Genomic DNA, 97,430 nt, shown 5'->3' on the forward strand with positions numbered 1-97,430 from the left:
CTTACCCTAGCTCGGATAGTGCCACTTTGTTTCCAACTTGATTGCTGATCGGGCAAGTCCGCTTGTCAATAGGGTTTGAGACGCGCTAACCCTGCGATATACCCCGTTCTCGCCAGAATTCTACAATTTCCTCAGAGAACTTGTTGTTAGATGAGCTAAACTCTTGTTTTTCAGTTGGATAAGGTTCATTTCCCAATAAGATACGGATTATATTAAAAGCCTCTGAATTTCTCTGTAACCTCTGATAATTGTCTGAGAGAAAGTCGATAATTTTTTCTAGTGAAGCGTAGCCAGTAATAATTAGTAGATTTTTTGATTGATTTAAATCGTCCTCTATAACTACTTTTACCTTAGAATCTATTTTTCTCTTAGAGTCTGTGTAGTTATAGGGAAATCGCTCGTAAGGAGGCCAACTATCTGCGTGTTCGCTCATTTTTTTTACAGATTCTATATTTTAAGCAATGCTATGTTTAACCCTGTTTTATCACTTTGGGGAAAGAAAAATAATTGTAGGTTGGGTTGAACTTTAGTGTTACCCAACATTTACCTTGGTTTTCGGATGTTGGGTTTCGTTCCTCAACCCAACCTACGCCTAAATTGATAAAAGTATTGAAAAATAAAGGTTTTAGATTTTTACCTAGCGAGAGTGATTAAAGAGGGTTAAGAAGGATTCTAGCCTCTGTAGCTGTAGGTGAGTTTTCGTTTCTCCTATTTATGAGCTATGTCTCTCACGGGCTATGCCTACGCCAGTTTAACAAAACCACTCCTGGGCGATCGCAGTCTTGTCTAAGACTGAAACACTAATTCTGTCGTCGCAAAGCTTAAAAACTTGGTTCAAAATCAGTGAACAGACACAATTATCATCTACTTCTCACATAATCAGTTGTCTATTTTCAGATTGACGTGAGTAAAATTCAGTAAATATTTTATTCTAGGTATAGAAAATATCAATAGTAGATCAGATGTAGTATCATCTACTAGCCAAAATTTCCTATTATCGCTCAATATTTATCCACACAGATTAAGGTAAAATCCAATCCTGCTGGTAGTTTTGCATTTTCAACTTGTAATTTGGCTTGGGAAAAGGTTACTGAGTTTGGGTTAAAGGTTTTTTATTTACTTAATTACTTAATACAATCTGTCAAATACTAAAGAGTGTTTGTTGCCTAACTCACAATATATTTCCTTGGGATGAATGCAGTTTCTCTCAAAGGCGGGATGGAATGCTTGAGAAAATCGCTAATGATGGTAGAGAAACGCTGTAGCTGTGCAGTTGTAAATTAAGTGGTATATGTTTTTTCAATTCCCAGGGAAATAACAGGAATTCCAACTTTGTTTTTGCAACAGCAAGGCTTTTAGCAAATACAGGTGAGAACGAAATCCAATGAACACAATATATAAAGAACGTAAAATAGTTTCGCGTCTATTTGCAGTGCTGCTTTCGGCATTGTTGATGGTGCCCTTGCTGAGTAGTTGCGGAGGCGGTTCCCAAAAGGCTAATGTGCCACCACCAGTGGATGATACCGTTGGTAGAACAGTGAGCGATCGCAAGACTACAAACCAAACCGAAGCTAAGAAAGGCTTATCTACAGGACAGAAAGTAGCGATTTTGGCTGGTGCTGCGGGACTTTATTACCTCTACAACCAACATAAAAATGCTCCACAAGAAGGAGCGCAAGGTAAGTACTATCTATCCAAGAATGGGCGTGTATACTACCGTGATGCTGAACATCGCGCTCATTGGGTAACACCACCAGCAGAAGGTATTCGAGTACCAGAATCTGAAGCACAAAAGTATCGGGAATTCCAAGGCTATAACCGGAGTACCACAGGTCGCGATCTCACTGGTCTAACTTCATCCGCAGCTCCAGCACTCTAGATCAGCGAAGCGTGTGTAAATAAGAAAGCGGGTTTCCCGAAGGATAACGCCGATCGCGCACGTCGGAAACACGAACTTAAATCAGGAGACAGATTATGGTAGATGAATTTTTCCGTAAGGCGAAGGACTTGCTTTTGGGATCGAACAGCGATCAAGGCGATCAAGATGCCGAATTCCGCGATCGCAATGTACGTCCAGCCAGCGAAGATCCATACGGCGATCCCGCAGACCCAGCATCTTACGGCGATGTCCGCCCAGCTAGTGAAGACCCCTACGGCGATCCCGCAGATATCTCATCTTACGGCAATGTTCGCCCAGCTAGTGAAGACCCTTACGGCGATCCCGCAGATATCTCGTCTTACGGCAATGTTCGCCCAGCTAGTGAAGACCCTTACGGCGACCCCGCAGACACAGGGGAGTTTGGTGATGTCCGCCCAGCCAGCGAAGACCCCTATGGCGACCCCGCAGATCAGGATTCCCGCCGTTAACGCAAAACCAATCTGGTGATATTGGTTTTCATAAGGTGATGAATTTTGGAATAACAAATAAGGCAGTGGGATTAGAACCTACTGCTTTTTATTTTGGCTACTATTTATACAAATTACGAACTTGTGCCGAGCGAAGTCGAGGTATTACGAATTATTTCCTGCGATCGCTCAATATTTTGACGCACAGATCGAGCCGAAGTATGCAAACCCTCTCTTTCTTCATCAGTCAGCGTCAATTCCAAAATACTCTCAATTCCACCGCATCCCAACCGACAGGGAACACCAATTACAACATCTTCTAAACCGTATTCACCTTGCAGATACGCCGCTACAGGTAGTAACCGCGACTGATTTAATAAAATCGATTCTACCATCACACTAGTAGCCGACGCCGGAGCAAAAAAAGCACCTCCCGTATGCATCAATTCCACAATTTCTGCGCCACCGTTGCGAGTTCTTTCTACCAAACGTTCAATTGTGACAGCATCCAGCAATTCAGTGATGGGAATGCCGTTAACGGTAGCATAACGAGACAAGGGAACCATTAAATCGCCGTGGCTACCCAATACCATCGCTTTGACATCGGCGGGTAAAACGCCCAATTCTAGGGCAATGAAGGTTTCAAAACGGGCGGAATCTAACACACCAGCCATACCCATAATGCGATCGCGTGGTAAACCAGTTGCTTGCCAAGCTAAATAAGTCATCACATCTAACGGGTTGGTGACAACAATAAAAATAGCATTGGGAGAATGAGCGATCGCATTTTTTGCTGCTTCCACCACAATCTTGGCATTAATTTTCAGCAAGTCATCTCGACTCATCCCTGGTTTGCGGGGAAATCCGGCGGTAATTACCACAATTTGGGAACCAGATGTATCAGCATAATTATTTGTGCCAATAATCTGGCGATTATGTATTTCAATTCCCCTGGCTTCCATCAAATCCAGCGCCAAACCTTGAGGCATTCCGGCAATAATATCTAGTAAAACGACATCTGCCAGGTTTTTCTCTGCAACGCGTTGAGCTAAAGTACTGCCAACTCTACCCGCACCCACGATAGTGACACGGGGTAAATTACAGACAATTGAGGAATTAGGGGAAGAAGACATAAATTAAGATGCGATTTTTCTCAGCAAAAATTCAAGAGTCAGAATAAAAGGGAAAAGGTTAAAGGTTAAAGGGGAAAGGGATGAACAGGTCGCGCCACTTGCGGGCGTTAGCGGAGCGGGACGCAGTACGGTTTTTACCTTCCTCATAAAATTTGGATTATTTCGCGCCACTTGCGGGAGAGGTTTTTACCTTTCCCCCTTTCCCTTTCCCCCTTCCCCTTCTTCATAAATGCTGAATTCTGAATTCTGACTCCTGAATTCTTTTTACTTATTTAAACTCTTCGAGTTGATCCACACGTAACCAAATATTAGGTGTTGGCACTTTCCCAAACTTAATCAGGGCGTAATCACCTTTGATATCGACAATTTCGCCCTTGGTTTCAAACAAATAAGGAGGAAAGCGAGTATCACTGGCTTTAGCCTCCAGACTGTTTTCTAGTTTCTCGCGCACGGCGCGAACCATATCGCCTTTTTTGACTGCCATGAGTTCCTCTCTCAAATTTGTAATGTCTTTCACCTGCATTTTAAAAGAGTTTCGACTTAGAACTCCTAACTCTTGTAAATAAGTGATTAATCGCGTCTCATGACTCCCCGTAAAGTTTGACACTCAGAGCAAAAATGACTAGATCGCCCCGCTAACCTGATCCGTTGAATTGATGTACCACAAACTCGACAGGGTTCCCCAGCGCGGTTATAAACCCAGGCTACACCACCATAATTGCCGTTAGTACCTTTAACATTTAAGAAATTACTAAATGTCGTACCGCCAGCCTCAATACTGGTTTCTAACACCTGAATTATCGCTGTTCGCAAAAGTTCAATTTGCTTGAGCTGCAAATCTATACACAACGTTTCAGGTAAAATTCCACTCTTAAACAATGCTTCATCAGCATAGATGTTACCTAATCCCGCCACCACTGATTGATCCAGTAGCGCAGTTTTAATCGGACGGCGGCGGTTTTGAAGTTTGCTTGCTAGATATTCAACAGTAAATTCTGGTGAAAATGGATCTGCTGCCAGTTTTGCCAAACCAGTCATAATACTTTCTACAGCAACACCAGGCGGAACCCACCATATTTTACCGAAGGTTCGCTGGTCAACAAAACGCAATTCCTGCCGATCCCCAAAGAATAATCTAACCCGCGTGTGCTTATGTAATGGTTCATCTCTATCCAGCCATAATAGTTGACCGGTCATTCGCAAATGAACCCCTAGCCAGCCGGAAGAGGAGGAGAGTTCGGCAAGAAGATATTTACCGCGACGATGCCAAGCAGCGATCGCATTTTTTTCAATTCCATTAACAAACTCACTAACAGAAAACGGGTAGGCGATAGTGCGATCGAGCAACACATCTCCTCCCGTGATTTCTTGGTTGAGGGTCAATTGATTTAGACCCCTTCGGACTGTTTCAACTTCAGGCAGTTCGGGCATTCAAGCTGAGTTAAGCAGGCAATTGTGATTTATTTGAGGGTTCGAGCTAGAAGAGATGGGGTAGTAACTTACATAGCCGTAGATGGCTCGTATTACTACCCAAAAGAAACCGTAAATACCCGCAGGGCGGCTCTCGTAGATTAGGGTAGGCTAGGACAAAGAATGAATGAACTGAAATTTTCAGACTTCATACTTCAGACTTAAGACTACCCTTCATCATCGCATCAAACAACCCCCTTGTAGCTTTGCTGCTATTTTTTCGGTGCTTTAGCCTTTGGTGCTTCAACCTCGACTAATTCATCCTGGGCAAAGTTGTTGGTATTGATACCAGAGTAATTGACCTTTTCAAAGCGGACAATTACAGGGTATTTGATGCCGCTTTGGTCGATGGAAGCCACAGTTCCTAGATCCTGAAACCAGTAGGATTCAGGGCGGAGAATACGTACTTTAGAACCACGTTGAACCATGATTATTTTCCCTTTTAGTTATCAATCGCCAATCTAGAGGGCTAATTGATTTCACTCTACAACCTCAAGGTCGCAGCAAGAGTCTTTGTTAAGTTATTTGTCTGAATTGAGGAGTGGGTATGGGGCATTGGGCATTGGGCATGGGGCACAAGAGGCAGAGGGGTAGAGGGGCAGAGGGGAAAGAACTTGTACAAGAACTCTCCCCTGCTCCCCTGCTCCCTTGTCTCCCTTGCTCCCCTGCTCCCCAGTCACATACCACATTCAAAATTGCAAAAGGTATTAGACCCTACTTGACAAGGTAGACGTTATAGTGTACCTTCATTCGCAAATAGGTATTTTGTAAAAGCTTATGTTTTAGTTAAGACAAACACACTTCCTTCATTACCTCTGGCGATCCGTAGGTCGTTATCTATATAAGTGATATCTAACCAGCCTTGCTGTTTGTCACTGTTTATGGCAACATCAATTCCGGGAAATTTTCTACCTGCTTCAATTTGTTGGATAAAAGTTACCGGAGAATTGTATTCTATTAAACGTTGTAAGCCGATAATAGAACGCTCAAATTTCACTTGGACACGCCGACCTGAAACTGGCTCAAATTTAGCAGCAACGCTGACTAATCCTTCTAAATAAGGTAAGCCATAAATCTCAGCTATGTTGTAAACACTGGTAGTATCTACCCGGATATACTGATAGATTTGACCCAGTTTACATAAAGGTAAACGATCTAAGTTTAAAAGAGCCTTGCTATTGGTGTATAGTAATCGCCAATTGCCATCTAGCAAATTACTAGCTTCCACCGGACGGGGTGTAGGATTAAAGTCTTCTAAATTGGCGATCGCTACTAAGATAGACTGTTTCTGTTCTTCGGTCGCCAGTAGACCGCGATTAGTAAGTGCGATCGCATCCATAAGAGCCGCTTTTGGCATCATCGCCTGTAACCTCAAAAATCACTCACTTTCCATCAGCATAAACAAGATATTAATGACATATATGTAGAGCCATAAAAATTACTAAGAATCGCTTGACTTAAGCCTTATGCTTATTAAATAAAAAAATTTCTATCTGAATGCGGATTTATCAACTAAAGGGTTGAAAAGATAACTAAATTAATCCGTGTCAAGTGATAGACTCTAAATGTCAACTTACGTAAACCTTTTCTTGTCCTCATTTCGATATGTTGAACTCTCCATTACGTGAAGAGCCCCGTAACCAGCGAGCCGATGTCATCCCCCTAAAGCCAGAGTCCTCTTTGTTGGACTGGTTACAAAACAATGGTCGCATTATCGCGCGTGACGTTCACGAACCGGATTTTCAAGCTGACGAAGAAGGAATAGACTCCCTAATGGGTGTAGATGATGGAATTGGCTACGACCTCGATGATGATGACGATGATGATGATATAGGAATCGCTGAGAATTAGCCTTTTCAGGCTAGGGACTTGGTAGTATCCCTAGTTACTGCTATTCAATTTTATAAGTGTGGAGTGAAGGGAAACTTCTGTGGACGCTAAATTATCTCCTGAGCAAGGATTAAACATTTCTGGAATCGCTCTAGCCTCTTTATTAGCCGTAGGGTTAGGTACAACAGCATTTTTCTTGGATTCGATGGCCAATCGGCTACCGTGGCAAAGTATGTCGCTAACTCTGCCATTACTGTTGTGTGCCTTGGGTTCAGGTGTGGTGGGCTATTGGGTAATACCTTTACTTCAAGCACTTAAAACTGGGCAAATAATTCGCGAAGATGGGCCTCAAGCTCATCTCAAAAAGGCAGGCACTCCCACAATGGGCGGTATATTTTTTATACCTGTGTCTGTGCTGCTTGCCTGTATATTGTCTAACTTTTCTAAAGAGGTGCTTGCAGTTTCTGCTTTGACAATCAGCTATGGATTGATTGGCTGGCTCGACGATTGGCAAATTCTGCGCCGGAAATCAAATAAAGGTATATCTCCACAAACAAAACTGGCTTTGCAGGTGAGTTTTGCGGCTATGTTTTGTCTATGGCTGATGTTTAATCAACCTTCTAATATTACAAATATTGCTTTGCCTTGGGTGAGTTTCACACTACCCTTAGGATTCCTATTTTGGCCTTTAGCAGGTTTTGTACTAGTTGCAGAAAGCAATGCGACTAATTTAACAGATGGTATTGATGGCTTGGCAGCAGGAACAGTAGCGATCGCACTTTTGGCATTAGGTGCTTTAGTCGCACCAACAGTACCAGGATTGATGGTTTTCTGTGCTGCTTTAAGTGGTGGATGCTTAGGTTTCTTAGCCCATAACCGCAACCCAGCCCGCGTTTTCATGGGAGATACTGGTTCCCTAGCACTGGGAGGAGCTTTAGCTGCTGTAGCACTATTGACAAACACCTTAGTAGGTCTATTTATTCTCAGTGGTATCTTCTTTGTAGAAACCCTTTCGGTGATGGCACAGGTAAGTTATTACAAAGCCACGAAGGGCCCTGATGGCAAAGGCAAACGCCTCTTTAAAATGGCACCTTTACACCATCATTTAGAACTTACCGGCTGGTCAGAATTGCAAGTGGTTGGGGTATTTTATATAATCGCTGCTATTTTGGCTACCATCTGTTTAGCGATCGCTCCATTCTAAATGTTTTAAAAACTGCTTTAATATAAAAAACAACTCCCACATCTTCAGGGAGTTGTTTTTTTATAGGTAAATTTATAAGTTTCTGATTTCTATGCCAATTGAAGCGCAAAGAATAAATATGGAGTCAATCTAAAATCTAAAATCTAAAATCTAAAATCTAAAATTGCTTAACCGCTTGCGGTGTTCTAAATTCTTTATTCTTCAATTATAAGTATTTACATATTCTCTAACTCGATTCTTCCCTGTTCGCTTTGCCTCAAGCATCGCTTGATTCGCTCGATTTAGAAAATCTTTAACCGTAATCCCTGGTTCTGATACAGCTATTCCAAAAGAAGCGGTGATGCTTTCGAGGAGGCGATCGCCATCCTTCAATTGCATTTGTTCAATATCTACCCTTAATTGTTCTACTCGCTTTCTGAGCGTTTCCAGTGTCATATTAGGCATCACAATCACAAATTCTTCACCACCCCATCTGCAAGCAATGTCAAAGGAGCGAATAGATTTTAACAGTAACTTTGCTAATCCCTGGAGAACAATGTTCGCAGTCACGTGTCCATAGCGCGAATTGTAAGATTTGAAGTTATCGATATCAAGAAAAATAATACTAAGAGGTTGTCCCGAACGTTCAGCTTCAGCTAGCCTTTGTTCTGTTATGCTTTCCATATAGCTTTGATTGAATAGTTGGGTCATCCCATCCCGCAAGTTTTCATGGGTTAGACGTTGTTTGATCGATAGATTATTCAGTGCAATGCCTAATGTTCTAGCAATAATCTCAGAAGTTTGTCGATCTTCTGGACTGATTTCTTCAAGCGCGTTGAGGTGTAAACTCCCAACTACTTCGCCTTGTGCAAACAATGGAACGCACAAATGTGTGCCGCTAACAGGCTGTATTAAGTGACTGCACATTAGTCCTGAATTACGAGGCGATAAAAGATTTAATTTTCCTCTCCGCAAAGCCCAACAATCAGATAGTGAAAATATTTCTTTACTCCTACTTTCACCTCCCCAAAAACTATTCATCTGAACATAATTTTTAGAATTAGCAATTATAGAAATAGAACCACTCATATTCGGAAATAGCTTGAAACACGTTAAAGCAACTACTTGATACACCTCATCTTCAGACTCGCAAGAATAAAGCATCTCCGCCATATCTGAGAGATATATGAGTTCTCGTTTTTTTGCTTCCAATTCCAGTGTTTTTTCTTCTAGTTGCCGATTTAAGTCAGTTAGCGATCGCTGTGCTTCTATAGATTCTGTAATATCAATACTGATCCCACCGATACGGTAAGCGCCCGTTGCGTAATCGCTAAACGGAAACTTAAATGATAGCCAGTAGCACGGCTGATTGTTACTAGATACTTTTACCTCTTCAATTAGCTTCAAGGGACGTAGAGTCTTCAAAACAACTCGATCGTTTTCCATAACCTGCCGCCCCTCTTCTGGATCTGGCAAGAATTCACTATCAGTTTTTCCCAACCATTCTTGTGAATTTACTGAAAATCTAGACTGGATTTCCTGGTTGTAGTAAAGCACTCTAGATTGCTCATCTTTGATATATGCTGCAAATGGCCCCTGTTCTAGAAATAGCCGTTGCATCTGCTGGCTACGTTGCAGTTCGCGTGTATCTTCTTGATATCTGGCGATTGTCTCTACAATTTGATAAGCGGTTGGCATTAGATAGAGTAAGGTAGATAAAGAAATAAATGCCATTACATCAAGCACGCCTAAATGCAGCAGGGAAACTGCCATATATGGCTCAAAGATCGCCAGAAGGTGATGAAATCCGCAAACTAGTACGAATCCACCTGATAAGAAAAAAGCTAGCCAAAACTTAGGAGGGATAGTTGCCTTAGTTTTAGCAAAGAAAACCCCTATTATTATGGGGATACCAAAGTATGAAAATGCAGTAATGCTATGAGCAATTATGCAATTCCAGTAAATAGGTTCCATTACTGACCTGATATTAAAATTTCATTCGTTTCACTATAATTCTGGGTAGTCTCAAGGTGTAAGTGGATAAAGGATGATTTTAGTGCTTCATACCTAAATTTTATGGTGGCTTTCTGAAAGGTTGCTCAATTCAACTCTTACAAACCTGACTTACCAAGTGAGTGAGTTCGGGTAAAATCAGTTTTTCCATCGCCAGTCGCACAGCATTACTGGAACCAGGAAGCGAGAAAATTAATTTATCTTGATAAACACCAGCCACAGCGCGAGAAGCGATCGCCCGCGAACCAATTTCTTGATAACTTAAAAAACGAAATAGCTCACCAAATCCCGGCAAGGTTTTCTCCAGTAACTTCTCAATAGCATCATAAGTGGTATCTCTTGGTGCAATGCCTGTACCACCACTGAAAATTACAGCATCCAAATTTGAGCTTTTACCCAGATTTTCTATCTGCCCTTGAATTTGTGTCGGTTCATCTTTGATAATCGTGTAAGCTCCTACAGCATGATTAGCATCAAAGAGTAACTGCTGAATTAGCTGTCCACTTTTGTCTGTTTCAAAAGTGCGTGTATCGCTGACAGTAACCACAGCACAATTTACTGTAATTCTAGGCGTATCTGGGTGAGGTTGTGATGTCATAAGTCAGTGATAAATTTTTGATCGTAGATAATCGGGAATGGCGCATTGGGCATGACAATAATTATCGATGCCCCATACGCTATGTACGATTCCCTATACCCTACGCCTGATTTTTGCTCAGTCCTAGATCGTTTTCTTCAGCATACCGCTCCATGAAGCGCATAAAGCGATCCCATTCTTGGGCAGATTTCATGACGTAAAGTGCTTCTAATTCTTCCGGTTTCCCGTTAATAAACTTAGCCTTAACTTCACGAGTAATTATCTCGCCTTCTTCGTCAATCAAGTACATCCCAGTAATATCTTCGGTAGTACCTTGATCTAAAATCTTCGGATTTGTAAAAATAAAGGTCGCTGTACCACTGTCGCCAGTGCGCGATCGCGTCAGACGCACATCTGGAGTTACCTCTTCGTCAAGACCTCTAGAAAACTGGATTTTCGCCATGATGAATGAATTTAAACTTTGGTGATGGTTAATTTAATATTCTCTCATCAATTAGAACACCACGGTCTAGAAGCTACTGTGATTCAGTTTTTAGTGTATATACTTAAATTGCTTATTTTTCAAGTAACAGAGTTACAGGGCCATCGTTTTCAATGATAACTTGCATCATTGCACCAAATTTACCAGTTTCTACCTGCAAGCCGCTAGCTCTTAACTTGATAACAAAACGATTATACAAATCTTCTGCGGATTGGGGAGCAGCTGAACGGTCAAAAGAAGGACGACGACCTTTGCGACAGTCACCGTAAAGTGTAAACTGACTAACTACTAACAAATCACCGCCAATTTCTTGTATAGATTTTTGCCATCGTTCGTCTCCTTCTTTGTCAGGAAACAGCCGTAATTCCAAACATTTACGCACCATCCAGTCGATTTCAGCATCAGTATCGGTATTAGCAATACCTACGAGCAAATTTAGCCCCCGCCCAATTTTACCGACAATTTCACCATCAACTGTAACTTGAGATGATTTAACTCGCTGGATAACAACGCGCATTTTAATCAGAACATTTATCAACGTTTTGATTTTAGAGTAATATATAAAAACTAAAAACAACGATTTTCCATTGCTCAAAATTGATGGCGGAGCCATTAAGAATGCATTCCCAGGTGGAACCTGGGAACGAGTATTAAAATTTTAACTCCTAACTTTTGTACAGACGCGATTAATCGCGTCTCTAACTTTTAACTTTTATTTGCCAAAGCCTTTACCGCGAGAGGTTGAAGGTAGACAAATACATTTTTCGAGTTGAGAAATTAAAGCCTCACGATCCAAATTTTGACCAATCAGCACTAGCTGATTTTTCAATTGACCTTTCCATTCATCATCATCCAAGGTAAAGCGTTTACCGCAAAGGTGGAAAATATGACGCTTCGGACTTTCATCAAACCACATAATCCCCTTGGCTCGGAAGATATTTGAAGGTAGCTGGTTATCTAAGAAATACTGAAACTTCCTAATAGAAAACGGCTTGTCACTTTGGAAAGATATGGAAGTAAAACCATCGTTTTCTAGATGGTCAGAATGGTGGTGATGATCGTGGTGATCGTGGTCATGGTCGTGATGAGCGTGACCGCATGTTGAATGGTCATGATCGTCATGATGATCGTGATGTTCGTGATCGTGATGGTCGTGTTCATCCACCACTGTGTCAAAATATTTATCTGACTCAAACAGACCAACACTGAGAATTAACGGGAGTGGCACTTGCGATCGCGTCGCGCGAATAATTCTTGCTCCTTCCTTAACTTCGTTAATTTTTCCTTCTAACTCGTTCAAAGTGGCTTCATCAACCAAATCTGCCTTATTCAAGACAATTACATCACCATAGGCAATCTGGCTGTATGCTGCTTCCGAGTTAAATAAATCTAGGCTGTAATTTGCCGCGTCTACCACGGTAATAATCGAATCCAAGCGGGTTAAATCCCGCAATTCTGTGCCCAAAAATGTTAAAGCTACTGGTAGCGGATCTGCTAATCCAGTTGTTTCCACTACTAGATAATCTAGATTTTCTTGGCGTTCTAAAACTTTGTACACTGCATCTACTAAATCATTATTAATAGTGCAGCAGATACAACCATTATTTAGCTCCACCATGTTCTCACCAGTGGAAACAATTAGCTCGTTGTCGATGCCAATTTCGCCAAATTCATTCACGAGAACAGCGGTTTTTAAACCCTGTTGGTTGTTGAGGATATGATTGAGTAAAGTCGTCTTGCCGCTACCGAGGAAACCCGTAATAATTGTTACTGGCATTCCTTGTTTGGGCGTATCCATTGCCGAAGATTCGGGTGTAACTGCTGATTGCATAGCGCTGTTATCAAATAATCAAAAAATAGTAATGTAGCGCAGATAGTCCAGAAAACACTAGCATAGGGATGCTGGACTGTCATCCCAGCTGCTTTACCCTATTATTACGTATCTCTCTATTTCAGCATTACTCTGTTATGACCCTAACCCTTTACAATACCCTCACCCGTCGTCAAGAACCGTTTGAAACAGTCGAAACAGGCAAGGTTAAGATGTATTACTGCGGCGTGACGGTATACGACTACTGCCATTTGGGTCATGCTAGAGCTTGCATCGTTTGGGACGTAGTACGCCGATACCTCCAGTTTATCGGTTATGAAGTCCGATATATCCAAAATTTTACTGATATTGATGACAAGATTCTCAATCGAGCTTGTGCTGAACATTCCTCAATGGAAGCTGTAGCCGATCGCTTTATCAAAGCATATTTTGAGGATATGGCGCGGTTGGGAATCAAAGAAGCTGATGAATATCCCCGCGCTACCCACACGATGAATGGCATTCAGCGATTAATTCATGAGTTGGAAAATAAAGGTTTTGCTTACCCAGCTGAAGGCGATGTGTATTATGCAGTGCGGCAGTTTGCTGAGTATGGCAAGCTTTCGGGACGCAAGTTAGAAGATATGCAAGCTGGGAAAAGCGATCGCGTCAACATAGAAGATCCAGAATATCAGAAAAAGAAAGACCCCTTCGATTTTGCTTTATGGAAGGCAGCAAAACCGGGAGAACCTGCTTGGGAATCACCTTGGGGCGCAGGTCGTCCGGGGTGGCATATAGAATGCTCGGCAATGGTGCGCGATCGCTTGGGTGATACTATCGATATTCATGCTGGTGGTGCTGACTTAATTTTTCCCCACCACGAAAACGAAATTGCCCAATCTGAGGCCGTAACCGGAAAACCCTTAGCGCGTTATTGGTTGCATAACGGCATGGTGAAGGTAGATGGTGAAAAAATGTCCAAATCTTTGGGCAACTTTACCACTATTAGAGACTTACTGGATCGAGGAGTTGACCCGATGGCAGTGCGGTTGTTCGTGCTGACCGCTCAATATCGCACACCCATAGATTTTACCGACGAAGCGATCGCCGCAGCAACCAATGGCTGGCACACCATTAAAGAAGGTTTACTCTTCGGCTACCAATACGGCAAAAAACTAGGCTGGGAAGTGGGAACTGCTTCACTACTCGCTGAAACTGTTGAACGCTTTCAAGAAACTGTAAATAACGACTTTAATTTTCCTGGTGGGTTAACAGTGCTGTTTGAATTAGCCAAAGAACTGCGCCGTGAGGGAAATATTATTGTGCATGAAGGGAAAACCGAAACTTCCCCTGAGGAGTTACAGCGTCAATGGCAAACTCTCGTCACATTAGCTGGAGTCTTGGGTTTAGAAGCCGAGATAGAAGCCGAAACTCAAACCAGTAATGGTTTAAGCGATGCGGAAATTGAGGCGAAAATTCAGCAAAGGCAAGAAGCACGTAAAGGCAAGAATTTTGCCGAAAGCGATCGCATTCGTGACGAACTCCAAACAGAAGGTATTACGCTAATTGATAGCCGTGATGGTACGCGCTGGCATCGGAATTAGGGAGAGTGGAGAGTGGGAGTAGGAGGGAAATTCCTCTCCTTTGTACCATTCCCCATTCCCCATTCCCCATTCCCCATTCCCCATTCCCCATTCTTTATTTCCCATTCTTTATGTGGTCTGAACTCAAAAAAGCGATCGCTAGTTTCGATATACCCGCTGATTGGATTGGTATTAGAGCCGTAAAGGAGACTTCTACTACCCGTTCAGTCCGTGACGCCTTACCTCAACTAAATGGCAAATCCTTCACTATTGGAGCCATGCTGGAAGTTTTGGTAAATGGCTGTCTGGGTTATGCAGCTACTAACTCTCTAGAACTGTCTTCCCTGCAAACTGCTGCTCAAACAGCCTATAACCAGGCACTAGCAGCCAGTGAGTGGTGGATACATCCCTTCCGTGAAAGTGAGCGCCCTAAAGTTGTTGGTGAATATAAATCTCCATTTCTTGAGCCATTAGACGCTCTGAGTCCAGGGGAAATCAACGATTTACTGGTTCGTATTTGCCAAACGCTCAAAGTTGACGACAAAATTGTGCAAACCATAGCTAGTGCTAGCACTATCGAGAGAGAATCTTGGTTTGTTAGCAGCAACGGCTCAGAAGTCTATCAAAAAATACTATCTATAGGCACTAATTACGGAGCCACTGCCCAAGATGGAGCAGTTGTACAACAGCGCAGCCACAACGGCTCGCAAGCAAACTGTTATCAAGGCGGACTCGAACTATTAAAACAAGAAAACTTATGGCATCGGGTGCGGCAAATAGGCGAACAAGCAATCGAACTCTTGACAGCAGAAGAATGCCCAACCACCCGTACCAATTTAGTTTTAGCCCCAGATCAAATGATGCTGCAAATCCATGAAAGTGTCGGGCATCCCCTAGAAATTGACCGAATTTTGGGAGATGAGCGTAACTATGCTGGGGGCAGCTTCGTTAATAAAAGTGATTTTGGCAACCTAGTATATGGTTCGCCGCTGATGAATATTACCTTTGATCCCACTGTCCCTGGTGAATTTGCCAGCTATGGCTTTGATGATACGGGTGCTGTAGCAACAAAGGAATATTTAGTTAAAGAAGGTGTACTGCAACGGGGTTTAGGCAGTCTGGAGAGTCAAGCAAGAGCAGGTGTAGCAGGAGTTGCCTGTGCCCGTGCTTCCTCATGGAATCGACCAGCGATCGATCGCATGGGTAACTTGAATTTAGAGCCTTTAAACGGCAGTTTTGAAGACATTATTGCTGAGATAGAACACGGCGTTTACATGGAATCTAACCGTTCTTGGTCAATTGACGATCGCCGCTACAAATTCCAATTTGGTTGCGAGTACGCTAAATTAATTGAAAACGGTAAACTTACCAAAACCCTTCGTAATCCCAACTATCGCGCCACAACACCAGAGTTTTGGCATAGTTTAATTAAAGTCGGAGATGCCACAAACTGGCAAATGTATGGTACTCCTTATTGTGGCAAAGGAGAACCAAATCAGGCCATTTGGGTAGGACACGGTTCACCTGTTTGTGTATTTGCGAATGTCGAAGTTTTTGGTGGAGGAACTTGAAAAATACAATAGTTAGGAGTTAGGAGTTGGTAGTTAGGAGTTTTGAATTAAGTAGGTAGGCATAATTAAACATAAAATAAAACCCTAGCTCGGAGTGAGCGATTCATCGCTCAAAAAGGATTATCAGGACTAAAGTCCTTACTACAAACTTTAATTTATTTACGCCTAGCTACTAATAAAAATTCTTTTAACTCCTAACTCTTAACTCCTAACTCCTAACTTTCTCCCTCTCTTTATTCCCTATTAATATTTAATATCCATGAAAATTGAGGAATTATCTGCGTTAGAAGTCAGCTTTAATCGACTGATTGAAAGTCTGCTGATTAAAAAAGCAGAAGATGAACAATTCACTGTGAGACTTAGCAGTGAAATAAGTCAATTTACTCGCTTTAATCATGCGAAAGTGCGACAAACTGGTTGTGTTGCTGATGGTTGGATAGAACTAACTTTGATGCAAAATCAGCGCAACAGTGTTCGGCAGTTTCCCTTTACTGGAAATTGGGAGGTAGACTGGCAGTTAGCATATACTGCTTTGCAAGAATTACGTGACGAACTTATTCTACTACCCGTCGATCCATATCTAGTTTTGCCATCAGGAAATAATCTCAGTCGAGAAATACATTCTGGAAATTTATTGGCAGCTGAAGCAGTAGTACCGACTGTACTAGAACTAGTTGCTGAATTGGACTTTACAGGAATATACGCAGGGGGAATGGTAATTAAAGCTTATGGTGATTCTAGCGGTCAAAAACACTGGTTTGCTACTGATTCTTTTACCTTAGATTATTCTCTATTTTCCCCATCTGGACAAGCAGTTAAGGGCACATTTGCCGGGAGTGATTGGGATGAATCTAAATATATAGCCAAAATTAGCGAAGCTAAAAAACAACTAGAATTGCTTGCTCACCCAACTAAAGAACTGCCACGGGGACAGTACAAAACTTATTTTGCACCTGCTGCTGTTGCAGATTTATTATTGATGCTTTCTTGGGGAGCGGTAAGCGAAGCTGATATCCAACAAGGAAACAGTGCTTTAGCTGCTTTATCGCGTCAAGAAAAACAACTTTCTCTAAGATTTAGTTTAAAAGAAAATTTTCAGCGGGGATTAGTGCCGCGATTTAATGAATTGGGAGAAATGGCAGCACCGGATTTACCTGTAATAGAAAAAGGACATTTGGTAAATACTTTGGTGAATTCTCGAACAGCTAAGGAATATCAAAAGATTGCCAACGGTGCTAATGGTTCAGAGACTTTACGAGCGCCAGAAGTAAGTCCGGGAAATTTAGTATTTGAGCAGATTCTTCCGAGTTTAGATACAGGATTATATGTATCAAATTTGCATTACTTGAATTGGAGCGATCGCCACACTGGTAGAATCACAGGTATGACTCGTTATGCTTGTTTTTGGGTAGAAAATGGAGAAATTATCGCACCCATTGAAAACTTACGTTTTGACGAAAGTCTCTACCGCTTCTGGGGAGAAAATCTAATAGATTTGACTACTTTTCAAGAATTTATTCCTGAAGTAGGTACTTATGAGAGTCGCCAACTAGGAGGTAGTTTAGTTCCTGGTATGCTGGTAGAAGATTTTACATACACTTTGTAGTTATATTGTGTAAAAATACTCTATTTTTGCTAGAGACGCGTTAGCGAAGTCCAGTCTAAGTTCACGTCTCTACAAAAAATTATAAAATCATCTATCTCTGTAAACTGCATTAATTACAATATCTTTGATACTTAGGTAAAGAATTAATAGCAACAATAAAAATTGCTCAAATTGAAGAACTGGATCTAAACGCCAACCTTGATAATACAAGATTACTCCACTTAATAACATTATAATTGGCGTAAATATAAGTTGAAGAATGTAAAGGGCTAAAGCCCAACCTCTAAGCCTGGTTCCACGTTGGGATAGCCAAGCTACTGTTAAAATTAAGTAAATAATTGCCCAAAGCAAATAAATAATTCCAATTAAACCAGCTATATTTAATCCAAAATTCACTTGAGCAAAAGTAAGCATTTATTAAAAATCCTGCTTAATAACAAGCGAAAATTTAAAATTTATTAGTAGGTAGATTCCCTAAAATTATTCCTTTATAAAAATTGTTGGGTTAAGCAATAGCGAAACCCAACCGAGAATTTTTTCTCATCTCTCGTTAAAACCTCTATCTTTTTTTACCTGGAGGTGAATTACGCTGGGTGAGGTTATCAATTTGCAATTGTTGCCGTCCGTTGGTGATAACTCGCAACATCTCTTTGAGATCCTGCTCGATATTTCCCAAAATTCCATCGGCATAAGCATCAGCACCATCTTCAATTTCTTGAGCATGAGCGATCGCGTTTTGTCGCATCAGCTCTAACTCTTGCTGACAAGCATACCGCTTGCGGTCAATCTCGGCGAGGGTTTCTTGCATTATTCCCTCACACTCTTGTTGCACTTGTCGCCGCAGTCGTTCAGCTTCCTGTTCTGCCTGGTGAATAATATCGCTTTCAGCTAAAATTTGCGCTCTTTTTGCTTGTGCAGCCTCAACAACCTGCTGCCCATACTCTTCCGCTTCTAGCAGAATTTCGTCCTTTTGGTCGAGAACTGCTGCTGCTTCTTGAAAAAGCGACGGCAAAGCCAGCCGGATGTAATCAAGCTGATCTAGCAGCTTTTCTTCATCTATGAGTGTGCGTCCCGTTAGCGGAATCCTGAGACTAGAGAGAACCATTTCCTCTAGGCGGTTGAGTTCCTGCTGAATATCTATGCTTCCCTCTCCACCGATATATTCTTGAGGGGGAGGATTGCTTCCGTTGAGATTGGGTTCAACATTGGAGATTTCTGATTGTAGCATTGGTATATATCTAGGGCAATGTGTGGGGGAACGAGATGATCGATAGAGCCACCAAACCTTGCAATCTCTTTTACCACACTACTACTTAAAAAACTATACTCATTTGAGGTTGCGAGAAAAACTGTTTCTATTTGGGTAGAAAGAGTTTTGTTGGTGTGAGCCATTTGCAGTTCCACTTCAAAATCTGACACAGCCCGTAAACCCCGGATCAAAACTTGTGCTTGTTGCATTTGAGCATAATTGACGGTAAGACCATCAAAGCTGTCTACTTTTACATTAGGTAGATGTTCTGTAGAAAGACGGATTTGATCTAGCCGTTGCTCCACACTAAAAAGTGGCATTTTGTTAGGGTTCCGTAGTACAGCGACAATCACCCGCTCAAACAGCCGACTACTGCGCTGGATGAGATCGAGGTGTCCCAAGGTGATGGGGTCGAAGCTACCAGGATAAATAGCAATCACAATTTTAAATATATCAAAGTTATTTAGGTGATTATATCGAAACTGTTTTGTGTAACTTACTCAAATCTACCATCTTGCGCTCTCGGTAAGGATGGTAAACTCAATTGTTTTAGTGGCACAAGTTATGCTCAACTAGGCGTTAGGAACTAGACTCCTAAATATGAATACTGGATTTTTACCTACGTCCCCACAATGTTGTGGAAGATTCAAGTGTAGTTCCAGTATTCAAGACACAAGAAACTCCGTACTTAGCAAAGTACGCGGGTAGTTAACGAACTTTTCTAGGTAATTTTTCATGGCACTGGATTTTCCCACTTTGCCCTTGGCGTTTCAATTTACTTCTCCAGGACCGATTCTGGTGAAAATAGGGCCACTAAGTATTCGTTGGTACGGCTTGTTGATTGCCACAGCAGTTTTAATTGGCGTCATCCTTTCCCAGAATTTGGCAAAGCGGCGCAATGTTAATCCTGAACTGCTAGGCGATTTGTTCTTTTGGTTGTTAATTGGGGCAATTCCTGGCGCGCGACTCTATTACGTTTTTTTTGAGTGGTCAAAATATGCCCCAACTCCAGGAAAAATTTTTGCAATCTGGGAAGGGGGTATTGCCATTCATGGAGCGATTCTTGGTGGCGTTGTGGCTGCGTTAATCTTTGCCAAAATCAAGCAGGTTTCTTTCTGGCAATTGGCAGATTTAGTAGCACCTTCACTGATTTTAGGGCAAGCGATCGGACGTTGGGGCAATTTCTTTAATTCTGAAGCTTTTGGCGATCCAACTAATTTACCCTGGAAGCTCTATATACCACCAGACCATCGTCCTTTAGAGTATGTTAATTCCGATTACTTTCATCCCACCTTCCTCTACGAATCTCTATGGGATTTAATGGTGTTTACGCTGCTAATAACGTTATTTTTCCGGTCTTTATCCGGTAAGCCACGTCTGAAGGTAGGCACACTGTTTCTCATTTACTGGCCAGCCTACAGCTTAGGACGCTTGTGGATTGAAGGCTTTCGCACTGATAGCTTGATGCTGGGGCCGTTACGGATGGCGCAAGTAGTCAGTAGTCTAGGAATTCTATTGGGATTAGTTGGATTAGCTTGGCTTTACTTACTCAAACGCCCTCTACCCGATGTAGTTCCTACTGCTAAGGGAAATGGAGAGAGGGGGGCATGAGAGGGACAAGGGGACAAGGAGATAAACAAAACTCCTAACTTTTAACTCCTAACTCAGCACGGGCTAAACGCCCCGCTTCCGCTAACAGCACTCCTAACGCCCTATGCTCAATTCCCAATGACTAAAAAATAAAAAATGCCCCAGAGTATTCTCTAGGGCTTAACCAGGGTGCATCTACCATTACTCTCTACTAGGGAAAGAGGGTGAATCCGGAAAGATACTGAGAAAATATCAAAAAGATTTTTTGAGGGATTGCCGTGTGTTCTTTTAAAAGTGAATATACAGAAAATGGGAGTGATAAAAAAACACTATATGGTATGGAACCATCTGTGTATATTGTCGGAGCAGGCCCTGGAGATCCTGACTTATTAACGGTGAAGGCGCAGAAATTACTGGCTGTTGCTGATGTAATTTTATTTGCTGATTCTTTAATACCCGAACAAATTTTAGAACTTTGCCGAAAAGATGCTGAGATAATTAGGACTGCGAATCAGACTTTAGAAGAAATTTTGGCTATTACGATCAATAGAGTGCGATCGCAACACAAATCTGTAGTCCGTCTCCATTCTGGCGATCCTAGTCTCTACAGCGCCATCCACGAGCAAATGCACCTCCTAAGAGAGGCAAATATTCCTTTTGAAGTCATACCTGGTATCAGCGCCTTTCAAGCTGCTGCTGCCAAACTCAAAGTCGAACTCACTGTCCCTGGTTTAGTCCAAACCATTATTTTGACACGCATCAGTGGACGTACAGAAGTCCCCGCCGCCGAAGAATTAGCCACTCTTGCAGCACATCAGGCTAGCCTCTGCTTGTATTTAAGTGCGCGTCACGTCGAAAATGCCCAAGCTAAACTACTCGAACACTATCCAGCCGAAACCCCCATTGCTATTTGCTTTCGCATTGGATGGCCCGATGAAAAAATCAAGGTTGTCCCTCTGAATGAAATGGCGGACTGCACTCATAAAGAAAAACTAATTCGCACTACACTTTATATAATCAGTCCAGCCCTCTCGACCACAAAAGGGCGATCGCGTTTATATCATCCCGAACATAGTCACCTATTTCGCTCATCTCATAACTAAATATTGGGCATGGGGCATGGGGCATGGGGCATGGGTCATGGGGGATAGGACATTTGAAAACTCCCCTCATCTTTTCTACGGTTCGGTAAACTTAACAGTGTCAATAGTTTCTAATTCGGTACTATGCCATTAATTAAAGTGCAAACTTCTACATCTGCTCCTCAAAAAGCTGAAATTGAGTCAATGCTTTTAAACCTCTCAGCCAAGTTAGCGAAACATTTGGGAAAACCAGAATCTTATGTTATGACTGCTTTTGAGCCAGGAATTCCTATGACTTTTGCAGGGAATACAGACCCAGTTTGCTACATTGAAATTAAGAGCATTGGCACGATGAAGCCAGAGCAAACCGCAGCAATGAGTCAAGACTTTTGCCAGCAGATTAACCAAACTCTAGGCGTGCCTAAAAATCGAATTTATATAGAGTTTGCAGATGCTAAGGGGGCAATGTGGGGCTGGAACGGCACAACTTTTGGTTGATTCCTCGTCTTCTTTGGTCAAGACTAACTCGATCTAGCAGGTGTAGGATAGAGATCCAACATCAACTCACGATCTTTTTATGTCTGCTACGCCTCTTGTATCTCAGGTTGACTTCAACTCAGAAAAATCAGAATTAATCCCTCCTCTTCTAGGTGCTTCTCTGGCGGAGTTAAGCACTTGGGTGCAACAACAGGGACAACCTGCTTACAGAGGAAAGCAGCTGCATGAATGGATCTATGACAAAGGGGTGCGATCGCTAGCTGATATTTCTGTATTCTCTAAGCAATGGCGGCAAGAAGTAGCAGAAGTTCCCATAGGGCGTTCAATTTTACATTACCGCTCTGAGGCTCCCGATGGTACGGTGAAATATCTTTTACGATTAACAGACGGACAGATTATTGAAACTGTAGGCATCCCCACCTTCGCAGAAAGGGGAGAAGGCCCAAAAGCCCGTTTGACAGTTTGCGTCTCTACTCAGGTGGGTTGCCCAATGGCGTGTGATTTCTGCGCTACTGGTAAAGGAGGCTATAAGCGTAACCTAGCACGGCACGAAATTGTCGATCAGGTGTTGACTGTGCAAGAAGATTTTCAGCAACGGGTTAGCAATGTCGTGTTTATGGGACTGGGCGAACCGTTGTTGAATACTGAGAATGTCCTAGCAGCCCTGAAATGCCTGAATCAAGATGTCGGTATTGGGCAGCGATCGCTTACAGTTTCTACAGTTGGTATTCGCGATCGCATCCGTCAGTTCGCGCAAAACAATTTGCAAATCACTCTGGCTGTGAGTCTCCACGCACCCAACCAAGCATTACGCGAAAAACTCATCCCCAGCGCCCGCGCCTATCCTCTCGAAGATTTACTAGCTGAATGTCGGGAATATGTGGAAATCACTGGCCGCCGCGTTACTTTTGAATATGTTCTCCTTGCTGGTGTTAACGATTTACCAGAACACGCATTGGAACTTTCAAAATGTATGCGAGGATTTCAAAGTCATGTGAATTTGATTCCTTACAATCCTATCCAAGAAGTAGACTACAAACGCCCTAATCGCGATCGCATTCAAGCATTTGTCAACGTTCTCAAGCAGCAAAATACTGCTGTTAGCGTCCGTTATTCCCGTGGTTTAGAAGCCGATGCTGCTTGCGGACAACTAAGAGCAAGTAAGAATTAAATCTGTTGTAGTCAGTAAATTTAATTACTTTTACTTACGTGTATCTGCACGTAAGTTGTAATTGTTGCAAGAGGGCAGCAGTAGAAATTGTTATATTAAGGTTAAGCGATCGCTCAACCCAACCGATAAAAATTAACTGTATGTTGAATCGATCATTGACGCTTAAACTATGGCTACTAGCGATTGTTCTTGCAAAAGCTCTGCCGATGAATTCTCCTGCTTATGGACAAATAATTCAACCGATTCCTCAGCAACCTGAGTCCTTTCAAGAAAGAATGAGACAACAACAAGAGGAACGAATTCAGCAAACACAAGAACAAATGAAGGAAACATGGCTACGCTTAAACCTTCAACAACAACAACTACAACAACAGCAAGAATTTGCACGACAACGGCAAGAACTAATACGCCAGCAGCAATTTAGACTACAACAAGAACAAACAAGACTACAACAACAACAATTTACACAACAGCAACAGCTGAGAATACAACAGCAACAACTTAGACAAGATCAACAAATTAGACAACAGCAACAATTTAGATTACAAGAACAGAGACGACAGCAAGAACTCAAACAACAGAAACAAAACCTGTGAAGTGTTCAAAATTTCTGTTGAAGAAGAATTCAGAATTCTGAATCAGAAAGTGAGGAATACCTGCGGCAAGCAAGCTACTCACTCGTTACTAATAGACCTGCCTTGAAAATAAGGCAGGAGTCAGTGTTTCGACTACGCTCAACAACCAGGCAGGAGGCAGGAGGAAAAGAGATTTTCATTGTTCCTTGTGGGCGCAGCTCATGAAATCTCTTGCAAAAATATATTTTTGCACTCTTAGGGTAAAGGGAAAGGATTTTGAGTTTCTTTACCCTTTTCCCATTCACCTTTACCCCGACTTTTGCAATAAGTCTAATGTAAACCGCTAAATCTTCTTTCTCAGAAACGTGCAAAAGACGATTTAGCGCATTCATTTTTTAAACTTACTTCTTCAGACACTCTCTATAAAACGCTGCACTATCCACTACTAGTTTGACCCTTCTCTACAATACGCTGCGCGTAGCTTGCTTCTTTGTTCGCGCAGCGTCCCATAGGGAAGGAGTACAACAAGCTCAGAGCATCGCAAGTTCAGTAACCTTCCGACTCAAATTCATACTGAATTCTTACTTCTAAATTCTATTTTTAGAAATAACTTTTTTATTACAAATTAGAGAAATATTCTCCAATTTTTAATTTTTTCTTCTTAGCTATCGGTGTGCATGAATGCCAGGAGCATACGCTTCAATTACTTTGCCGGTGCGAGTACAACTAATCATCAAATAGTCACAACTTGGGCATTGTGTGCGAGTTAATTGACTATCAGAAATATAATAACGCTCTGCATGACTACCACAATTTGGGCAGTAAATCTTTTGTACTGTCTGCATTTTAAAACCCCTGGTTGTAATTATTTTTATTTGGTAAAGCTACTAGTTAAACCAGAAAAAAATCTGGTTCGACCCAACTTAACAAACTGTCGTAATATTGGCTGATTATTTTAAACAAAACTTCAGGTTTGATAACTTTCCCATATCTTTATATATTATTCTAGAATTTCAGTGATTTTACCCTCTTACTTTAGATACATAAATTATTTTTCAATTAAATACTGCTTAGATATTTACTGATCCCTATGGCTAATGCCTTGAGAGAGAGTTGTTTATAGTCGTTCCAGACGAATACAAAAAAGGCCGTTCTTGTATTCAAAAATTAAACCACATAAATTACTGTATATTTAGTAACAAAATATCTATCTTAAGATTTAGTTAATATTTCCTGACAAGATTTATGAGGTCAAATTCCAATGAGATAATTTAAATAAAACTACCAAACTTTATAGGAGCGGCTTTCTTTGGTCGAAACTCCGGGAGCCGCTTAAGGTTCTCTCCAATGCCAGTAATTAAACCCGAATCTTAGTACAGCAAAATCTAGCATCCTTTTGATAACTGGTCTGTTTTTGACATCTTGGAGAGAACTAATGAAGAATATATCCGTTAAGTACGCACTAAAGTTTTCGCTTCTAGTAATCCTAGAACCGCTATAAAAACTCACTACCTTCTCATTACTCAGTGCCTAATACAACACGGCGTAAGTAAACGACCTCTGACGCTCGATGACTCGCTAACGCTGCGCGTAGCTTGCTTCTCTGTAAGAGTACGCAGGCTAGCTCTAAGCCAAGCCATGCCGTTGGCAAAGCCGCTCGTAGAGAAGGCTTTACGCTGCGCTAACGGCAGTTCCTCATGGGGGGAACCCCTAAGACCGGACTGCCTCACCATTCGAAACCGATGAAACGCTTAGGCTGCGTTCATTTTTAATTTTTCATTCCATCTTGCGCTTCTAGTCCCGAATCCCCAGTTAAGGTGACAATGAGAGTTATCACTTCAAGCAGGATGAAAATAATCGTAAATTTCTTGAGCCAAACGCGGCCCAATTCCTGCTACTTCAGCGAGTTGCGTGGTTGTCGCTTGCCGAATATAGTCAACAGAGCGAAAATGCCCTAGTAGCTGCTTTTGTCGATGATGTCCTAAGCCAGGAATTTCATCTAAACGCGATCGCTTCAATTTATCACTGCGCTGTTGACGATGGAAACTCACTGCAAACCGATGCGCTTCATCCCGCAGCCGCCGCAACAACTGTACCCCAGGTTGTTCTGCATCGGTTGTCAAAGGTTTAGATTCTCCCGGTAAAAAAATCTCTTCTCGCTGCTTTGCTAAACTTACAACTCGCAAGTCTTCTAATAAATTCATTTCTTGCAAAACGGCGACAACTGATGATAACTGACCTTTACCACCATCAATCATGATTAAATCAGGCCAGTCAGGATTACCCAAACGTTGTAATTGCTGATCTTCCGCATATTTACGGAACCGCCGCTGGATGACTTCAGCAAGACTAGCAAAATCATCTGAGTGTCCTGCTGTCACCGTGGGATTTTTAATTTTGTAGTGGCGATAGTGCTGTTTGGCGGGTAATCCGTCGATAAAAACGACTTGCGAAGCTACAGCATTTGACCCTTGAATATGGGAAATGTCATAACCTTCGATGCGGTGAGGCACATCTGGTAAATCGAGAATGGCGGCTAAATCTTGCATTGCTTGGTGATTGCGATCGCCAAATTTCTGCATTCTTTGCAATTCATACTGAGCATTTCGCTCTACCATCTCTATTAATTCTGCTTTAGTTTGGCGCAAAGGAGTCAATATTGTGACTTTTTTGCCTTTACGTTGAGTTAAGACATCTGCCAATATTTCCGTATCTGGTAAATCATGCTGTACCAAAATCTCTAAAGGGATTTCTACGGAATCAGCAGTTTGGTAATGTTCCTCTAAAGCTCGTTGTAAAATAGCTCCTGGTTCGGCGTGAGTATCCGCCACAAAGGCTAAACGTCCAACCAATTGCCCAGCGCGAATCTGGAATAGTTGAATGCAGGCGTGCTGTTCGTCGGCTGCCAGTGCGATCGCATCCCGCGAAACAGTATCATCTGGTAAGGAAACTTTCTGATCGGCTGTCAGCGACTTTAAGCCAGAAATTTGATCTCGAATCCGCGCCGCTGACTCAAAATTCAAGTTCTCAGCGGCTGCGTTCATCTGTTGGGTCAAAATATCAATCAGTTCCTGGGTTCGACCTTGAAAAACCATCGCAATTTTTTGGACAATTTTGCGATATTCTTCTGGTGAAATCATCTGTTGACACACACCAGGACAACGCCCTAAATCAAAATTCAAGCAAGGGCGGTCTTTAAAAAGTGGTTGAGGTCGTTGTCGCTGTGGAAAAATGCGCTTGCAGATGCGGACAATTTCTCGCAATAAACCAGCATCAGTATAAGGCCCGTAAAATTTATCCTTTTCTTTACCGAATTGGCGTTTACGGGTAATAAAAATTCGCGGATAATCTTCTGACCAAGTAATGCAGAGATAAGGATATTTTTTATCATCTTTGAGCAACACGTTGAAGTATGGCTGGTGCTGCTTGATCAAATTGGCTTCTAGCGCTAAAGCTTCGGCTTCAGTATCAGTGACGATGAATTCAATTTCTGTCACCAACTTGACCATCGTGGCGATACGTTCAGTCTTGTTGTAGCCATCCCGGAAATAGGAACGGACACGCGATCGCAACTTACGTGATTTACCTATATATATAATGCGATCGCTCTTGTCCCGCATGAAATAAACCCCCGGTTCCGGTGGAATTTCGGCTAGACGGTTTTCTAGTCGTTCTGGCTCTTTAACCAGTGGTAATATTTGAGTAGATATTGTCACAACCAAAATTAGGTAATCTTTCTCTATTTTAAGAAAAATTATTTTTTCGTGCCGATTTAATAAATTATTTATCAAGCAAATATAAAGTAGCAGTCATGAGTGGCATCTACCAGAACAGATGAAAAAGGGGCTGGGGACTGTGAGAGAATAATAACCCCTAACTTAGCACTCAGCACTCTTGACTCAGCACTCTCAAGTCAGGTAGGCTTTTAGTCCGCATAAAGATAAGTCTGTTGTAGTCACTTCTTTGGCTTCCAAGCTAGAGGCTCGCTCGCCAGAAAACTTACTGCAAGCAGTATAACTTTGAAGCGGACGAGAGTTTATCTAGTTGCGACCTTAGCCATTGGCTGCTACTGTCAGAATAAAAACTTTGCTTTTTGAATTTATAATTAATATTTTAAATCGATAATACTTTATTATTTTAAACTTTATCGTTTAGATTAGATGCTCGTATTTTTGTATTGAATTCGGTTTTCTAGTAATCAAGAATATGCTTGTATATTGCTTGTATAAATGTTACATGAAATTTTTATTTATTGATACTGTTTATGTTTATTTATTGAATTTATAATATTAAGCGAATTAACGGATTTAGTCAGTTAATTTTACGATTATGATTGAAAAATATTTATTATGATGATTTCATACGAGAGCTAAATTATGAACTTACAAGACTTTGAAATCCAGTATCGTGAGGCTATGGCTGAAACTCTTAATGAACTGCAAACAGCAGTTTTGTTATTAGCGCAAGTACAACAGAAAATTTCAACAATTGGCAGTTCTGTACAAAGTCTTAGCGAGTGCGTTGAAGAGTTTATTGCCGAACAAAAAGCGGAATAAACACACACCTAGCAAAAAAGTTTATCTGTGGCGACAAGTAAACTGTTCTTCAATTGCAAGGATGAGATCCTTGAGTTTTAAAGGTTTGACAAAATAGCTACATGCACCCAAACTCAGAGCTAGTTCTCGATCTGCTTTAAAAGCAAAGGCTGAAACCACAATGATAGGTATTTTTGACAAATCAGGTTTTTGCTGGACTTGTTTTAAGAGTGAATAACCGTCAATATCTGGCAATTTCAAGTCCAATAACATTAAATCAGGCTCGAATTTATCTATGGTTGAGAAAAAAGCAGAACCTTCTGATAAACTTTGGACTTCATAACCACAGTAACTTAGATAATCACTAAGTAACATCCGATTGAGGTAATGGTCTTCAACTAGTAAAATTCGTCTAACTTTGTGTGACTGCAATGGCTGATTTATATTGATTAATTGTACTGTCATTGCTACCTATTATCTGATTATCTTAATTAAAAGCTAGTAATTATTACCATAAACTCAAACAGTAGTGCATTTAAAGAGTGAAACAAATAGAAATTGTACTTGCGCGATTTAAATCAAAAGTATGAATCAATTAAATTTAGCTGCACTAGAGGAATCTGCTTTGATTTCTGAAATTATTTGCGTAGGGAGGGAACGGGGAACAAGGAATAAAAGTGTACTGAGTTTTTTTCAAAATTCAAACACGATTCCTATACAATACTAAAATGATAGTATTATTAAATGTATTTAAATCAAAAATTAATCTTTTTTTTACTAATTTTTTATAATCTAGAGTATTAAGTTAACTTCTGTTTTTACAAATTTAGTTGCCTAAATTTTATAAGTAAAACTACTTAAGTAATACTGGTACTAATATTATGGTAATAGCCCTTCCTGAAGCCGTGAGGGTAAGCAATACTATTGTGCAAAATCCATATTATAAACAAATTAACTTGCTAGGCACATACAGATGTACAATTTTGCAACCGATTCATTTGTTGCAAGTATTTTTAGAAATAGTATAACCTAGAAGATTAAATTTATTATAGCTGCAAGAAATTATTCATCAAAAAAGGGAGCTAACAGCTCCCTTACTTATTTTTTGGAATGGAAACCGGAGTTTCAACCAGATACTTTTTTCAATTTGCGTCGGGTAGCAAAGACACCAGCAACACCCATAAGACCAAGTATTACTGATGGTTCTGGTGCTGAGACATACTTAGGTGTTGACCAAGTATAAATTGCACTGTAGGATACGCCATCATCAGAAGCAGTAATACCGGATGCAGTGGGGTTAAAGCTATAGGCATAGTAAGTTTGACCACCAGTAACTACCTTAGCAATTTCACTAGCCGCAATTTCACCTTTATATGCATTTAATGCAGCTTGCAGAGTCAGTACATCTTTAAATGATGTGAGTTGAGAGATTTGACCTGGTAGCTGATTTTTGAGAGTATTCAGTTGAGAAATTTGACCTGGCAGTGTCTGATTTTTGAAAGTATTCAAGTCAGTAATTTGACCCGACAGTTGAGTTTTAGTGGTATTAAGTTGAGAGATTTGACTCGTCAGTTGAGTTTTGGTGGTATTGAGTTGAGAGATTTGACCCGTAAGTTGAGTTTTGGTGGTATTGAGTTGAGAGATTTGACCCGTAAGTTGAGTTTTGGTGGTATTAAGTTGAGAGATTTGACTCGTCAGTTGAGTTTTGGTGGTATTGAGTTGAGTGATTTGATTCGTCAGTTGAGTTTTGGTGGTATTTAGTGGAGTGATTTGATTCGTCAGTTGAGTTTTGGTATTATTTAGTGAAGTGATTTGATTCGTCAGTGTTTGCCTTTTTAGTGCATTGGCTGGAGTGTTAGGAGTTGTATCCAGTTGTTTTTGCAGTGATGCAATTTGTCCGGGAATTGCGTCCAGTTGTGTTTGCAGTGGTGCAATTTGTCCGAGAGTTGTGTCCAGTTGTTTTTGCAGTGTGGTAATCTGTCCGGGAATTGCGTCCAGTTGTGTTTGCAGTGTGGTAATCTGTCCGGGAATTGCATCCAGTTTTGTTTGTAGTGGTGCAATTTGTCCGGGAATTGCGTTCAGCTGTGTTTGCAGTGTGGTAATCTGTCCGGGAATTGCGTCCAGTTTTGTTTGCAGTGTGGTAATCTGTCCGGGAATTGCGTTCAGCTGTGTTTGTAGTTGTGGAATTGAACTTTCAAGTTGTGAAAGGGTTGGTTGAGTTGTTTGTTGAGGAAACTGTGATTTAATTGCATTCCACTTTTCATCAACCTTAGTAGAAATAGTTGTTGCAAGTTTAGTCTTTACATCCAAGTGACCAACTAACTTCAGTTCCACACCACCATTTTGACCAAATTGGAAACCACCAATGTTAGGATCTCCCATTCCCAAGGAAGGAAAATAATTAGTTATTAGTGATTTGCTGTCGGCTGAAAACCCGTTCCAAACTGATTGAAATGGTGTGTAGGTACTCAATAAATCGCCTAGCCATTGCGAACCAAAACTATTCCAGTCATTAGCAGTGACACTACTAACGGTGGCTTTATAGGTTCCTTTTGTAGCGGTAAAGCCAACATTAGAATTCGGGGTTTCGCTACTATACCAAAGCTCGACGTTAGAACTAGAGTCGTTGTCTGTCAAAGCTTTGATGGCAGATTTAGTACCACCTTTTACATTCCCTTTAATGAAGGTACCATTTGAGCCACCAGTGTAAGTGTTAATTTCTCCTGTATTATTGAATTCAAAGGATGTAGCCTGTGCTGGGGCAGTGGCAAGAGCGCTTACACCAATAGCCATTGAGGCACCAATTACAAGTGTCTGAAAAGTCGTTTTCATTGTTTTCAAGTCTCTGTCAGTTTGGAAGTTAAGTTTTAAACTACTGTCGTTTTTAGGCTTGGGCTGTCTTGACCACGGGCTTTTTGGCAATACTGCTGCTTAAAAGCACGACCTGTATTGTTAGCCGTCTTTGGTATCTGAGCGTACAAACCCAGTTTAAGAAACGGAGAGACCTGATTGGGTGAAGTTACTGCCGATTATCAATAAAAAGATGAAGAATGTTTTGACAGTTTTATACGTTTAATTACATATTTTAAGCATTTAGCATAGTTATAAAAATTACTATATAATATTTTCCAGTTCAGTACAATACGGTAGGAACACATAAATGTGTGCCCCCACCGTATGTTCCATTGGTAAACTTTGCCACTACAAATCTTTGGCGTTCAGCTTGAGAAGAAATTTAATGAAGAAACTCAGCCATTCTTTCTACAGCAATTTCTAACAAAGGTGGCTCATGCACCAAGGCAAAACGGACATACCCTTCTCCAGATTTGCCAAAGCCAGCACCTGGAGAAACTGCTACACCAGTTTGTTTGACTAGCTGGGTACAAAATTCTACAGAGTTTTCACTCCAAGGTGAGGGCAATTTTGCCCAGATGTACATTGTGGCTTCGGGAGTGGGAACATTCCAGCCAATACGGTGTAAAGCATTGATGAAAGCATCACGCCGCCTCTGGAAGGTGATAACAGCAGATTTTACGCCAGATTGAGGGCCAGTTAAGGCAGCGATCGCACCATTCAAAATTCCCCGATACTGATTAAAATCAACGGCGGCTTTTACCTGGCGTAAGGCGTTAATTAACTGGGCATTACCGATGGCATAGCCAATGCGGAAGCCACCCATATTGTAGGACTTGGAAAGGGTGAAAAATTCAATCGAGACGCTTTTTTCTGGATCGGCTTGCAGAATTGAAGGGACTAAGGACGGGGCATTGAGCATTAGTGATTCTCCTCTGCTCCTCTGCTCCTCTGCTCCTCTGCTCCTCTGCTCCCCAGTTTCCCCAAAGACCAAATCTACGTAGGGGAAATCGTGAACTAACACGAGATTGTGTTGTTGGCAGAAGGCTACAGCTTCTTGGAAAAAAGATAAAGGTGCGATCGCAGCAGTGGGATTATGAGGATAACTTAATACCATCATCCGCGACTGAGCCAAGACTGGGGCAGGAATATCAGCAAACACTGGTAAAAAACCATTTTCTGCCAGTAGTGGCATCGGGTAGATTTGACCGCTGGCTAGGTAGACTCCCCCCGCATGGGAGGGATAACCTGGATCGAGCAACAGGGCAAAATCTCCTGGGTTGAGTATTGCTAGAGGTAAATGGGCTGTGCCTTCTTGAGAACCAATTAGAGGTAGTACCTCAGTTTGAGGATCGACTTTGATGCCAAATTTTTGTTCGTACCAGTTGGCCGCGGCTTCGCGGAATCCTTGTGTACCGTTAAATAGCAAATAGCCGTGGGTACTGCGATCGTGGAGAGATTGGGCGATCGCCTCAATAACGTGGGCCTCGGCTGGTAAATCAGAAGACCCCAACGACAAATCAATTACCTCTCGTCCAGCAGCCAAAGCGACTGCCTTGGCTCTGTCCATATCAGCAAATACATTCGATTTTAGGGGTTGTAAACGTTTTGCAAACTGTATGTTAGTCATTAGTAATTAGTCATTAGTCATTAGTCATTAGTCATTGGTCATTTGCTATTGCTATGAACTATGAACTATTGACTAATTACTATTTAAGTGGGTATCTAAGAGAGCAAGTAATTTCTCTTTGCCGATGACTCCCTCGGTGGATATCAAAACTTCCTCGCCTTGAAATAGTCTGAGGGCGGGTACACCTTCAATTTGGTACTGCTTAACAGTCAGTGGGTTGGGGTCGATTTCCATTTTAACGACTTTGAGGCGATCGCTATATTCGCTGGCAGCTGAGTTAATCGCGGGCGACATCAATTGACAAGGCCCACACCAGGAAGCCCAAAAATAAACTAATACAGGCTGCTCGGCTTTTAACACTTCGGTTTCAAATTCAGCATCGGTTATGGTGATTACAGCCTTACTCATTGCAGTCTCCATCAGGTGGCGATCGAAGTTGGCACACACAATACTTTATCCCAAAGTCGTCAATAGTCCATAGTTAATAATTTATAGTGATTAGGATTGTTAACTATTGACTAATGACGTAAAATCCCACAGCCAACAGGTGTGGGACTATGCTTAAATAAATTTTCTGTCAATTTTACAGCTGATCCAATTGCTTGCGTAAGGAATCTAACTCAGCATCAACCACCTCATTAGATTTAGGAGCAGTGGCTTCTTGTTGTGGTGGCAGTTGGGCTTGATTTTGTGGAGCGGCGGGTGGTAACATTTGCGCTTTCAAAGCTGCCAATTCATCATCAACATCGCTACTACCTTCCAATCGAGCAAATTGACTTTCTAAATCAGCACCTGCTAACTCTTGCCCTGCCTGGGCCCGGGCTTCTTGCATCAAGACTTTTTCTTCCATCCGCTCGAAGGCAGACATTGCACTACTAGTATTCATCCCACGCACCATGCCTTCGAGTTGCTCTTGGGCTTTAGCAGTGGTGATTCTAGCTTTGAGCATTTCTTTCTTGGTTTTAGCCTCAGAAATTTTGCTTTCCAGCTGGATTAAGTTGCGCTTGAGAGTTTCAACTTGAGTGCTTTGTGTATCTAAACTAGCTTTGAGGGATGTGCTGCTGTCAGTATAAGTTTTCTTACGCTCTAGAGCTTGTCGTGCAAGATTCTCATCACCTTTTTGCAGCGCCAGTTGAGCATTGCGTTGCCACTTATTGATTTCATTTTGGGCATCATTATACTGTTTTTCACTGCGTTTTTGGGCGGCGATCGCTTGAGCTACTCCCTGACGCAGCTGTACCAAGTCTTCCTGCATTTCCAGGATGGCTTGCTCTAGCATTTTTTCGGGGTCTTCGGCTTTGTTAACCAGGTCGTTGAGGTTAGAACTAACTACTCGCTTAATGCGATCGAATAATCCCATAACTTTGTTTTTCCTTGTGTGATTTACGCTTTTTGTTGGACAGTTAGCTTTTTTACTTTTTTATAGCTACCGATTTCAATGTAATCTTTCCAGTTTTAACCAGTACCTCCTAACAACTCTTAATTGTTAAGATATCGCCAAACTGGGGTAATTAGTAGAACTTTAATAATCCTGAGTTTTGGGTAACTGCTGTTGGGGAGGCTGCTCTGTCTTTTGGCTCTCCTCAGTTAAGATTTTGTGCTGTGTGTTTTCTGACTGCTTGAAAACCTGCACCTTCATCGCTGCCAATTCGGTATCTACATCATTAGATTCTAAAGAAGTAAATTGTGTTTCCAAGTCGTCGCTACTAAGTTGAGCTATGGCTTCTGATTGAGCTTCTATCTGGGAAACTTTTTCTTCCATGCGCTCAAAGGCACTCAGACTGTTATTAGCAGAAACTCCGCCGAGCATTTCTTGGAGGCGATAAGACGCTTCAGCAGAACGGGCGCGGGCAATATACATATCTTTTTTAGTTTTCGCCTCGGAAATTTTTAACTCTAGCGATCGCATATCCTTTTTTAGCCTAGCAACTATCTCGTTTTGCTGCTCTATCTGCGAAAAGAGGGCTGTACTAGTTTCTTTATAGGCTTGGCGCTTGGTCAAAGCTTCACGTGCTAGAGGTTCATTACCTTGTTGCAGGGCCAATTGGGCGCGGCGATACCATTCTTCTGTTTGAGATTGGGCAGCCGCTGCTTGTCGTTCAGTCCGTTTCTGGGTAGCGATCGCTTGTGCTACACCCTGCCGCAACTGCACCAGATTTTCCTGCATTTCCAGGACAGCTTGCTCTAAAATCTTTTCTGGATCTTCTGCACCACCGATCAAACTATTGAGATTAGCGCGAATCACCCGCAGGATACGCTTGATTAATTCCATATCGGCTCTCCAAGGAAATCCAGTTCTGAGTGCTGAGTTCTGAGTGCTGAGTTCTGAGTGCTGAGTATAATTATTCTTTTTTGTCTTTGTCATAGGGTAGTTATGAGTTATGGAGTACTGAGTGCCTAATTAAAGTTTTGAGTATAATATTTTTTGTTGTGGGGTCGTAAACAAACAATATTTTGTCTCTTTGTCTCTACCACTCAGCACTCAGCACTCCCTACTCAGCACTCAATTAACTCAGGACTGTTATCTCATGGTATCGTAGATTTTTGCAATTCATGGCTGCTGAACTCGTGCCTTGATTCCCTTTGCTTCTAACAGTTTCATCTGTTGTTTTACTTGCTCTTTAGTTTTAAAAGCACCCAGATAAATCAATTCTTTGTTAGGCGATAAATAAGCATCAGGAATTACCTGCCGTGCTGAGGCAAAAGCTGCACCTTTATTATCTATCACTACATGATAAAACCCATCTGTTGCTGGCTTGATTTCTGCATCTGGCTTTGGTGAGGTTGCGATTGGCTTGGGCGAGGTTTTTGTCGGTGAGGTGGGAGGTAAATTTAGGGGAGGCAAGGATTTTAGTGTCGGTACTGGTGCTAAAGCGATCGGGTTAGTCGGTTGGGCTGTATTGGGGTTAGACAATGCCCCTTGAGGATTTGCGGGGTTTTGGGGAACAACTGGATTAGGCACTACTGCGGGGGTTGGTTGGACTTTGGGTTTTAAGCCTACTACATCATTGGGATCTCTGACTTCAGGAAACTCTTCAGTAGCTAGATTGGGATATTTGGGTATAGATGTGCTTGGTGGTTGAATTTGAGGTGGGACATTACTGCCAACTTCCTCGGAATTTTCTGGTGTGGGAGAGGAGTTGCCGTTAAATAAATTGCCTAAATTCCATTGTGGCAAGCTTTTGGGATTGAAGACTGCATAACCCAAGATCAGACTAGCCACCAATAGCAGCAACATGGAGCCAATACCCAAAGGTGATAGCAGACTGTCGTTAGAATTACTTGGTTTCTTGGTTTCTGGTTGTTCTTCTGTCAGACTTCGCAGCAGTGCTTCACTAGATTCTAAATAGTCATCTGGGTGCTTGGGACTATCATCTGCCTGCAAGTGATTTTCACTTTTAGTATTTTTAACGATCGCTGGCACAATGCTGCTACTAAAGTTGGGTGGGGGTGGTGGGAGTTGAGTTTGTGTTTTAGCTGCATTGGAGGTTGAAGGTGCATTAAGATTATTCAGTTCCTCAGTTTTTGCCGTAGCTGGTGCTGGGTTCATCTTAGGATTCACAGCTACAGATGCCGGGGAGACATCAATTTTTGCCGTAGCTGGCGCTGGATTCATCTCAGGATTCACAGCTACAGATGCAGGCGATACGTTGGTTTTAATTTCCGTTGCTGATGACTGAGTTGCGCCCAATATTGTCGAAATGGTAGTTAACGGTTGGGGTTGTCCGCTGATGTAACTTGCAACACGGGACTGCTTAGATGACACCAAACCAGTTCGCGTGCGTCGGTATCGAGCTAACTCTTGATCTAGCGGCACCTCTAAACTTGCTAGTGCTGCTGCTAGTACTGGTTTCAACCCAGGTGTTTTAGACGATTGATGAGTACTGGAGTCGTTCAGGGGGTTTTGAGTCATTGTCTTTGTGCCTCAAACGTAGATTACTGGAATCAACTTTTAGATATATTTTGTGACAATAGTAGCGGAAATTATTTAAATAGATAGAGTGGGCATTGGGCACAAGAGGCAGAGGTGCGGAGGAGCAGAGGGGCAGAGGGGAAAGACTTACTGCTACTTCTCCTCTGCTCCCCTGCTCCCTTGCTCCCCTGCTTTCCACTCTTCACTCCCCACTTTGAATAATGTCGTTGAAATCAATTAATGATGTTTTAAGGATTCTGGAAAAGCAGTCGAAATGGCAGGAGCAACCATTTCAACGCCTGCTCAAGTGTTGGGCAGAAGTTGTTGGCCCAGTGGTTGCCGCAAATACTCGACCATTATCGATTCAACGTGATGTTTTGTCGGTAGCAACTTCTAGTGCTGCTTGGGCACAAAACCTGACTTTTGGCCGCACATCTCTACTTTTAAAGTTGAATAAAAAGCTGCCAACGCCTTTGGTTGATATTCGCTTCTCTACTGCTGGCTGGCAGAATCCGTCGGTAGAAAGAAAACAGCAACAAACGGTTTCGCCCCATGAGCATCCCAGTTACCTTGGTGATGAGATTAACCGCCCTGATGCTATACCCGTTAAAGATGTGAATGCGGCTTTTGGACATTGGACGAAGATTGTGCGATCGCGATCGCATGGCTTACCCCTTTGTCCCCAGTGCCAATCTCCCACCCCACCCGGTGAACTCCAGCGCTGGGAAGTCTGTTCTGTCTGTGCTGCTAAACAGTTTTCAAAGCAAAATAGTTGAGCGATTATTCGTTGAGCAGAGTTTATCCTGAAATAACTTGCTGCCATTACATCAAATTTTTCTGATTCTTGAGAAAAAGTATAATTTGCCGATAAAATATGTCAAATGTGGTATGTCAAGCAGACTATTTATGCGAAATTCTATGCCTTAAGCCATCCTTAAGGAGGAATTTAAAAGCCTGAATAAATCAAAAGCTTTAGTTTTAGTCTTGATCCCTAATAAGTTTTAGACGATACCTATATGTAAATGCTCTAGGAATTATTTAAATATATAACAAGATTATAAAAATATCCTGAAGTTTATTTTTTACTTGGGATCGCTGAAACCTATAGAAAATAATGACTTTTTGGCTTTTCTCCGTCTTTATATATAGAAGCAGAATATAAAGATGAAATTCAGCCAGAAACAACATTAAAGATGAATCCGAATGAAACCCATTAAAGTTTTAGCATCTGCCTGTAGATATTGTCGTCATTACCAGCCAGAAGGTCGCCGTGGTGGAACGTGCCAGCAGTTGGGCGCACCAGTTCAAGCGACTTGGAAGGCTTGCTCCTTGGCGCTTCCACCTTTTGCACCTTCTTGGGAAACCTTAGAAGATGCTTGGGGTTTACCAGATGCAGCTCCAGTTTTAACATCTTGTCAATCTCTAGCCTCAGATTTAGATAATGTTGCTCTTGCCCCTCTAGAGGAAATAACGGCCTCTATATCTGAACAGGTAAAAACTAAAGCAGTGGTCATTTAGTTATCCTTTATTACTGGACTGAGTTTGTAGTCTGCTTAAAATAAGATTTGTTTTTAAGATTTTTAGTACTGTAAAAGTTGATATCTACAAAAATCGCATCTCATTGAAGGGTGCGATTTTTGCAATTTTAAGGCAACCAAGGAAAAGAGCGGAAATCTGGTGGACGCTTTTCGAGAAAGGCTTGTTTACCCTCAGCTCCTTCTTCTGTCATGTAATAAAGTAGGGTGGCGTTGCCAGCGAGTTCTTGTAAACCAGCTTGTCCATCACAATCAGCGTTAAAGGCGGCTTTGAGACATCGAATTGCGATCGGACTTTTTTCTAAAATCTCCTGTGCCCATTGAATACCTTCCGCTTCTAGTTGTTCTACTGGGACTATGCAATTAATTAAGCCCATATCTAGCGCTTGTTGTGCATCATATTGGCGGCAGAGAAACCAAATTTCTCTAGCTTTTTTTTGTCCCACAACGCGGGCGAGATAGCTGGCTCCAAAACCACCGTCGAAACTGCCGACTTTCGGGCCAGTCTGTCCGAAAATAGCGTTATCGGCGGCAATGGTAAGGTCGCAAATTAAGTGTAGGACGTGTCCACCACCGATCGCATATCCAGCTACTAGGGCAATCACTACTTTCGGCATCGAACGAATCAGGCGTTGTAAGTCCAGCACATTTAAGCGGGGGATGCCAGTATCGTCCACATAACCCGCATGTCCCCGCACACTTTGATCGCCACCAGAACAGAAGGCATATTTGCCATCAGTATGTGGGCCATAACCAGTAAATAGGACAACACCAATAGTAGTATCTTCACGAGCATTACAGAAAGCGTCGTACAGTTCAAAGACTGTTTCAGGACGGAAAGCATTGCGTTTATGGGGACGGTTGATGGTGATTTTCGCAATGCCATCGGTTTTTTGATACAGAATATCTTCGTAGGTTTTGGCAGTTTGCCAGTTAATTTGCATTGGTATGGAGTGCGCTGTTGTGCTTGAGAATTTTATCGCGGACGTAGGCACAAGCGATACCTGCGGTAGGCTACGCCTACGCTAAAATTAGTGTCTCAAGCCTTTACAATCTGGTGATTGTCTGGGTGTTGAGGAATAAAAATGCGACGTGACACCATCTTCTATAAATTATTTAAGCAATTTCCTGGTTTGCTATTTGAATTAGTAGATGAACCACCCCCAGAAGCGGAGAACTACCAGTTTGAATCAGTTGAGGTGAAAGAAACGGCGTTTCGGATTGATGGAGTATTTTTACCTCCCGCTAATGCAGTTTCCAAAACCGTCTTTTTTGCAGAAGTCCAGTTTCAGAAGGACGAAGACTTATATCACCGCTTCTTTAGTGAATTGTTTTTGTTTCTCTACCGCCACTCTATCCGCTACGATGACTGGTTTGGAGTCATAATTTTTGGTTCTCGCAGCCTGGAACCTTCTTCCTCTTCGATTCACCGTACTTTGTTGGAAAGTGGTCAAGTCAGGCGGGTTTATCTGGATGAGTTGGGGGATTTGCGACAACAATCTTTGGGATTAGGTTTGATGTTGCTGACAAATGTTACTTCTGAAACCGAAGCAGTGGAAGGGGCACGGTTTTTGCTAGAACAAGCACGGCAACAATCGGAGCAAGCGATAATTGATTTAGTGACGACGATTATCGTCTACAAATTTTCTAACCTGAGTCGAGAGGAGATTGCAGCAATGTTGGGACTGAATTTGGAAGAACCACGGGCGATTCGGGAAGCGAAGGAAGAAGAAGCGCGATCGCTCATCTTACGACTGTTAAACCGACGGGTAGGTGCGGTTCCTGAACAGCTTCAGCGCCAGATTCAAGTGTTGTCGCTAGAACAGTCTGAAGCTTTATGTGATGCTTTGTTAGATTTCTCTACTCTTGCTGATTTGGAAGGGTGGTTACAAGGTGAAGTAAGGGGGTAAGTTTCACCCACAGACGCAAAGGAGGAGAGCGATCGCTAAAATTGTTGGTAACGACGATTATTGTCTACAAGTTTTCTACCCTAAGTCGAGACGAGATTGCAACGATGTTGGGACTGAATTTGGAAGAACCACGGGCTATTCGGGAAGCGAAGGAAGAAGGAGAAAGAACGATCGTTTTACGGCTATTAAATCGGCGCGTGGGTAATATTTCTGATGCGCTTCTGTCCCAGATGCAAGGGTTATCGGTGGAACAGTTGGAAGCGTTAGCTTTGGTGTTTTTTATAGAGTTATGTGCTTTATAGTTAAAAGATTGTATCGATTATGGCATTGGAGATTGTCCTTTGATTTCATTCAGTAGCTACAAAGTAACTGCATCTAAGTGGATTACCATATTTGACTCACCATTTTACCCTGATTCTTTAGATGAAGCTAAAATGCTCTACGAGAAAGTTTTGGAGCGTTTCATAGAATTGGTAGACGAAGCAACAAACTCTGCAAATTTACTCGAAATCATTACAAAAGAGCCTGATCCTTTACGTATTCAACTTCTTAGAGTATTTCGGAGGTATGTATCACCAGATACGACAGTAGAAATGACCAAGAAAAAACGTGATATTCCTAATATAATTAACGACTTTGGTGATAGATTTCGTAGTTTAGAAGAGGTTAGAAGAAACTTGCAAAGTCGTCCTGTACCCGATGAAACTCTAATGGCTCTTCTTTTAGAACAGAGTAAACGGGGACAAAAAGGCTATGACTTGACAGAAGCGTTTTTCTTATGGTTTGACAGAGTATTTGGTAAAAACTATATAATTCGGGGGCCAGTTCGTGCTGGAAAAGATGTAATGCTTGATAAGGTTTTGGATAATTGGGAAGCTCAAACTCCAGCAGATATTTTTATATCTCGATTAGATGGAACCCCCTTAGTAGTTGGATTTGCTCGGTATGACTCTGATAGAGGAGGTTCTCAAGAAGATGATCGGACTGGTGGAAATCGAGATAAAGCAACTGATATTCTCAGATATGCTGATACATATAAAGTGGCTTTAAAAGTATTTTTTTTGAATGATGGGCCAGGATTACTACTAGGATCTATGTGGAATGATTATGCTCGTCTAGAAAGTTATGGTAGTGGCAAAATAATGGTATGCACTCTGAAAATGCTTGATGAGAGATTTACACAAGATTGGCTTGAAAGTTGAGTTTTCTATCCCACTCATGTATTACAGTATCAGAGATAAACTCTAATTCTGGTGTTTCTTCAATATATAAATCTAGACCACTTCGTAAAATTCTATTTATACCTATCAAGCACTTTTGTTCATGTTTAGGGGAACTATTTCCGTTAATGAAGTCACCCATTATTTCTGTTCCGTTAACTAAACGCTGAACTATTGTAGCTATAGCAAGTTGCGAATTATCAATAGCTATCCATTTTCTACCTAACTCTTCAGCTACAGCAGCAGTAGTACCACTTCCCGCGAATGCATCTAACACAATATCTCCCTGATTAGATGAGGCTAGAATTATTCGTTTGATCATATCTGGATTTTTTTCTGTTGGATAGCCAGTAATTTTAATATTTTGATTGTGAGCGTCCTTGAAGTCAAGCCAAATATCTTGGACTGAAATACCCTGGCTATTATCTAAATAAACTTTTCTTCTTGGGTTCCCTGTTGGTGACCAGTAAATCTCTCCGCGTGCATCCATTTCGTCTAAAGTTTCTGGAGTATATTGCCAGTGTTTACCTGGAGGAGGTAATATTCCTCTCCAGGGTTGACCTGTTGCACCTTTTCTTACACCTGGTGCATGAACAGGAACTTTCTTATAAACTCTTCCAGTCTCCTTTTCAACATATTGATACTCTTTCTTTGCAGTAGTTTCAGTCCAAGGGTTAAAAGGCTGATTCCATATATAATTATCTGTTTTTGTGTAAAATAGAATGTAGTCAGCGGTGTTTCCGTACTGTTTACGTGTATAGTTTTTTGGGTTACATTTTTTTCTTGTAATCAAATTGCGAAAGTTTTTAGAACCAAAAATTTCATCCATTATAATTTTGACAGCACAAGCCATCTTGTCATCTAAATGTATATAAATAGAACCTTCATCTGATAAAAGTTCTCTTAATAAAACCAGTCGTTGACGTAAAAACTCTAAATATTCTGCACCTTCCATTAGGTCGTGGTAAGCATGGTCTCTTTGACGAGACTCAAAACTACTCCCTGTTGCATAGGGGGGGTCAATATAAATCAAACTAACTTTACCCGCGATAGTATCATCGTTCAAGAATGAACTAAGAACTCTTAAATTCTCTCCATAGATGAGTCTGTTTCTTGGATGTTCATCTATACTGATTATGCGATTTAACTTGGCTACAGGAATTTTTAATATATCCTCTATAGGAATTTTCCCTTCATATTCCAGACGAAAAGGAATTACATTTTGTTTTTGACTTTTACGACTATTTCGACTAGGTATTCCTGTTGCCATTTGAGTTAATATTTTATTCTACTTCTTTTCTACTATTATTTATTTATAAAAACTTATCTAAGTCTTTTTGTCTGATACGCCAAATTCTTGACCCCACTTTTGTAGCTTTAAGATTATTTGATAATATCCATCTTTGCAGAGTTATTTGGTAAATACAAAGAAGTTAAGCTACTTCAATAGTTGTCAAAAACAAAATATCTTCTTCATTATTGTTATATTTTGCATTTTGTTGCATTTGTCGCTGAACTCGCTATTGTACTACTAATTCTAATACTTTGCAAGGGTGAGCAACGCTAGTAATTAAAACACTTGTGGTCAAGTGATTTTAAATTTGATGCCACAAATGCTGTGTTTTTATACTCCTATTCAGTAACACCTAATGAGATAGTTAAATTGCAATATTTGCAGCAAAATTTTTCAATTTATCTTGTCGCCACTTAGCATCTAGTTTCCGATTTGTCTGCAACTCTAAAACCCGAATTCCTGTAGCTGGTAGCGAGTTTAATCTTTGCTGCAACTGCTGCCAAGAAGTGATCAAGTCATGCTGCACATTATAAGTAGCGCACAACTGAGCAAAATCAATATCCTGGGGAGTGCCAAAAAACTCTTCAAATGGTGGGTCAAATTTGGCAATGGGTAACATTTCAAAAATACCACCGCCATTGTTATTGATTAACACAATCGTGAGATGTCCGACAAACTTATTGCGGATTAAATAACCATTGGTGTCATGTAAAAGAGCTAAATCTCCTGTTAACATCACACTACTTTGCTGGCGATGGGCAATTCCTAAAGCTGTGGATAATGTACCATCAATGCCATTTGCACCCCGGTTAAAGTGCGATCGCACTCCTAAATTATTCGGTTTCCAGAAATATTCTACATCCCGCACAGGCATACTATTGGCAATAAACAGAGGCGTTCCTGGCGGTAAAAGCTGAGAAATTAACCAAGCTGCTTTACTCTCAATGATTTCATCTATTTTCCCCATCGTCTGGTCAACAACTAACCTGACTTTAGCTTCCGCATCGCACCATTGCTGCAAATAGTCTGAGGAAAAAGATAAATTTATCTCCTCTGCTTTTATATCTTCTACAAATATCCGTAAATGCGTCGTCCTCCCGTGCAAAGGGTCGAGGTTTTGGTCGCTGGGATCAATTATCCAGCGTCGCGGTTGGGTTACATCTATCCAGGTACGTAATTCTTTACTCGTAGGCATTTCTCCCACCTGAATCACCATTTCGGGCGCTAACTGCTTTGCTAGTTGCTGATTTCGCAAAATCAGGTCATAGGTAGAAATTAAATAAGGATTGAGTTCGGCATAATTTCTCACTGGGGAGAGTCCCTCAGCTAGCACTGGCCATTTGAGAGTTTGGGAAAGTTGGGCGATCGCTCTACAATATTCCTCTGGTTGCGACGGTTGGGCAACACCTGCGATGATGATACCGCGATCGCATTCTTTCCATTCTTTGGGTATGGGGCATGGGGAACTTGTACTGAGCGCAGTCGAAGTATTGGGCATGGGGGATGGATTTGCTATTCCTGCGAAAAAGTCTTCTGATTCCAAGTGCGATCGCAAATAACTCAAGTCAGTTCCATCAGGTAGAGGCGCTAAAGGATCGCGAAAGGGAATATTTAAATGTACTGGCCCCTTTGTAGGAGTTTGCGCCCTTTCCCAGCTATGAATTACCGTTTGTCGCAGATAAGCTAGCATTCCCAGATCGGCGGAGGGTAAGGCTAACTCTGTTTGCCAATTTGGGTAGCTTCCATATAATCTCAACTGATCTATAGTTTGCCCAGAGTGACAATCTCGCAATTCTGGCGGTCTATCGGTGGTTAATATCAACAGTGGTACGCGACTATATGAGGCTTCTATGACTGCTGAATAAAAATTTGCTCCTGCTGTACCAGAGGTACAAACTAGTACTACAGGGCGACCGATTGCTTTGGCTTGTCCCAAGGCAAAAAAGGCGGCGGAACGTTCATCGAGAATGGAAATCGCTTCAATCTCAGGTGCTTGTTGAGCAAAGGCGATCGCTAAGGGTGTAGAGCGCGATCCAGGACAAATGATGGCACAAGTCAATCCCAACCGCTTTAGGGTCTCTGTTAAAATATAAGCCCAAAGTTGATTAACATTCCTATAAGCGATCGGCATTAAATCAAACATAGCTATAAAACAATCTTAAATTTTAGATTTTGTCTAGGGAAATTCAATTTAAAATCCATCAATGCGGTGTTGGGTTCAATCACCGCCACGCAAGTTTCTAGGAAGGAAAACCTCCTAGCAAACTTGCTCAACTTTCTACAAAATGCACAATTTGCTCTCAAACTTTTATGGACTGCATTCATTTAACGGGAATTCGCGGCTATGGCTACACTGGGTATCTACCAGAAGAACAGGTGCTAGGACAATGGTTTGAGGTGGATGTGAGGTTATGGTTGGATATCTCCACAGCGGCCAAGACTGACGCGATCGAAGACACTTTAGATTATCGCAGCGTCATTAGCTTGACACAACATCTGATCAAAACGTCTAAATTTGTTTTGGTGGAGAAATTGGTAACAACGATCGCAGATTCTATCCTCCAAGAGTGCGATCGTGTAACAAAAGTCCAAGTCACTCTCAGCAAACCTGCTGCACCTATTCCAGACTTCGGTGGCAAAATTAGCATTGAACTGACTAAAATCAAGTCCAACCTTTAATTCGCAAAATGTGTTTTTTTCAATATCTATCAGCTAGCAAAAAACTGGGGGTTTACGTGGAGCTTGGAAGTGTCTCACAATCAGAATCTTTCTTGCCATTGGCACCAGTACCTACTGATTAGATTACCAAAAAACTAAAAAATATCGCGAGCGGCTGATGATCATTTAACTTACATATTTTCAGAGGAGAGGAATTGTGATTAAGTATTAACCAAAAACTATAGGACTAGTATTTTATTTTTAAAATACGCGTAGTGGCGTGGCAAGGCTTAAATAGTGCATCAAAAATATCTCAAATATTAATATTTGAGAAAATAACTAATTTTATATTGCACATATTTAGGCTTACCATGCTATTACCATAATGCTGATTTTTAATCATGGTTGTTATATTAATATTTTTAAGTAATACGATTTTACTAATATTTCAGATAGCTTTAGACCGCAATCTAGACCTTATCTGATATAAAAGCTGTTTACAGGTAAAACAGCATTAAACTCATTAATTACAGATGAAGATTAATTATTATTAATAATTAAGTGAATGTAGATTAATATATTACATACAAGACTTTCTAGATTTTTTCAATTATATTAAAGTAATATACTATGCTTTTACGATAAATTTTTCTTGATTAATTTGTATATAGATATTATACTTAGTATTTATACTTTGCCAAAAAAAATTATTGTATACATTTTAAAATCAGTTTTTGAGTGCTTGATAATTGCATTATAATTTGATTTTGATGTTAGTAGCATCATATTAGCTATATGAATTAATCAAAATTAGTTTTGATAAACATAGAAATTTCCAGACATTAATAACATGATGTTATTTACTCCTTAGTCAGTATTAATATCAAGCAAGAATACAGGGTAGTTAGAAATTGTTTATGATAAGATAAGCACTTTTGACTTGAGTAGACACTGACAACAAGAATCTGAACCTTAGCAAACAGGTTATCGTAACATGTTCGCCCACAAAATCCTAGTTGTTGAGGATGAAAAAAATCTAACCTCAAATATTAGAAAAACTTTACAAAAATTAGGTTATCTAGTATCAGAAATAACTGAATCTGGTGAAGAGGTAATAAAAAAGGTAGCAGAAACTCATCCACATTTAGTATTAATTGATATCTGTTTAGCTGGAGAAATAGATGGTCTCCACGTAGCGGATATTATCCAGAATCAATTCCATGTGCCTGTAGTATATCTAACAGAGTGTTCGGAATATAAAGCATTACATAAAAATCAGCTAAGTGAGCCTTTTAGTTACATAGCCAAACCATTTCTTGAAAGTGATTTACATTTTGTGATTGAAATGACACTGTACAAACATCAGAGCAAAAAAACATTATACGAAGAAAAACAGAGGTTGATGACAATTATTAATAGTATGGGTTGTGCAGTGATTGTTACCTATGCAAATGGTTGTATTGAAATGATGAATCCCATAGCAGAACTAATCACTGGTTGGAAGCAAAGTGAAGCGTTGGGGAAAGATTTAATAGAAGTCGTTAACTTAGTTAATAAAGATGTAGGAGAAAAAATTGAAAATTTAGCCACTTATGTAATCGAAGCAGGTAAAGTTTTCAATTTACCAGAAAACTGTACATTAATTACCAAAGATGGTAAAGAAATAGCGATTGGGGATAATGTTGCACCTATCCGCGATCGAGATGGCAATATTACTGGCGCGGTTTTAGTTTTTCAAGACATCACTAAACGTAAGCAGACAGAGGCACAACTGATCCGCAATGCATTTTATGATGGGTTAACAGAATTACCGAATCGTGTTTTATTTTTAGATCGGCTCAGACAAACTATTGAACGTAGCAAACGCAGAAGCGATTATTATTTTGCAGTTTTATTTTTGGATTTAGATGGCTTCAAAGAGATTAACGATCGCTTTGGGCATGGAATAGGAGATGATTTTTTAGTAGCGATCGCTAGACGTTTAGAGTCATGCTTACGTAGTGGCGATACTGTAGCACGATTTGGTGGTGATGAGTTTACTGTTCTTTTGGAGGATATTAAAGACATAACCGACGCTACCAATGTTGCCAAACGTATTCAAGACTCCTTAAGATTGCCAGTTAACCTGAATGGATATCAATTATCTGCTACGGCTAGCATTGGTATTACTTGGAATTTTAATAATTATGAGGAGCCTGCAACTCTACTACGGGATGCTGATATTGCGATGTACCAAGCTAAACGCCAGGGAAAAGCTACTTATGCCATATTTAGTTAAGGATAGAATATGATACTCTAGGCGCTACTTAGGTTATGGTATACAACCGAGAAGCCCTATAATTCTGTCATGGAAAAAACCGAAAAACAGAAAATGCTTGCAGGCGAATTATATCTGGCCGAAGATCCAGAATTGGCTGCCGACATGAAGCGAGCTAGTCGTCTGTTGCGAAGATACAATTCTACAACCGAAGAACAGCAAGAGCAACGGCAGCAAATTTTGCAAGAATTATTTGGAAAAATTGGTCAAAAAGCAGCAATTGTGCCACCCTTTCACTGTGACTATGGCAGTAATATTTTTGCTGGCGACAAATTGTATATGAACTATGGCTGTGTAATTTTAGACTGTAATACAGTTCACATTGGTGAAAATGTTTTATGCGCTCCCTATGTGCAAATTTATACCGCTTATCATCCTCTAGAGCCAGAAATTCGTCTTTCTGGTAGAGAATTAGCTGCCCCAATTAACATTGGTAATAATGTCTGGATTGGTGGCAATGCAATTATTTGTCCAGGTGTAACTATTGGTGATAACACAACCATTGGTGCTGGTAGTGTAGTTGTCAAAGATATACCTGAGAATGTTGTCGCTGCTGGCAATCCCTGCCGTGTCATTCGGTATTTATCCTAGAGTTTAAAATTTATAACCTCTAGCAATCCAATAGAGCCAGTCTGCGATCGCTTCTTGAGTTTCACTGTCAGCATCAATGGCTGCTATTTCAGATAACTTTGCAGAATATACATCATCATCCTTACCATTAATATAAGCCACTTCTACAAACATATCTTTCAAGCACTCATCGTCTGGGGCCATTCCCAATACTTCCACTTGTTTCTCCTCGACAGCACCTGATTTGCGTCCCTTCTTCGTCCATGTAGCCAAAAAGGGAAAATTCAGAGCCTCTTCGAGGTAGTAGTACCAACCCATAGCCCGGTCTTCTTTGTCTTCAGCATCTACAATAATTTCTGTTTTAATGCGATGCTCTCGGTTTTCGTCGGCTTCAACACTAGGCATAAGATAACACTTTGCGTATAATTCATTTTGATAATACTACCAAAATGTTTCTAAAATCATACTTAAATATATCTATGATGTCCGCTTAATTACTTATTAACCTCCCATCACCCCACCCTTTAATCGCTTCTTTGCAAACTCTCCACAAAAAACCGCTTGTCAATGACAAGCGGGTTTCTAGTTATGGTTCTTAAGGGGAACTTATTCGTTGCACTAAGATGCAAAATTTTTCAGAGATTAAACAAGTCTTAAGTCAGGATAATTTGCTAACACATCATCAGATGTGAGAGTATCATTTTCAGCTTGAGGAGTCCAAAGAACTTCAATTGCTAGAAGCTTGTCGCTAGGGATACTACCAATTTGCCGCAAAGCTTGACGCAAATCATCAGCACTATTAATAGCTGTGGGGATGTCAAACTTACCTAGTGTCGCCGCCAGCAAGGTGACAACAATGTATTCGCCAGGGCCTTCGGTAAATAGACGCGTGGGGTTGTCGAGTTCGCCAGCCGGAGGTAAAGCATCTTTGGCAAGGGCTGCTCTTAGCTGGTTGTTGACATTAGAAAGAGTTTCTTCGCTAAACTTGCTGCGTTCTGCCAGTGACAGTCGATTAAACTGACTTTCGGCTGAATTCAAGCTGGCTTGTTGAGTGCCACCACCTGCATATACAAAGTATTCGGGATGGCGGAGTAAAGCTAGACTGGCTTCTTGGAGAATTTCTGCTCTGCCTTCGGGAGTATTAGTATCAGCAGTTTCAGCAATGTGGTTGAGTTCATTTTGCAATTCACGGGCTTGAGCTAACAAACCTACTTGCAAACGAGTTACAGAAACAGGAGAGTTACTGCTGTAATCTGCTTCTGGTGTTTCACCGCTAGAGACGCGGCGGAAAGTTTGCAATAAGAAATTAGCGATCGCAAAGAAGATTAAGATGCTAAACAGACCACCAAATCCTCCGCCAATACCCCAGAAGGGAAGTAGGAAGGGAAAGCCAAAACCACCACCAAAGCCACCACCATAACCACCCCCAGGATAGTATCCGCCTCCGCCAGGAGGTGCATAGGTGCGCGGTGTATAGGTGCGGCTAGAAGGCGCTCTAAAGGAGCCACCACCGATACGACCCCCACTGCGGGCTGCTAACGCGCCGTCAGCGTGACCAAGAGCCAAAGCTAACACCAAGCTTAGGGCTAAGAAGGTTTTTAACAGCGGCTTGATGGTTTGTTGTAGTTTTTTACGCATAAGACAATCGCTTGAAAAACGAAATTATTATTTATGATTTCTCCCGATGGTGGGAGCAGTGTTACAGGATGTTGCTAAGGCTAGCCCGTAACAAGCAAGTTTGTAGCATTCACGTAGCATTGCTTTTTAGAGACTACATATTCAATTTACCGCGTCTTATCTTGGGTAAGTAGCGATCGCAGGGGGGATTTCTCGACTGGGGAACCGTACCTGAAGACATGTTTATCCTCACAGAAATTGCGATGTCTACGATGGACTACGCCTACGGGCAATGGTTTGCTATGCCTTGGACTAGTTTCAGACTACAGTTTTGAATTATACAGATGATTTTAATTTTTAGTGATTATTTTGACTAATTTTTTAATCCTTCACTGAATAAGTAGTACTATCGAAATTTTTGTAGCAGCTGTTCACTGAGCAATTTCGCTACAAGTGTTAACTTTGATTTTTTGTTCATTATGCACAGAAACTCTCAAATAATGATAAATTTGCAACAAAAATAAAATCAACACAATAAAAAAACAATCTTTCTAGCTAATCTTCTAAAATAAGCTTCAAATTTGTCTACCAAATTCGTTTTAAAAGAAATAAAATAATAATGATGGCTTTGAAAGTAATTCTAATTGTAGATATTAAAAACTATTTGAAATATAGTCATCAACTTTATTATGGAACATATTTCTCAACTAACAGCCGAAATCAGAGATAAAGCTGCATACCCAGATATCCTAGTCATATCCCGGATCTTTCTGCCGAAAGAAGCTGTAATTGGGGAATATATCTACAATCGTTGTCTGCAAGATCCAGAACGAATAATTGTGCTGGCAGCTAGTTGCTCAGGAGATCGAGTATTTGACAAGAGTCAACAGTTTCCTGTGTATCGCTGGTATTATCCTAAATATTGGCGTAGTGGCTATATAGGAAATATCCTAAAGCCTTTGGCCAATATCGTCTGCTCATTTGTCCTAGCAATTAAACTCTATTTTCGCTATCACTATCGTTACATAGAGTGGGGCCACGGCTATGATTTTCCTTCACTGTTGCTATTGAGCTATTTGTTACCTATTCGCTTTTTTATCTATCTGCACGGCAACGATCTTCTTTGCACTTTACACAATCCCGTGCTGCGATCGCTATTTAAATTAACACTCAAACGCGCCGAAGGCATTGTTTGTAACAGTTCTTATACAAGAGATTACCTGAGAACTGCTTTCCGATTAGATACTCCTACCCACGTCATTAACCCCGTAATCAGACCAGAAAAATTTGGTAATAATGTAGCCAGTCCCAGTAGCCTGGATGATTTACGGGTTCGCGTGCGTCAGGCATACAACATTCCGGATTCAGCAATAGTTATTCTCTCCATCGGCAGACTAGTAAAACATAAAGGTTTCGACCGAGTAATTGATAACATCCCAATACTGCTAACTTTTGGGGTCGATGTTCACTATATACTTTGCGGTCAAGGGTCAAGTGAATCGGAACTGAAATCTCTGGCGCATCGTTTGCGGGTTGATAAGCGCGTCCACTTTGCTGGATATGTGCCAGAGCGAGAATTAGCAGGTTATTATGCAGCTTGCGACATATTTGCCATGCTGACTCTATCGGATACTAAACCTAATAATATGGAAGGTTTTGGTATGGCTTATTTAGAAGCAAGTTACTTCGGAAAGCCGATAATTGCCCCTCGTTTAGGCGGTGTTCTAGATACAGTTCAGCATGAAGAAAATGGGATACTGGTTAATCCCAATTCTGGTTATGAAGTTTTTCAAGCTTTCAATCGGTTGTGCAAAGACCAACAACTACGCGAGCAACTCGGTCGTAAAGGTAAAGAATTAGCCAAGCGTAGAACTCTTCATCGATCGCTTTATAAATCAGATGGGAAAAATGCAATTTTGTGAAATGATTTTATTAACTAAATCGGATTGAATCATAAAATTCAAAAAATACCAAAAAGGGTAATTTACTATAAGTCATATTTCTGCATAACCTTTAACAAATTGCTTCATAAAAGAGCGAGGCTACAGTGTAAAATCTCGCTGGTGATGCGATAAAATGTGCAATGAAAAATATCTGGTTGAACATAGATCAATTCCTTCGGCGTTACACAAAGCACCGAATGCAATCTTTCGTGTTTACAGTGATTGGATGTCTTGCTGTAGTTAATGTGATTACCTTTGGGGCAATGTATGTTGTGGCTCAACCTGCTTCAACTTCATCTGAACGTCCCGCTGTTAAAACGCCAAATTTCGGGCGACACTTTCAAGAATTTGGGCGTGAAGGCTCTATCTTGATTTACGACTCAAAAAATAACCGCATCTATGAACACAATCCTCAACGTAATGCAACTGCCATCGCACCAGCTTCAACATTCAAAATTTTTAACGCGCTGGTGGCATTAGAAACAGGTGTAGTTCCTGATGATGTGGCAGTTCTCACTTGGGATGGAATTCACCGAGATATTGATGCCTGGAATCATGATACAAATTTGCGTCAAGCCTTTAAGGATTCAACTGTTTGGTTCTATCAAGTATTGGCACGTAGGGCTGGATATGAACGGATGCAGCAATTTATTAATAAAGTAGGTTACGGGAACCGTCAGATTGGCACTGTCGCAGACATCGATCGTTTTTGGCTACAACCGCAGTTATTGCAAATTACACCCAAAGAGCAAATTAAGTTTTTGCAACGGTTATATCAAGGCGATTTGCCTTTCTCGCAACGGACAATAAATCTTGTCAAAGACATTATGATACGCGAACAAACTCCAGACTACACACTGCGAGGAAAGACAGGATGGTTAACGAGTACTCAACCAAATGTTGGTTGGTTTGTGGGTTATTTAGAGCAAAACAAAAACGTCTACTTTTTCGCGACAACCCTTGATATGCAAAAATCGGAAGATGCACCCGCTCGCATTGAGATTACACGACGTAGCCTCAAGGATTTGGGCTTGCTGGCTCAAATCAACTAACCACCACCGACAATAGTTACCACTTCTAAGCGATCGCCTGGCTGCACTTTTGTTTGCGGCCAAAACTGGCGGTGTAAAATTTCACCGTTATACTCCACAGCCACCAATCGGGGGTTAAAACCCAACTGTTGGAGTAAATCGGGTAAAGAAGTTTGAAATGAGCAGCTATGGGTTTCCCCATTTACCTGAATCGTAATCTCATTAGACATAAATGTGTGGGGCATTGGGCATTGGGAATAGGGCATTGGAAATTGGGTATTGGTTACTCACTTTAGACAAATGACAAATGACTATTTTAAAGTGCTGGTTTAATGCGATTGAGTTGAGAGAGCAAATATTGCGTTACTAGGGTAGGCTGTTCGGCTTGCATAAGCGATCGCACCACCGCTACACGTTCGGCTCCAGCATCGATCGCATCATTGATATTATTCGCATCTATTCCCCCAATCGCAAACCAGGGAATTGAGCAATTTTTGGCGGCATAGCTGACATATTCTAGCCCTGTTGCTGCCTTACCTACTTTCGTGGGAGTTTCATAAACTGGCCCCACGCCAATATAATCTACACCTTCAGTAATTGCTGCTTGCATTTCTTCTTTATTTGTGGTGGAAAGACCGATCAGACGTTGCGAACCCAGTAATTGCCGAGCAACAGCAATAGGCATATCTTGTTGTCCTAGATGCACGCCATCGGCATCGACAGCTAAAGCTACATCCACGCGATCGTTAACAATAAACAAAGCACCGTAGATGTGGCATAACTGCCGTAATTTTCTCGCTTGTTCTAGACGCAAAGAATCATCGGCAGTTTTGTCGCGGTATTGTAAAAGTGTTAATCCGCCTTTGAGTGCAGCTTCAACAGTGTTCAACAAATTTTCACTAGGGGAAGTCACAAGATACAAACGCGATCGCCACAACAATTGATGGCGCTGATGACCCATTAAACTACTTTCTAGGGTATAAACCTGATAGCGCATCTGCTTACAAGCTTTAGCCATACTTGGTTGGTAAAGCTTGCTGTATTCTTCCAACACCCGTAATGCTTCTTCTATCCGGCAAAAGTTAGCTTGCAAGACCGATTTTATACTAGCTCGTTGTTCTTCTTGAGGATGGGTTAACTCAGTCCCAAGATCGCCTGGTGTATCTCGCGCCGCCCGTAATTCTGGGGTATGCCACTTAGCTACCTCTTGTCGCAGCCGCTTGCATTCAAGAGCCAACTGGGCATCATTCAACCCAAATCGGCACCATTCCTCGATAATTCGCAAGCCCTCACGAGCGCGGTCTAAATTGGCATCTAAAATGCGGTAAACAACTTGCTGTGTTTGCTCTTTTTGGCTGTATGGCTCGACCATCACAACAACCCCATTAGTGCTTTCATCGAAGTGTGAATTATCATAAGTCCTAGTAACCATAAGTTAATTAATTTGCTTTTTTTTACTAATTTTTGCGGAATCTACGCAAAACAACGTAGTAGTGAGGGTTACGGTAAATTATCCCATGTTCCTATAGACAGTGATAAGGGTAGTTTGAGGCTACAGTTTCGCACTGAGCTTAGTCAAGTGTTTTACGATAGACAACGAGCTTACAAAAGACTGACAAAAGAGAATACACCAGAAAATTCACAATAGATATGTAGCACTATCCCGCCTCGGAATAAATTCCGAGTCTCATAACGAAAGTCCTCTAAAAGAGGACTAAACTAAATTTCTTGTTTAGTCCTCTTTTAGAGGACTTTAGCTATCAGCCCGGAACTTTAGTTCTGGGCAGTATATTTGCTCAGTGTGGGACTTTCACTTGAACAGAAATTTTGGGTGGGTAGGATTTTTAGAGATGTGTGTACACCGTAGCTTCTTAAGGACTTCCAAATTAAAAAATATCCAATTAATTCTTGTGGGGTGGGTAACATGATGTTACGTCTCTACAAGGGTTCTGGATAACGCATATTTAATTTCACTCTTATATCTAACTCTTATATCTATTAGATAAATGATATAGGCACAATTCATGAATTGTGCCTACAAATTATTTTGGGCAATGCATAATTAATTTCTGGAGATGTCTACTATCGTTTATTACTATGTATTAAATATGGCTAATCGGTCAATATATGGGTAATATTATCGACATAATACTCTCTAGAGAGTATAAGAATTTATGATTACTTATAAGGAGTAGTGTTAAATATGATTCTCGCTCGTGTGTTTCCTGAGTACCGTAGAGTAGATGTTTTATTTGCAAAGCTGAAGTTTCTGAAATCAGCAAAGCTTTTATTTTTTAGTTTTTCAGTCTTATCTTTTACTGTAGGGATGGGGGCGGCAAGTATAGTGTTCCTGGTTACAAGCCTGGATAGTGCAATCGCTCAAATTCCATCGACACCAAATTCAGCGCCTCTGAATCAGAAAACACCTTCTCAGGCTAATGTGCTATTTGTCAATCCTGGTGTTGGAGATGACAAAGCAGACAATGGCAGCGAATCCGCTCCTGTAAAAACGATTACCCAAGCGCTGCGATTAGCTAATGGCAATACTGTAATTATGCTCTCTACGGGCACTTATAGCGCCGAGACAGGAGAGGAATTTCCCTTAATACTGAAACCGGGTATTTCAATTCAAGGCAACCCCAGCAATCAAGGTAAAGACATTATCATTCAGGGAGGCGGTGATTACCTGAGTCGGAGCTTTGGCGGTCAAAACGTCACAATTGTTGGAGCAAACCAAGCCTTGCTGACTGGGGTAACGGTGACGAACCCTAATCGCCGTGGTTACGGTTTATGGATTGAATCTAGCAATCCGGTAGTTGCAGAAAATACATTTACTGGTAGTACTCAAGATGGAATTTCCGTTAGTGGTAATGCCACACCTACCATTAGCAAGAATTACTTCGATCGCAATGGAGCCAATGGCATCACAATTGCTGGTAATTCTAATCCCCAAGTGAAAGAAAATATCTTTCACCAAACGGGTTTTGGGATTAATATTGCCCAAAATGCTGCTCCTATAGTCATAGGTAATCAAATTCAAAACAATAGATCGGGAATTATTGTACAAGCAAATGCCCGCCCGATTTTGCGGAATAATTCTATTCAAGATAATAAAGAAGATGGTTTAGTAGCGATCGCTCAAGCAATGCCAGATTTGGGTAGTGCATCCGAACCTGGGGGTAATACATTTCAAAATAATGGCCGCCACGACATTAACGCCAGCGCTGCTAAACAGGTGATTTCTGCTGCTGGTAACAACCTTGTAAGCGATCGCATCATTGGCAAGGTAGATATTAACGGGACAACAGCACTAGCAACTCCAAATTCTCAACCAGTTCCCAACAACGTATTACGACAAATACCATCAACTGGAGAAATCACCTTCTCGGCTCCTGAAATCTCTGAAACTACTAATGGGCAAACCAGCAACAGCATTTCAGCAAATAATCCTGTTTCTGGGCAATTAAACAGTCAACTGCTGCCATTAAGGCCAGCAAATAATGTACCGCCTTCGCCGCCTATATCCAAACAACCACCCACTTCTAAAGTCGCCGGATTTCCTACTCCTAGCAGCTTGTCAGGTAGACAAATACCAATTAACGCACAGCCACCTGATACACCACAGTTAAATTACGTGCGGATAGATCCTAATACCGTTGAGTTTACTGCCCCTGAGTCTTCATCCAATTCAGTTGCACAGCCACCAGTTTCAAGTATGAAGAATCAAACACAGCAGCCATTACCAATACCAGAAACTACTGCCCCAGGTGCTTCAGAACTTTTACCACTTCCCGATCGCAATATCCCTATTGTTAATACTCGCAATCTGCAAACAAGTTCTGCAAGTATTCCCTATGGTGGTAACTCTGCAAGACAATTTGGTATACGTTATCGCGTAGTAGTGCCACTTGCAACCGATCGGGATCGAGATTTAGTAAGATTCCTTGCTCCTGGTGCGTTTCCCACAGTTTGGGAAGGTCAAAAAGTTATGCAAGCAGGAGTATTTAGCAGTGAATATAACGCTAAAGAAATGCTCAAAACACTCTCTAGCAATGGTTTAAGAGCCATTATGGAGCCGTTGAATTAATTGGGCATTGGGCATTGGGAATCAAGACTTTTCGGGTTTTGGGGGAAAGGGTTTGAATTTACCTTTCCCCCTTTGCCCTTTAACCTTTTCCCAGACCAAAAGAGAAATTGTTAGGCTTATCCGAAAAGTATTGCATTGGGAATTAGGCATTGGGCAAAAGGGGTCTTTTTCCTCAATTTTGAATTTTGATGTAAGGGCGATCGCGGGTCAAAATGAAATCAATTGCTTTAAGAGAGCGATCGCTTTTCTAATGTGGAGAAGGCAATCGCAGTTTAATCAAAGGAGCGATCGCACACCCTTCCCTTATATCTGCGCTGATTTGGCGACTTGCGTCTGGATACAGCAGGCTCAGTTTTTTTATTTTCCCAATTACTGAAAAGTGATTGCCCTATTAGACTTGCCCCTTACCCCCATTAATCTATGATGGCGGATTATTTTCGATAAGCTCGCTGCGCGAACCGACGAAATGTAAACCGTTCTAGAGATGTGTTCCACCTTATAGCCCAATCGTGTAATGCTGGATGACTCAAAAGGCGTAACAATGAGCTAACTACAAATTTTTACCTTAATTGCGAAATTTAGCCTAGAAACCATGTAGTAATAGGTAAAATAGGATGCCGCGCTTACGAGGTAGCACATGGAGCCATTAACAGCTGGTGCGATCGCTTTCACAACTTGGGTAGTGGGTAAAATCATTGACTGGTCAACAGACAAAACCTTCGATATAGCTTCAGAAAGGCTGATGCAACTCCTGAAGCAGAAATCGCCAGATACAGCCAAAGCCTTAACGTTAGCTAAGGAAAACGCCGCCTTACCACTAGGCGAACGAGAAGATATTGGTGAAGCTGTTTTGGTAGAAGAAGTGAAAAAGGCAGCAGCCACAAACCCAGAAATTAAAGCAGCAGTAGAAGCTTTAGGAAATGATATAAATCTTGCTGTAACTGAGAATCCCGAAGTAGAAAAGCGGTTAACAACTGTGATTGAAAATTGGCAAGGGATAAATATTAAAGGCGGAAAGCCAACTATCAAGAACAACACCCTTAACTTTGGCAGCAAATGACTAGCGAAAATTGGCAAGGGATAAATATTAAAGGCGGAAAGCCAACTATCAAGGACAATACCTTCATCTTTGAGTCGCCTAAACAAAATTCCCCAAACAATCTTCTATACTCCGGCTCTGCTAACTTTGTTGGTAGAGAGTATGAACTCAGCCAAGTGAGTGAAAAATTACAAAAACAAGATTTTGTAGCAATTTCTGCTGTGTCTGGTATGGGTGGAGTTGGCAAAACCGAATTAGCACTCAGATATGCACGTCAGCATGAAGCTGATTACCCTGGTGGTATTTGCTGGTTAAATGCGAGAGATTCAAATTTAGCTGCTGAAATTGTGCAGTTTGCCCAAATTTACATGAAACTGGAAGTACAGCAGCAGGATTTTCGTGGAAGGGCGCTGAGTCTAACTGAACAGGTAGCTTGGTGTTGGCAGCATTGGCAGCCAGCAGAGGGACGGGTGCTAATTGTACTAGATGATGTGACATCTTTAGAGGGTTGTCGAGATGTTCTACCAAGGGCTAACCGTTTTCGGGTGTTGATGACAACGCGATCACGGAATCTAGACTCCAATATTGAGGAAATTTCCTTAGATGTACTCTTACCAAAAGAAGCTTTGGAACTATTGACAGTACTCGTGGGTACTAAACGAGTACAAAAAGAACTCTCAGTAGCTAAACAATTGTGTGAATGGTTGGGATATCTACCTTTAGGGTTGGAGTTGGTTGGGAGGTATTTGGCGAAAAAACCTCCCAACTGGTCTTTAGCTCGTATGTTGCAACAACTCAAAGAACAACTGCTGGAAAATGTTGCCCTCAAATTGTCGCAACAGCAAACCCTAAGCACTGCACAGCGAGGTGTTTTAGTAGCATTTGAATTAAGCTGGCTTGAACTTTCTCATACGACGCAGCGTGTTGCCGCATTATTAAGCTTATTTGCAGCAAATATTTTTGCGATTGAATGGGTAGAGTCTGCAACTGGATTACTCAATTGGACGAGTGATGATGTTAAGACAGCTAACGACCAACTATATGAACTCCATTTGATTCAATGGGTAGAAGATACAGAAGGTGAGTCTAAAATTAGAATTCATCCCTTAATTCGGGAGTTTTTGAAAGTTAAACTAGATGCTATTGAACAAGCTTTTCAATTCAAGCAGGCTTTTGCAGAGACTATTGTTGCGATCGCTCAAGATATTCCCTATTCACCAACTCAGGAGTTGATTAGGCGTGTCAAAGATGCTATCCCACATTTAGCAGAGGTGGCACAAAATCTGACTGATGCAGTCAGTGATGAAAATTTACTTTCGGTATTTGTTGGATTAGATGGATTTTATTCTGGACAGGGATTATATGCGCTTGCTCAATCTTGGTGTGAGCAGTGTATATCAGTACTACAATTCCGCTTGGGAGAAGACCATCCCGATGTCGCCGACAGTTACAACAACCTGGCAGCACTCTACGAATCCCAAGGTCGGTACAGCGAGGCAGAGCCACTGTATGAAAGAGCGTTAGAACTATGGCAACGGATCTTCGGAGAAGAGCATTCCTATGTCGCCACCAGTTACAACAACCTGGCTCTACTCTACTATCACCAAGGTCGGTACAGCGAGGCAGAGCCACTGTATAAAAGAGCATTAGAACTATGGCAACGGATCTTCGGAGAAGAGCATCACTCTGTCGCCACCAGTTACAACAACCTGGCTCTACTCTACTCATCCCAAGGGCGGTACAGCGAAGCAGAGCCACTGTATGAAAAAGCATTAAAACTCCGGCAACATCTGCTGGGAGAAGAGCATCCCTCTGTCGCCACCAGTTACAACAACCTGGCTCTACTCTACTTCTACCAAGGACGGTACAGCGAAGCAGAGCCACTGTATAAAAAAGCATTAGAACTCCAGCAACGGCTGCTGGGAGAAAAGCATCCCTCTGTCGCCAACAGTTACAACAACCTTGGAGGACTCTACAAGAATCAAGGACGGTACAGCGAAGCGGAACTACTGTATAAAAAAGCATTAGAACTCCAGCAACGGCTGCTGGGAGAAGAGCATCCCTCTGTCGCCACTAGTTACAACAACCTAGCAGCACTCTACGACTCCCAAGGACGGTACAGCGAAGCGGAACTACTGTATAAAAAAGCACTAGAACTCCAGCAACGGCTGCTGGGAGAAGAGCATCCCGATGTCGCCAACAGTTACAACAACCTTGGAGGACTTTACAAGAACCAAGGACGGTACAGCGAAGCGGAGCCACTGTATAAAAAAGCATTAGAACTCCGGCAACATCTGCTGGGAGAAGAGCATCCCTCTGTCGCCACTAGTTACAACAACCTGGCTCTACTATACTCATCCCAAGGACAGTACAGCGAAGCGGAACTACTGTTCCAAAAAGCTTTGCAACTTTATGAGCAACAGTTAGGTGTAGGTCATTCAGAAACAATAATAGCTAGAAAAAATTACGCAGAGTTTTTGCGTGATTATGCAAATTTTTTAAGGAGCAAACTAAGTGGCAGTAATATTCCACCTTTGAGCCATTACGTGTAATGGGGGGCGAAAAGTATTATTTTCTCCTGGTTGTGAGCAGCGTCACTAACCTTGAGTATTTTCCCAACTTAGGATCATAAGTTGGGATTTGAGTTCTGACTGGATTAAATAGTTGAATTATATTTATGATACTTTTGAGCGCGATCGCCTTCGCCGTAAATCGGGTTAAGGCAAAAAAACTCATCATCTAATACCTCAAAACGACTTTCAGGTACCTCAAAACGACTTTGAAGTACCTCAACACGACTTTGAAGTACCTCAAAACGACTTTGGAGTACCTCAACACGACTTTGAAGTACCTCAAAACGACTTTCAGGTACCTCAAAACGACTTTTAAGTACCTCAAAACGACTTTGAAGTACCTCGAAACGACTTTCAGGTACCTCAAAACGACTTTTAAGTACCTCAAAACGACTTTCAGGTACCTGTTGCTTACTTTAATGTTATTTTTTTTGACAAATTTAATAAAAACCTCAGTACAATCAACTAAAAATAATTAGGTCGCTCTTAGTTTGCTTTAATTTTTCCGAATTATCTCTCAGAGAAGTTTATTGTTGCATTGGCTAGAGTACATGCAGTAATCCTATAACCTCCTTCAGGAGCGCATTTTATGGCACGACTAAAACGCAGTTCACCCACTCTCGAAAACGCTCTCCGTCGAATTGCAGGAATGCGATCGATTAGCCCAACGCTAGAATTTGGCAACGGATTAAATTTGACAGACTACGACAGCCGCATCCAAACCTTGCAAACCCAGCTATCTACATACAACACTTTACTCTCTACTCTAGATGAAATGGCAGGTCGTCTCTCTCTAATTGAAGAAGAATTGCGCGGCTACTCTGAAAAGATGTTAATGAGTGTGGCAACCCATTATGGCAAAGACAGTTTGCAATATATCCAGGCGGGAGGCAAGCCACGCAAGAAATTATCACGCCGTTCGAGCAACACCCAATCCCCATCTGAGAGTACAGCTACAACCTTGAATGGTGCAAACAATGGTAAAAGAACCTCTATTGTTTGATTTTAATTATTTAACTGCATCATGCTAATGAATCCTTAATTACGAATTACGTAGCTTGCTTCTCGCCTTTAGTGAGTATTACTAATTACGAATTACTAATTATTCGATCGCTGGCTCTGCGTCGGAAAACGCCACCTGATACTCCTTATACCAATTTGAAAAAAATGCGACAGATACATAGGGACATACGTTTGTTCTGTCTAGCTTACCTAATTTTGAATTTTGAATTTTGAATTTTGAATTGGTATTATTTCCCTACTGCTTATCCTGGCTTATGATCCAATCGGGTAGCTTGCTCTAGGGCAGATTTTTCTTTGGCTCGGCGGACATAGGGTTGTAATTGGGTGCGATCGCAAGCTGTAAAAATACTCAGGTTTTCCAAGGTAATCCCCCGCATTAACATTTCTACGCGCCAGGTTTGTTGTGCTTGGGCGATCGCTGGCGTTTGTCCTTGGGGAGTCAACAATCCTTCACTCCATACTTGCCAACGTGTCTCAAGTTCTGATTCTGAGATGGGTGTACCTGTTTCATTCAGAAACATCGCTGTTTGAGCATCTTTACGACTTTTCAGCCATTTGATTAAGGGGTTATTGGTAAAAGAACCATAGCGTTTGCCCAAAATCCATTGATTCACAGGCACTTGACGAACAAATCCGGGGATTGTGATTTGTAAGAAGTGCCCTTGAGTATCGTAAATTTGGTGCGATCGCTCCAAGCTAGTTATTTCTGTAGCGGATAACCCAGCCCCAAATAATACGTAAGCTAAGGCATAATCTCGTACTCCAAATTTCCTGGCCTGTTGCAGAATTTCGTGAACCAAACTAGCTGGTAAATCAGCTATTTCTGTGGTGGTGAACCCTCCCTGTAAGGAGTTTATTGCTGATTCTGTTGAAGATGACATGGCTCCATGTAAAAACAACTCCACCAAATTTTCGAGAAAATCATCCCGATCCTCCCAAAGTTCGTGAAATTCGCTGGTGAACTCAATTACGGCATATCCCAAAATCATCCCATTCAGCAAACTGGCTAATTTTTCTGCGGGTAAATAGGTATTTAGGTGTCCTTGCTGGATTACAGTAGCTAAATACTGAGCTACATAACGGTTTGCCTCTGTTACTCCCCTGCCTAGTGCGCGGCGATTTTCTGCCGGGAATTGGTCGGCTTCACCTACCACAGATCGGACGAACTCTGGTACTCGTTCTAATGCATGTAAGCTATCACTTGCATAATCTTTAAGAGCTTGGTAAACATTGCCGGGAGGTGTTGCTCGCCGTACCAGCGATTCACCTAAATCCTTGAAAGCTGCGGACTCTTCCAGCACAGCTAAAAGTAATCCATGCTTATTGCCAAAATTCCGAAATAGAGTCACTTCATTTACTTCGGCTTTTTCAGCAATTTGGCGGGTTGTGGTAGCGCTTACTCCCTGAGCAGAAAACAACTCAAGTGCAGCTTGAATCAGGCGTTGACGAGTGGAAATGAGTTGAGACGACATAGAAAAATGCAAGTGGCACTTGCAGAAAGTATCAGAGTTCTGCTAGCATAACAAATGTAAGTGATACTTGCTTTACTCTACTGTAACGAACTAGTATACAGGGCGGGTAAATCCTAGTGGGATTATGCCCAAGAAAAGGTAAATCGCTTCATCATCCATCAACAGGAATTTTTATGACCGCAAATTTTGGGGCGATCGCCCCTGAGAGAGGCAACTCACCTCAACTCAGTTGGACGAATGTAGTATTTTTTGCTACATTTCATGCCTTAGCACTTCTGTCTCCTTGGTTTTTCTCCTGGTCAGCATTAGGTTTGCTAGTGTTTCTCCACTGGTTATTCGGGAGCATTGGTATTTGCCTGGGATATCATAGACTACTGAGCCATCGAAGTTTCCAAGTTCCGAAGTGGTTAGAGTATGCGATCGCCCTCATTGGAGCGTTGGCTTTGCAAGGGGGGCCAATTTTTTGGGTAGGTGGACACCGCCAACATCACGCCCACACAGAAGATATCAATTTAGACCCCTATTCTGCTCAAAGAGGATTTTGGTGGAGCCATATACTGTGGATTTTCTACCCACGTCCAGAATTTTTTGACTATGACACCTATAAAAAATATGCCCCTGACTTAGCCAGACAACCCTTTTATTGTTGGCTAGATCGCTACTTCTTGCTATTGCAAATACCCTTCGGACTGCTGCTTTATGCTCTAGGAGGATGGTCTTTTGTATTCTACGGAGTGTTTCTCAGATGTGTCTTGCTTTGGCACTCAACCTGGTTTGTAAACTCAGCATCACACCTGTGGGGTTATCGCACCTTTGATGCTAATGATGGCGCTCGTAATCTTTGGTGGGTATCTCTCGTCACTTATGGAGAAGGCTGGCACAACAACCATCATACTTATCCCCACATGGCAAAATCTGGGTTCTCTTGGTGGGAGATTGATGTTACCTGGTGGAGCATCCTAGTTTTGCAGACTTTGGGTTTAGCTAAAAAAGTTGTCTCGCATCCTCCTCAAGGTGCAACTCACGGCTAAATTGCAACTAAACGATCGTGAATTTGCGATGCCGATTGCTTCTTGCAGTCGGCTTACTAATTTTTATAAAGAAGGGGAAGGGGGACTGGGGTTGGGGGAAAGGTAAAAACCTCGCCCGCAAGTGGCGCGACAATCATCATCCCTTTCCCCTTTAACCTTTTCCCTTTTATCAGTAGTATTTCACGGTAAAATCTAACGGATTAAATCACCGTAGTGCATCAAGCGTGAAAACTGACAGCATTTTTTATCGTCTTTTTCAAGAACTTCCTGGCATCTTTTTTGAATTAATTGGTAATCCACCCCAAACGGCAGAGGGTTATAAATTCTCCTCAATTGAAATCAAGCAAACGGCATTCCGTATAGATGGTGTTTTTCTCCCAACACAAGGAGAAGAAAATCCGATTTATTGTGTTGAAGTCCAGTTTCAAACTGACACAGAAATTTATTCACGTTTATTTTCAGAAATTTATTTATACTTACGCCAAAATAAACCGAAAAATTCTTGGCGAGGAGTAGTTATCTATCCCAATCGCAGTTTAGATACAGCAGATATCAAGAATTACAGTGAAATTTTCACCAGTCAGCGCGTCAGTCGCATTTATCTTAATGAATTAGGTGAAACTGCATCATTGCCAGTTGGAATTGCTACGATGAAATTAGTGGTCGATGAAGAGGAGACAGCAATTCTAGCTGCTAGGCAGTTAATAGAAAGAACCCAGCAAGAAATCAACATCGAACCACAACGGCGACAGTTACTAGAATTGATAGAGACAATATTAGTTTATAAGTTTCCGGCAATGAGTCGAGAGGAGATTGAAGGTATGTTTGGGTTAAGTGATTTGAAACAAACACGAGTTTATCAAGAAGGCAAACAAGAAGGCAAACAAGAAGGCAAGCAAGAAGGAGCGCGTGAAGAAAAGTTTAGAATGATACCTTTGTTGTTGAGATTGGGATTGAGTTTTGAAGAAACTGCGAAAGAGTTAGGTTTGAGCCTAGAAGAGATTCAGCAAGAAATGCAAAAACAGCCTCCAAGTCAGGATATGTAACCTACAATTAGCACCAATCACAGATACCTCTAAATATTCCTGCTATTTTCCATTACCATTAATTTTTAATTTTTTGTATGATTTCGCTCTCTCCTATTCTCCAAGCTAGACTCTCGCAACCCCTCAAAATTGGCTCGTTTGAGGTAAAAAGTCGGGTTCTCCAGTCGCCTCTATCTGGAGTGACAGATATGGTGTTTCGCCGTCTCGTGCGTCGCTATGCACCAGATTCAATGATGTATACCGAAATGGTGAATGCTACGGGGTTGCATTATGTAAAGCAGTTACCCAAAATCATGGAGGTAGACCCCAACGAACGCCCAATTAGCGTTCAACTATTTGATTGCCGTCCAGATTTCTTAGCAGAAGCAGCAATAAAGGCAGTTGCCGAAGGTGCTGATACTGTTGATATTAATATGGGTTGTCCGGTTAATAAAATCACTAAAAATGGTGGCGGTTCTTCATTGTTGCGGCAACCAGAAGTAGCAGAAGCAATTGTACGGGAAGTGGTGAAAGCTGTTGATGTACCTGTGACAGTAAAAACCCGTATTGGCTGGAATGACAACGAAATTACTATTCTCGACTTTGCCAAGCGGATGGAAGATGCTGGGGCACAAATGATCACAGTCCACGGACGCACCCGCGCTCAAGGCTACAATGGCAATGCCCGTTGGGAATGGATTGCCCGTGTCAAAGAAGTGCTTTCTATCCCAGTGATTGGGAATGGAGATATTTTTTCCGTTGAAGCGGCGGTGAGATGTTTAGAACAAACTGGCGCAGATGGCGTTATGTGTTCTCGTGGAACTTTGGGTTATCCGTTTTTGGTGGGAGAAATCGATCATTTTCTGAAAACAGGGGAGATGTTAGCATCACCAACCCCGATTCAGCGCTTGGAATGTGCAAGAGATCATTTACAAGCCTTGTGGGAATATAAAGGCGATCGCGGTGTACGTCAAGCCCGTAAGCACATGACTTGGTATGCTAAAGGTTTCGTTGGTGCTGCCGAACTCCGAGGACAGTTAAGTTTAGTTGAAAAAGTAGATCAGGGTTTGGCAATGATTGATCGAGCAATTGAAAAATTGGCTAATGGTTATGAATTAGAAGAAGAAGCAGAAGGTAGTTTAGTAATGCTTTAAAAAGTTGATTTTAACCTAGCTTGGGGTGATATTGCTGGTTGCTAAAAGTGACGCGATCGCTTGGATACCAATATTTCAATTAGGATTTAAATCTCCTGATGTAACTCTCTTGAATTTTGAATGTTTAACTAGCCAAAATAGAGGCTCACAATGTTAGTTTCCAAACACAACGATGTTGTAACCGTCCCCGAAATCCTTTCATTAGAAGACTTCATGGCAAATCCTCCAGAGGGCATGGAGTGGGTAGACGAGCAATTAGTAGAAAAAACAGGGATGACATTAAAACATAGTGAAATTCAATTGAATATTGGTTTTTTCTGGAGAAGTTACATCAATTCCAATCAACAAGGTGGGAAAGTTTACACTGAAGTACCTTGTCGTACATATAAACAGGGTCGTCGTCCTGATGTAGCTTATCTAACGCCTGAGTTGGTAACTGAGTTTGGCGATCTTCCCACTTTGCCACAGAGTTTCCCGTTGATTGCTGAGATAGTTTCACCCACCGATTTAGCTGAAGAATTATTTCTCAACGCGCAGGAGTATTTGCAGTCTGGTTGCGAGGAAGTTTGGCTATTATTTCCTGAAAGCCGATTAGTTTTTGTAATGACTGATAATCAGCTTTTGGGATTTAAAGCTGGTGATGTGGTTAGTACTCAAAAAGTATTACTCGGTTTTAGTGTAGCCATAGATGAATTGTTGGGTTGAAAAAGCGATCCATCTAACTAATAACCTGCAACTTGGGTTAATAGAGATTTTATCGAATTTAGTTAATTGCAATCGTTAGTAGTTTCAGTAGACCGAAAACTTTTGCGATCGCCCAACTGACAGATAATAATACTTATTGCCAGAAGCTACTTCATGTAGAGAAAGTTACTCCTATGCAATAGTGCTGCACGTCAAGCTTCCAGATTGAAGAAGAGTGATTACCGCCAAGGCTATCTTGTTCAGAGGAGAAACTAAGGATGTAATTAACTCAGAACCAGCGGCTTCCTTCAATCCGTTGCACCGCAATTGTTATGCAGCAACCGAGCACCGTCTTAACGATGCTGCCTCAAGCAGACTCCAAGAGCGCGATCATCTTCTCTGCGACACCTTTGGCAGAAGCAGGATTCTGTCCGGTGACAAGATTTCCATCAGCGATGCTGAATGCCTGCCAGGGTGCCGTCTTGTGGAAGAGTGCGCCTTGTTTGGTGAGCGCCGTTTCCAACTCGAAAGGCACATCAGCTTTTGCGTAGTTTTCTTCCTCGTCGTTCGTAAATGAACTGATATTCTTCCCGGCGAGCAGGAGAGTGTCGTTGCTCAGTTTGACGTTCAGCAACGAAACTGGACCGTGACAAACAGCCCCAACAACAGCGCCTCGCTCGTATGTCTCTTTCACAACCTTTTTGAGAAGTGGATGCTCAGGCATATCGACCATCGGTGCCAAACCGCCAGGCATAAAGATCGCATCGTACTGGCTAACGTCCACGTCTGAGAGCTTCTTCGCTTTCTGCATTGAGGCCCACCCTTTTCCTACCAAGAAGGCTAGGTTGTCAGGGTCGTCAGCAAGATTGAGCGCATCCAGAAACGGCGTATCTCCTGTGAGACTTGCGAAATCAATTTGGTATTTTGCTCTGTCAAATTCAGCATAAGGATGTGCAACCTCTGGCAGGAAATTTCCCGTCCTGCGGTTGTTCGGACCAATAACGTACGCGTTCGATACGATAATGAGAATCTTCTTTGACATAACTTCTCCTTAGTACGGTTGTTTGGTTCGGGACAGAGCTTTAAACAAGCTTCTTCACCAATATCACCTTGCGGCCTTCAAGATGGGGGATGATCTCTTCTGCGACGATTCTTTTATAGTGTTCCGATCGCCTGTGAGATTCTGCGGCAGAGGTGTCGGTGTAGTGTTCGCAAAGAATGAGTTCGCAAGGATCGCTTTCCGACTGATAAATCGTGTAGGAAACGTTGCCTTCCTCCGATCTGGTCTTCTCGGCCAGTTCCGGTAGCAATTTCAGTATCCGGGACGTTTCCGACTCCTTAATTCTCCATTTCACGATAACGATCTTTTCCATGTGCTTACTGCTCTCTTACAAGACAAGCGTACTAACACCCCAGTAGCTTGCGAAACAGTTGTCGTGCCGTCTGTAAACGCTTAACTGCGATTAAGATATTCGGCCTTTTATCGCTGGATAATTGGGTATTATACCGAATTTTTCCGTATAATCACCTTTTACTGAAGGATTATCAAGAATTTTCCGTATAACAAATTTCAGTAGATCGAAAAGATTTCTAAAAGCCTTACCAACGGCTCATTTTTACCAGTGTATAGAATTCGCTGGAATCCTCTTATAATCTGCTGTTTGAGTAATGCTGTTGTCAATTAACTCTGCTGCGTACAATTGCTCGATTCTTTGATAATTGCAAGAACAGTTCGAGTAATGCTGTTGTCAATTAACTCTGCTGCGATCGCAAATGAACGCTTGTGTTAGTTCCAAACCATCGGATGAAACCCTTATTTTCCCTTCAACTTACAAAATTTTTCGATCTACTGAGTTTGTTGTTTTAGGAAGTTTGAGAAAGTTTCAATACCTAATAGGGATTTTAGTTAATTGCAATAATAAGTACACCCTAAAAGAACATCTTCAATTAGGTTTCAATCCCTAATAGGGATTTTAGTTAATTGCAATTCGGTGGGAGCAGCAGCATCAGCTTGTTCAGATGCTAAAAGGTTTCAATCCCTAATAGGGATTTTAGTTAATTGCAATGCGAATGAACGAATCATAACACAGGGGATAGTGATATCGCAAGATACAAATCGCTGAAACCCAGTCCCTATAAGGTGCGCGGATGGTTGGAAAGTACCATTGCCCTCAAAGTCTTGTATAGATGGAGCATACAGCTTTTTTCGCTCCTTCTCATTTTGTACACCTACCCATCCGCGCATTTGGTAAGAAAATTAGTCTGATTGGCGATCGCTATCACCATTAAAATAAGCGATCGCCTAATCCTTGCACATCTTAATTTACCAAATCAGGGAATACCTCTTGTACAGCAGGATGCACTAAGCGATGATTCTGCACATTCACACCCTTAGCTAATGCTGGGTTAACCTCCAGTGCCAAAATTCCCAAATTCGCCAACTGGACAACATAAGGTAATGTACTATTATTAAGTGCCTGAGTTGCTGTCCAAGGTACTGCTCCTGGCATATTGGGAACGCCATAATGCACTACACCTTCTTCAAGGTATACCGGATTTGTATGGGATGTAGGGTGTAAGGTTTCTATACAACCGCCTTGGTCAACGGCTACATCAACTATTACCGAACCAGGACGCATTTGTTTGACCAATTCGCGGGATACTAGTATTGGCGCTCTACGTCCTAACACTAAAACTGCACCGATGAGCAAATCGGCTTCTTTGACTGCGGCTTCAATATGAGCAGAGTTGCTGTAAAGCAATTCGACTCTAGAGCCAAAGAGGGTTTCTAAGTAAGATAAGCGCTCGACACTCACATCTAAAATCTGCACGATCGCACCCATGCCTACGGCAATTTTAGCTGCTTCTGTGCCGACAACGCCGCCACCTAAAATTACTACCTTGCCCGGTTTAACTCCAGGGACACCGCCTAAAAGTACGCCTCTACCACCTTGCTGACGTTCTAAGAATCTCGCCCCAAATTGTACTGCAAGCCGACCGGCAATTACGCTCATGGGGGTGAGCAAGGGTAATCTGTTAGCACCAGGTTGTTCTACAGTTTCGTAGGCGATCGCAGTTGTGCCACAATCAATTAAATGCTCTGTCAACTTGCGATCGGCTGCTAAGTGTAAATAAGTAAATAATACCTGCCCTTTTTGCAAAAATTTATACTCAGATGTCAGCGGTTCTTTAACTTTAACAACCAATTCCCGATTCCAAGCTTTTTCTGATGTGGGGACAATTTCGGCTCCAGCACTTTTGTAGTCATCATCGGAGAATCCAGCACCATTACCTGCTTGCGTCTCGACGAAGATGCTATGACCATTTTCTCGCAGCACCCGCACACTAGAAGGACTTAACCCTACCCGAAATTCTTGATCCTTATTTTCCTTGGGAACGCCGATTTCCATATATCGCCTCTGATAATTTTTTTGTTTAACTGTACTCTTCCAATCTCAAGCTTGCTACTTCCGTCTTGCTAGTTCCGTATTAGAGATAGCTGGATTAGAGATACCTAATCTCTGTTCTAACTTTCTTAATTCAATCTGAGTAGCCCAAACTCTTACCCTTGACTATTGCCCCAGTATTTATACAATATATAAAGAATAGTAACAATTTATTAAAAAGAGATTGTATAGCTCCCTACTAGGAAGCTCTTGCTGAATTTCCAAGTCATCTTGGCATTCCAGCATTGCAATCAGCTTTTAAGTTAACCTGACTTTTCAATGTCATCTGAAAAATTCAAAGTCCTCTCCTTCTAAGAGAGAGATTTAGAGAGGGGTTTTCCAGATACCATGAAAAGTAAGTAGCGATTATCCCCATTTTCCGCGACTTCTACCAGAAGTTTGATATCAAGTCCCGTTTGCCAAAAATAAGGTTTCTTAAAAAATGACACAAACACAACCAACAATTACACCTAAACTAGAAGAGCCTAAGTTTGGCTTTAACGAATATGCCGAACGCTTGAATGGTCGAGCTGCAATGATTGGCTTTGGTTTGATGCTGGTGATTGAATATGTCACTAATCAAGGAGTGCTATCATGGCTGGGTCTGAAGTAGTACAAACAAGCACAATCTTGAAGTTGTAAGCTAATAATTAAAAGAGTTTCAACCAGCTGGAACAACCAGTTGGTTTTGACTTCTATAATTAATAGCGGAGTACTTCGCCCTAGATAGATTAATTATACTTCTTCATAAATAACTGCCCTAGAATGTAAGCTAGAGAGGAATCGAAATACCTATTAGCGATTGAAATATCATAGACTTGCAACTAATATGTGCAAGGCGATTAATGAATAAATTTCCTCCCCCTACTAAAAAAATCATAACTTAGTGTCTGCCTTGAATGAGAAAGGCAAATTATGGGTGAGGTATTCTTGGTAAATATACACAAAAGGTGAACTGGAACCAACCAAGCTGTGATGAATGCTGTATTACCTCGTTTTTTGAAGTCAACCTACCGAAAAGAGCCACTAATCAGTGTATTGATGACGATGGGCGTTATGGATGCCCTGATTGGCGGATTGAATGATAGCTGGTCGTTGTTTGCTTTTGGTTTGGGAACGGCAGGGATAGCGCTAGGCTTTAAGCTGTGGCGTTTTCAGCAGCGTCGTCCTTTACCAGAGGAGCCTGTAGTGCAACATTATTTGCCTTCTCGTTCTTCTAGTGCGCCTTTACCAATGTTAAGCGTTTCTAAGAAAAAACCACCTCTTTAGGATGTGCAGAGTTATGACTTAAAATAACTCTGCAAAATTTATTGGGTTTAACTGTATCAATAAAAGTGAGGAAAAAGAGTGAGTAGTGAGGGAAGAGGTGGCGGTAATTTTCTGCGGCCGTATATTATTCTGGCATTTATGGCAGCTGTTGCCCTTCCAGTGAGTACCTGGGAAGGGTTTTATATTCATCAAGCTAATGCTGCCATTGAAGTAACGCCAAACTCCCCCCCAGCTAACACCAACTTTGCTAATGCTCAACTACTTTACACACTCATCGGACATAACGGAACCATTAAATCCCTCGCTTTTAGTCCAGATAGCAGAATTCTTGTGAGTGGAGGTGCAGAAAACGAGGGTGTAATTCGCCTGTGGAATTTAGCAAAGGGCAAAAAGTTGGCGACTATTAACAAAGCACACAAAGCAGCCGTAGAATCTTTAGTGATTTCGCCAGATGGACAAACCCTCGCTAGCTGTAGTGATGACGACACGATTAACCTCTGGAGTCTGAAAAATTTAAAATTTAGCCGCTCTTTTGTCGGACATACCAGTAACGTCTTATCTTTAGCGGTGTCTCCTGATAGTAAAGTTCTCGTCAGTGGAGCTTTAGATGGGATTCGGATGTGGGATTTGCTACAGCAGCGCCCTCTAGGAATTATAGTACGCTTTGATAATTTGATTTATACTCTCGCTATTAGTCCTGATGGACAGACCTTAGCTAGTGGTGATAATAAGGGTGTAATCAAGCTGTGGAATTTGAGTACTGGTAAATTAATCAGTGAATTGGCAGCTCATTCTAGTGCTGTTAGCGCTGTGCTGTTTACACCAGATGGACAAACATTAGTTAGTGCTAGCCACGATCGCACCATAAAATTGTGGAATATTAATACTAGAGAATTAGTCCGCACCCTTACAGGACATAATAACTGGGTAAATGCGATCGCTCTTAATCCCGATGGACAAACCCTTGCTAGTGCCGGTAGAGATGGAATTAAATTGTGGGATTTAACTACAGGTGAGTTAATAAATACACTGAATGGACATACAGACTGGGTAAGTGCGATCGCTTTTAGTCCAAATGGTAAAATTCTTGCCAGTGGTGGATTCGATCGACAAATCAAGATTTGGGGGATTCCAATTAAACGAAAGTAACAGCGATCGGACAAAATATATCGTCAAAGAGTAGACTATATCCTCGACTTCTTAAAAGAAATCGGGGATATCATTTTGACGCTCCTTTCAAGGCTTTGTGACTTGCCATAGCTCAAATTCTCACTTCATGTAAAAAGTCAGTTATCGCTAACGCCGAAAAATTCCCCCAATCATTTCCTGTATCTGCTAAACTTTGGTCTTGCCTTTTTAAAGTTTTTGTAGTAGAAAATCAACCAAAGCTCAGATCGAATTTTGCTATAACTAGTCAAAATCAATGATGGTAGCAACCAATAGCGACCCAAAATCTTGAAGAACTGTGAATACTTGATGAAAATACACCCGAACTAATATCTTATCCAGCAAATTACTGTAAGTATAAACATAGGTAATTTCAAATTATCTGTGCAGTTACTTGCCCTCTAGATCGGAACAATTTCTGAACTTAGACAATCTTAGAAATGGTCATCGTCAGTAAATGCACTCAGTTAAAAGTCACGAACTCGTGTGAAGCCAAGGTTTGTAGCGTTTAACCGCTATTTCGCAGGTAGGATAACTTGCTACTTAAATGATGTTTAATTTTCCCGAACTGCTTTTGATCCCCATTTCGATAGAATGACTAGGCAGAACCCTAAAACTAAAAACCGCTTTTGACTGCGACGCTCATGAATCAACTGAACAATGGTTTTACGCTATTTTTAAGTCTGCTAGTCGAGGCGATGCCTTTTTTGCTTCTTGGGGTTTTATTCTCCAGTTTGCTGCTGTTTTTTGTTGATGAGCGCAAACTAGTAGAAAAAATGCCCAAAAATCCGCTGTTGGGTGCTTTAGTTGGCAGCACGATCGGCTTTTTGTTTCCAGTGTGTGAGTGCGGGAATGTACCGGTAGCGCGGCGATTCCTGATTCAAGGAGTACCCACACCAGTCGCAATTGGTTTTTTGCTAGCAGCACCAACAATTAACCCAGTTGTAATTTGGGCCACTTGGACAGCATTTCGAGATCAGCCAGAAATAGTAGTCTTACGAGTCGTATTTTCCCTAACAATTGCCACAATTATCGGGTATGTTTTCAGTTTTCAAAAGGACTTAAATCCCATAGTCCAACCTGCGATCGCTCGTTATATGAAGTTTAATTCACCCGCGCAGCCCCAAACCAAACGCCGTGGTAAGGCTTACCAAGGACAACAGGAAGAAACAGTACCGAATCTGTTGCAATCCGGGACTTATATCTTAGGAGGAAAAGCAGGTATACCTCTACGGATAGATCCTAATTTAGTACTGCCTACCTCAGTTTCTACTGCTGATAAACCGCTAGCAGCTAAACTGCGCCTAGTTGTGGATAATAGCATCCAAGAATTGCGGGAATTGGGCGGAGTGATGATTTTAGGAAGTGCGATCGCTGCTGCTATTCAAGTCCTAGCTCCCCGTGAATTGGTTCTCAGTTTGGGTGCTGGGCCCATTACCTCAATTGTGGTCATGCTGATATTAGCTGTAATAGTATCAATTTGTTCTACAGTCGATTCTTTCTTCGCCCTATCTTTTGCCTCAACCTTTAGCAGCGGTTCATTATTGGCATTTCTGGTATTTGGGCCAATGATTGACATCAAAAGTGTTGGTTTAATGTTATCTATTTTTAAACCCAAGACCATCTTTTACTTATTTGCTTTAGCAGCACAATTGACATTTGTATTTACTCTTTTCCTGAACTTGCACGTCTTTTAAGAAAATAATTGTCATTAGTCATCTGTTCTTTGTCCTTTGTTTAATGACCAATGACTAATGACTGATGACTAATGACCAATGACTAATGACTAACAAAAATCCCAAATCTAAAACCCCAAATCTATTACTTCCTTGGCTGGATGCTCTAGCAATTACGGCTTGGGGCATTTTGATGCTGAGATATTGGCTAACTAATAAGCTGAACCTGTTGATTCATCCAAATTACATTTGGTTGGTGATTGTGACTGGTATCAGTTTCATCATTATTGGTTTGTTCAAAATGCAGGAACTTTGGCAACGGCGTCGCCGTGATGTTACGCCACCAAACACCCAGCATATTAGTTTATTTCCCCCTGGTTGGGGCAGTGCTTTATTGTTGACTACAGCGATTCTAGGTTTTATGATTACACCGCAAGTTTTTGCTAGTGACAAAGCACTCCAAAGGGGCGTGACGGCTGATTTATTGGGAAGCACACGTGTTAAACCCCAAGCCTTTCGCGCTACTGTTCGTCCAGAGGAGCGATCGCTTGTCGACTGGGTACGCACCGTCAATGTCTATCCTGAACCAGATACATATACAGGGCAAAAAGTCAAGGTGCAGGGATTTGTGATTCACCCGCCCGATATAGGAAAAGAATATTTGTTTTTAGCACGATTTGTCTTAAGTTGCTGTGCGGCAGATGCTTACCCTGTGGGATTGCCCGTCAAACTACAAAATAATCAAGAGCTTTACCCTGCTGATACATGGCTGGAAGTAGAAGGACAAATGGTGACAGAAAATTTAGCAGGTAAACGCCAACTTACCATTGCCGCTACCTCTCTTAAAAAAATTCCTCAACCTCAGAATCCTTATAGTTATTAATCATTTGTCCTTTGTCATTAGTCATTTGTAGATAACTAACGACCAATGCCCCATACTTCGACTACGCTCAGTACAAGTGCCCAATGCCCTATGTCCCATAACCAATGAGTAAATCTAAAGCATTCCAACCACTGGATCGTATAGCGATCGCCCTAATGTTACTGCTGAGTGTGCTGATTGGGTTAATCATCTTGCAAGGTGATGTGGTAACTGCTCGTGTCCGGGAATTTACCTGGCAAAATCAACAGATTGGGGCAGAAGATAATTCCTTCACCCTCACCTTCAGCCGCCCAATGGAAACAAAAAGCGTCGAGGATAACTTGAAAATCGAGCCACCCCTAGCAGGTAAATTCAGTTGGGCAGGGCGGCGGATGGTTTATACATTGGTGACACCAGCACCTTATGGCACAAATTATAAAGTGCAGTTACAAGGAGCTAAAGATAAATTTGCAGAGCAAGAAGGTACAAATCGCCTGATACAGCCCTTTACAGGTAGCTTCCGTACACGCGATCGCGTTATCCTTTATATCGGAACCGACAAAGAAGAACAGGGACGATTAGTTCTTTACAACTTAACCCAAGAGCAAAAAAGGATACTTACTCCCAAAGACCTGATCGTAATCGATTTTGAGTCATTTCCTGATGGGGAGAAAATTTTATTTTCTGCTCGCGCCGCAAACAATCAAGACTTACTTTCAGCCCAACTGTATACAGTGACAACAGGTGTTTCTGCTAAATCTGGACAAAAAGCAGAACCAGAAGGCAAAGTTGACTTGACTTTAGATAGTAAAGATTATCAAAACCTGAAATTTGACTTATCACCTGATGGGCAAACTATTGTCATCCAGCGGGGAAATAAAACTAATCCTGGTGACTTTGGACTATGGTTTATGCCAGCAACCAGTGATGGTTCCGCAGAAAAACCCACCCCGAAACGTCTAAAAAGCCAGCCGGGGGGAGATTTTATGGTGACACCAGATAGTAAAGCCGTAGCAGTTGCCCAAGGACAGGGAGCAGCAATTTTACCACTGCAAGGTGATGCCAGTAAACCTTTGGATTTTCTGCCGCAGTTTGGTTTGGTACAAGCTTTCTCCAAAGATGGCTCTCAAGCCGCGATGGTAAAGTTTAATACAGATTACACGCGGGATTTGTTTTTGGTAACAAACCAAGGCGTGCAGAAACAGCTATTAAAAACAACAGGTTCAATTCTCAGTTGCCAATTTGACATCGCCTCACCCACCCTCTACTGTTTGCTAACACAGCTAGTATCCAAAGAACAATACATAGAGCAGCCCTATGTGGTGGCAATTGATTTGAAAACCGGGCAACAGAAACCATTGTTAGTACTGCCTCCCGCTCAACGAAATGTGCAGATGAGTTTATCTGCTGACGGTTTGGGCTTGTTATTTGACCAAGTAGTACCGCAGACAAATCCCCCAGCATCATTACCCCCAAACACTTTAAAAACTGATGATGGAGATACGATCGCTACCAGTAGCCTGTGGTTAATGCCTCTGTTGCCCATCGCTGATGCTACAACTGTTGAAATTAAACCAGAACAACTCCCCTTAGCTGGGTTTCATCCCCGATGGCTACCTTGAGAGAATAATTCGTAAGTCGATTTCGGAAGGTTAGTTAAGGTGTCGCCACCAAAACTCGATTTCAACCTAATGGAGTTCAGTTCCATCTTTACGGAGCAGATTTTGAAGCTAAAGACTCATAGTCGTCTTTAGCTTCAAAAATAAAGCATAAATCTAATGTGTTGCCACGCTAATAGGGTGCATTAGCCTGGGTCTTGGGGTTTAATTAAGTAATCAAACAAACCTGATATTACGAATTATGAATTGATAATGATTTGTTGATAATTTATCCAAGCTTCCCAAAAAATATAAATTGATAGTATTCCTAAGAAGATACGAAGCACTAAGCTCACAGTATAATCTGGTAGTTTTGGCAATGTGCGAGTACTCATTTGAACACCTAAAAGACCGCCACATCCCAAAACTATACCTTGAGCAAACAGAATATTCCCCTCTAATGTATGTCCTGTACAGGCAGCTAAAGCAGTGATGACAATCACGCCCAAACTAGTCTGAATTGCTACTTTAATTTCTTCTCCCAGTAATAACATTTGCAGTGGCACCATAATCGTACCGCCACCTAAGCCGAATAAACCTGCTAAAATTCCTGCTGCTCCCCCAGTGCCAATTTTAGAAACTAATGGGTTAAATATTGGGGCTGTATCCTCTTTTTCCTGGAAGGACAGTTGCTTGCGAAGCTCAATCAAATAGATGTTAGCAAGTAGGATGATGCCAAATGTAAATAGTATTATATAAGATGGAATTTTATTGGCGAAATATACACCTATTCCAGTAGTTAAAAAAGCTGGAATTCCTAAATAAATTACTCGTTTAAAGTCAAAGTAGCCCATCCACCAATTTTGCAAACTTCCAGAAATTGAAGTAATCACAATAGCAAGGCTACTAGTAGCGATCGCCTGAACGGGAGTATAACCTAGTGTGACTAAAAGAGGAATTGTGATAATACCGCCACCTATTCCTAAAAGTCCAGCTATGACTCCAGATATTAAACCCCCACTCACTAAAATCAACCAACTAAAATCAATCATAAATAATTCTTTTTCTAGAGACTGACTTGGTGTGATTAACCTTGTACTGTCACTGGATGGCTAACAACGCCTCCGTAGAGCAATCCAGAATCATTCCACGGAACTGTACTCGGTTGTGTGTTACCTAAATTGTCAGTAGCACGAGCCTGGAGAAAATATTCCCCAGGAAGTGGGTTCCATTCAATGTCCCAGCGTACCCACGCAAATGGAAAATTTGGTTCTCTCAGTCGTGCAAATTGCCAAGTTTTACCGCCATCTAGGCTGACTTCCACACGGATAATTTTTCCTTTCCCAGACCAAGAACGTCCGCGTAGTAAGTGGGTTTTAGCAGAAAGCGTAGCAGGCCAAGCTAACTCGAAAGCGCTCTTAACATTTTGATAGGTAATCAGCTTACCTTTATACGGTGCGATCGCTGGGTAGTCTGCACCAACTAGCACCATTTGCTCCGTCACCCACTGGGTATATATCGGTGTTTCAGAAACCTCAATCCGCTCAATCCATTTAACGTTGGCGTTTCCTCCCCAACCAGGGAATAAAACACGGCAAGGTTGACCATGATCTGGAGGTAATGGTTCTCCGTTCATGGCGTAGACGACGAGCGAGTTATCTGCTAATGCTTTGCTAATAGGAACTACACTGCTGAACTTGGATTTATTTGTCTCCTTTGAGTCCAACGAATCCACATCTGCACCCTCAACGAGTACATCTTGTGCTGTGGATTTCAATCCAGCTCGCTCTAATAACATACCAAGTGGTACACCAGTCCACTCAGCCACACCAATAGCCCCAAGTCTCCACCGCGTTCCAGGGAGTGGTGTGTTGTAAGCCTCTTCAAAGAAGCGCCGACCGTTAGCAGCACACTCAATGGCACAAGTGACTGAGATGGATGGCATGGCGATGATTTGATCGTAAGTAAACTCGCAAGGTGCAGAAATGCCAGTTCCATAAATTTGCAAACGCCATGTAGATGGATCAAAGGTCGGTGGTGCGCTGCGGTTGTGAACATAGAACCAATCATTTGGTACTAAGTAACCACGCCCATACATCGCTTCCCAGTTCATCTCTAATGTGCCCTTGCTATGAGAGATGTACCCTGGTGGCAATGGCTTAAGTATTTTGCTGCCTTTAGTTTTAATAGCTGTCTGACTGTGAACAGGCGCAGGTTTAGCTAATCCCCCGATGGCTGTGGCGCCAACCATAGTAGCTAGTATTTTCAGAAAGCGCTGGCGCGAAATACCCGCATCTGTACTTTTTTGCCAAATGCACTGTTCAACCCGTGCCTGTAAATAATCCTCTTGCTCAAAGAGGTTTTCATCGCTCAAGCTTACCCCCTTGTAATTTATGATTCGTAATTCGTAATTAAGACACAACCTTTGTTTGGATTGACTGGTTCCCAGCCTCCAGGCTGGGAACGAGATAATAAGCAATGCATAATGCCCTGAAAAAACTAGCTGTTTATTGCTGTCCAAACACCAGTTATCCGATCTTGTGTGTAGTTGGGCAAATAGTGAGCCAATCCATTTTTAGCTATTTGAGCGATCGCATTTATAAAGCGATCGCAGTCTTCTAATGTATTATATACAGCAAAGCTAGCTCGGATAATACTAGGAATGTTCCGTGTAATTCCTCTGTCTACTTCTTGAGCAATCTCACAGTCTTGTTCGTCTGAAACATTCTTGAGTTTGCGAATGTATTCATAAGTGCAGAAAGCCCCAGCCCGAACGCCAATACCGTATTCTTGTGCCAAAATTTCTGCTACTAAGCGTCCGTCAAATCCATCAATATCAAAGGGAATAACATGGGCTAAATTATCTCCGGGAATATGTATTTTGACACCAGGAATCAGCCCAAGCCGTGTATATGTAAATTCAACTAGAGAGTGTTCATACTGAGCAATGCGATCGCGCCCTACTGCTTCGATAATTTCAATCGCTTTGGCAATAGCGATCGCACCCATTGCGTTTGGTGTTCCAGGATCGTGGGCCCGTTCTGTATAAAAACGCTTAATCTCTAAATTTCTGGTGATATAAGGCAGGTTTCCACCCCCAATTTGATAAGGGTAGGAACTATCAAAAAATTCCTTTGGCCCCAGCAAAACCCCGGTTCCATAAGGGGCATACATCTTGTGTCCAGAGAAAGCTACAAAATCTAAATGACATGGATCGTCATCAGCACGCATATCGACTCGTTCATGCTGAATTAACTGACACACATCGGCAAAAATCTTCGCACCATACCGATGTGCTAAAGCTGCAATTTCGTAAATTGGGGGTCTGTAACCTGTAATTGTCGAAGCACCTGTAATAGTTACTAACTTAATTTGCTCGGCTGCGGGGAGATTTTGATGTGCCTTGAAAATATCTTCAATTTCTGCAATATTTACACTCCCATCTGGCTGCGTTCTGTACTGCACAACTTCGTCTCTAGTAACCCAAGGCAGCAGGTTAGATGAATGCTCAATATCAGAAACTAGGATTTTCCCAGGTTTTTTTGCCCAAAGTGTGGCAGCTCCATTAATTGCTTCTGTTGTATTCTTCGCAAAGATTACATAGTTGTCTGAAGATGACCCGACAAAATCCCGAATGATGTTTCGACTGGCGTCATATTCTCGTGTAGTGATGATGGATTTTTGCCCAGAACCTCGATGTACGCTGCCATAGGTGTCAAGCATTTCGTCCACGTACTGCTTGAGGGTTGCAAAGGGTGTCGTTGTAGCTCCATTATCCAAGTTCGCATACTTGACATAGTTTCCGTTAAGAGTTTTCACCTTGAAAGATAGAGACTCATCTGTAAATAACGGTCTAATTTCTGTGTCCCAAAAGCTGTCACAATTTTCTACAAACAGCGGTAATTTAGCAGTCTCTTGCTTGATATTTGCGCCCATTGCAAGTATATCAGTCATCTTTAGCACCCCGATTTTAAATTTTGATTTTTTTGAAAAAGCCTAACTGTCGCAACACTTTATTTCGCGCTGCAACCAGATTAATTATCAGTAATTATTGTCTTTATAATTACTTTATTTCTAGTAGAAACTGCGGTTATTACAATTATTCTTTAATAAAATTATTAAAAATAGTATCCGCATTAATGCCTAATTTATATATTTTTATTGTAAACTAATATACAGTGTAAATTATGTTATTAAGTAGTAAAGTATACTTTAAAAGATTTTGTTCCAGTCATTAAACAAACTTGACGTATTGAAGATAAGTCGCTCGAAAAGCTTATAACTAATAAAACCTGCAATTGCTTACTGGCAAAGTATTTATCGAAAAAAAAAGCCCTAACTAAGTTGAGATTACTCTTTAAAAAAGTTTTATATTTTACTTAAGCAAATTGTTACGTCTTTATTAAGACTTTATAAGTATTTACTCGTATTGATCGGGATCTCTTAAGATTGCAGTATAGCGAAAGCTCTTAGTTGTTTGCTGACATTCAATAGCGATCGCTTCAAATGAGAGAATTATCATTGAAGAGTAGATACTTGTACGGACATCTATATCTAAGTACTCAATCAGGCATTACAAAATGTATTTCAGGAGAAAATCACAATTTATATCTTAAGACAGATGCGATTTTAAAAAATAAAGTATAAGTTAAGGCAGTTTTTTCATGTAAAAAACTTCATCAGCCAGCCAATACAGTTTAATTTTTAATGTATCGGGTTTCTCCTCTCTCTCGCCTATCTTCAAAGGCGGCCAGAGTTCCCCTTGTACCTCTTCTTGACGGGGCAGAGCATCATAGTGTTATAACGGCATCAGTCTAGATACAAAATGGGGAACACCAATTGATGATTAATTGCTGGTGCTTGGAGAGAGTTAAACTTAGCTTCTAGAGCAAACCCTGATTAGACACAGTTGATAAGCAATGCTAATGCCAGCACTGCTAAATATTTTTAAGCAGGTGAGTCAAGAGTGATGAATGAAGCTGACACCTCAAACAAGGGGGCTGTGATGGAATCCCTAAATTCTGCTAATTCGCCACAATCAGAGCAGGCGAGTTGTCCCTTTTACTCAGTTGTGCCTAATGACAATATGACAGTTAAAAAACTGCCACTCCTCATGCCAGCTGAAGATACACAATTTTTACAAGATACCACCCGGCAGGACTGGGTTGCAGAACCTGAAAGCGGCAAACAAGCACTTATTGACTCGGAATTTCAGAAACTGCTGGCATTGAACGAAGAATTACGTGCGGCTAACAATAAATTGTATGAACAAGTGGAGCAGCTAAAAGACAATCTAGCTGAGTCAGAAAAGGTTTTGCAGTGGCAGAAAACGCGTTCTAGCGTTAGTGAGTCGATGCTCAACCAACACACTCAAGAACTAGCCGCGGCTCAAGAACAGATAAAATCTTTATTTCAGCAATTAGAAACTGCTGTACAAACTGTTCAACGTCAGGAAATTTTCACTGATACTTATAAAGCACAGCTACAAATTAGCCAACAACGCCTGGCCCAGTTAGAACGAGAATGTACGTTGCTACACACTAATAACAACGAACAATCTCAGCAGTTATTGCAATCAGAAAATGTTTGTCGGGAGTTACGTACTAGACTGATGCGACAACAACGCCAGACGCTGCAATTCAAGGCAGCTTTGGAAAAATGTTTAGATACCTCAGTTCCTAGCTATGACTCCTTAGAGGATGCTGCAAAACATCCTAAAGATATAACTAGTAGCCAAGGAAGATTTTCTAGAAAAGCTCGGTCTTTGTTTCCTAACGCCCAGCCAATTCAACCTTGGTCAGTAGAAGAAGAATCATTAAGTAACGATCTAGATAATTCTTGGGGTGAACCTTCAGCACCAATCCCATTCCAAAGAAATGAAGCCTCTACAACACCGCCATCATCTCCTTGGAACTGGACAGTTAAGAAAGACACGCCAACACCAACACAACCCGCGTCATCTCCAAAAGTTGATGATTCTCCAGATACAAGTGAAGCGGTTTCACCTTCGGGTTCATCAAATTTAGATCGGCAATTAGATAGTTTAATCCAAATGTTTTTCACCTCCCAGCCTGCCTCGACATCACCACCACCTGCTGCGAAAACGGATGTTAGTGATGTTCCTATTTGGGAGACTTTAGCAACAATCTTAGAAGACGATGAGGAACTAGAAAATCCACAGGAGGAAAATTTGGAGGCAGAAATTAATCCTCCTGCAACTACCTCTACTTCTTGGACGACGGATTCTGTGCTTTCACCAGCCAATAACTTACTGCTTTCCTCTAATCCATCTCACACCGAAACACCTGTTGGAGAAACTGAAGACTACTGGTCAGAATCACAATTGTCAGCAGGTGATTTGTCCTCAGAGTCGTTAGGCGATCGCACCAATGATGACAATTCACCTTCACCAGTAGTTTATCCCCAGCGTCCACCCAAGGGGCGTAAGTCATTGGCATCTGTAGAACTGCCGAATTTTCGCCCCAAGAGTTAGAAGAGACGCGATTAATCGCGTCTGTACAAGTGATTAATGCCCTATGCCCTGCCCCATTCCTAATTCAGAATCCTTGCTTCTGACTTCGGAATTATGGCTTCTGGGTTGGATTTTGCCACCTGACTTGGCGATCGCGGTTTGCCTGTGGCGATCGCATAATTAATCGCCAATAGCCACAGCCATAAGCCGGGATTTCGTGGTTCTAGCCAAGAACCTACCCGGTTCAAGAAGCGTGAGAACCACGGACTCAGTAAAGCACTAATCAGGGCATGACGACCGAAGGTGAAATAACTACCAAGCCATCGCCCTAAGTCTTTAGGGCCAGCAAGTTCCCAAATCCATAAAAGCAAGGCAGGATTTTTCCTAGCTGCTTTCAGTGCTAAACGGTTAAAGGTTAACCAATCACAGCGATCTTTGATAAAATTATCTGCCACCTCTGGCGGTTCGTCTGCTAACAGCCCAAAAAAGGTATTGAGCATGGAGTTAATCCGCTGCGGTGGTAAAAATTTCCCTGTGGGAACCATCATGCCTTTGGAAAATAGCCAAGTCACCGAAACGTTGCTTTGGTAGGCGCGAATTTGGTTCAGGTGGCGGAAACTCAACAAGTCATGTTTGAGGGCAGTATCCAACAGCGTTGTTAAGCGCTCTAAGTTGCGAACTAGCGAACCAAAACCGGTGAAAACAAGGGGAGACTGGAGTGATGCCGCATCACCGATCGCAATCAATCGATCGAAGGCAACTGTGCGATCGCGACTTCCCACACTAAAATGCCCTGGTATATACCCAAATGTCGGCTTCTTCCACACCAATTTGTCCATATCGCACCTGCGATACTCTGGCAAAATCGTGAAAAAGTCCTCGTACATCTCCAGTAAGGAACCAGGATTTTCAGCATTGACTTCGTGGTAATGAAATAAATAAATCGTCAGTTCCTCATCTGCTGCGGGAAACAATTCCCAAATCAACTGCCTTCCCCGCGAAATATCCCCATGACTGTAAAGAACGTCCCCATATTGGGAATCCCATACTCCCGGCTCAAATCCGCTCTCAATTGCCGCTCCCACCGTTGGACAGACACTATCAAAGGCACGACCACCGTTTAATTGCCAAGCAATGGGTGACGCAGTTCCCATTGCATCTATTAGCAGTCGTCCACTTACTTGCTTCTCAATTTGACTGGGCAAGTGCTTGACTTGCAAAACTACCTGTGATATATCAATATCTGCACGGATAAATTCTGTTTCATCCCAAATTTCACCGCCTGCCGCTTGCAGTTTTTGCCCACACATTTGGAGCCATTTTTCGGAATCCAAGCCTAAATTTAGGACTGTGGGTGTGTGGAGGACGGGCGATCGCAGTTTGGCTGGATTATTAGCATCAAAAAACTTATTGAATCCGTCTTTGTATTCTCTAGCAATGATGGTTTCTAACTCAGCGGGGGTGACTAAACCCAAGTTAACCAAGCTTTGAATCTCGTCGCGCGAAATATTCCATTCTCGGTTCATCCGCCCAAAGGGCATTCGTTCCACCAGCAAGACTTTATATCCGAGTTTTGCCATCAATGCTGCATGGATTGCGCCTAATGCACCGCCAATGTAGATGATGTCGTACTGGGCATGGGGCAAAGGAGTGCTGACTATTGAGTGCTGAGTGCTGAGTTTATCTCCTTGTCCCCTACTCCCCTGCGAAAACACTACTTGACGCGGCTGCTGCGGATTCCGCACCCCTTCGCGCCATCGTTTTTCCCACCAATAGGCACGAGTTAGGTCATATTCACCGTTGGGCATTTTCTGAAAATACTTGACGGTAAGGGGGTAAGTCGAGCCTAGTGCGGCAAATATTGATTGCTGGGATAAATCAATTGCTGGCGGTTCTGGGTAATGATGCGGAAAACGGCTTCTGATTTCCCTGGTCAAGCGTTGCAGAATTTGTCTTTCACCGGGAAAGGGTTTTTCTGCCCAGCGAAACACTTTCAGATAGGTAGTTCGTTGCACTGACCAGATAAATACCGAAAGTTCTGTAGGCAAGTTTTCGGAAAGATTCACTCCAGCAGCTGTAGTAGCACTGGGTATTTGAAGGCGAAAACCTTCCGAGGTAAGTACTTTTTCTCCATTTCCAGGTTCAAAATCTGTTTGTAACCAACTACGCACAGTTTCTATATCTGGAGTTGGAACTTCTAAATAAAGGATTTCTTTCATGTTTTGCTGACATCTCCCATCAATCTACTCACTTAGACAGATTTTCTTAAGGCACGAAGTAAGGTAGACTCCGCCCTATTAGTTTCATAAAGATTCAGTGAAGAAATTTTAAGAGTTTGTCAAATTTATTGTTCATTTTGTATTTCTGTAAACCCACGCCATGAATTATCCCATCCCAGACAGTCCCCAAGAAATTATTGCTCTGCGACAACAGCCGATTGATGAAGAACTAGTTGCCAGTGCGATCGCTGGAGTCATTAAAATTGTCCGCGCTCAGGGTCAATCTTTGGAAGAATTAACCGCTCAGTTGTTAGCAGACGATCCACTGTTGGATCAGCAACAACGTCGCTGGTTAAGCCAATTGGTTGCCCAATCCTGGGAAAAGTTCTCCTAAAACCTTGTATAAGATGAAGTTTTGGTCGCAGTATTAGATTTCTAAATCTGTACCTAAATGTTGGCGATTGCATTTTCGGTATAGGAGTAATAATAATGGTCAGTATGGGATTGGCAATTGGGTTGCTATTTTTGTGTTCATGGCATAGAAGCCACTAAATTACCCATATCAGCGTTTTACGTTGCTTATGAATTTTACAACGTTCTGAAACGGAAAGACCTCTGCTTTGCGCCAGAGGTCTTTTTTTGGGAGCAATTTTTATGTTTATGCTGTTTGAATAACGCCTCGGCAGATAATTTTGTTGAGCGATCGCTAACTAAATAAGTAAAAATAAATACATTTGAAAGCCTTGACAATGAATAATCGTAGTCAGCGGCTCTAGCCATTTAAAATCTTATGCAGAGCGATAAATCGCTCACTACGAACAAAAATTTTATCTTAGATTTAATTATGTCTACCGACTTATCCAGTGGCGATCGCTTTCAACCCATCAACCTTTTTGAGTATGAAAAGCTAGCAAAAGAATATCTATCTCAAACGACACTTGATTACTACAGCAGTGGTGCTTGGGACGAAATCACATTGCGAGATAATCGTGCTGCCTTTGAGCGAGTCAAACTGCGACCTCGGATATTAGTCGATGTGAGCGATCGCAATCTAAGTACCTCTATTTTAGGACAACCCCTGCAACTACCTTTGTTAATTGCACCGATGGCTTTTCAATGTCTAGCCCATCCAGACGGAGAAGTTGCTACGGCCCTAGCTGCTGCATCAGCTGGGGTGGGTATGGTGTTAAGTACAATGGCAACAAAGAGCATTGAAGAAGTGGCGACTGTATGTAATCAGTTTCCAGATTCTCTGCGGTGGTTCCAGCTTTACATCCATAAAGACCGGGGATTAACTCGTGCTTTGGTAGAAAAAGCCTATAAAGCAGGCTACAAAGCACTTTGTCTCACTGTGGATGCACCCGTTCTCGGACAGCGTGAGAGAGATAGACGTAATGAGTTTGCCTTACCTCAAGATTTACATCTGGCTAATCTTGCTAGCATCTCAGGACTAGATATTTCCCATGAAAAAGGCGAATCTGGATTATTTACTTATTTTGCTCAACAACTAAACCCAGCAGTCACTTGGGACGATTTGGAATGGTTGCAGTCTTTATCTCCATTACCTTTAGTTATCAAAGGAGTTTTACGCCCAGATGATGCTGTGCGGGCTGTAGAATATGGAGCCAAAGCAATTGTTGTTTCTAATCATGGTGGCAGACAACTCGATGGTGCGATCGCTTCTTTAGATGCCCTCGCTGAAATAGTAGCCGCAGTGGATGGTAAGGTAGAAGTGGTATTGGATGGCGGCATTCGTAGAGGTACAGACATTCTCAAAGCTCTGGCATTAGGAGCAAAAGCAGTACTAATCGGACGACCTATTTTGTGGGGACTAGCGGTAGCCGGGCAAATCGGCGTATCTCATGTTATCTCACTCCTACAAGATGAGTTAAATGTGGCAATGGCACTTAGCGGCTGTGCCAAGATGCAGGATATTGAGCCTAGTTTATTGACCCTGCCAGGCTTTAAGTCGGAGAACTGTTAGAAATGTGATTCCAGCAAAACTTTGAGAAATAATTTTCAGACTTGTTACAAAATCTTTTAATTAGAGTATACTAGTTAAGGTTAGATACAAGGGCGGGTGGCGGAATTGGTAGACGCACCACACTCAAAATGTGGCGGCCTTACGGTCATAGGAGTTCGATTCTCCTCCTGCCCACTACCAACCAAGTGCTAAAGAGGTTAAAAACTTATGCGCCTAAAAAGATGGGAATCTCCCCGTAAAGAAGGCAGAAATGATAAAGGTAGAGGCGGTTCTGCTAGGAAGCGTCAACTGAAAAAACAAAGGCAAATGTTACGCCAAAGACTTAAAGAAAGTAACAAGCAAGACTTTAACAAAAATGAAAGAGCAGGGAAAGATAAATTTATCTTTCCCTTTTTTTTGGGGCTTTTATTTCAGAAAAAAATAACATTTAGAGATTTTTCAATACAGACAATACATTAAATCTGTAATAAATTTGGAAATCATCAGAAAAAATTATTAGTCATTAAAATATACTAAATTTTAATTCCACCTCTTAAGCGCATATTGACGTATAAAACCCGCAGATTAAGTGGTTAGCATTTGGACATTTATACTTAAGCAATTAAGTAGTGTATACTACTTGTTATCGAGCTTTTTTCTAGGAATTTATCGCAATTATAATGCTTGGATGAACTAACCAAAAATTAATTATGAAGGAACTATGAATTTTGTCAAGCAGTGTCTAAAATCCTTAACATAAAACAGTAAGCTAGGACACAGCAGTAAATAATTCTAGTATTACCGATTAAGCCAAAAGTATACTAAAAAGGCAATTGCACCTCCACGTGTTAACTTCCAACAATGACACAAGCCTACAAAAAGTTAGGAGTCATCCAATCCGAATATTAAATCATTGGGATTGGTCTAGGTAATCTATGAATTGTTTTCTTGGATACAGGAGTTATTGATGGTGGCCAGAGTGCTTCTACCTACTAAAAAAGTGCTTGATTTTCCTATTACTGCTTTACGGTTTGACGACCAGATACAAACAATAGTGAAGTGGGCGAGTAGGCGTGAGAGTAAAACTGTATATGTAGCCAATGTACACATGCTCATTGAAGCCCATTGGAATCCAGAGTTTGCTACCATATTGCGAAATGCAGATATAGTTACTCCTGATGGTATGCCTCTGGTATGGATGATGCGAAAAATGGGAGCGCTTTACCAAGACCGTGTGGCAGGGATGGATATTTTTCTCGCATTGTGTCAGCTAACTCAAACACAAAATCTGAGCATTTTCTTTGTAGGTTCCCAAACAGAAATTCTGTCTAGGATGCAAAACAGGTTAGAGAAGGAATTTCCGCAGATAAAGATTGCGGCAATGGAACCTCTACCCTTTCGTCCTCTAACTGAAATTGAAGACGAAGCCTTAGTTAAAAAAATTAACTCTAGTGGTGCAAGCGCTGTCTTAGTGTCTTTGGGATGTCCCAAACAAGAAAATTGGATAGCTCAACATAAGGGCAAAATACAAGCTGTAATGATTGGACTGGGTGGAGTTTTCCCAGTTTATGCCGGAATTCATAAGCGCGCACCCCGCATAGTTCGAGACTTAGGGCTTGAATGGCTGTATCGATGGATTCAAGAACCGCGCCGACTTTGCGGCCGCTATGGTAAGACTATTCCACTCTTTATATGGTTGGCTACTAAGCAGCTACTATCATCAAGTCGGATTGCAGGGGTCTTTCTTCACGAGACTGGGGATTAAAGAAAAAGATAATTGGGATAAGACAGACTCTAAACGGTTCATCATCAAGAGAACCAGATTTTAGATGCTAAGGAAAGAATTTTCTGCCTGAAGCACGAAGATTCAAGGATTCAACTGAAAGTGATGAAAGAAGTCAAGTACAAGAATTCCCACCAATCACTATCCAGCTGTAAAAACCAATTATCTGAAATCAACTATTAAAGTACTTGACATTAACCCAGGCATAAGTGTTATATTAACCATAGTTAAATTGTTGGGGCGTCGCCAAGTGGTAAGGCAGCGGGTTTTGGTCTCGCCATCCCTGGGTTCGAATCCTAGCGCCCCAGTTAATCTGAAGACAGGCATAATAGCCTGTCTTTTTGATTATTTAATTGCATTTTATAAGATATATCTTAATGCATATAATTCTGTAAATGTTACTTATCGGGAGATTTAAGAGCTTGGTCTAGAGTCTTCCGAGCCAGTTCTGCTTTAGCTCGCGCTTCCTGGTAACGCACATTCGCTTGGGCAAAATTTTTGAGAACTTTAAAACCTTCCTTGAGTCGAGTAATTTCCTCTTCTGTCACCGAGTCATCGGTAAACAGAATATCGACAGCTTTGCGAATTTCCAACGCTTCAGCTCGTGATTCCTGAACTTTCAGCTTGAGCGTCGCCAAGTTACTCAGAATCTGGACAGCTTGTGTAATCGTATCCTCACCACTACCAGTATCAATAGTTGACTCTTTTACCTCAATCAATTGTTGAGGGCCAAATCCTTCTTCCAATTCTGTGGGTAACTTACCTGCATCCATCAGTTCCATTAGCTGATCCATTGCTTTATCACGGGCTTTGGCTGAATCTTTTCCAGAAACAGTAAGGATAATTTCTGGGCTTTGAGCGAGAGTATATTGAACCATATTTGAGCAGAAAATTTGCTGATTTAACCAAGCTGAGGCAAGTAATTATATCATTTTGCGTGTCCGATCGTTTGTTGATTGTCTAGTCAATTAAAGAGTTTAAGACCAAACGTCAACACTTTAAATTTTGAATTGTTACCTCTATCCCAGCTAAGTCGCTCAAAATAAAACTTTATACTTAAGAAAAGGAATAATTTTCAATAGGAGGGGAGAGCAATGGCTCCCAGTCCCACCATCATGCAGGCTGTGGAACAACTGGGCTACCGTGTCACTGTTGGTGATGTGGCAACTCAGGCAGGATTGAACGTCGCTGAAGCTAATCAAAGCTTGTTAGCCCTGGCATCTGATGCTGGCGGACATTTACAGGTAGCGGATTCAGGTGATATAGTTTTCCTCTTTCCACAAAATTTTCGAGCAATTTTGCGTAATAAATACTTCCGGCTACGATTGCAAGAATGGTGGAAAAAGGTCTGGAGTGTTCTGTTTTACCTGATTCGCATTTCTTTTGGAATTTTCTTAACTGTTTCCATCGCCCTGATAACTGTTACCATCTTCATTATCATTACCTCTATCAATTCAGATCGTGACGGCGACAATCGGGGTAGTAATTCTGGCGGTGGGGGCTTCTTCTATTTTCCAAATTTATTTTGGTATCTTAGCCCAAATTATGACACCCACTACCAAGAACGACGACGTGAAAGCCCGGAAGAAAGCAATCTGAATTTCTTTGAAGCCGTGTTTTCGTTTTTGTTTGGCGATGGTAATCCTAATGCAAACTTAGAAGAACGTCGCTGGCAAGAAATTGCTACGGTGATTCGGAGTAACCGTGGTGCAGTAGTAGCAGAACAAATTGCCCCATATTTGGATAATATTGGCCAGGGATACACAAGAGAGTACGAAGATTATATGCTGCCCGTTCTCACGCGGTTTAATGGGCAACCAGGGGTAAGTCCAGAAGGTCAAATTGTTTATTACTTCCCAGAGTTGCAGGTGAGTGCAGTTAAAAAGCGCCGTTATGCAATATCAGATCATTTGGAGGAATTTCCCTGGCGTTTTAGTGCCGCAAGTTCTGGGCAAATTATGCTGAGTGCTGGGTTAGGGATACTAAATTTTGTTGGTGCTTTAGTACTGGGAAGTTTATTGAGAGATGGAACTGTTGCCATCCAATTAGGCGGACTGGTAGCTTTTGTACAAGGAATTTATTGGCTGCTATTGGCTTACGGAGCAGGTTTTTTAGGTATACCGTTATTGCGTTATTTCTGGATTGGGTGGCGTAACCGCAAAATAGGCGATCGCAACCGCGATCGCCTTTCCAGAGCAAGGGTATTGGCAAGTCCTGATGCACTTTTGCAACAAAAAATTAACTATGCCCAACAATTTGCAACAGAAAAAGTTATTGGCAACGAAGATTTAGTGTATTCCAGCGAAACTGACTTACTCGACCAAGAAGTTGAGCGTTCTGCACAAATTGATGCTGAGTGGCAACGGCGCTTAGAACGTGGGAGTGGGGAATAGGAAGCAGAGGGGCAGGGGGGGGAGCAGGGGAGCAGGGGAGCAGGGAGTGAGGGAGTGAGGAAGTTAGGGGACAAGGAGATAAACAAAACTCCTAACTCTTAACTCTTAACTCCTAACTCAGCACTCCTAACTCTTAACTCCTAACTCAGCACTCAGCACTCAGCACTCAGCACTCCTAACGCCCAATCCCTGATTACTTCGCCTGAATTGGTGTTAGAGCTACACCTTGATAATAATGTCCCAAGATTTGCAGATGGTTTACTCCTTGCCGAGCCAGATTGTACGCCCCCCACTGACTCATACCTAAAGCATGACCGTAGCCAAGCCCTTGCAGTACAAAACTACCATCAGCGCCCTTAGTGACGCTAAATTTGGTACTTTTTAACTTCAGGGCTGTTCGCACTTCTTCGCCCTGTAACACCTTCGTGCCCTTGTTGCCGACAATTTTTAAAACTTTAACACTGCCAAAAGGTGAGTATGTCTCTGGAGTCATGGCCGTCACGCTACCCACCTCTGGAAATTTAGCGCTAATTTCACTAGGCGAGAAGGTTTTCACCCAATTACACTCGCGGATATTTTGATCGTAGTCTTGAACAGCACGTAGATAAGGTTCGCTGCTTCCCCAAACATCTTCTACGTTTTCGGTGTGTCCCCCAGAACAAGCGTGAAAGACTGAGAGAATAATCCGGTTTTTGTAAGTTAGTACCTGCCCTAGTGTGGAATCCACTGCGGCGTAAGTCGCTGGAGATTCACTGATGACACCTTTGTAAATTTGCCAGCGATCGGGGGTATTGCCTAAATCGTAAACGGGATTATTCCGTTGTCTTTCTCGTTCGTAGAGGGCGTAAGTGCGGGCTGCGATCGCTTGGGCTTTTAAAGCTTCTTGGGGCCAGCTAGCATCCATTTCCCCACCAAGAACGCTGTAGAGATATTCTTGATCGTCAACCCAGTTAACAGCGGTTAAGCCCTTCTCTGTGGGGACAACCAGAGTTCTGCCTCGATACCAGCGATCGCCAATATAAACAAATCCTTTACCAGTTGGCTCAATCCAAAACAAACCAGACTGCCACTTATCTAAAGCAACACCGCCAGGAACGGCTTGGGCATAATATGCACTCATCGCTGGTAACTGTCCGAGAGTCCGGCCAGTACTATCCTTAACGATGCCAGTGGTGGAACTGCCCACTTTTACCTGATTAACACCCCTCTCAATTGCCACGCGCAGGATTACAGACGCTTGGGCTGGGGCAACCAAAGCTATCCACAAAAATATACTTACCCACCAATAACGTACTTTAATCTGAGAAAATAAAGAGCCTAAGTAAAGTTGGAATTTCATACCGATCATCTAATCACACTAGTATCTAATAGACGCTATGGATTATGGCGTCTACTACTTTAAGATGAGACAGTTCTCCAACGCAGGAGGTTGCCACCTCCTACTAATTATGCATTTTACTTTAGCTATCAGGTAGAAATCAGAAATTAGGGAAAGTGAATCGTCCAAATCTTACTGCTGTGGAAGAGAAACTTTTATTCTTCGATTTACGATGCCAACACCTTTTGAGAATTGCTCGCTTCATTAGCGATAATTCCAATTAAATTCAACTTACTCAAAATTTCTGTTGCTTGAGTCAGTTCAGTTCGAGTCACTTTCCCCATACGCTCTACCATGACAATAGCACTGCAAAAAGATGCCACAATCCTGGCATCAACCGTGCCTAAAATAGATGGAGCATCTATGAGTACTAGGTCATAACTTTGCTCAAATAGCTCTATTAGTTCTTTCATCCGTTGAGAACTGAGCAACTTCACCGTGTCTTCTGGTTCTGGCCCAGCAGTCAAAATATCAATAGAGGGGTGAATCGGCTGGATGTAATCTTGAAAATGAGTAGTTGTCTCATCAACTAATAACAGAGAGAGTCCCCAATCATTGGATAGTTCCAATATTTTGTGTAGGCTAGGATTATGTAGGTTGGCATCAATTACTAATACCCGTCTATGCATCCGCGCAGCGCTAGCTACAAGCCCTAATACTAAGGTTGTCTTTCCTTCCCCTGGTAGTGCGGAAGTAAACATCAGCGACTTGAATGGTAAGGGATATTTTAATATTTGAATATTTTGGTAGATCATATCCAAAGTTTCATGGACGGGCAATTTATGACTAGCTTCTATTACAGAAGAATCTGAGCTTCTTCTGATATTCCAAGGCAGCCCTATGCGCCGCTTTTTGATGCCACGTGAGGGTAGTTTTGGTACCGATCCCAATACACGTAGGTTAGTCAGTTTCTTTAAATCTCCGGCACAATAAATAGCGTCATTAAACTTTTCCAAAATCAGGGCTGCTAAAATACCTAAAATCGGTCCAATTACTGCTCCTCCAACCAAAAAGAATAATCTGTTGTTACCCATATAAATACCAGGAGAAGGTTCTGCCAAAACTTGCCAGTTATATCCTTCCTGAGCAATTTTTAGTCCTAATGACTGTTGCGCTTGGATTAGTTGTTCAAGGTTTTTGCGACTAGTTTCTACCTTTGACCGTAGACGATTATACTCTGCTATTAAGCTTGGGTATTTGTTTAGCTCAGAGCGTAGTTGCTGTTCTGACTCGACTAGATTTTTTTCATTGGCGGTTAGCCCTAAAACACTTGTCTGTACCAAAACAAACTCATCTAAAAGCGCTGGATCGACCCCTAGCATTTGTCCTTTGAATAAGGGTTTTTCCATACTGCTATTAGTAATAGTTTTCACCTCTTCTCGTAATAGAGACAGTTGACTTTGGCGTTGCTGTTTTAATTTTTGTACCGATGGATAATCATCTGTATAGCGGAGCCGCTCTTTAGCCAACGCTAGTTCGGTCTTTTGAATTTCACTTAATAATGCTTGATAGCGGCTTGACTGATTTAAACGAGAAGATAGTAGTGTATTTTGCTGGGACGAAGACGCTATTAGTTGCTCTAGATTATCGTAGCGAGCGTTTACATCTTGAAGGTTGGCACGAGTGGTTTGTAATTGTTGTTGAATATCGGCTAGAGATTCTAGTAGAATTTTACTTTGGACTTCGGGATCGAGTAAGTTATGTTTTTTGCGAAACTGTTCTAAGTTTTTATCAGCTTTACTTACTTCTTTTTTGATTTCAGGTAGGCGAGTATTTACAAAAGCTAATCCCTGATTCAGACGTTCTTTTTGCTGCTGTTTGTTGTAGTTTTGATAGACTTTCTGTAGCGCTTGAAGTACTCTTTGTGCTTTTACTGGATCGTCATCATGAAAAGAAACTTTAAATGCCTGATTAAAAACTTTATTTGCTCCTATGCCTCCCGCTTCTGGAGTTACTTCTAAAGGTACTTTTTGATTATGGTCTTTTTGACCATTGATGTCTTGTAAGGTAAGATTGGGATAATCAGAATGGAGTAAATCTACAGTTTTCTGAAGCAACTTAGAACTCAGCATGAGTTTCATCTGAGTAGTGGAATCAATAACTTGAGAATTTGAATTAGTAACCTGAGTATTTGACTGGGCTCCTTCAGATAAATTGGAATTCACCAATATCTGCATATTGCTCTGGTAAGTGGGTTTGGCATTGATAGCCAAGAGGCTAGCAACTGACATAACTACACAGGAAACCCCAAAGATCAGAAAGCGTCGGCGAAGCAAAATAGTAGATAGTTGTCTGATGTCAACTGCGCCTTGTGTTGAAGTAGTAACCTGTTGCTCTTGATTCAGACTAGTCTTAGCCACTATTAAACTCCTCTAATATCGAAACACTATATTTATTTGGAAGATTTATGAAAAATATGAAATGATTTTTTACACCTAATAGCTGCGATCGCATACTTAATTCTTCTTCCAATAATGACAAGCTAATTTGGCACAACATTATGCCAACTGGCGCTTTCATGTTCATCAATTCATACATATAAATTCTGAATCAGTGTTAGAAGGATAAATTTTTAATAAATATTTTATTTAAGGAATAAAAATCTTGACGAAAAATTAATTATTTTTCCTAAGTATTTGAGTATAAAACTATCTAACTCACAATCTTACTAGATATATTAAAGTTATTTTGATAACTTGTAAGAGAAAAAACACATTGATAAAAATATTTAAACCATACTATTTGTATATTCTTGATACATCTAGTTAACTGTAAATTGTTGGTTAAATAATTGACTTACTCGGAAAACAAAGCTACTGTTTATTTGCTTGATTTTATGATTGGGACTTTTAAAATTTAAGATAGAACCTAGTTATTTTAGATTTTAGATTAGAAGCGTTCAATAAGAAATCTCAAATCTAAAATCGTTAGACTGAGCGTAGCCGTACCCTTCCGGGAAAGCAAGCTACGCGTGGGTTCCGCAGGAAAGTCCAAAATTTAAACGCCTACCTTGGTTAACTCTACTTCCCGCCGTCTGGGTACTTCATGAATCATAAAATCGTAAGCCATATCAGTACGGGGAAAAATAGCACGAGCTTCTTTGAGGAGATCCTTCAACTCTAAAGTATTTCCGGGAGCATAGCGGGGACTGAAATGACTCATAATCAGTCGATGCGCCCCAGCAGCTAAAGCTGTTTGCGCTGCCATTGTGGTTGTGGAATGTAACCGCTGGAAAGCCATATCTGCATCTTGATGGGCAAAGGTTGCTTCGTGAATTAATACATCGACATCATGAGCTAATTCCACTGCACCATCACAATAAATTGTGTCTGTACAATAGGCAATCTTCCGACCAATTTCTGTAGGGCCGCACAATTGAGTGCCATCAATCACCCGTCCATCAGTAAGCGTAACTGTTTCACCCCGCTTGAGTTGACCATAAACTCTACCAGGAGGAATTTGCAACGCCTTGGCTTTTTCCACATCAAAGCGCCCGGCTCGGTCTTTTTCGGCTACACGGTAGCCAAAAGCTGTAATCCGATGATGCAAATTACCGCAGCTCACGGTGAAGTCATCGTCTTCATAAATTATCCCTGGACGGATGGCGTGAACTTTGATTGGGTAAGAAAAATGCGTGTAGGAATAACGTGAGGCGGATTGAATGTAATCATTTAATCCAGGTGGGCCATAAATATCAATTCGTTCCACATTGCCAGCCAAGCCGCAAGTAGCAAGAAGTCCCATCAAGCCAAAGATATGGTCGCCGTGCATGTGGGTGATAAAAATTCGGGAGAGTTGACTGATTTTCAGTTCACTCCGCATAATTTGATGCTGAGTACCTTCGCCACAGTCGAATAACCACAGTTCTGCCCTTTGGGGTAATCTCAGAGCGACACTGGAAACATTGCGCGATCGCGTGGGTACACCGGAACTCGTCCCTAAGAATGTTATCTGCACAGTGTTCTTTAGTCTTCCTATTGCTCAATTTGCAGCTCTATTTTCTATAGTGGCACGGTTATTGAGCAAAATACTTAGGAATTTGAGCATTGGGCATGGGGTAAAACAGTTCAAAGTTCCGTTAGCGCGGCATTTAGCCCGTTCTCAGTCCTGAGTAAAAAAGTAAGATTTCCCACTCAACACTCTTGAGGAGCATGGGGCATTGGTTACTAGTTATTCTCGCAATTTAGTATCAGTAAGTAACTAAATACAATACTCCGGACAATTTTTAGTTGAGGGAATAGACAAGAAAGCTATCGAGCCATTAAGGTGCTGATTAGAAAAAACTTGCACCGACTCGATAG

At 41.7% G+C, this 97,430-nt stretch carries 86 protein-coding genes and 2 tRNA genes; 45 read left to right on the forward strand and 43 right to left on the reverse strand.

Features of this window, described 5'->3' with window-relative positions:
* Positions 1 to 85 precede the first annotated feature (85 nt).
* The gene (locus V7K45_RS20210; RefSeq protein ID WP_335006529.1) at positions 86 to 433 is read right to left on the reverse strand and encodes a hypothetical protein; all 348 of its coding nucleotides are present in this window, start codon (positions 431 to 433) and stop codon (positions 86 to 88) included.
* Between the two features lie 951 nt (positions 434 to 1,384).
* Here V7K45_RS20210 and V7K45_RS20215 point away from each other — a divergent pair.
* Both V7K45_RS20215 and V7K45_RS20220 read left to right on the forward strand, forming a co-directional pair.
* Entirely contained in the window at positions 1,385 to 1,879 is a 495-nt protein-coding gene (locus V7K45_RS20215) for a hypothetical protein (RefSeq protein ID WP_335006531.1), read from the forward strand.
* Between the two features lie 95 nt (positions 1,880 to 1,974).
* Positions 1,975 to 2,367: a translation initiation factor gene (locus V7K45_RS20220; protein WP_335006533.1), complete on the forward strand. Its 393-nt coding sequence runs from the start codon at positions 1,975 to 1,977 to the stop codon at positions 2,365 to 2,367.
* A gap of 113 nt (positions 2,368 to 2,480) precedes the next feature.
* Here the strand turns inward: V7K45_RS20220 and mdh are convergent, their stop codons facing one another.
* From mdh to V7K45_RS20245, 5 genes are all read right to left on the reverse strand, one after another.
* On the reverse strand, positions 2,481 to 3,479 hold the full coding sequence (gene mdh, locus V7K45_RS20225; RefSeq protein WP_335006535.1) for a malate dehydrogenase: 999 nt from the start codon (positions 3,477 to 3,479) through the stop codon (positions 2,481 to 2,483).
* A 268-nt stretch (positions 3,480 to 3,747) separates the two neighbouring features.
* Positions 3,748 to 3,963 carry an NAD(P)H-quinone oxidoreductase subunit O gene (locus V7K45_RS20230; RefSeq protein WP_289795289.1) on the reverse strand — a complete coding sequence of 72 codons (216 nt, stop codon included), beginning with the start codon at positions 3,961 to 3,963 and terminating at the stop codon, positions 3,748 to 3,750.
* An 86-nt stretch (positions 3,964 to 4,049) separates the two neighbouring features.
* Positions 4,050 to 4,910, reverse strand: coding sequence for a DNA-formamidopyrimidine glycosylase (locus V7K45_RS20235; RefSeq protein ID WP_335006537.1), 861 nt, complete (start codon positions 4,908 to 4,910; stop codon positions 4,050 to 4,052).
* A 251-nt stretch (positions 4,911 to 5,161) separates the two neighbouring features.
* On the reverse strand, positions 5,162 to 5,377 hold the full coding sequence (locus V7K45_RS20240) for a photosystem I reaction center subunit IV (RefSeq protein ID WP_094349537.1): 216 nt from the start codon (positions 5,375 to 5,377) through the stop codon (positions 5,162 to 5,164).
* Positions 5,378 to 5,724: 347 nt separating this feature from the next.
* On the reverse strand, positions 5,725 to 6,309 hold the full coding sequence (locus V7K45_RS20245) for a PAP/fibrillin family protein (RefSeq protein WP_335006539.1): 585 nt from the start codon (positions 6,307 to 6,309) through the stop codon (positions 5,725 to 5,727).
* A 245-nt stretch (positions 6,310 to 6,554) separates the two neighbouring features.
* Between V7K45_RS20245 and V7K45_RS20250 the strand changes: the two genes are divergently transcribed.
* Positions 6,555 to 6,800, forward strand: a complete 246-nt coding sequence (locus V7K45_RS20250) for a DUF3134 domain-containing protein (protein ID WP_335006541.1) — start codon at positions 6,555 to 6,557, stop codon at positions 6,798 to 6,800.
* Between the two features lie 79 nt (positions 6,801 to 6,879).
* A complete protein-coding gene (mraY, locus tag V7K45_RS20255) occupies positions 6,880 to 7,983 on the forward strand; it encodes a phospho-N-acetylmuramoyl-pentapeptide-transferase (protein WP_335006543.1) in 1,104 nt (367 codons plus the stop codon).
* 201 nt (positions 7,984 to 8,184) lie between these two features.
* Here the strand turns inward: mraY and V7K45_RS20260 are convergent, their stop codons facing one another.
* From V7K45_RS20260 to V7K45_RS20280, 5 genes are all read right to left on the reverse strand, one after another.
* Positions 8,185 to 9,936 carry a diguanylate cyclase gene (locus tag V7K45_RS20260; RefSeq protein WP_442942018.1) on the reverse strand — a complete coding sequence of 584 codons (1,752 nt, stop codon included), beginning with the start codon at positions 9,934 to 9,936 and terminating at the stop codon, positions 8,185 to 8,187.
* Between the two features lie 130 nt (positions 9,937 to 10,066).
* Positions 10,067 to 10,573 carry a MogA/MoaB family molybdenum cofactor biosynthesis protein gene (locus V7K45_RS20265; protein ID WP_335006547.1) on the reverse strand — a complete coding sequence of 169 codons (507 nt, stop codon included), beginning with the start codon at positions 10,571 to 10,573 and terminating at the stop codon, positions 10,067 to 10,069.
* Between the two features lie 100 nt (positions 10,574 to 10,673).
* On the reverse strand, positions 10,674 to 11,015 hold the full coding sequence (gene psb28 / locus V7K45_RS20270; RefSeq protein WP_335006549.1) for a photosystem II reaction center protein Psb28: 342 nt from the start codon (positions 11,013 to 11,015) through the stop codon (positions 10,674 to 10,676).
* Between the two features lie 112 nt (positions 11,016 to 11,127).
* A complete protein-coding gene (gene dtd / locus V7K45_RS20275; RefSeq protein ID WP_335006551.1) occupies positions 11,128 to 11,571 on the reverse strand; it encodes a D-aminoacyl-tRNA deacylase in 444 nt (147 codons plus the stop codon).
* 195 nt (positions 11,572 to 11,766) lie between these two features.
* Positions 11,767 to 12,885 carry a CobW family GTP-binding protein gene (locus tag V7K45_RS20280; protein ID WP_335006553.1) on the reverse strand — a complete coding sequence of 373 codons (1,119 nt, stop codon included), beginning with the start codon at positions 12,883 to 12,885 and terminating at the stop codon, positions 11,767 to 11,769.
* A gap of 137 nt (positions 12,886 to 13,022) precedes the next feature.
* Here V7K45_RS20280 and cysS point away from each other — a divergent pair, with 137 nt between their 5' ends.
* The 3 genes from cysS to V7K45_RS20295 all read left to right on the forward strand — a co-directional run bounded on the left by cysS (position 13,023) and on the right by V7K45_RS20295 (position 17,624).
* Positions 13,023 to 14,468, forward strand: a complete 1,446-nt coding sequence (gene cysS / locus V7K45_RS20285) for a cysteine--tRNA ligase (protein WP_335006555.1) — start codon at positions 13,023 to 13,025, stop codon at positions 14,466 to 14,468.
* 110 nt (positions 14,469 to 14,578) lie between these two features.
* Positions 14,579 to 16,018, forward strand: coding sequence for a TldD/PmbA family protein (locus V7K45_RS20290; protein ID WP_335006557.1), 1,440 nt, complete (start codon positions 14,579 to 14,581; stop codon positions 16,016 to 16,018).
* A gap of 259 nt (positions 16,019 to 16,277) precedes the next feature.
* On the forward strand, positions 16,278 to 17,624 hold the full coding sequence (locus tag V7K45_RS20295) for a TldD/PmbA family protein (protein WP_335006559.1): 1,347 nt from the start codon (positions 16,278 to 16,280) through the stop codon (positions 17,622 to 17,624).
* Positions 17,625 to 17,711: 87 nt separating this feature from the next.
* Here V7K45_RS20295 and V7K45_RS20300 read toward each other — a convergent pair whose 3' ends face one another.
* The 3 genes from V7K45_RS20300 to coaD form a co-directional block, all read right to left on the reverse strand.
* A complete protein-coding gene (locus tag V7K45_RS20300) occupies positions 17,712 to 18,038 on the reverse strand; it encodes a Ycf66 family protein (RefSeq protein WP_292725427.1) in 327 nt (108 codons plus the stop codon).
* A 145-nt stretch (positions 18,039 to 18,183) separates the two neighbouring features.
* Complete coding sequence (locus V7K45_RS20305) at positions 18,184 to 18,852, reverse strand: DivIVA domain-containing protein (protein ID WP_335006561.1); 669 nt, start codon at positions 18,850 to 18,852, stop codon at positions 18,184 to 18,186.
* Positions 18,762 to 19,313 carry a pantetheine-phosphate adenylyltransferase gene (gene coaD / locus V7K45_RS20310; RefSeq protein WP_335006563.1) on the reverse strand — a complete coding sequence of 184 codons (552 nt, stop codon included), beginning with the start codon at positions 19,311 to 19,313 and terminating at the stop codon, positions 18,762 to 18,764. Before coaD ends, V7K45_RS20305 begins: the two co-directional genes overlap by 91 nt.
* Before the next feature lie 295 nt (positions 19,314 to 19,608).
* On the opposite strand from coaD, the gene lgt reads away from it, so the two are divergent.
* The 5 genes from lgt (at position 19,609) to V7K45_RS20335 (ending at position 23,810) form a co-directional block, all read left to right on the forward strand.
* Entirely contained in the window at positions 19,609 to 20,484 is an 876-nt protein-coding gene (gene lgt, locus V7K45_RS20315) for a prolipoprotein diacylglyceryl transferase (protein ID WP_335006565.1), read from the forward strand.
* 317 nt (positions 20,485 to 20,801) lie between these two features.
* Positions 20,802 to 21,566 (forward strand): precorrin-4 C(11)-methyltransferase, encoded by a 765-nt coding sequence (gene cobM / locus V7K45_RS20320; RefSeq protein WP_335006567.1) that lies wholly within the window; start codon positions 20,802 to 20,804, stop codon positions 21,564 to 21,566.
* A 123-nt stretch (positions 21,567 to 21,689) separates the two neighbouring features.
* Entirely contained in the window at positions 21,690 to 22,043 is a 354-nt protein-coding gene (locus V7K45_RS20325) for a phenylpyruvate tautomerase MIF-related protein (protein ID WP_335006570.1), read from the forward strand.
* 79 nt (positions 22,044 to 22,122) lie between these two features.
* Positions 22,123 to 23,214, forward strand: coding sequence for a 23S rRNA (adenine(2503)-C(2))-methyltransferase RlmN (rlmN, locus tag V7K45_RS20330; protein ID WP_335006572.1), 1,092 nt, complete (start codon positions 22,123 to 22,125; stop codon positions 23,212 to 23,214).
* Positions 23,215 to 23,354: 140 nt separating this feature from the next.
* Entirely contained in the window at positions 23,355 to 23,810 is a 456-nt protein-coding gene (locus tag V7K45_RS20335; protein WP_335006574.1) for a hypothetical protein, read from the forward strand.
* A 644-nt stretch (positions 23,811 to 24,454) separates the two neighbouring features.
* On the opposite strand, the gene V7K45_RS20340 is transcribed toward V7K45_RS20335, so the two are convergent.
* Positions 24,455 to 24,634: a replication restart DNA helicase PriA gene (locus tag V7K45_RS20340; protein ID WP_179067652.1), complete on the reverse strand. Its 180-nt coding sequence runs from the start codon at positions 24,632 to 24,634 to the stop codon at positions 24,455 to 24,457.
* 993 nt (positions 24,635 to 25,627) lie between these two features.
* Complete coding sequence (gene uvrC / locus V7K45_RS20345) at positions 25,628 to 27,505, reverse strand: excinuclease ABC subunit UvrC (RefSeq protein ID WP_335006576.1); 1,878 nt, start codon at positions 27,503 to 27,505, stop codon at positions 25,628 to 25,630.
* A gap of 660 nt (positions 27,506 to 28,165) precedes the next feature.
* Between uvrC and V7K45_RS20350 the strand changes: the two genes are divergently transcribed.
* Positions 28,166 to 28,345: a hypothetical protein gene (locus V7K45_RS20350; RefSeq protein WP_335006579.1), complete on the forward strand. Its 180-nt coding sequence runs from the start codon at positions 28,166 to 28,168 to the stop codon at positions 28,343 to 28,345.
* 21 nt (positions 28,346 to 28,366) lie between these two features.
* Here the strand turns inward: V7K45_RS20350 and V7K45_RS20355 are convergent, their stop codons facing one another.
* The 7 genes from V7K45_RS20355 to V7K45_RS20385 all read right to left on the reverse strand — a co-directional run bounded on the left by V7K45_RS20355 (position 28,367) and on the right by V7K45_RS20385 (position 36,720).
* Positions 28,367 to 28,789, reverse strand: a complete 423-nt coding sequence (locus V7K45_RS20355; protein WP_335006581.1) for a response regulator — start codon at positions 28,787 to 28,789, stop codon at positions 28,367 to 28,369.
* A 660-nt stretch (positions 28,790 to 29,449) separates the two neighbouring features.
* Entirely contained in the window at positions 29,450 to 31,156 is a 1,707-nt protein-coding gene (locus V7K45_RS20360) for an NF038130 family PEP-CTERM protein (RefSeq protein WP_335006583.1), read from the reverse strand.
* A gap of 403 nt (positions 31,157 to 31,559) precedes the next feature.
* Positions 31,560 to 32,807: an LL-diaminopimelate aminotransferase gene (locus V7K45_RS20365; protein WP_335006585.1), complete on the reverse strand. Its 1,248-nt coding sequence runs from the start codon at positions 32,805 to 32,807 to the stop codon at positions 31,560 to 31,562.
* 72 nt (positions 32,808 to 32,879) lie between these two features.
* A complete protein-coding gene (locus tag V7K45_RS20370) occupies positions 32,880 to 33,215 on the reverse strand; it encodes a thioredoxin family protein (RefSeq protein ID WP_335006587.1) in 336 nt (111 codons plus the stop codon).
* 175 nt (positions 33,216 to 33,390) lie between these two features.
* A complete protein-coding gene (locus V7K45_RS20375; protein WP_335006589.1) occupies positions 33,391 to 34,167 on the reverse strand; it encodes a PspA/IM30 family protein in 777 nt (258 codons plus the stop codon).
* A gap of 162 nt (positions 34,168 to 34,329) precedes the next feature.
* Positions 34,330 to 35,079, reverse strand: coding sequence for a PspA/IM30 family protein (locus V7K45_RS20380; protein WP_335006684.1), 750 nt, complete (start codon positions 35,077 to 35,079; stop codon positions 34,330 to 34,332).
* A gap of 279 nt (positions 35,080 to 35,358) precedes the next feature.
* A complete protein-coding gene (locus V7K45_RS20385; protein WP_335006591.1) occupies positions 35,359 to 36,720 on the reverse strand; it encodes a hypothetical protein in 1,362 nt (453 codons plus the stop codon).
* A 221-nt stretch (positions 36,721 to 36,941) separates the two neighbouring features.
* Between V7K45_RS20385 and V7K45_RS20390 the strand changes: the two genes are divergently transcribed.
* Positions 36,942 to 37,496, forward strand: coding sequence for a DUF721 domain-containing protein (locus V7K45_RS20390; RefSeq protein ID WP_335006593.1), 555 nt, complete (start codon positions 36,942 to 36,944; stop codon positions 37,494 to 37,496).
* A gap of 427 nt (positions 37,497 to 37,923) precedes the next feature.
* The gene (locus V7K45_RS20395; protein ID WP_335006595.1) at positions 37,924 to 38,238 is read left to right on the forward strand and encodes a hypothetical protein; all 315 of its coding nucleotides are present in this window, start codon (positions 37,924 to 37,926) and stop codon (positions 38,236 to 38,238) included.
* Between the two features lie 127 nt (positions 38,239 to 38,365).
* Here V7K45_RS20395 and menB read toward each other — a convergent pair whose 3' ends face one another.
* Positions 38,366 to 39,199, reverse strand: coding sequence for a 1,4-dihydroxy-2-naphthoyl-CoA synthase (gene menB, locus V7K45_RS20400; RefSeq protein ID WP_335006597.1), 834 nt, complete (start codon positions 39,197 to 39,199; stop codon positions 38,366 to 38,368).
* 141 nt (positions 39,200 to 39,340) lie between these two features.
* On the opposite strand from menB, the gene V7K45_RS20405 reads away from it, so the two are divergent.
* The 3 genes from V7K45_RS20405 to V7K45_RS20415 are packed head-to-tail and all read left to right on the forward strand — an operon-like array spanning position 39,341 to position 41,367.
* Positions 39,341 to 40,165, forward strand: a complete 825-nt coding sequence (locus V7K45_RS20405; protein ID WP_335006599.1) for a DUF2887 domain-containing protein — start codon at positions 39,341 to 39,343, stop codon at positions 40,163 to 40,165.
* 44 nt (positions 40,166 to 40,209) lie between these two features.
* On the forward strand, positions 40,210 to 40,467 hold the full coding sequence (locus V7K45_RS20410) for a DUF4351 domain-containing protein (protein WP_335006601.1): 258 nt from the start codon (positions 40,210 to 40,212) through the stop codon (positions 40,465 to 40,467).
* Between the two features lie 39 nt (positions 40,468 to 40,506).
* Entirely contained in the window at positions 40,507 to 41,367 is an 861-nt protein-coding gene (locus V7K45_RS20415) for a hypothetical protein (RefSeq protein ID WP_335006603.1), read from the forward strand.
* Here V7K45_RS20415 and V7K45_RS20420 read toward each other — a convergent pair.
* From V7K45_RS20420 to menD, 3 genes are all read right to left on the reverse strand, one after another.
* A complete protein-coding gene (locus V7K45_RS20420; protein ID WP_335006605.1) occupies positions 41,342 to 42,655 on the reverse strand; it encodes a site-specific DNA-methyltransferase in 1,314 nt (437 codons plus the stop codon). The two genes, V7K45_RS20415 and V7K45_RS20420, sit on opposite strands and share 26 nt — an antisense overlap.
* Positions 42,656 to 42,698: 43 nt before the next feature.
* Positions 42,699 to 42,809, reverse strand: coding sequence for a helix-turn-helix domain-containing protein (locus tag V7K45_RS20425; protein WP_335006686.1), 111 nt, complete (start codon positions 42,807 to 42,809; stop codon positions 42,699 to 42,701).
* A 234-nt stretch (positions 42,810 to 43,043) separates the two neighbouring features.
* Positions 43,044 to 44,822: a 2-succinyl-5-enolpyruvyl-6-hydroxy-3-cyclohexene-1-carboxylic-acid synthase gene (gene menD / locus V7K45_RS20430; RefSeq protein WP_335006607.1), complete on the reverse strand. Its 1,779-nt coding sequence runs from the start codon at positions 44,820 to 44,822 to the stop codon at positions 43,044 to 43,046.
* 167 nt (positions 44,823 to 44,989) lie between these two features.
* Between menD and folB the strand changes: the two genes are divergently transcribed.
* The 3 genes from folB to V7K45_RS20445 all read left to right on the forward strand — a co-directional run bounded on the left by folB (position 44,990) and on the right by V7K45_RS20445 (position 48,245).
* The gene (gene folB / locus V7K45_RS20435) at positions 44,990 to 45,358 is read left to right on the forward strand and encodes a dihydroneopterin aldolase (RefSeq protein ID WP_335006609.1); all 369 of its coding nucleotides are present in this window, start codon (positions 44,990 to 44,992) and stop codon (positions 45,356 to 45,358) included.
* A gap of 973 nt (positions 45,359 to 46,331) precedes the next feature.
* Positions 46,332 to 47,615 (forward strand): diguanylate cyclase domain-containing protein, encoded by a 1,284-nt coding sequence (locus V7K45_RS20440; RefSeq protein ID WP_335006611.1) that lies wholly within the window; start codon positions 46,332 to 46,334, stop codon positions 47,613 to 47,615.
* Between the two features lie 69 nt (positions 47,616 to 47,684).
* Positions 47,685 to 48,245 (forward strand): sugar O-acetyltransferase, encoded by a 561-nt coding sequence (locus tag V7K45_RS20445; protein ID WP_335006613.1) that lies wholly within the window; start codon positions 47,685 to 47,687, stop codon positions 48,243 to 48,245.
* A gap of 3 nt (positions 48,246 to 48,248) precedes the next feature.
* Here V7K45_RS20445 and V7K45_RS20450 read toward each other — a convergent pair whose 3' ends face one another.
* Both V7K45_RS20450 and V7K45_RS20455 read right to left on the reverse strand, forming a co-directional pair.
* Positions 48,249 to 48,629 (reverse strand): calcium-binding protein, encoded by a 381-nt coding sequence (locus tag V7K45_RS20450; protein ID WP_335006615.1) that lies wholly within the window; start codon positions 48,627 to 48,629, stop codon positions 48,249 to 48,251.
* 237 nt (positions 48,630 to 48,866) lie between these two features.
* Positions 48,867 to 49,862: a DUF1517 domain-containing protein gene (locus tag V7K45_RS20455; protein WP_322683578.1), complete on the reverse strand. Its 996-nt coding sequence runs from the start codon at positions 49,860 to 49,862 to the stop codon at positions 48,867 to 48,869.
* 668 nt (positions 49,863 to 50,530) lie between these two features.
* On the opposite strand from V7K45_RS20455, the gene V7K45_RS20460 reads away from it, so the two are divergent.
* Together V7K45_RS20460 and blaOXA are read left to right on the forward strand one after the other, a co-directional pair.
* A complete protein-coding gene (locus tag V7K45_RS20460; protein ID WP_335006618.1) occupies positions 50,531 to 51,763 on the forward strand; it encodes a glycosyltransferase family 4 protein in 1,233 nt (410 codons plus the stop codon).
* A 218-nt stretch (positions 51,764 to 51,981) separates the two neighbouring features.
* Complete coding sequence (gene blaOXA / locus V7K45_RS20465) at positions 51,982 to 52,836, forward strand: class D beta-lactamase (protein ID WP_335006620.1); 855 nt, start codon at positions 51,982 to 51,984, stop codon at positions 52,834 to 52,836.
* Here blaOXA and thiS read toward each other — a convergent pair.
* Both thiS and V7K45_RS20475 read right to left on the reverse strand, forming a co-directional pair.
* Positions 52,833 to 53,045 carry a sulfur carrier protein ThiS gene (gene thiS / locus V7K45_RS20470; protein WP_094349580.1) on the reverse strand — a complete coding sequence of 71 codons (213 nt, stop codon included), beginning with the start codon at positions 53,043 to 53,045 and terminating at the stop codon, positions 52,833 to 52,835. The genes blaOXA and thiS overlap by 4 nt on opposite strands.
* Positions 53,046 to 53,131: 86 nt before the next feature.
* On the reverse strand, positions 53,132 to 54,247 hold the full coding sequence (locus V7K45_RS20475) for a thiamine phosphate synthase (RefSeq protein WP_335006622.1): 1,116 nt from the start codon (positions 54,245 to 54,247) through the stop codon (positions 53,132 to 53,134).
* A 771-nt stretch (positions 54,248 to 55,018) separates the two neighbouring features.
* Here V7K45_RS20475 and V7K45_RS20480 point away from each other — a divergent pair.
* The 4 genes from V7K45_RS20480 (at position 55,019) to V7K45_RS20495 (ending at position 61,517) form a co-directional block, all read left to right on the forward strand.
* Positions 55,019 to 56,902 (forward strand): DUF1565 domain-containing protein, encoded by a 1,884-nt coding sequence (locus V7K45_RS20480; protein WP_335006624.1) that lies wholly within the window; start codon positions 55,019 to 55,021, stop codon positions 56,900 to 56,902.
* Positions 56,903 to 57,539: 637 nt separating this feature from the next.
* The gene (locus V7K45_RS20485) at positions 57,540 to 57,962 is read left to right on the forward strand and encodes a hypothetical protein (protein ID WP_335006626.1); all 423 of its coding nucleotides are present in this window, start codon (positions 57,540 to 57,542) and stop codon (positions 57,960 to 57,962) included.
* Entirely contained in the window at positions 57,959 to 60,493 is a 2,535-nt protein-coding gene (locus V7K45_RS20490) for a tetratricopeptide repeat protein (RefSeq protein WP_335006628.1), read from the forward strand. Before V7K45_RS20485 ends, V7K45_RS20490 begins: the two co-directional genes overlap by 4 nt.
* Before the next feature lie 610 nt (positions 60,494 to 61,103).
* Positions 61,104 to 61,517, forward strand: a complete 414-nt coding sequence (locus V7K45_RS20495; protein WP_335006630.1) for a hypothetical protein — start codon at positions 61,104 to 61,106, stop codon at positions 61,515 to 61,517.
* A 262-nt stretch (positions 61,518 to 61,779) separates the two neighbouring features.
* On the opposite strand, the gene V7K45_RS20500 is transcribed toward V7K45_RS20495, so the two are convergent.
* Entirely contained in the window at positions 61,780 to 63,009 is a 1,230-nt protein-coding gene (locus V7K45_RS20500; RefSeq protein WP_335006632.1) for a TetR family transcriptional regulator, read from the reverse strand.
* Positions 63,010 to 63,182: 173 nt separating this feature from the next.
* On the opposite strand from V7K45_RS20500, the gene V7K45_RS20505 reads away from it, so the two are divergent.
* The 4 genes from V7K45_RS20505 (at position 63,183) to V7K45_RS20520 (ending at position 66,924) form a co-directional block, all read left to right on the forward strand.
* Positions 63,183 to 64,040, forward strand: a complete 858-nt coding sequence (locus tag V7K45_RS20505) for an acyl-CoA desaturase (RefSeq protein WP_335006634.1) — start codon at positions 63,183 to 63,185, stop codon at positions 64,038 to 64,040.
* A gap of 224 nt (positions 64,041 to 64,264) precedes the next feature.
* Entirely contained in the window at positions 64,265 to 65,086 is an 822-nt protein-coding gene (locus V7K45_RS20510) for an Rpn family recombination-promoting nuclease/putative transposase (RefSeq protein WP_335006636.1), read from the forward strand.
* Positions 65,087 to 65,163: 77 nt separating this feature from the next.
* Positions 65,164 to 66,219 carry a tRNA dihydrouridine synthase DusB gene (gene dusB / locus V7K45_RS20515; RefSeq protein ID WP_335006638.1) on the forward strand — a complete coding sequence of 352 codons (1,056 nt, stop codon included), beginning with the start codon at positions 65,164 to 65,166 and terminating at the stop codon, positions 66,217 to 66,219.
* A gap of 150 nt (positions 66,220 to 66,369) precedes the next feature.
* Positions 66,370 to 66,924, forward strand: a complete 555-nt coding sequence (locus tag V7K45_RS20520; protein ID WP_335006640.1) for a Uma2 family endonuclease — start codon at positions 66,370 to 66,372, stop codon at positions 66,922 to 66,924.
* 346 nt (positions 66,925 to 67,270) lie between these two features.
* Here the strand turns inward: V7K45_RS20520 and V7K45_RS20525 are convergent, their stop codons facing one another.
* From V7K45_RS20525 to ald, 3 genes are all read right to left on the reverse strand, one after another.
* The gene (locus V7K45_RS20525; RefSeq protein ID WP_335006642.1) at positions 67,271 to 67,945 is read right to left on the reverse strand and encodes a type 1 glutamine amidotransferase domain-containing protein; all 675 of its coding nucleotides are present in this window, start codon (positions 67,943 to 67,945) and stop codon (positions 67,271 to 67,273) included.
* 40 nt (positions 67,946 to 67,985) lie between these two features.
* On the reverse strand, positions 67,986 to 68,276 hold the full coding sequence (locus V7K45_RS20530) for a putative quinol monooxygenase (protein WP_335006644.1): 291 nt from the start codon (positions 68,274 to 68,276) through the stop codon (positions 67,986 to 67,988).
* A gap of 945 nt (positions 68,277 to 69,221) precedes the next feature.
* A complete protein-coding gene (gene ald, locus V7K45_RS20535; RefSeq protein ID WP_335006646.1) occupies positions 69,222 to 70,313 on the reverse strand; it encodes an alanine dehydrogenase in 1,092 nt (363 codons plus the stop codon).
* Positions 70,314 to 70,791: 478 nt separating this feature from the next.
* Here ald and V7K45_RS20540 point away from each other — a divergent pair, with 478 nt between their 5' ends.
* From V7K45_RS20540 to V7K45_RS20565, 6 genes are all read left to right on the forward strand, one after another.
* A complete protein-coding gene (locus V7K45_RS20540; RefSeq protein WP_099099534.1) occupies positions 70,792 to 70,962 on the forward strand; it encodes a hypothetical protein in 171 nt (56 codons plus the stop codon).
* Between the two features lie 362 nt (positions 70,963 to 71,324).
* Complete coding sequence (locus V7K45_RS20545) at positions 71,325 to 71,618, forward strand: hypothetical protein (RefSeq protein WP_094349593.1); 294 nt, start codon at positions 71,325 to 71,327, stop codon at positions 71,616 to 71,618.
* Positions 71,619 to 71,696: 78 nt separating this feature from the next.
* On the forward strand, positions 71,697 to 72,767 hold the full coding sequence (locus V7K45_RS20550) for a WD40 repeat domain-containing protein (RefSeq protein ID WP_335006648.1): 1,071 nt from the start codon (positions 71,697 to 71,699) through the stop codon (positions 72,765 to 72,767).
* A gap of 662 nt (positions 72,768 to 73,429) precedes the next feature.
* On the forward strand, positions 73,430 to 74,482 hold the full coding sequence (locus tag V7K45_RS20555) for a permease (protein ID WP_335006650.1): 1,053 nt from the start codon (positions 73,430 to 73,432) through the stop codon (positions 74,480 to 74,482).
* Positions 74,483 to 74,567: 85 nt separating this feature from the next.
* A complete protein-coding gene (locus V7K45_RS20560) occupies positions 74,568 to 75,344 on the forward strand; it encodes a TIGR03943 family putative permease subunit (protein ID WP_335006652.1) in 777 nt (258 codons plus the stop codon).
* Between the two features lie 104 nt (positions 75,345 to 75,448).
* Complete coding sequence (locus tag V7K45_RS20565) at positions 75,449 to 76,945, forward strand: Ig-like domain-containing protein (protein ID WP_335006654.1); 1,497 nt, start codon at positions 75,449 to 75,451, stop codon at positions 76,943 to 76,945.
* A gap of 236 nt (positions 76,946 to 77,181) precedes the next feature.
* On the opposite strand, the gene V7K45_RS20570 is transcribed toward V7K45_RS20565, so the two are convergent.
* The 3 genes from V7K45_RS20570 to V7K45_RS20580 form a co-directional block, all read right to left on the reverse strand.
* Entirely contained in the window at positions 77,182 to 77,973 is a 792-nt protein-coding gene (locus V7K45_RS20570; protein ID WP_335006656.1) for a sulfite exporter TauE/SafE family protein, read from the reverse strand.
* A 35-nt stretch (positions 77,974 to 78,008) separates the two neighbouring features.
* Positions 78,009 to 79,295, reverse strand: a complete 1,287-nt coding sequence (locus V7K45_RS20575; protein ID WP_335006658.1) for a sulfite oxidase — start codon at positions 79,293 to 79,295, stop codon at positions 78,009 to 78,011.
* A gap of 125 nt (positions 79,296 to 79,420) precedes the next feature.
* Positions 79,421 to 80,875, reverse strand: coding sequence for an aminotransferase class V-fold PLP-dependent enzyme (locus tag V7K45_RS20580; protein WP_335006660.1), 1,455 nt, complete (start codon positions 80,873 to 80,875; stop codon positions 79,421 to 79,423).
* Between the two features lie 1,015 nt (positions 80,876 to 81,890).
* On the opposite strand from V7K45_RS20580, the gene V7K45_RS20585 reads away from it, so the two are divergent.
* Positions 81,891 to 83,414, forward strand: a complete 1,524-nt coding sequence (locus V7K45_RS20585; protein WP_335006663.1) for a hypothetical protein — start codon at positions 81,891 to 81,893, stop codon at positions 83,412 to 83,414.
* Positions 83,415 to 83,473: 59 nt separating this feature from the next.
* Here the strand turns inward: V7K45_RS20585 and V7K45_RS20590 are convergent, their stop codons facing one another.
* A complete protein-coding gene (locus V7K45_RS20590) occupies positions 83,474 to 85,612 on the reverse strand; it encodes an NAD(P)/FAD-dependent oxidoreductase (RefSeq protein WP_335006665.1) in 2,139 nt (712 codons plus the stop codon).
* Positions 85,613 to 85,772: 160 nt separating this feature from the next.
* Here V7K45_RS20590 and V7K45_RS20595 point away from each other — a divergent pair, with 160 nt between their 5' ends.
* From V7K45_RS20595 to V7K45_RS20620, 6 genes are all read left to right on the forward strand, one after another.
* Positions 85,773 to 86,006: a hypothetical protein gene (locus V7K45_RS20595; protein ID WP_094349603.1), complete on the forward strand. Its 234-nt coding sequence runs from the start codon at positions 85,773 to 85,775 to the stop codon at positions 86,004 to 86,006.
* Positions 86,007 to 86,456: 450 nt separating this feature from the next.
* Complete coding sequence (locus V7K45_RS20600; RefSeq protein ID WP_335006667.1) at positions 86,457 to 87,596, forward strand: alpha-hydroxy acid oxidase; 1,140 nt, start codon at positions 86,457 to 86,459, stop codon at positions 87,594 to 87,596.
* A 90-nt stretch (positions 87,597 to 87,686) separates the two neighbouring features.
* Positions 87,687 to 87,770, forward strand: a tRNA-Leu gene (locus V7K45_RS20605).
* A 33-nt stretch (positions 87,771 to 87,803) separates the two neighbouring features.
* Positions 87,804 to 88,055 carry a hypothetical protein gene (locus tag V7K45_RS20610; RefSeq protein WP_335006669.1) on the forward strand — a complete coding sequence of 84 codons (252 nt, stop codon included), beginning with the start codon at positions 87,804 to 87,806 and terminating at the stop codon, positions 88,053 to 88,055.
* A gap of 487 nt (positions 88,056 to 88,542) precedes the next feature.
* Complete coding sequence (locus V7K45_RS20615; RefSeq protein ID WP_335006671.1) at positions 88,543 to 89,340, forward strand: WecB/TagA/CpsF family glycosyltransferase; 798 nt, start codon at positions 88,543 to 88,545, stop codon at positions 89,338 to 89,340.
* Positions 89,341 to 89,594: 254 nt separating this feature from the next.
* A tRNA-Gln gene (locus V7K45_RS20620) sits at positions 89,595 to 89,666 on the forward strand.
* Positions 89,667 to 89,756: 90 nt separating this feature from the next.
* On the opposite strand, the gene V7K45_RS20625 is transcribed toward V7K45_RS20620, so the two are convergent.
* Positions 89,757 to 90,236: a hypothetical protein gene (locus V7K45_RS20625; RefSeq protein WP_335006673.1), complete on the reverse strand. Its 480-nt coding sequence runs from the start codon at positions 90,234 to 90,236 to the stop codon at positions 89,757 to 89,759.
* Between the two features lie 216 nt (positions 90,237 to 90,452).
* Here V7K45_RS20625 and V7K45_RS20630 point away from each other — a divergent pair, with 216 nt between their 5' ends.
* A complete protein-coding gene (locus tag V7K45_RS20630; protein WP_335006675.1) occupies positions 90,453 to 91,751 on the forward strand; it encodes a hypothetical protein in 1,299 nt (432 codons plus the stop codon).
* 193 nt (positions 91,752 to 91,944) lie between these two features.
* On the opposite strand, the gene V7K45_RS20635 is transcribed toward V7K45_RS20630, so the two are convergent.
* From V7K45_RS20635 to V7K45_RS20645, 3 genes are all read right to left on the reverse strand, one after another.
* The gene (locus V7K45_RS20635) at positions 91,945 to 93,090 is read right to left on the reverse strand and encodes a SpoIID/LytB domain-containing protein (protein WP_335006677.1); all 1,146 of its coding nucleotides are present in this window, start codon (positions 93,088 to 93,090) and stop codon (positions 91,945 to 91,947) included.
* A 206-nt stretch (positions 93,091 to 93,296) separates the two neighbouring features.
* Positions 93,297 to 95,489 carry a GumC family protein gene (locus tag V7K45_RS20640; protein ID WP_335006679.1) on the reverse strand — a complete coding sequence of 731 codons (2,193 nt, stop codon included), beginning with the start codon at positions 95,487 to 95,489 and terminating at the stop codon, positions 93,297 to 93,299.
* 637 nt (positions 95,490 to 96,126) lie between these two features.
* Positions 96,127 to 97,086: a ribonuclease Z gene (locus tag V7K45_RS20645; RefSeq protein ID WP_322695231.1), complete on the reverse strand. Its 960-nt coding sequence runs from the start codon at positions 97,084 to 97,086 to the stop codon at positions 96,127 to 96,129.
* Positions 97,087 to 97,430 lie beyond the last annotated feature (344 nt).

Source organism: Nostoc sp., assembly GCF_036917375.1.
Classification (GTDB): domain Bacteria; phylum Cyanobacteriota; class Cyanobacteriia; order Cyanobacteriales; family Nostocaceae; genus Nostoc.

Excerpts from the sequence above, each read along its gene's own strand:
- V7K45_RS20380 (WP_335006684.1), bottom strand. The coding sequence starts at position 35,079 with ATGGAATTAATCAAGCGTATCCTGCGGGTGATTCGCGCTAATCTCAAT.
- V7K45_RS20450 (WP_335006615.1), bottom strand. The coding sequence starts at position 48,629 with ATGCCTAGTGTTGAAGCCGACGAAAACCGAGAGCATCGCATTAAAACA.
- V7K45_RS20305 (WP_335006561.1), bottom strand. The coding sequence starts at position 18,852 with ATGCTACAATCAGAAATCTCCAATGTTGAACCCAATCTCAACGGAAGC.
- V7K45_RS20240 (WP_094349537.1), bottom strand. The coding sequence starts at position 5,377 with ATGGTTCAACGTGGTTCTAAAGTACGTATTCTCCGCCCTGAATCCTAC.
- mdh (WP_335006535.1), bottom strand. The coding sequence starts at position 3,479 with ATGTCTTCTTCCCCTAATTCCTCAATTGTCTGTAATTTACCCCGTGTC.
- V7K45_RS20365 (WP_335006585.1), bottom strand. The coding sequence starts at position 32,807 with ATGACTAACATACAGTTTGCAAAACGTTTACAACCCCTAAAATCGAAT.
- rlmN (WP_335006572.1), top strand. The coding sequence starts at position 22,123 with ATGTCTGCTACGCCTCTTGTATCTCAGGTTGACTTCAACTCAGAAAAA.
- V7K45_RS20440 (WP_335006611.1), top strand. The coding sequence starts at position 46,332 with ATGTTCGCCCACAAAATCCTAGTTGTTGAGGATGAAAAAAATCTAACC.
- V7K45_RS20210 (WP_335006529.1), bottom strand. The coding sequence starts at position 433 with ATGAGCGAACACGCAGATAGTTGGCCTCCTTACGAGCGATTTCCCTAT.
- V7K45_RS20355 (WP_335006581.1), bottom strand. The coding sequence starts at position 28,789 with ATGACAGTACAATTAATCAATATAAATCAGCCATTGCAGTCACACAAA.
- V7K45_RS20525 (WP_335006642.1), bottom strand. The coding sequence starts at position 67,945 with ATGTCAAAGAAGATTCTCATTATCGTATCGAACGCGTACGTTATTGGT.
- V7K45_RS20455 (WP_322683578.1), bottom strand. The coding sequence starts at position 49,862 with ATGCGTAAAAAACTACAACAAACCATCAAGCCGCTGTTAAAAACCTTC.
- V7K45_RS20295 (WP_335006559.1), top strand. The coding sequence starts at position 16,278 with ATGAAAATTGAGGAATTATCTGCGTTAGAAGTCAGCTTTAATCGACTG.
- V7K45_RS20505 (WP_335006634.1), top strand. The coding sequence starts at position 63,183 with ATGACCGCAAATTTTGGGGCGATCGCCCCTGAGAGAGGCAACTCACCT.
- V7K45_RS20260 (WP_442942018.1), bottom strand. The coding sequence starts at position 9,936 with ATGGAACCTATTTACTGGAATTGCATAATTGCTCATAGCATTACTGCA.
- blaOXA (WP_335006620.1), top strand. The coding sequence starts at position 51,982 with ATGCAATCTTTCGTGTTTACAGTGATTGGATGTCTTGCTGTAGTTAAT.
- V7K45_RS20460 (WP_335006618.1), top strand. The coding sequence starts at position 50,531 with ATGGAACATATTTCTCAACTAACAGCCGAAATCAGAGATAAAGCTGCA.
- V7K45_RS20495 (WP_335006630.1), top strand. The coding sequence starts at position 61,104 with ATGGCACGACTAAAACGCAGTTCACCCACTCTCGAAAACGCTCTCCGT.
- V7K45_RS20555 (WP_335006650.1), top strand. The coding sequence starts at position 73,430 with ATGAATCAACTGAACAATGGTTTTACGCTATTTTTAAGTCTGCTAGTC.
- ald (WP_335006646.1), bottom strand. The coding sequence starts at position 70,313 with ATGGAAATCGGCGTTCCCAAGGAAAATAAGGATCAAGAATTTCGGGTA.
- V7K45_RS20570 (WP_335006656.1), bottom strand. The coding sequence starts at position 77,973 with ATGATTGATTTTAGTTGGTTGATTTTAGTGAGTGGGGGTTTAATATCT.
- menB (WP_335006597.1), bottom strand. The coding sequence starts at position 39,199 with ATGCAAATTAACTGGCAAACTGCCAAAACCTACGAAGATATTCTGTAT.
- V7K45_RS20520 (WP_335006640.1), top strand. The coding sequence starts at position 66,370 with ATGTTAGTTTCCAAACACAACGATGTTGTAACCGTCCCCGAAATCCTT.
- V7K45_RS20560 (WP_335006652.1), top strand. The coding sequence starts at position 74,568 with ATGACTAACAAAAATCCCAAATCTAAAACCCCAAATCTATTACTTCCT.
- V7K45_RS20585 (WP_335006663.1), top strand. The coding sequence starts at position 81,891 with ATGAATGAAGCTGACACCTCAAACAAGGGGGCTGTGATGGAATCCCTA.
- V7K45_RS20390 (WP_335006593.1), top strand. The coding sequence starts at position 36,942 with ATGTCGTTGAAATCAATTAATGATGTTTTAAGGATTCTGGAAAAGCAG.
- dusB (WP_335006638.1), top strand. The coding sequence starts at position 65,164 with ATGATTTCGCTCTCTCCTATTCTCCAAGCTAGACTCTCGCAACCCCTC.
- folB (WP_335006609.1), top strand. The coding sequence starts at position 44,990 with ATGGACTGCATTCATTTAACGGGAATTCGCGGCTATGGCTACACTGGG.
- V7K45_RS20290 (WP_335006557.1), top strand. The coding sequence starts at position 14,579 with ATGTGGTCTGAACTCAAAAAAGCGATCGCTAGTTTCGATATACCCGCT.
- V7K45_RS20280 (WP_335006553.1), bottom strand. The coding sequence starts at position 12,885 with ATGCAATCAGCAGTTACACCCGAATCTTCGGCAATGGATACGCCCAAA.
- V7K45_RS20370 (WP_335006587.1), bottom strand. The coding sequence starts at position 33,215 with ATGAGTAAGGCTGTAATCACCATAACCGATGCTGAATTTGAAACCGAA.
- V7K45_RS20610 (WP_335006669.1), top strand. The coding sequence starts at position 87,804 with ATGCGCCTAAAAAGATGGGAATCTCCCCGTAAAGAAGGCAGAAATGAT.
- V7K45_RS20490 (WP_335006628.1), top strand. The coding sequence starts at position 57,959 with ATGACTAGCGAAAATTGGCAAGGGATAAATATTAAAGGCGGAAAGCCA.
- V7K45_RS20565 (WP_335006654.1), top strand. The coding sequence starts at position 75,449 with ATGAGTAAATCTAAAGCATTCCAACCACTGGATCGTATAGCGATCGCC.
- V7K45_RS20395 (WP_335006595.1), top strand. The coding sequence starts at position 37,924 with ATGAAACCCATTAAAGTTTTAGCATCTGCCTGTAGATATTGTCGTCAT.
- V7K45_RS20635 (WP_335006677.1), bottom strand. The coding sequence starts at position 93,090 with ATGAAATTCCAACTTTACTTAGGCTCTTTATTTTCTCAGATTAAAGTA.
- cysS (WP_335006555.1), top strand. The coding sequence starts at position 13,023 with ATGACCCTAACCCTTTACAATACCCTCACCCGTCGTCAAGAACCGTTT.
- V7K45_RS20245 (WP_335006539.1), bottom strand. The coding sequence starts at position 6,309 with ATGATGCCAAAAGCGGCTCTTATGGATGCGATCGCACTTACTAATCGC.
- V7K45_RS20220 (WP_335006533.1), top strand. The coding sequence starts at position 1,975 with ATGGTAGATGAATTTTTCCGTAAGGCGAAGGACTTGCTTTTGGGATCG.
- V7K45_RS20335 (WP_335006574.1), top strand. The coding sequence starts at position 23,355 with ATGTTGAATCGATCATTGACGCTTAAACTATGGCTACTAGCGATTGTT.
- V7K45_RS20265 (WP_335006547.1), bottom strand. The coding sequence starts at position 10,573 with ATGACATCACAACCTCACCCAGATACGCCTAGAATTACAGTAAATTGT.
- V7K45_RS20485 (WP_335006626.1), top strand. The coding sequence starts at position 57,540 with ATGGAGCCATTAACAGCTGGTGCGATCGCTTTCACAACTTGGGTAGTG.
- V7K45_RS20215 (WP_335006531.1), top strand. The coding sequence starts at position 1,385 with ATGAACACAATATATAAAGAACGTAAAATAGTTTCGCGTCTATTTGCA.
- V7K45_RS20500 (WP_335006632.1), bottom strand. The coding sequence starts at position 63,009 with ATGTCGTCTCAACTCATTTCCACTCGTCAACGCCTGATTCAAGCTGCA.
- V7K45_RS20385 (WP_335006591.1), bottom strand. The coding sequence starts at position 36,720 with ATGACTCAAAACCCCCTGAACGACTCCAGTACTCATCAATCGTCTAAA.
- menD (WP_335006607.1), bottom strand. The coding sequence starts at position 44,822 with ATGTTTGATTTAATGCCGATCGCTTATAGGAATGTTAATCAACTTTGG.
- V7K45_RS20350 (WP_335006579.1), top strand. The coding sequence starts at position 28,166 with ATGAACTTACAAGACTTTGAAATCCAGTATCGTGAGGCTATGGCTGAA.
- thiS (WP_094349580.1), bottom strand. The coding sequence starts at position 53,045 with ATGTCTAATGAGATTACGATTCAGGTAAATGGGGAAACCCATAGCTGC.
- V7K45_RS20420 (WP_335006605.1), bottom strand. The coding sequence starts at position 42,655 with ATGGCAACAGGAATACCTAGTCGAAATAGTCGTAAAAGTCAAAAACAA.
- V7K45_RS20375 (WP_335006589.1), bottom strand. The coding sequence starts at position 34,167 with ATGGGATTATTCGATCGCATTAAGCGAGTAGTTAGTTCTAACCTCAAC.
- V7K45_RS20600 (WP_335006667.1), top strand. The coding sequence starts at position 86,457 with ATGTCTACCGACTTATCCAGTGGCGATCGCTTTCAACCCATCAACCTT.
- V7K45_RS20300 (WP_292725427.1), bottom strand. The coding sequence starts at position 18,038 with ATGCTTACTTTTGCTCAAGTGAATTTTGGATTAAATATAGCTGGTTTA.
- dtd (WP_335006551.1), bottom strand. The coding sequence starts at position 11,571 with ATGCGCGTTGTTATCCAGCGAGTTAAATCATCTCAAGTTACAGTTGAT.
- V7K45_RS20580 (WP_335006660.1), bottom strand. The coding sequence starts at position 80,875 with ATGACTGATATACTTGCAATGGGCGCAAATATCAAGCAAGAGACTGCT.
- cobM (WP_335006567.1), top strand. The coding sequence starts at position 20,802 with ATGGAACCATCTGTGTATATTGTCGGAGCAGGCCCTGGAGATCCTGAC.
- V7K45_RS20480 (WP_335006624.1), top strand. The coding sequence starts at position 55,019 with ATGATTCTCGCTCGTGTGTTTCCTGAGTACCGTAGAGTAGATGTTTTA.
- V7K45_RS20235 (WP_335006537.1), bottom strand. The coding sequence starts at position 4,910 with ATGCCCGAACTGCCTGAAGTTGAAACAGTCCGAAGGGGTCTAAATCAA.
- V7K45_RS20230 (WP_289795289.1), bottom strand. The coding sequence starts at position 3,963 with ATGGCAGTCAAAAAAGGCGATATGGTTCGCGCCGTGCGCGAGAAACTA.
- V7K45_RS20540 (WP_099099534.1), top strand. The coding sequence starts at position 70,792 with ATGACACAAACACAACCAACAATTACACCTAAACTAGAAGAGCCTAAG.
- V7K45_RS20445 (WP_335006613.1), top strand. The coding sequence starts at position 47,685 with ATGGAAAAAACCGAAAAACAGAAAATGCTTGCAGGCGAATTATATCTG.
- V7K45_RS20590 (WP_335006665.1), bottom strand. The coding sequence starts at position 85,612 with ATGAAAGAAATCCTTTATTTAGAAGTTCCAACTCCAGATATAGAAACT.
- V7K45_RS20360 (WP_335006583.1), bottom strand. The coding sequence starts at position 31,156 with ATGAAAACGACTTTTCAGACACTTGTAATTGGTGCCTCAATGGCTATT.
- V7K45_RS20530 (WP_335006644.1), bottom strand. The coding sequence starts at position 68,276 with ATGGAAAAGATCGTTATCGTGAAATGGAGAATTAAGGAGTCGGAAACG.
- V7K45_RS20340 (WP_179067652.1), bottom strand. The coding sequence starts at position 24,634 with ATGCAGACAGTACAAAAGATTTACTGCCCAAATTGTGGTAGTCATGCA.
- V7K45_RS20625 (WP_335006673.1), bottom strand. The coding sequence starts at position 90,236 with ATGGTTCAATATACTCTCGCTCAAAGCCCAGAAATTATCCTTACTGTT.
- V7K45_RS20475 (WP_335006622.1), bottom strand. The coding sequence starts at position 54,247 with ATGGTTACTAGGACTTATGATAATTCACACTTCGATGAAAGCACTAAT.
- V7K45_RS20545 (WP_094349593.1), top strand. The coding sequence starts at position 71,325 with ATGAATGCTGTATTACCTCGTTTTTTGAAGTCAACCTACCGAAAAGAG.
- V7K45_RS20595 (WP_094349603.1), top strand. The coding sequence starts at position 85,773 with ATGAATTATCCCATCCCAGACAGTCCCCAAGAAATTATTGCTCTGCGA.
- V7K45_RS20630 (WP_335006675.1), top strand. The coding sequence starts at position 90,453 with ATGGCTCCCAGTCCCACCATCATGCAGGCTGTGGAACAACTGGGCTAC.
- V7K45_RS20325 (WP_335006570.1), top strand. The coding sequence starts at position 21,690 with ATGCCATTAATTAAAGTGCAAACTTCTACATCTGCTCCTCAAAAAGCT.
- V7K45_RS20405 (WP_335006599.1), top strand. The coding sequence starts at position 39,341 with ATGCGACGTGACACCATCTTCTATAAATTATTTAAGCAATTTCCTGGT.
- V7K45_RS20250 (WP_335006541.1), top strand. The coding sequence starts at position 6,555 with ATGTTGAACTCTCCATTACGTGAAGAGCCCCGTAACCAGCGAGCCGAT.
- V7K45_RS20615 (WP_335006671.1), top strand. The coding sequence starts at position 88,543 with ATGGTGGCCAGAGTGCTTCTACCTACTAAAAAAGTGCTTGATTTTCCT.
- psb28 (WP_335006549.1), bottom strand. The coding sequence starts at position 11,015 with ATGGCGAAAATCCAGTTTTCTAGAGGTCTTGACGAAGAGGTAACTCCA.
- lgt (WP_335006565.1), top strand. The coding sequence starts at position 19,609 with ATGGCACTGGATTTTCCCACTTTGCCCTTGGCGTTTCAATTTACTTCT.